Raw genomic sequence first — 86616 nt, 5'->3', positions numbered from 1 at the left:
GAGGCCACACCTGTTCCCATGTCGAACACAGTAGTTAAGCTCTCCAGCGCCGATGGTAGTTGGACTGACGTCCCGCAAGAGTAGGACGCTGCCAGGCTAGATAAACGTAATATGGATGCGATGAGCCGCATTGAGACCTTTTTAAGGTCTCTTTTTTTTATACTATAATATAGTTAAAAGAGAGGTGGATATATGACTTTAATCGAGAGACTTAAAGAGTTTACAAGTAATGAGTCAATTTCTATGCATGTACCGGGACATAAAAACAATACGATTGGAGATTTGAGTGATCTTCTCACTTTTAATTTTGATATGACGGAAATTAAAGGTTTAGATAATCTTCATGATCCAGTTGAAGTTTTAAAAGATTTGAATGGTTTTTTATCGAATAAGACACCAGGCTACTTTGCACAAGCTATGGTAAATGGTACAACGAATGGTATTTTGTCAGCGATATTTGCTCTTAGTAAAGAGTGTCAAACCTTTGTTTTATATGGGGACATCCATAAATCTATCTATCATGCTTTAGATTTAGTGTCTGCATCATATGAGATCATTACGAAGGAAGAATTATTCAATTATGATTATAGTGATAAGGCTCTCATTATTACGTCACCAAATTACGAAGGTAATATTTTAGAGAATATAAGTTCTTTAGTTTCATACGTACATGATAGGAATGGATATGTCTTAGTGGATTCTGCTCATGGTGCTCATCTTTCTATTACTGAGAACTTTCCGGAAGCTGCCTACCTATCAAAAGCTGACATTATTGTTGAATCTTATCATAAGATGCTACCAGCACTCACTATGGCATCTGTAATTTTTGTTAAAGAAGAGAGGCTATACAATGAAGTAATGACTTTTATCAATTACTTTGAAACATCGAGCCCCTCTTATTTAATCATGGCGTCTATAGAAAGTGCTCAACAATTCTATAATAACTATAAGGATGGTCTATTTTTTAAAAGAAGAAAAAAATTAATCGAGCATTTGAATCAACAAGGTATCTCGGTTAAAGAAGCAGATGATCCTTGTAAACTTTTACTGAATTGGCAACACGGACCTTATGCACTAGAAGATAGTTTAATTAATGAAAATATTTATGCTGAAATGACGACAGATTCTGGTGTGCTGTTTGTTTTACCTTTATGGCATGAAGGAGATTGTTATCCATATTCTCAACTATTGGACCGCTTAGAGCGTTTATGTCTAATAAAAAATGAAAATAATCAGGATAAAGATATCTCTAATTTATTAGGGAAAGTATGTGTTCAAAATGTTGTTCCTTATCCTCCAGGAATTCCTCTCGTTTTAAAAGGAGAAATTTTCACCGAAGCTGATTTAAAACAACTTCAACAATATCTGTTTAATCATGTTAAAATAGAGGGTATAGACTACAATATTAACTATTATGTATGAATGAGGCTTTAAGATGAGTTACTTCATTACCTTTGAGGGCCCAGAAGGCTCTGGGAAAACAACAGTAATCGACAGCGTATACAGAAAATTATCAGAGACAAGAGAAGTGATTAAGACAAGAGAACCTGGCGGAATTCCGATCAGCGAAAAGATTCGTGAAATACTTTTAGATAAAGGTAATGATATGGATGGCCGGACAGAAGCTTTGTTGTTTGCAGCATCTCGACGTCAGCATTTAGTAGAAAGAGTGATTCCAGCGCTAGAGACTGGTAAGATTGTCTTATGCGATCGCTTTATAGATAGTTCACTTGCTTACCAAGGTATAGCAAGAGAAATTGGTTTTCAAGATATAATGACAATTAATCAGTTCGCTATTGGTGGCTATATGCCAAACTTAACTATATATTTAAAGTTAGAGCCTGAAGTCGGTTTAAAGCGTATAAGCGACAACAAGAGAGAAGATAACCGACTTGATCAAGAGACCATAGGCTTTCATAACAAAGTTGTCTCGGGTTATAATGAATTATCGACACTTTATCCGGAACGGATTAAAGTTGTAGATGCAGATCAAGCGATTGAAAAAGTTGTTAGCGATACACTCACTATAATTGAAGATTATATAAATTCTAGAGGTGAAGATTTATGAAAATGGTAATTGCAATTGTGCAAGATCACGACAGCCAAAGATTGAACGATAAACTAACAAAAAATGATTTCCGAAACACTAAACTCGCATCTACTGGTGGGTTTTTAAGAGCAGGTAATACAACCTTCTTATGTGGTGTTGAAGATGCACGCGTAGATGAATTGCTAAAATTAATTGACGACACTTGTGGAAATAGAGAACAAACTGTTGCACCAGTTACACCAATGGGTGGAAATGCAGACTCATACATTCCTTATCCTGTAGAAGTAGAAGTTGGCGGAGCAACAGTATTCGTCCTTCCGATTGAACAATTCGAAAGATTCTAGTATGAGTAACAGTATTATTAAAGAACAGTTATTAAGAATAATTAAAAATCAAAAGCTGAGTCATACTTATATGTTTGAAGGAGATACTATAGAGACGCTTGCTAAATACAGTAAGTTCTTTGCTTTAAACATCTTTGGAAATTCAGAGCGTAACAAACTTTTGATTGAATCGGGAAACCATCCTGATTTGTATTACTTAAGAACACAAGAAAATACTATTAAAAAAGATGAAATCGGACAGCTTGTTCATCGAATGAATCAAAAACCAATTGAATCAGAGTATAAGGTGTATATCATTGAACAATTTGAAAAATTAACACCTCAAGCTGAAAATAGTATATTAAAATTTTTAGAGGAACCACCTGAAAAAACAATCGCAATTTTACTAACGATAAATAAAAGTGATATCCTACCGACTATCCATTCGAGAAGTCAGCATATTTTAATACAAGGTGAAGATCAGGACCGCTTAAATGCTTTAGAAAGTTTAAGTGACAGTGAGAAGAATATTGTGAATGTACTTTCTTTAAACGTACAACACATTAACGAAATGGCAGATAGATTTAGCCTTCTTACTAAAGAAGTTGTCAACTTTGCCAACCGCTGGATTCATAATCATCCTCTTGTTCTCATAGATATGAAACGCATGTTGGATTTATGTGATGATCGTAGGGATCAAGAACTTGTATTAGAACTCTTAAGTGGCTATATTAGGCAGGTTTTGCATACGACTATAGGGTTAAATGATTTTAAACCATTTGATGGACCAATGCCTGAAGGAAATGATATCCATCCTAGTAAACTGAGTCGAATGCTAGAGGAAGTTCAAAATGCTAATAAGTATTTATCGTTTAATGTAAATCCAATGCTTGTTTTTGAAGGGATGGTCATAGGTGCGAAAGGTTGATGGAAGATGCTTAAAATCATCAAGGTGACGCAACTTGATTATTTCGATAATTTATACATCACGTGTAGTGATGATTCTATAGAACGCAATGATTTTATCGTTGCAAAGACAAAACGTGGGCTTGAAGTTTTAAGAGTTGTTAAAGGCACTTATGAAATATCCAAGGATAACATTGTTGAGTCTGACGGAGAGTTTCTGCGTTTAGCGACAGAAGAAGATTTCATTACTTATAAAGAAAACGATAAAAAAGCTGAAGAAGCAATGAAATTCTGTCAGTCAGCAATAAGTGATGAAAATTTAGAGATGAGATTAGTTAATGCTAAATACACTTTGGATATGAATAAACTTATCTTTAATTTCACTTCTGATGAGCGTGTCGATTTTAGAAGCTTAGTGAGAACACTAGCAACAAAATTTAAAACTAGAATTGAACTTCGTCAAATTGGTGTAAGAGATGAAGCGAAATACTTAGGTGGAATTGGTCCTTGTGGACGTGCGCATTGCTGCTCCACTTTCTTAGGGGATTTTGCACCAGTAAGTATTCAGATGGCTAAGAATCAGGATTTATCTTTATCGCCTAGTAAAATTTCAGGTGCTTGCGGCAGACTAATGTGCTGCTTAAATTATGAAGATGAATACTATGAAGAAGCTAGAGTGAAATTACCGGATGTTGGTAGTAAGGTTAAGACGCCAGCTGGTCTCGGTAAAGTGATTGGTATTAATATCTTAGACCTAACAGTTCGAGTGAAAAGTAAAGATGACTACATCGAGGAATACACGGAAGAAGACCTTGCTCAGCTAGAGGTTGTGAATTAATGGACCGTGAGAAATTGTTCCTCCATATTCAACAGCTTGAACGTAATTTGAGATCTATGGATGAAGAAATGCAAATCCTAAAAGAATTAACAGTCAAACTTGTAGAAGAAAATGTAAGTTTAGAAATAGAAAAAGACAACTATGAGAAGCTATTATCGGAAAAAGAAGAGAAGAACTCTTCTTTCAAAGAAAATTCACTAAAAAGCTTATATGATGAAGGGTTTCATGTTTGCAGTATTCATTTTGGTACTCATAGACATGGTGATGATTGTCTATTTTGCCAATCATTCTTTAATGAAAGACAAAGTTAAGCAGCTGAGGCTGCTTTTCTTTTTGGAGTGATATTATGTTAAAGAAGAACGAGAGAATTGATCAATTATTTAGAGAGAACATGCAAATTATACAGTCTAGCGAGACTTTTTCCTTTTCTGTCGATGCACTCTTACTCAGTGATTTTGTTAAACTTAAAAAAAGAGATAAAAAGATTATGGATTTATGTAGTGGTAACGGCATTATTCCTTTGCTATTATCCCATCGCACTAATAGACCCATCGAAGCAATTGAAATCCAGGCACAACTTTGTGATATGGCAGAAAGAAGTTTCAATATAAATAATAAAGAAGATCAAATCACGATCCATAATTTAGATATTAAAGAAGTCAGAAATCATTTTGAACACTCCACTTTCGATGTTATTACAGTAAATCCACCATATTTTACCAATGACCAGCCCTTGAAACACATTGATGCAGCAAGTGCAGCAAGACATGAGATTCACATTGATTTAAATGGTATCGTCGCTGCATGCAGATATTTAATCACTAATAAAGGGCGTTTATATATGGTGCATAGAGCTGAGAGAAGTGCTGAAGTGTTTACCAGTTTACATAATAATGGATTTCGAGTCCGTCGTGCACAATACGTTTACAATGACGAAAATTCCAGTGAAGCAATGTTTGTTATTTTAGAAGCAATCTTCAACTCTAAAGCTTATGTAGATATTCTGCCGCCTTTTTATATTTATAAACTCGATAAAACATACTCTGAGGAGATGTTGGAGGTGTATTATGGCAGTGACAGAGAGTAAGGATACATTTTACGTCTATATATTGGAATGTGTAGACCATAGCTTATACACTGGTTACACAACAGATATTGATGCACGAATCAATAAACATAATGCGGGACTAGGGGCAAAATATACCAGAGGTAGACGACCAGTGACACTTCGTTATGTTGAAATGTATGACACTAAGAGTGACGCCTTGAAAAGAGAGTATGCGATTAAGCAGTTATCAAAACAAGCTAAGATGAAGTTGATAGGAGGTTGAGTATGTTATACATTACGGGTACACCAATTGGTAATTTAGAAGATATGTCTTACAGGGCAGTTAAAACCTTAAACGAAGTTGATGAGATTTTATGTGAGGATACGCGTACCACAAAGAAACTCACGAATCATTTTGATATAACAACGCCTCTAAGAAGCTATCATGATTTTAATAAAGAAGAAGTTACAGAAGATATTGTCGAAAAAATTAGAGCAGGTAAACACTTTGCTCTAGTTACAGATGCGGGTATGCCTGTCATATCTGATCCTGGTTTTGAGTTAGTGAGTCGTCTTCAAGATGAAAATCTTCCTTATATTGTCATACCAGCAGCTTCTGCATTTACTATGGGGCTTGTAGCAAGTGGTATTGCTTCTTATGAATTTACTTACTTTGGATTTTTACCTAAGTCTAGCTCTAAGAGACAAGAAAAATTATCAGAGATTATGCACCATAATATGACGAGTGTCCTATATGAATCTCCACATCGTATGAAGGCTTTATTGGAAGATATTAGTAAAATTGATGATGAGAGAATTGTCTCAATTTCTAGAGAGATTACAAAGAAATTCGAACAACACTACCGAACAACAGCAACTGACCTTCTTAGTAAGCTTGATAAGGAAATTCCTTTAAAAGGAGAGTTTGTTGTGGTTATTTCAGCATATGAAGAAGAGGCAGTCCAATTTACGGGGTCTGCTAAGGAGCATGTGAGTAGCTTGATTGCGGATGGAATGAAACCTAAGGATGCTATAAAATTAGTAGCGGAATTAAGAGGTTTGAAAAAACAAGAAGTGTACGATGAATTTCACAAATAAAAAAAGCCACAAAGAATCTTCATGGCTGAACTCAAAAGTTTATTTATCGAGTTTTCTTTTAATTTCATTAATTAATAGTTCTGCACCTTCAGGACTCAAGACGATTTTACCGTCTGCTAAGGACAAATTATCATCAGATACATCGCCAGTTATTGCACAAGTCATACGAGGTTGATATTTTTTCAAGATGATTTTATCGTCATCAGTGAAAATTTCAAGAGCGTCTTTTACTTCTATATCAAGTACGCGACGTAATTCAATCGGAATCACGATGCGTCCAAGTTCATCGACTTTGCGCACAATTCCAGTAGATTTCATTGAGAATTCCCCCTACTAAATTTCCCAAACCATAATCAGTAGATCACTGAGTAAATTATTTCTAAATTTATCAATGAAATAATGACTTAAAACTTTATGGTAATTGGATAAACATGACTATAGCATAAATCACTTTTGAAAACTATTAAAAACTGTCTTGAATTGAAAAAAACCCATTTTTTAGATATATTAGATAAGTATATTATAGGAGGAAAACCATGACTAAACCAACATTTTATATTACCACGCCAATTTATTATCCGAGTGGCAAACTTCACATTGGAAATGCTTATACAACCATTGCTTGTGACGTGATGGCACGATACAAACGTTTGCGTGGCTTTGATGTGTACTATTTGACCGGTACAGATGAACACGGTCAAAAAATTGAGCAAAAAGCAGAAGACATGAATATTTCTCCGCAGAAATATGTTGATGACATGGCTGATACAATTAAAGAATTATGGGAAAAACTAGATATCACATATGATCAGTTTATCCGCACAACAAGTGATCAACATAAGAAAGCTGTTCAGTATATATTTGATCGTTTACTTGAACAAGGTGATATTTACCTTGGGGAATATGAAGGTTGGTATTCAGTTCAAGACGAGGAGTTCTTCACTGAAACTCAACTAGAAGAAGTATACCGTGATGAGAATGGCAAGATGATTGGTGGAAGAGCACCAAGTGGTCACGATGTTGAACTTGTAAAAGAAGAAAGTTATTTCTTTAGAATGAGTAAATATGCAGACCGCTTAGTTAAGTATTATGAAGATCATCCTGATTTTATTCAGCCAGAAAAACGCAAAAATGAAATGCTGAATAACTTTATTAAACCTGGCCTTGAAGACCTTGCTGTTTCAAGAACAACCTTTACATGGGGTGTACCAGTAAAATCTGATCCAAAACATGTTGTCTACGTGTGGATTGATGCCTTAGCGAACTATATCACTGCACTTGGTTATGGTTCTGATAACGACGACTTATTCAAAAAATATTGGCCAGCAGATGTGCATATGATTGGTAAAGAAATCGTACGTTTCCACGCTATTTATTGGCCGATCATGCTCATGGCATTAGATTTACCACTACCAAAAAAATTGCTTGGACACGGTTGGCTTCTAATGAAAGATGGCAAGATGTCTAAATCTAAAGGAAATGTCATCTATCCAGATCAAATCGTTGATCGTTATGGCTTAGACTCCTTGAGATATTATCTGATGAGAGAAGTGCCTTTTGGCTCTGATGGGGTATTCACGCCAGAGTCCTTTATCGAAAGAACGAACTTTGACTTGGCGAATGATTTAGGAAACCTTGTCAATCGTACAATCTCTATGATTAATAAGTATTTCGATGGAGAACTACCTTCTTACACTGGGGCTCACAATGAAATAGATGAAAATCTCGAGTCTGTTGTTAAACAAAGTATTGAAGACTATGAAAAAGAAATGGAAAATATGAAGTTCAATAACGCTTTAAGAGCAGTGTGGACAATTATCAGTCGCTCTAATAAGTACATTGACGAAACAGCACCTTGGGTCTTGGCTAAAGATGAAGCTAAAAAGGATGAACTTGGAAATGTAATGGTCCATCTCGCTGAAAACATCCGTATTACAGCAGTCTTGTTACAACCTTATTTAACACATGGACCAAAAGAAATCTTTAGACAATTGAACATTGAAGATGAAAACCAACAATCTTATGATTCAGTTCTTACTTATGGTGTGATTAAGACTTCAGGGAGCTTATCTAAACCGACACCTATCTATCCGAGATTAGACGTTGAAGAAGAAGTAAACCACATTAAAGAACAGATGCGTCCATCAACACCAGTTGCAGAGGATGAAACTGAAAAAATTACTATCGATGATTTTGGTAAGGTAGAAATTAAAGTAGCAACAATAATCGGTGCAAAAGCTGTTAAAAAAGCAGATAAACTCCTAAAAATCCAAGTTGATCTTGGTAATGAAGAACGTCAAATTGTTTCTGGTATTCATGAACATTATGAACCAGGAGATATTATTGGTAAGAAAGTATTAGTAGTGACTAATCTTCAACCTGTAACACTTCGTGGAGAAAAATCAGAAGGTATGATTTTAACTGCTGAAAAAGGCAATCGTTTAACCTTGATTGATGTGCCTGACGGTATTGAAAACGGAAGCATCGTAAAATAAGTTCAGGAGTGATTCTATGTTGATTGATACGCACGTACATTTAAATGCAGAACAGTATGTAGATGACTTAGATGAAGTGATTGAACGTGCTAGAGAAAACGGCATTGAAAAAATGGTCGTCATCGGTTGTGATAGACCAACTATTGAACGAACGATGGAACTCATCGATGAGCATGAGGATATCTATGGAGTAATCGGTTGGCATCCCGTCGATGCTATTGATTGTACAGATGAAGATCTAGAGTGGATTGAACAATTGTCTAAGCACGAAAAAATCGTGGGAATCGGTGAAATGGGCTTAGATTATCACTGGGATAAATCACCTAAAGATGTACAAAAGGATTTGTTTAAAAAGCAAATTGAATTAGCGAAACGTGTCAACTTACCTATTATCATTCACAATAGAGAGGCAACAGAAGATTGTGTAGCTATTTTAAAAGAAATGCATGCCGAAAAAATTGGGGGAATCATGCATGCCTTCAGTGGTGACGAAAGTGTTGCCGATGAAATCATTGATATGAATTTCTACGTTTCACTCGGTGGGCCAGTGACCTTTAAAAATGCTCAATTACCAAAAGATATTGCTGTGCATGTGCCAATAGACCGCTTACTAGTAGAAACTGATGCCCCATATTTAACCCCGCATCCATACAGAGGTAAAAGAAATGAACCTGCTTATGTAAAATTAGTGGCGGAAAAAATTGCAGAACTTCGTCAAATCTCTTATGAAGAATTGGCTCAAACAACAAGTGAAAATGCAAAGCGACTGTTTAAAATATAGTTATAACTGACATCCGTGTAGTACTTTCTACACGGATGTTCTCGTTTTGTGAGAAAAATATGGTATGATACAAAACGAATATAGAGGTGATTAGATGGATAAACCCATCATAAATGAAGTGATTATAGTAGAAGGTAGAGATGACACGAGACGATTAAAAGAAGCGGTCATCTGCCAAACTATAGAGACAAATGGCTCTGCAATAAATGAAAGAACATTACAGGAAATAGAAGTTGCCTTGAAGACACGAGGTGCAATTATTTTTACAGATCCTGATTTTCCAGGTCATAAGATTAGAAATACTATAGTTGAAAGATTTCCGAATATTAAAGAAGCATTTTTACCGAAACACCAAGCTAAAGGTGCGCATGGTATTGGTGTTGAACATGCTAAAATTGAGGATATTAGAAATGCTTTAAAAGATTCGTTGACGAGTCAGGAAATTAAAGAAGAGACTTTGACTGTTCAAGATATGCAGCACTTAGGTTTATCAGGCAATGCCGCGGCCAAAAAGAGAAGAGAATACTTAACAGAGCGCTTAAATATCGGTTATGCAAATGCCAATCAACTTCGTAAAAAACTTAACCGTTATCAGATTTCCTATGAAAAACTATCAAAAATTTTAACAGAGCTAGAAGGTGATGAGAAATGAAATATATTGCAAGTGTAGGTAAGACTAAAGAAATACTAAACAAACATCGCTTTAGCTTTAAGAAGAGCCTAGGACAAAATTTTTTAATCGATTCAAATGTGATTAAAGAAGTTGTTTATAAAGCGGATATCGATAAAAACACTGGTGTGATAGAAGTTGGTCCAGGGATTGGATCCTTGACCGAACATTTAGCAATTCATGCAAAAAAGGTTCTCGCTTTTGAAATAGACCAGAGATTGATACCAGTTTTGGATGACACACTATCCGCTTATGACAACGTCACTGTGATTAATCAAGACATTTTAGAAGCAGACGTCTCACAGTACATCCAAGAACATCTTAGTGATTGTGATGATATTGTTGTAGTCGCAAACCTACCTTATTATATTACAACCCCAATCATACTCAATTTCTTAAATGCAAATCTGCCAATTTCAAGATATTATGTCATGATGCAAAAAGAAGTAGGCGAAAGAATTAGTGCTAAGCCTAATACAAAAGCATACGGCTCTCTATCCATTGCTATAGACTATTACACTGAAGCAAAAACTGTACAGAATGTCCCAAAAACAGTCTTCATGCCACCGCCGAACGTTGACTCAATCATAGTTGAGTTAAAAACAAGAAGTGAGAAAAAGGTTGAAGTAGACGATGAGGAAAGCTTCTTCAAGTTAACTAGAGGTGCATTTTTACATCGACGTAAAACAATTTTAAATAACTATCAAAGCCTTTTTATGGATGGTAAAAAGAAAAAAGATGAAATCAGAGCATTATTTTCAGCTGCGGATATTGAACCTAGCCGTCGCGGAGAAAGCCTAAGCCTTGAAGATTACCAAAAAATATACCATGCTTTCAAAGAAAGTGACTTGGAATTTATCTAGTTCTATATAATATTGGCTATTTTTTGACAGAATTATGTAAACTTGCTATAATAGTATTTAGTGAGGTGGGGTATAATGCCAAAAACATTAATCGACATCAAAAAGATTCTTGATTGTCAGTTAGGAAATCCATGTGTACTTCGTGCTAACGGAGGACGCAAGAAGTTGATTGAAAGAAAAGGTATTTTAAGAGAGACTTATCCATCGATTTTCGTAGTTGAACTAGATCAAGACGAACACAATTTCGAACGTGTATCTTATACATACACCGACGTATTAACATCAAACGTAGAAGTAACTTTCTATAATGACGACTTTACAGAAGAATTTCTTATTCAATAACATATGACAAAACCATCCGAAAGGATGGTTTTTTATTTTATGAGCTAAAAAACTGACTAATCCTAGTACTTACATATATATTAGATTTAAAGATAATTAGGAGTGAAATATATGGACTCTCGAAATCGACATATAGTTCCGAAGATAGATTTAAAGAATGGTATAGAGTTCGGTATATATACACTTGCTGATCATTTGCCTAATCCATATACAAAGGAACGAATTTCAGCTGGTCAGAGAATTAAGGATATTATAGAAATGGGAAGATATGCAGAACAAGCAGGTTTTGATATTTTCCAAGTTGGTGAGTCACATCAGGACTACTTTGTTGGTCAGGCACATACAGTGATTTTATCTGCTCTCGCTCAAGCGACAAAAACTATAAAATTGTCATCGGGTTCAACTATCATTAGCACTTCGGATCCAGTGCGTGTGTTTGAAGATGCAGCAACCATTGATTTGATTTCTGATGGACGAATGGAACTCGTTGCCGGTCGAGCTTCAAGAGTCGGGCTTTATGACTTATTAGGATATAATCTTGACGATTATGAGGCACTTTTTGAAGAGAAGTTTAAATTACTCTTAGAAATAAATGAAAATGAGTATGTTAACTGGCAAGGGGAATATAGAGCGCCATTAAAAAATGCCCATGTGATTCCGAGACCAGACAATGAACAAAAAGGTCTACCAATATGGAGGGCTGTAGGTGGGGCTCTAGCTTCTGCCTACAAGGCTGGGCAAGAAGGGGTGCCAATGTATCTCGCGCATCTTGGTGGACCAGCAGAGGCCTTTAAAAGCAGGGTAGATGTTTATCGTGAAGCGGCTGTTCAGGCCGGACATGATGTCAAGAACCTACCAATTGCTACTGCAGGATTTCTTTTTGCTCATGAGAATATGATTGAAGCATATAAACAGTATTATCCTCATATTAACGAAGGCCATATGAAAACAAATGGCAGTGGCTTTCCAAAAGCAGCATTTAATGAAGGTAAAGACAGACGCAGTGTATTGAATGTTGGAGATCCAAAACTAATTGTCGAAAAAATCTTATATCAACACGAATTGTTTAACAATTCAAGGTATATTGGTCAGCTTGACTTTGGCGGGGTACCTTTAGATGATGTTAAGAGAAATATTGATATTATTGGTGAAAAAATCTTACCTGAAGTGAAAAAACATACAAGAACTAAGGAGGAAGAATAATGAAAGTTGCAGTGATTAGTGGATCAGTAGTAGGAAGTAAAACGCGTAAAGCAACTACTGAACTTGCAGAAAAAATAAAAGCACTTGGTGGCCATGAATTAGAATACATTGATTTAAAAGAATATGATTTTCCTTTTTCTGATGGGAGAAACTACTTAGATTATGGTGGCTCGACTTCAGAAGCTCTTAAAAAAATTATGGATGCTGAAGTGATTTTTATTGGCACACCTATTTTCCAAGCCTCAATACCAGGGACATTAAAAAATCTTTTTGATCTACTTCCAGCAGATGGTTTTAGAGATAAAACAGTCGGCTTGGTAGTAACAGCCGGTTCACTGAGACACTATTTAGTCGCTGAGCAACAACTCAAACCAATTCTGTCATACATGAAAGCGAATATTGTGCAAAGTTATGTATATATAACTGATTTGGACTTTTCAAAAGAAGGTATAGAAAGTGATGACATCTTACTAAGATTGGATAATCTGATTGATAGTACCTTCAATGTTGCAAGTGCACAGAAGAAGGTCATTCAAGAATATAGCGATTCCTTTGGATTTTAAGTCTTTTTCTTAAAAAATTAGATAAAAAAAGTAGCATACGTCAATTTGACGTGTGCTACTTTTTTGTGTTTTAACTTATCTAATCGTTTTGAAAGCTTTAGCCCAGTTCGCTGTAGTTGTAACAACTGCTTCGATTGTAGCAGTGTGTACTTCAGCTGGTTTGAATGTAGACATGTTTTCGAAATCAGTGAATAAGCTGAATGCTCCGAAAGGTCCAACTGTAGCAACATTGAAGTTAGCTAAGATTTGACGTAGTGATTGTGTAGCTGCAACACCTAATGTTGAACCGTAACCTACGATACCAGCAGGTTTGTTACCAAACTCTGGTCCTAAGTAGTCAATTTGACTCTTAAGTACAGTTGAAGTTGATTTGTTGTATTCAGGTGTGATGAAGATGAAACCATCTAATGAGTCAACTTTTTGTGACCAACGGTTGATGTCTTCACTTGTATACTGTTTGTTAGCCATTGCTGGTGGCATAGCTTCATTGAAAAGTGGAAGCTCATAGTCTTTAATATCGACAATTTCAAATTCTGCATCGTCAATGTTTAATTTATCAGCAAGTTCTTTTACCCATTCTGCTACTTGTAAGTTAACGCGTCCTTCGCGTACACTTCCAGTAATAATTCCAATTTTAGTCATTAAATATACCTCCGAGGTGTGAAAATAATATTGAGTTACATTATGTAACTGCTCTTAATATACAATACTTCGAAAGAGAAATAAAGTCTTTTTGCCCAAATATTATCGAAAATTGTAATGATTACGTTTACATGATAAATTTAAGTGTGAAAATAATGCTGGAGGACGATTTGATGAACTTAGAAATAGCTTCTTTGATTGGTAAATCGACACAAGATAAAATTCAAATACATAAGGGAGAGTCTTATGCAGTACAAATGCCTTATGATTATTTTGAAAAATTAACGAAAATTGTTAGAACATCGGATTCCAATGTTTTTACTAATGACATTCCAATCTATAAGCGTATCACTTTTAGAGATCACATTAAGTAATTGAAGAAATGGTATAATAGTGACTTAAAAGTAAATGACTTAATCCAGCAGTTTAAAATTACTGATCCTGATGAAAAGCTTTCTAAAGAAAACAAGAATGAAGTTCAAAAGCTCAATTATATACATGCCTTGTTAACAGATGAAGAACACATCGTCTTTATTGATCCTTTTCTACACACTATTAATGACAATATCCATCTGTTTCATAAGATGAAACGACAGCTCCTTGATCAAAATAAGTCACTCTTAGTCGTGACATCTCGTCTAGAAGATGCCTTTGTCTTACAAGCTGATGTAATGAAGATTAATGATGAGGGCTTGAAAGTTGTAGAGACAACAGAAAACACTGATGGTAAAGAATCTTTAAATACAAAAGTGAAAGTAAAAGCGAATGATAAGACGATTTTCGTGGATATTTCTGAAATAGAATTTCTAGAGAGTCAGGATGGTAAGGTGTACATTAATCTAGATGGCGAGAAATTTATGATGGAAACAACTTTGCAAAATGCAGAAGATGAGTTGAGTGGACATGGCTTCTATCGTTGTCATCGATCTTACATCGTCAATCTACATAAGGTAAAGGAAATTATTACTTGGTCAAAAAATGCTTACTCTGTGATTATCGACAACAATGAAGAATCTAAGATTCCCTTATCTAGAGCGAAATATAATGAAATTCAAGAACGACTCATCACATTATAGGTAGGGTGACTGATTATAATGCACAAAATATACGCCACAATTTACCGTGATTTTAAAGAATACCTTGCTAATTATTCTGTCTTCACTCTTTTTTTAATGCCTATCGGGATGGCAGTGATTTATCGGATGATTGGACAAGATGTTGGTGAAGCTCTACCTAACCTAATGGTGTTCATAATAATTGGTATAGTCCTAGCAGCTGTAACGACAAATGTGCCACTAACTTTATTTGCTGATGAGATAGAACACGGTATGATTCGTATGGTGGTTAAAGATAAAAAAGATCTTCTTTTAATGATTGTGGGAAGAAGTTCACTCGTCATTCTAATGTCAATCTTGTTAATTATCGCCTCACTTTTAATTGTTGATCGCATGAGCATCTTATCACTCAGTTTGGCACTAGGATTGTTTCTTGCCATGTTAGTATTCTTGAATCTTGGAATACTGGCTGGGATTCGGTCAAAATTAGAAACAACTTCTACAGTTGCCGGTGTCATTATCTTATTTTTACTCGGTATGACACCGATTGTTGAGAGCATGGGACTCACAAATATATCGTTTATCAAATTTTTAATAGACCTAACACCGGTTTATCAGCTGATAGCGATACAAAATAACGCTAGTGTAATGCCCTTCATTATTTTACTTGTGTGGCTAGGAGTCACTATGTTCCTTATCTTTAGAAGTTTAGACATACATGAGAAGCCCTAAGTACAATTGACCTTGTTTTCGGTACAGTTCAGTAAAATTTCATATCAATACAAGGTCTGATTACTACAATTGAAGACTTAATAGTTACAACTCGCCGGGATCTTATCGTGGCGTTTTTCTTTTTCTCCTAAGCTTGAAGAAGAACAAGACATCGAATTAGGAGGTTTTTTATATGAGCGTTATTAAAGTGAAGGAATTAACAAAAACATTTGGTAATGAGCGTGCTTTAAAAGGTGTTTCTTTTGAAGTGGGAAAAGGACAAATATTTGGGTTATTAGGCCCAAGTGGTTCAGGTAAAACCACAACGATAAAAATACTAACAGGTGAGTTTGAACCTAACTCAGGTACTGTTATCGTCAATGGATACAACCACGAACAGTTTGATAAAAATGACTATGTAAGTAAGTTAGGTATTTTATCAGATAAAAGTTCCTTATATGAGAGATTAACTGTGAAAGATAACTTGGAATTATTTAGAAAGTTATACGGTGCGCCGAAAGGTTCAGTAGAACGTGTGCTCGAAGACGTTGGACTTTTAGAAGAAATCAATAAAACAGTATCTAAACTATCTAAAGGGATGAAACAAAGAATACTGCTTTGTAAGGCAGTAATTCACAAACCAGACATTCTATTTTTAGATGAGCCGACTTCAGCCTTAGATCCGACGACTGCTGAAAAAATTCACGAGATGTTAGAAGTTTTAAGAGATGAAGGAACAACAACACTTTTAACGACACATAATATGGAAGAAGCTACGAGATTATGTGACCAGGTTGCCTTTTTATATCAAGGTATAATTCAAGATCACGGTGCACCTAATGAATTACGTCATAAATATAAGCGTAACCTTGTCCATGTCACATATGCTGATGGTAGAAATAAATCATTTGAAAAGACTTCAGAAAACGACAATTTATTAAAGACAGTGTTACTTGATGAACAAGCGATTGATGTGAGAACAGACTTTCCAACACTTGGTGAAGTATTTAAAAAAGTAACAGGTAAGGAGTTGTATTAATATGAATATCACTAGAATAATGGCAATTTTTGAAAAGGATTTAAAAGAATTCTTAAAGAATATGATGTTATTTACTTCAGCCTTGATTCCAATCATTCTCGCCTTTTTCTTTACTAATATAGGCGGTGAGACAGGAGAAGGTTTACCACCAGAGATACTCGCTATTATTGCAGGTGTGGTGTTTTCGGCAGTGTCATTCAGTGCGATTATGACAATGATTGCAGAAGAAAATGAAAAAGATACACTGAGAGGTCTACTGCAGTCTCCAGCGACTTTTATAGATATCATTCTAGGTAAAAGTATGGTGATTGGCTTAATGACAATCATCTCGCTCGTTCTATCAATCCTAGTGATTCAACCTGAGAATTACTGGACATTTGAGAACATTGTCAGTCTAATTTTACTTGGCATATTCTTTATAAATTTAGGGATTGGTATTGGATTACTTGTTGAGTCAGTGGCAACAACGTCCGTATATCTCATACCAATTATGTTTATTTTTGGTTTTACACCCTACATTGAATTGATAATCACAAATCCTGACAGTATTGTCGTTAAGATTGCAGAATATTTCCCGCTATACCAACATCTCTTTATTTTAAGTGGTGACGCAGGAATTAGAGAATTCATCATTCTAGCGGCTTGGGTAGCGGTCAGCTTCGTAGTTGTCTTATCTGCATTTAGAGCTAAGAAGACTGACGACTAATAGGATTAAGCACAAGCCACATCTATAAAGGTGTGACTTGTTTTAATTTAAGCACTTAGAGCCATAGAAATATGATAAAATAACGCATATATCTAGACGATTAAAAAATTAATAAAGGACATGGAAATATGCATTATGAAACAGCACCAGCAAAAATTAACTTAACCTTAGATACGCTGTACAAAAGAAATGATGGTTATCATGAAGTAAGCATGGTTATGACGACTGTGGATTTAAATGATAATTTATCTTTTGAAAGGCGAAAGGATCGGAAAATTGTTATCCAGTCTGATCATCAGTTCGTTCCGACAGATAGACGGAATCTCGCCTACCAAGCAGCTGAACTGATGATGGAGCGTTATCACATTGAAACTGGTGTGACGATTAATATCGATAAACACATACCAATTGCTGCAGGTCTCGCTGGTGGTTCAGCAGATGCGGCAGCGACTTTTCGTGGCTTAAACAGTCTCTATAATCTCGGAATAGAACTTTCGGAGCTTGCTGATTTGTCAGCTGAACTTGGTTCAGATATACCTTTTTGTGTTTATGGGGGGACTGCACTAGCAACAGGTCGTGGAGAAATTATTGAGCGTCTTAAAAGTCCGCCCCACGCTTGGTTAGTGCTTGCCAAACCAAATATTAGTGTGTCGACTAAGTCTATATATAGAGCACTTAGACCTGGAAAAAATAAAGCAGCTTCACAAGAGATGAAGACGGCTATTTTAAATGAAGACTATCAGTCAATTGTAAGCGCCTTAAAAAATGATCTTGAAGAAGTCACTGTTAAGAAGTATCCAGAAGTAAAAAAACTGTTAGAGAATATGAGGGTCTCTGGATCTGATGGAGCTTTAATGAGCGGCAGTGGTCCAACTGTTTTTGGAATTTGTCGAAAAGAGAGACAATCGATTCATCTATACAACGCCATGAAAGGCTGTTGTTCAGAAGTTTATCGAATAAGATTGTTGGGATAAGTAGGAAAATCCGAACTTATATGGTAAAATCATTACCAATAATGCGGATTAGGAGAAAGATTATGAAATTTAAACGCAGTGAACGATTAGTATATATGACTCAGCATTTGGTATCGAATCCAAATAAGTTAATTCCACTGACAACTTACGTAGATAAATTCAGCCAAGCAAAATCATCAATTAGTGAGGATATTAGAATCATTAAGGATGTTATGGATCAAGAAGGGCTTGGTATATTAAGAACAACAGCAGGTGCTAATGGAGGGGCGATGTTTATCCCTAAAATTAGTCTTGAAAGAGCTCAAGTCATCATTGATGACTTTAAAAAAGAACTTGAAGAGAGTGAAAGACTGTTACCAGGTGGCTACCTATATATGTCAGATATAATGGGGAACCCTAAAATGATGAATGATTTTGGTGACTTAATCGCGACGATGTATGGAGATGTTGAAATCGATGCGGTTGTCACAATTGCAACGAAAGGGATTTCTCTTGCTAACGCGGTTGCACGTAAGTTAAATGTACCAGTTGCTGTCATTAGAAAAGACAACAAGGTCACTGAAGGTTCGACTGTGTCTATTAATTATGTGTCTGGCTCCACACGTAAAATTGAAACGATGGTTTTATCAAAACGCACCCTAAAAGAAGGTTCTAAAGTATTGGTTGTAGATGATTTCTTAAGAGCTGGGGGATCTATCACTGGAGTAACGAATCTCATGGAAGAATTCAATGCAACAGTGGCGGGTGTGAGTGTCTTAGTTGAAGCGAAACAAGTAGCGAATAGACGCTTTAATGACTATACATCTTTACTCAAAGTATCGGAAATAGATGAGTTTAATGAATCGTTTGTAGTTGAAGAAGGTAACTGTTTAGATTACATTGATAATAAATAAAACAAATGGAGATGATAGCATGGAACCAATTAATTCAAATAAAGCACCAGCAGCTGTAGGGCCTTATAGTCATGGCGTTAAAACAGGGAATTTGTTCTATTCATCAGGTCAGGTACCACTAACACTGCAAGGTGAAATTGTATCAGAAGATGTTAAAGAACAAGCGAAACAAGTTTTGGAAAATATTGGAGCTGTGCTTGAAGCGGCTGAATTATCATACGAAAATGTAATTAAAACTAACATTTTCATTACTGATATGAACGACTTCTCGGTAATTAATAAAGTTTATGGAGAGTACTTTACGGGTAAATTACCAGCAAGATCATGTGTAGAAGTTAGCCGACTCCCATTAGATGCGAAAGTTGAAATTGAAGTCGTCGCATCATTTGAATAACTGTATATTTTAGTGGGTTCTTAAGTTAGATGCGGGTTTTACACAACAGATCTAAAACACAATTCTATGGAGGACAAACACATGAAAATAACAGACGTTAGACTCAGAAAAGTTAATAATCAGGATACCCGAATGAAAGCACTAGTATCAGTTACTTTTGATGATGCTTTCGTGGTGCATGATTTACGGGTAATAGATGGTAATAATGGCTTATTTGTAGCGATGCCAAGTAAACGTACGCCTGATGGTGAGTTTAGAGATATTGCCCATCCAATTAACACGGAAATGCGTCAGCATGTCCAAGAAGAAGTCATGCGTGTTTACGAAGAAACAGAAGATCCTGAAGAAAAAGTAGAACCTACGGTGGAGTCTGACCCTAGTGAGAGTGAAGAAGGTCCTGTAACTGATGAAGGAGAAAGTGATTCATCACTTGTACAAGATGAGAACATTTCTAGTGAAGACACACCAGAAGTTGAAGAAGATTTAGCAGATGAAGAAGAAAAATAAGTCAAATTTTAGGCCGGACCTTGGAGGTTCGGCCTAAGCTGTGTCTTGAAAGATATGGCCGACTGAAATATAATTAAAGCATCGTAATAAAATGGGGGTTAATTATGCAAGTAAGAGCGATTATTACCGCTGCCGGCACTGGTAAGCGCATGAATTCAAAAAAACCGAAAGTATTGCATGAGGTCGGCGGTATTCCAATGATTTCACGAGTAATAAACAATGTGAGAAACGCAGGTATTTCAGAGATTTATGTCATTATAGGTGAATCTTCTGAAGCGGTTAAAGAAATTCTGCCGGAAGGCGTTAAAGCGATTGAACAACAAGAACAGCTAGGTACAGCGCATGCAGTTAAACAAGCAGCTGAATTAAAAGACCTAGAGGGAGAAACCCTCGTTATTTGTGGTGACACACCACTTATCAGAACAAAAACTATAGAAAATTTACAAGAAGAGCATAGAAATACTGGCTTTAAAGCAACTATTTTATCTGCCCAAACTGATACTCCTGAAGATTTTGGGCGAGTACTACGTAAGGAAAACGGAACTGTTAAGGCGATTTTAGAAGATGCTGAACTAAGTGAAGAAGAACGTGGTATTAAAGAAGTCAGTGCAGGTGCTATGATTTTTAATAATAAAGCCCTCTTTAACACCTTAGAAAAAGTGGATAATGACAATGAGAAAAATGAATATTATCTGACTGATGTTATTGGACTTTTAAGCTCTAAAGGTCAACGTGTTGGTGCTTATGTAACTAGAGATGCTAATGAAATTATCGGTGTCGATGACCGTAAATTGCTAGCCTTTGCCTCCAGAATTTTAAGAGAACGAGTCAATGATGCACTCTTAGAAAAAGGTGTCACAATTATCGATCCCCTGAACACTTATATCGATGAAAGTGTTAAAATTGGTATGGATACTATTATTTATCCGAACACTGTAATAAAAGGTCAGACTGCTATTGGTGAGAACACGATTATTTCTGCTAACTGCGAAATATCTAACAGTATTATCGGTGACGATGTAGAGATTAAGCACTCTGTCGTGACGGATGCTGAAATTGGCAATGGTACAACAGTGGGACCATATGCGCAATTACGTCCCGGGGCAAAACTGGGTGAAACTGTTAAGATTGGTAACTTTGTAGAAGTGAAGAAATCAGTATTGAAAGACGGAGCCAAAGTGTCACACTTATCTTATATAGGTGATGCAGAAATTGGTGAACGTGCAAATATTGGTTGTGGTGCGATCACAGTGAACTATGACGGTGTGAACAAATTTAAAACAACGGTCGGAGATGATGCGTTTATCGGCTGTAATACGAACTTAGTAGCGCCTGTGACAGTTGGCGATCGTTCAATAACAGCAGCAGGTTCAACAATTACAGATGATGTTCCAGAAGACAGTTTAGCAATTGCCCGCAATAAGCAAACGACAAAAGATGGTTACTACAAAAAATAACTCTTGGAGGCGCAAAATGTTAGTTTCTAGCAATCAAAACAATAACTCTAACAAAATGAAACTATTTACATTGACCGGGAATGAACCACTAGCTGCAGAAATTGCAGATCATATTGGCATTCCATTAGGTAAGTGTACAGTCAATCGTTTTTCAGATGAAGAAGTTCAAGTCAACGTTGAGGAAAGTGTACGTGGTTGTGATGTCTATGTCATTCAACCTACTAGTCAGCCAGTTAATGAAAACCTGATGGAATTACTAATCATGATTGATGCATTAAAACGTGCTTCTGCCAATACTATTAATATTGTAATGCCTTATTATGGTTATGCTCGACAAGATAGAAAGAGTCGCGCTCGTGAACCTATTACTGCTAAATTAGTGGCAAATATAATCGAAACAGCTGGTGCGGACCGCGTCATCTCTTTAGATCTTCACGCTCCACAGATCCAAGGCTTCTTCGATATTCCTATTGATCACCTGATGGGCGTTCCAATTTTAAGTGATTATTTCTTAGAACATGAAGATATAAACTTAGATGAGGTTGTGATTGTTTCACCGGACCACGGTGGAGTGACTCGCGCACGACGTATGGCTGACCGTTTGAAAGCACCGATTGCAATTATCGATAAACGTCGTCCACGTCCTAATGTGGCTGAAGTGATGAATATTGTCGGTGAAATTGAAGGTAAGACAGCAATTATTATTGATGATATCATTGATACAGGTGGCACAATTAAAATAGCTGCACAAGCACTTGTAGATAAAGGTGCTAAGAGTGTGTATGCATGTTGTACACATCCTGTACTATCAGGACCAGCAATCGAACGTATTGAAGAATCAGTAATTAAAGAGCTTGTAGTAACGAACTCAATTCAATTACCAGAAGAGAAGAAAATCGATAAGATTACTGAATTATCTGTTGGAGAATTACTTGCTCAAGCGATTATTCGTGTTCATGAGCAAGAATCTGTTAGTATTTTGTTTGATCAAACGTGATAAATTAACATATTTTTTACAAAATGCCTAGTTTTGTGGTATTATATAGCGTGGCTATGTGTTAGGATAGGCGTTATTATATTTAGTTTTATTTGATGAAAGGTGGAAATAATTATGGCTAAGTTAGCCTCAAGCGTAAGAGCTGGAAAATCAAAACAATCAGAACTGAAAGAACTGCGTTTAAACGGTCAAGTACCTGCAGTTGTTTACGGTTATGAAACTGACAATATATCATTATCAGTAGACGAAAATGAATTCATTAAGTTAATTCGTGAAGTTGGACGTAACGGTGTCATCGATTTAGAGTTAGACAATGGTGCTAAACAAGTTATGGTCAACGACTATCAATTCGATGCACTTAAAAACCAAATTACTCACATTGACTTCATTGCTATTAATATGCAAACTGAAGTTACTGTTGATGTGCAAATCGAACTTACTGGAGAAGCACCAGGACAAAAAGAAGGTGGCGTAATCGAACAGCCACTATTCGAAGTGTCAGTAACTGCTAAACCAGCTGATATTCCTGAAACTATCGAAGTTGATATTTCTGAATTAAACATTGGTGATGCTGTTCACGTTTCTGATATTCGTGAAAAAGGCAACTTTGTTATCGAAAACGAAGATGACGATGCACTAGTTATCGTAAGTGCACCAACTGAAGAACCAGAAGAAGATGCTGAAGAAGTTGACGAAACAGAAGTTGAAGCAACTGAACAAAAAGACGAAGAGCCTGAAGACGAAGAATAATAATTATCCTGAACATTTTAAACAAACGGCGGTGGACTTTCCATCGCCTTTTTTAACGTTTATGAGGTGAAGAATATGAGATGTTTTATCGGACTTGGAAATCCGGGTTTGAAGTATGATAGTACTCGTCATAATATCGGTTTTATGGCAATTGACCAGTTGTCTGAAGATACAAGTATCGCCCTTGATCAAAATAAATTCAAATGCCATTATGGCACTGGATTTTTCAAAGGCGAAAAAATAATGCTAGTGAAACCCCAAACTTTTATGAATCTCTCTGGTGAGGGCGTTAGACCTTTAATCGACTACTACGGGATTGAACTTGAAGATATTGTGGTCATTTATGATGACTTAGATCTACCGCTTGGTCGTATTAGATTGAGACAAAAAGGTAGCGGTGGTGGACACAATGGAATTAAATCCTTAAACCAACACCTATCAAGTGAAAAGTATAATCGTATTCGTCTAGGAATTGATCGTCCTTTTCAAGGCATGACAGTAACAGCTTATGTTCTAGGTAAGTTTAGAAAAGAAGATGAGCAGGTTTTAAATAAGGTCCTAGAAAGATCTTCCGAAGCGTGTCAAAGCTTTGTCTCTGAAGAATTTTTAGATGTGATGAATCAATATAATGGTGATGTCAATGCATGATAAAGTTAGCGAACGTATACTAAATGATGACAGAGTTCAAAGCGTCTTAAATTATAAAGATAGTAAAAATTTATTAGTGACCGGTGTGAATGATGATTTTAAACCGGTATTTCTAAAAGAACTTACTGAACAATCCAAGCGACCAAATGTAATCTTTGTTGAAAATAACCATCATATGGAAAAGCTTGCCAATAGTATGATGGATATAATGGATGATGTGTACACTTTCCCAGTCGGCGATATTATGATCGAAAGTCTATCAAAACAAAGTCCTGAATTTATGAAGTCTAGAATGTCGACCTTATCAGCCTTGCTACATGAGAGAGCAGGGCTCTTTATCGTACCGATACATGGGCTTTTAAAACCCTTGATGCCTAAAGAAAAATTAGCATCTTATGAGAAGACTCTAGAAGTGGGTTCTATTATTAATTACGATGATTTTTTAGAGTTTTTGGTGAGCCTTGGCTACAAGCGTGTCAGTCAGGCGGATAACTTTGGTGAATTTGCTGTTCGTGGAGATATTATTGATATCTACATGCATGACACTTTTTTACGTATAGAGTTATTTGATGATGAAGTAGATTCTTTACGTCTCTTAGATCCAGAAACTCAGAGGTCTTTAGAGAATATAAAAGAAGCATCGATTGAACCTTATGCAGAATATATTGTAGAACCCAGTGAGCGACTAGAGCTATTAGAAAAAATTGAACAATTATATGAGGAAACGTCGAGCGGACTGTCTGAAGTAAATAAAACTGCCCTAGAAGATTATTACAATACAGTGACTCATCCTGATTTATTGTCGGATTACATCGGTCAGTTTGCTCATCTTTTAGATAATCACAATCAATCATTACTTGATTACTTAGGGCCGAATCATAGAGTATTTGCGGATGATATCACCGCGATTAAGTCTGCCTATGATGCAGAATTCGAAGCGGTTCATAATTATTTTTCATCAGTTTTAGAAGCTGGCCAAATGTTTAAAGGTGGCGCTAATTATTTAGAGGGTCAGTATGAGCGTTTACTTAATCTTAAAGGGGTTACCTATCTCAATCTATTTATGAAGTCTATGCCAGTATCGATTGGTGAAATGATTAAGATTTCTGTTAAACCGACTGAAATTTACTATGGTCAGTATGATATTTTAGCATCGAATTTAAATTCTATGTTAGAAAATGATTATTTAATCAATATTATTTTAAGAGACCAAGATGAATTAAATAAAACTAAGCAGCTATTAGATGACTTGAAAATACCTAGTTTTATAGAAGATATTCCAGTGGAATCAGGCATTGTACTTACGGTCGGAGAAACATCTAATGGGTTTATCTTACCTTACATGGCAACAGCCATCTTAACTTCAAAAGAACTGTATAACAAAACGCATAAAAAGAAAAAACGCAGACAAAAACTATCCAACGCTGAAAAAATAAAATCGTATCAAGAGTTAAATACTGGGGATTATATTGTTCATGTCCATCATGGTGTAGGCCGATATCTTGGCATAGAGACCTTGGAAGTTGGCGGTATTCATAGTGATTATATGAAGTTACAGTACAAGGGTACTGACCAATTATATATTCCGGTAGATCAAATGGACTTGGTTCAGAAGTATGTATCTAGTGATGATGGAAAACCAAAAATGCACAAACTCGGTGGTGTGGAGTGGAAAAGGACTAAAGCTAAAGTTGAAGCGAATGTTAATGACATTGCTGAAGAGCTGATCAGACTATATCAAGAAAGAGCAATGACCGAAGGCTTTAAATTTAGTCCTGATACAGAAATGCAAGAAGCTTTTGAAGCGCGTTTCCCTTACGAACCGACACCTGATCAGTTAGCGAGTATACACGAGATTAAAAACGACATGGAAGATAAAAAACCAATGGATAGACTCCTTTGTGGGGATGTTGGTTATGGTAAGACAGAAGTTGCTATAAGGGCAGCTTTTAAGGCAGTTCAAGATGGTAAACAAGTTGCTTTCTTAGTACCGACAACCATACTTGCTGCACAACATTTTGAAAGCTTAATTGAGAGAATTGAAGATTATCCAGTTAATGTTGCTTTAATGTCTCGCTTTAGAACTGCTAAAGAAAATAGAGAAACAGCTCAAGGCTTAAAAGAAGGTAGAATTGATATAGTCGTTGGTACTCATAAAATTTTAGGCAAATCAATAGAGTACAAGGACCTTGGACTTTTAATTGTGGATGAAGAACAACGTTTTGGTGTTAAACATAAAGAAGCGATTAAGCAACTTAAAAGTAATGTTGATGTGCTGACGCTAACTGCTACTCCAATTCCAAGAACACTGCATATGAGTTTAACAGGCGTGAGGGATTTATCCGTGATAGAGACCCCGCCTGAAAACCGGTTTCCTGTTCAAACTTATGTATTAGAGTACAATGGAAACTTCGTCAAAGAAGCGATTGAAAGAGAAATGGCCCGTGGTGGACAGGTCTTCTATCTGCACAATAGTGTAGCGACCATTTATAATAAGCAAGCACATGTTGAGATGTTGGCTCCAGACGCAGCTGTTGGAGTGATGCATGCTAAAATGACAGAAAAACAAATTGAAGAAACTATGCTCGCCTTTGTTAGAGGAGAATACGATGTACTCGTAACCACTACGATTATTGAAACGGGTGTGGATGTGCCAAATGCCAACACCTTAATTATTGAAGATGCAGATCGCTTTGGCCTAAGTCAGTTATATCAACTGCGAGGTCGTGTAGGACGGAGTAACCGAATTGCTTATTCCTACTTATTCCATCAGCCTAATAAGGTGTTAACTGAAGTCGCTGAAAAAAGACTCGAAGCAATAAAAGAATATACGGAACTCGGCTCTGGATTCAAAATCGCCATGAGAGACTTGAATATTCGAGGCGCAGGAAATTTACTTGGTAAAAATCAGTCTGGCTTTATAGATTCAGTCGGTTATGAAATGTATTCAGATATGTTGGAAAGTGCTGTTAAAGAAAAACAGGGTATTGAAGAAGCGGAAGAACCGGTCAATATACCAATTAACATTGAAGCAGATGCTTATATTCCAGCTACCTATATTACACATGAACAGTCTAAGATCGATATTTATAAACGCTTGAGACAAGCTAAGTCCTTAGAAGAGTTGAGAGACATCGAAGATGAGCTCATCGACCGCTTTGGAGAATATCCTAAGGAAGTTGAGACATTAATCGACTTAGTTAAGATAAAAATATACGCACTCACTTATGGCATCTATAAGGTGTCAGAGGATGCTCGTCATTTCTACTTGAATGTCTCTAAAAATGCGACAGAGGAAATCGATGGTGAGAAATTATTTAAAGATACAGAAGCGTTTAGTAGAAGCTTGAAAATTTCTGTTAAAGACCAAGAGATACGCCTTACCTTACGTTCGAAAAATATTAAAGAACTCACCGACTTAATGGCAGCGATACAAGACTCAAGAATGGAGGCTGTGTCATGAACACAATAAAAATCATTGGTTTAGGAACATCCGACGTGGACAAGATGCCACTCGGTGTTTATAAATCACTTAAAGAAGCGAAGACATTATATGTACGCACACTCGATCATCCTGCAATTAGCATGTTACGTGATGAAGGTGTGAAGTTAATTAGCTTCGATGATTATTATGAAAGTGCAGATGATTTTTCATCAGTCTATGAAAGAATCACTGAAACTTTACTAGAAAAATCTAAAACTACTGATATCACTTATGCAGTCCCTGGACACCCAATGTTTTATGAGACAACTACGGAGTTATTATTAAAAAGAGAGAAAGAAGCTAAAGTGAAAGTAGAAATTTCAGGGGGTCAGAGCTTTATCGATGATGTGATAACTGCTTTAGAAGTCCCAGTTAATGAAAACTTTCAACTCTTGGATGGCACGGACTTAAAAGTAGCTGACTTAGATCACAACAAACATACTTTAATTACTCAAGTGTATAATCAGCTATCAGTTAGTGAAGTCAAAGTGACACTGCTAGACTATTATGAATATGATGCACCAGCCTATTTAGTGGATAAGGCAGGTAGTGAGGATCAGGTCATCTATGAAGCTACTATTGCAGAGATCGATCATCAGGTCCCAGACTCTAATCTTATGTGTATGTATATTCCTAGACAAAATTCAGTCAGCTATGACGAAAAAAATATTGATTATATGATTGAAGTTTTTGATACTCTAGTGGGTGAAGAAGGTTGTCCTTGGGATAAAAAACAGACACATCAGAGCTTAGAGCGATACCTACTAGAAGAATCTTATGAAGTAATAGAAGCGATTGAAAAAGAAGATGATGATGGTCTGATCGAGGAGCTTGGAGATATTCTATTACAAGTGGCATTGCATGCAGCAATAGGTAAAAAAGAAGGGTATTTCGATTTTTATGATGTACTCAAGTCTCTAAATCAAAAAGTAGTCAGAAGACATCCGCATGTATTCGGAGATAGTGTAGTGGAAAACGAAGAAGATTTAAGAAAAGTTTGGGCAAATGCCAAAGCAAAAGAAGGCAAAAAACCAAAGGTTAAACACGAAAAGACTTACGCTAATATCGTGTTACCTTGGATGAAAGAAACCATTCATAAGGAAGTCAGTCCTGAAAAACTTGTAAAAGAAGGTGTAATAAATGAGACTTGATAAGTTCTTGAAGGTGTCTAGAATTATTAAGCGCCGTACACTCGCAAAAGAGATCAGTGAGGATGGGCGTATTGAAGTTAATGGACGTGTTGCAAAAGCCGGAACTAGTTTATCAGTAGGAGATGAACTTGTGATTCGTTTTGGACGTGCCATTGTAACTTATGAAGTACTTCAGCTAAACGAAAAAGCGAGAAAAGAAGATGCTGAAGGTATGTACAAAGTAATTAATGAAGAAAAAATAGAAAAAGAAACTGATTTTTAATAGAAAGACAGCCCATTTTGATGTATCTTGTATATAAGAGATACTGAAACTAGGGTGGTGTGACAGTCGGTGGATAACAAAGTAATTAGACTCATTAATAACTATACAAAAAAGCGTGAGAGTGAAAAGAAACGCCTTCAAAATGAAACTAGGGTGTCGCGCCGTAGGACCGTAGTTTTCGGAAGTGTGCTGTTGGTCATTGTCTTACTTCTACTATTAGTTGGAGTTAATCAGAAGAAAGCAAACCAAGAATTACAAACAGAAGTTGCTGCAACATCTGAAGTGTTAGATGAGCGAAATAAAAAACATGATGATTTGGAACAACAAATCAAACAGTTAAACGATGATAATTATATTTTAAGAATTGCTAGAAGTGAATTTTTCTTATCAGAAGAGGGAGAATTGATCTTTAATTTACCTGAGGGAGAAGAAAAAGAAAACAAAGAAGATAAGGAATAATCATTACATATGTAATGATTATTCTTTTACTTAGTGGTAATATAGAAATGTATAATGATTTTGGGAGGATAATATATAAACATGTCAGTTGAAGCGGGCAGTAAAGTTATCGGCAAAGTAACAGGTATTAAACCATTTGGAGCGTTTGTTGAGTTACCAGGCGGTAAAACAGGATTAGTTCACATCAGTGAAGTAGCAGATAAGTACGTAGAGGACATCAACGAACACCTAAAAGTCGGTGACGAAATAGAAGTTAAAGTGCTATCTATTGGAGACGACAATAAGATTAGTCTATCGATTAAAAAAGCACAAGATAAACCAAAACCAAAACCTCGTCAAAAAACGCCTTCTCCTGAAGATTTTGAGAAGAAATTATCAGGCTTTTTAAAAGACAGCGAAGAGAGATTGTCTACAATTAAAAGACAGGCAGAATCACGTCGCGGTGGTAGAGGTCGCAGATAATAAAGAGAAAGGGCCAGAGCTTCGCTCGAGGCCCTTTTGATTTTTAGGATGATGACATTGGACTTAAATTTAAAAATTAGATGGCAGTCAAATCAACATATTGCTTTAGCCCTGTCGGGTGGAATTGATTCTATGGTCCTATATCACCTTTTAACTACACACTTAAGAGATACATATGAAAAGTTGACCGTTATTCACGTGAATCATAATTTAAGGGAAGCCTCTAAGAAAGAAGCAGCATATATAAAAGAGATGACCGAAAAGGATAAAGTGCCTTGTCATATGACTACTTTGAACTTTCAAGGTGAGTTTTCCCAAGCTAGCGGAAGACGTGCACGTTATCAGTATTTTAAAGATATTACAGATGCGCACCAAATTGATTGGCTATTGATGGGTCATCATCAAGATGATCAAGTTGAGACCGTCTTACAACAAGTATTAAGTGGACGTTATCTTTTTCAAAATCTAGGAATTCCAGAAAACCGTCAAGGTGAACTTAATATTTTGAGACCGCTTATGGATGTGACGAAAAAAGCCATTAAAGAATATCAACATAAATATCAGGTAAAATACTTTGAAGATAGCAGTAATCTATCAGATGACTATACTAGAAATTATATTAGACATCACATTGTCCCTGCTATTGTAAGTTCAGACAGTTTGGATATCAGTCATTTGCTGAGCTTAAAAACAGATGTAAATGAATTGAGTGAAATCGCGACTAATCAAGCTAAAGATTTCTTGAAAAAAGATAATTATCAATTTTCGAGAGCTGCTTATAAGAATCATCCAGATCTCTTAAGGATCTATATTCTGAACACTTTATTAAATCATCACGGGGAATATGCATCACGAAAAATATTAGAAACAATAGATGTATTGTTAATAGATGGGCCCTCTCAAAGTTCCTATAAGTTAAAATGTCATCATATATTGATTGAATATGACAGAGTGAGTCTTAAAAAGGACACAAATAATCAGCGTTCTAAACCGCTGTTTGTTGAGGAGAGCGGTAAGTTTATTTATAATGATTATCGTATAGATGTGGATATGAATCCATCAGACTACCCGCTCTATATTAGAAGTAAGCAAGATGGAGACCGAGTTCCTTTAAAACAAGGCGGGCACAAAAAGCTAAGTCGGCTCTTTATCGATAAAAAAATACCTGCAAGTGAAAGAGGAATTATGCCTGTTGTTGAAAGTGCCGATGGGATAATTATTGCAGTTGGTTCTATTTATAATATAATTGAACCATCTGAAAACAGAACTTTAAGAATAAAGAAGGAGTAAGCGCATGACAATTAGAAATGATATTTCAGAAATCGTCTTATCTGAAGAGGAAATAAATAAGATTAATCAAAGACTGGGTGAACAAATTACTAAGGACTATGAAGGTAAAACACCAATAATGGTTGGTTTATTAAAAGGTTCGATTATGTTCATGGCTGATCTCATCAAATATGTAGATACACATATGGAAATGGATTTTATGGATGTGTCGAGTTATGTAGGTACAAAATCAACTGGTGAAGTTAAGATTCTAAAAGACTTATCAACTTCAGTTGAAGGAAGACACGTCTTGATTGTTGAAGATATTGTTGAAACAGGAACGACACTAAATTCAATTATTAAATTTTTAGAATATAGAAAAGTAGCTTCAATAGAAATTGTTACTTTACTAGATAAGCCGGTTGAAGAGCGCAAGCTAAATGTTGATGTGAAGTACATAGGAACTGAGATTCCAGATGGCTTTGTCGTTGGATACGGCTTAGATTTCGACCAAAAATATAGAAATTTACCGTACATCGGTTTATTGAAACCAGAATTTTACAGCTAAATCATATCATTGGAAGTTAAAGGTGTTTTTTGTTACTATTTTTTGTAATGTATTAGAAATGGAGGATTATGGATGCCTAAGAATACTGGCCGTAATATATTAATTATCGCTATCTTAACAGTTGTTATGTTTGGGATTTTCCAACGTTTCAACGGTACTGGCGGCACTGAAGAAGAACTCCAATATAATGAGTTCAGAGATGCCCTAGAAGCTGGCGAAGTGGCTGAGTTAACATTGCAGCCTGAAAATAATGTTTATTTAGTAAGTGGTCGCTTAACAGACCAAAGTGATACAGAATCATTTACATCAGTTGTGCCATATAATAGTGCAAGTGATATAGAAGAAATTACACAAACAGCACGTGAACAAGATGGGCTGACATTTAATGTTGAGCCTGAAGAGGAACCAAGTCCTTGGACTAGTATGTTATTTACTATTATTCCATTACTAATTATCTTCTTCTTGTTCATCTTCCTAATGTCACAAGCACAAGGTGGCGGCGGAGGCGGCGGTGGCCGCATGATGAACTTTGGTAAGAGTAAGGCTAAGCTTTATGACCAAAGTAAAAAACAAGTTCGTTTTGACGATGTGGCCGGTGCAGACGAAGAAAAGGCAGAACTTGTAGAAGTTGTAGACTTCTTAAAAGATCCTCGCAGATTCGACAAAATCGGAGCACGTATTCCGAAAGGGGTACTATTAGTTGGTCCTCCTGGTACTGGTAAAACATTAATCGCTAGAGCCGTTGCAGGTGAAGCAGGCGTACCATTCTTCTCAATCAGTGGTTCAGACTTCGTTGAGATGTTCGTTGGTGTCGGTGCCTCACGTGTACGTGACTTATTTGAGAACGCTAAGAAAAACTCTCCTTGTATTATCTTTATAGATGAGATTGATGCAGTGGGTCGTCAGCGTGGTGCTGGTGTTGGTGGTGGACACGATGAGCGTGAACAAACACTAAACCAACTACTAGTTGAAATGGATGGTTTCTCTGATAATGAAGGAATCATTATGATTGCAGCTACTAACCGTCCTGACATCTTAGACCCTGCACTATTACGTCCAGGTCGTTTTGACAGACAAATTCAAGTCGGTCGTCCAGATGTTAAAGGTCGTGAAGCAGTACTTAAAGTTCATGCTCGTAATAAACCACTTGATGAGACTGTTGACCTTGCTGCGATTGCACAACGTACACCGGGCTTCTCTGGGGCGGACCTTGAGAACCTATTAAACGAAGCGGCACTTGTCGCAGCAAGACAGAATAAGAAAGCTATAGATATGCGTGACGTTGACGAAGCTACAGACCGTGTGATTGCTGGTCCAGCTAAGAAGAGTCGCGTAATGAGTAAGAAAGAAAGAAATATTGTGGCCTACCACGAGGCAGGGCATACAATTATCGGTATGGTTTTAGATGATGCTGAAACCGTCCATAAAGTAACAATCGTACCGCGTGGACAAGCTGGTGGTTATGCAGTAATGCTTCCTAAGGAAGACCGCTACTTCATGACGAAACCAGAACTAGAAGATAAAATTGTTGGTCTACTCGGCGGTCGTGTATCAGAAGAAATTAACTTCGGTGAAGTTTCAACTGGTGCTTCAAATGACTTCCAAAGAACAACAAGCTTGGCACGTAGTATGGTGACCGAATATGGTATGAGTGATAAGCTTGGACCAATTCAATTTGGAGAATCTAACGGACAAGTATTCTTAGGTAAAGATATGTCTAATGATGCGAATTACTCCGATAGTATTGCTTACGAAATTGATCAAGAAATGCAAAATATCGTTAAAACTCAATATGAGCGTTGCCGTCAGATTCTAACTGAACATAAAGAGCAACTTACTCTAATTGCAGAAACATTATTAGAAGTAGAAACGCTTGATAGAGAACAAATTGAAGGTCTTTTCTACAACGGTAAATTACCTGAAAGAAACTACGATGAAGAAGATCACGATGTTGTAGATGATAATGATGAAAAAGCTGGCGCTTCATATGAAGAAGTTAAAGAAAAAATTTCTCATCATGATGAAGAAACACCAGAAGACGAACCAGAAGAACGTCCAGATATGGTAGAAGATAATGAAGATGAGGTTGACAGAGAACTTAAAGATAACGAAGATCCAAATAGAAATATCGATCGATAAAATCTTTAATAAGCGTAGCAAAGGCTACGCTTATTTTTTTGCTACTGAATATCAAGCATTAGAATTGACTATCTTTGACGTTTGATATATTATGCATGATAGAAAACAGGAATTATGGAGGAAATATTATGGCAGACCATCTGATTAGAGGATTGGGATTAAATGATGAAGTTAGGATTTTTGCTGTAGATACAACAGATACTATAAATGAAGCAGTCACAAGACATGCTGCGTATCCAACAGCTGCAGCTGCACTTGGTAGAACGATGAGTGCGGGTGTAATGATGGGCGCAATGTTAAAAGGTGATGACAAAAACACAATTACTATAGAGGGCGGTGGCCCAATTGGTGCGATTGTTGTCGACAGTGATGCACACGGTCATGTGCGAGGATATTTAGGAAATCCACAAGTTCATTTTGACTTGAATGACCAAGGAAAGTTAGATGTAAGAAGAGCAGTTGGAACTAATGGTTATTTAAGAGTAGCTAAAGATATTGGTCTTAAAGATAACTTTGTAGGTTCAACGGAACTTGTTTCAGGAGAATTAGGGGAAGACTTCTCTTACTACTTCTATGCAAGTGAACAGGTGCCATCAATTGTTGCACTTGGAGTACTAGTCAACCCAGATAATACGATTCAAGCAGCAGGTGGTTTTATCATCCAAGTATTACCATCAGCTAGTGAAGAGACTATTAATTGGCTCAATGACCGAGCGAAAGAGATGACACCAGTATCTAAGCTATTAGCTGAAGGTTTAAGTCCGAATGAAATAATCGATCAAGCTATTGGTAAAGAAAATTGGCGTCAATTAAGTGAGATGCCAGTAAGCTTTGAGTGTAACTGTTCTAAAGAACGCTTCATCAATGCAATTGCTGCCCTAGATCCAAAAGAGATTATGGCAATGATTAAAGAAGATGGTGGAGCAGAAGCTGATTGTCACTTCTGTCGCAATAAAGAATGGATTACTAAAGAAGAATTAACAGAACTTATCACACACTAATTAATTGAATTTGACTCCTATTAATGATATGTTAATCATAGTTACAAACTAGGAATAGGAGTGTTTAATTGTGAGTGGAGTCTATAATAATATTTTAGAAACAATTGGGAATACGCCGTTAGTAAAACTTAATAATTTAACTGATGAAAACTCTGCAAATGTCTATGTTAAAGTAGAATTTATGAATCCAGGTAGTTCTGTAAAAGATCGTATTGCGCTTCATATGATTGAAACTGCTGAAAAAGAAGGAAAAATCAACAAGGATACTACAATTGTTGAACCGACAAGTGGGAATACTGGAATTGGACTGGCAATGGTAGCTGCTGCTAAAGGTTACAAAGCAGTCTTAGTTATGCCAGATACAATGAGTAAAGAACGCCGTAACCTCTTAAAAGCTTATGGGGCAGAGCTTGTCTTAACGCCTGGTGCGGATGGTATGAAAGGTGCAATTAAAAAAGCAGGAGAATTAGCTGAAAAAGAAAACTTCTTTATGCCACAGCAATTTGAAAACCCTGCAAACCCTGAAATTCATGCCAAAACAACAGGTAAAGAGCTTGTTGAACAAGCTAATGGTGCAGGCTTCAATATCGATGCCTTTGTTTCTGGTATCGGTACAGGTGGTACTATTACAGGTGCTGGTAAAGTTCTAAAAGAGAACTTTAAAGATGTAAAAATTATTGCGGTTGAACCAACTGACTCAGCGATTTTAAGTGGTGAAGAACCAGGACCACACAAAATTCAAGGAATCGGTGCAGGTTTCGTTCCAGGTACACTGGATACTGATATTTATGACGAAATCATTACTATCGAGAACGATGAATCAATGGATACAGCAAGAGCTCTTGGTAGAGAAGAAGGTATCTTAGGTGGAATTTCATCTGGTGCTGCAGTCTTAGCTGGTCTTAGAGTAGCAAAAGAACTCGGTCCAGATAAAAACGTTGTTGTTGTTCTACCGTCTAATGGAGAAAGATATTTATCTACTCCTCTATTTAACTTTGAAGATTAAAATTCATTTAAAAACCTCGTCCATTTGGACGAGGTTTTTTTACTTTCTTAGAATATAGAGCAGACTGACAAGCAAGTGAAAATAAACATGTTATAATATGACTATTCAATTTAATTAAGTAGAGGTTGTTGTAGATGGATAGATTGAAAGTTATGGGTATCTTAAATACGACACCAGATTCCTTTAGTGATGGTGGTCGATACAATACCGTTGAAGCAGCAGTTCAACGTGCTAAAGAAATGGTCAAAGAGGGTGTGGATATCATAGATGTTGGAGGATATTCAACACGTCCTGGTGGCTATACAGAGATTTCTATTGATACTGAGATTGAACGTACTGTACCTGTTGTTAAAGCAATCAGACAGGCAGGTATTACTGTAGACATTTCTGTGGATACCTTTCGCTCAGAAGTTGCAAGAGCAGTATTAGAAGCAGGCGCTACTATGATCAATGATCAATGGAGAGGTTTATATGACGAGAAAATTTTAGATGTTGTAGCAGAGTTTGATGCGCCAATTTTCTTAATGCATAATAACGAGCATGCGAGCTATAATGATGTGGTTTTAGATATGATCAAGGAGCTAGAAGAATCTGCTGATAAGGCACTAGCTAAAGGTGTTAAAAAAGAAAATATATGGTTGGATCCAGGCATCGGCTTTGTGAAATCTAGAGAAGAAGATATAACGGTCATGCGTAACTTAAAAGCTTTAGTAGATACTGGTTACCCAATTCTGTTAGCGACGAGTCGTAAGCGTATGGTTAAAAAGCTGATTGGTTATGAAACAGACGCGGATGAAAGAGATGCAGCAACGCTTGCGACAACGATAATGGGTATTGAAGCTGGTGTGAAAGCTGTGCGCGTTCATAATGTTAAAATGAACAGGCAAGGTGCGGATGTCTTCATGAAATTAAAAGGTGATTTATAATGGATAAAATTCATATTAATGGTATTAAGATTTACTCGTATCACGGGGCAATCAAAGAAGAAAGAGTGCTGGGACAATATTTTATTATAGATCTCGTACTGCACTTAGATTTGTCAATGGCGGCTAGAACTGACGATTTATCACAAACTGTTCATTATGGTGAAGTCTATGAACTAGTTGAAACAATCGTCAAAGGAGAAGCGGTAAGTTTAATAGAGCATTTAGCAGGAAAAATCAATGCACAGCTGTTTGACCGATATGCTAAAATAGTAGAGGTAGAAACCACTATTACAAAACCTAACCCACCAATTGACGGTAATTACGACAGTGTGGGAATCACCTTAAAAGGAAAGCGGGAAAGATAATGGCAATTGCGTATCTTGGACTCGGTAGCAACGTCGGGGATAGAAAAGATAACTTAAAACAAGCGATAAATAAAATATCTGAAGTGACCGGCATTGAAGTGACAAAGATTTCTTCACGATACGAAACCAAACCTTATGGTAAGACAGATCAACCAGACTTTATTAATATGGCAATCGAAATAGACACCAATTTATCGCCATTAGATTTATTGGAAACAGTGCTCGGTATTGAACATGAACTAGGTCGAGTGAGAACAGAGGTATGGGGACCTAGAACAATCGATATTGACATTCTTCTCTATGAAGATTTGGAATTGGATTTGGCAGATTTAAAAGTGCCACATCCAGAAATGCATTTACGTTCATTTGTCATCGATCCAATGGATGAAATAGCGAGTAAGAGAGAGCACCCTAAATTGCATATTTCAATTGGTAAGATTAAAGAAAATTTAGATAATGAACAATAAATTCACGAAAAAAATTTAGGAGTGGAATATAGTGACAGAGGAACTTAATGATCAGATGGCGGTACGCCTTGAAAAAATGGAACATTTAAAAGAAAAAGGTTTAGACCCATTTGGTAAACGTTTTGAACGATTAGCAACAGCAGAAGAGCTGAAAAAAGAATGGGATCAATACACTAAAGAAGAATTAGCAGAAAAAGAAAATGAATCAATTACTGCGATTGCTGGAAGAATCATGACTAAACGTGGTAAAGGTAAGGCCGGTTTTGCGCATATTCAAGATATCTCTGGCCAAATTCAAATTTATGTAAGAAAAGATCAAATTGGTGAAGAGGCTTTTGAGCTTTGGAATCAAGCAGACTTAGGTGATTTTGTTGGGGTTAAAGGACCAATGTTTAAAACAAACACTGGAGAATTATCTGTTAAACCTAGCGAATTTACCTTATTAACAAAGTCTCTTCGTCCTTTACCTGATAAATATCACGGCTTAAAAGACATTGAAGAACGATATCGTAAACGATATTTAGATTTGATTACAAGTCAAGATTCAAAAGAGACATTTATTAAACGTAGTCGTATTATTCAAGAAATGCGTAATTATTTAGATAGCATTGGTTTCTTAGAAGTAGAAACACCAATGTTGCATTCTATAGCAGGTGGAGCCCAAGCGAGACCTTTTATCACGCATCATAATGCATTAGACAGAGAATTGTACTTACGTATAGCTTTAGAGTTGCATTTAAAACGTCTCATTATCGGTGGAATTGAAAAAGTGTATGAAATTGGACGTGTGTTCAGAAATGAGGGTGTTTCTACGCGTCACAATCCTGAGTTTACGATGATGGAACTGTATGAAGCTTATGCAGACTATGAGGATATCATGAAGCTCACTGAAGAGATGGTTGCTTATATCGCTGAAAAAGTGAATGGCACAACTAAAATAGTTTATGATGGTGAAGAAATAGATCTTGCACCAGCCTGGAAACGAGTGCACATGGTAGATATCGTAAATGAATACACCGGTGTCAATTTCTATGACATTGAAACGACAGAAGAGGCAAGAGAAGCTGCTAAAGAACATGGTGTTGAAATAAACGATAACATGGAGTATGGACATATTCTTAATGAATTCTTTGAACAAAAAGTTGAAGAAGAACTTGTTCAACCGACTTTTGTTTTCGGACATCCTGTTGAAATTTCACCACTTGCTAAGAAAAATGATAAAGACCCTAGATTTACGGATCGTTTTGAATTATTTATTGTTCGCCGTGAACACGCCAATGCTTTTACTGAGTTAAATGACCCTGTTGATCAAAGACAACGCTTTGAATCACAGATGAAGGAGCGCGAACAAGGTAACGATGAAGCACATGAAATGGATGAAGATTATTTAGAAGCTATGGAATATGGTTTGCCACCAACAGGTGGTTTAGGAATCGGGATTGACCGTCTGGTTATGCTGCTTACAGATTCAGCATCAATCCGCGACATTCTCCTCTTCCCAACTATGAGAGATAGATAAGTGATTTGAAAATATGAAAGTCAGATTATAAAGTCTGACTTTCTTTTTTTATCTCTTAAATTTTTGTGAGATAATTATTAATTATATGTTAAAAATATATTGACAGTCGTCAATAAAATCTGTAAAATAAATTCTAGTTTGATTTTGCTCTTGGAGAATTAGCTCAGCTGGGAGAGCATCTGCCTTACAAGCAGAGGGTCGGCGGTTCGAGCCCGTCATTCTCCACCATTTATGATGCGGAAGTAGTTCAGTGATAGAACATCACCTTGCCAAGGTGGGGGTCGCGGGTTTGAATCCCGTCTTCCGCTCCATTATTTTTTTGTTTTATTAATATTATATATCAGATTTAAGGGCCTATAGCTCAGCTGGTTAGAGCGCACGCCTGATAAGCGTGAGGTCGGTGGTTCGAGTCCACTTAGGCCCACTCCAAATGACAATCACTACAATGTTATCCAAGCGGACAACTGGCGTAGTGATTTTTTTAATAAAGTAACACCTCAAAAGTATCTTTTATTTTTGAGGTGTCTTTGTATTTATGATGTTTATTTTAAATGGCCTTTATCGGTTAAGGCTTTACGAATTTCAAGCATAGCAGTATAAGTGGCTAGCATATGAACTTGAGTTGTAGGCGCGTTTTCGATTGCTCTTACAGCGTCTTCTAAAGAGTGAGTGCGCTCTATAGAATCAGACTCAAAGCCTGCCTTAACAAGACGCTCAGTCATGGTATCAACTGCAATACCCCCTGTAATAATGTGCTTGATATCACAAGACGTTAATGACTCAAAGTTAGTATCATTTAACCAAGCCAGATCAACACCATCGGCTGGACGGTTATTGAGCAGTGCGACTAAAGTGAAAGGCTCTTTTTCAAGTTTGACTAAGTTGAGCACTTGATCGAGACCTACTGGATTTTTGACGACATTTAAAATGATTTTCTTGTCATTGGCAACAATGACTTCCTGGCGACCAAAGACACGTTCACTTGTGGAGAATGCATCTCTAATTGAATCGACCTCTACATCGAACAAGCGACCTACACTATAGGCTGCGAGTGCATTATAAATATTGTAGACTCCAGCATTGTGAATGGTAAAGTTCTGATTGTCTATAGAGAAAGTCGAATGTGTAACATCTAATTCATCGACCTTTGTCACTTTATAATCAAGAGTAGGTCGTTTAGCACCACATGAAGGACAGTAATAGTCTCCTAGGTTAGCGTATGTTTGTGACTTGTATTCTAAGCTATGGCCGCAAACTGAGCAGTGACTAGTTGAGTTGTCTGCATCAACTTTGTCTACACCGACTTCAAAACCGAAAAACTTTTGCGGGTTCTTCATCTCTACTGAATTGAACAATGGTAAGTCTCCATTTGCGAGAACCGTCGCATCTGGAACAGTATCTGCCGCATCTGTTAATAGTTTATAGATGTTGTCAATAGAGCCGTAACGGTCGAGTTGATCTGCAAAGATGTTAGTATGTACAAATAATTTCGGTTGTAATTCTTCCACTACGTTCTTTAAGGATCCTTCGTCTACTTCTAAGACTGCTACCGCATTCTTAGTCACTCTAGGTGCATTTAAGAAGGCACCGACTATACCTTGTTTCATATTAGAACCTGCACGGTTAGTAATAATATTGTTATATTTTTTTGATAAGACATTTGTAGTTAAGGTTGTAGTTAAGGTTTTGCCGTTTGTCCCGGTTACAATAATAACCGTATAAGAGGCAGCTAAGTTTCTCAATAGATTTTTATCAAGTGTTAGAGCAACTTTACCTGGCAAGCTACTACCACCATTAGTGAATTTGGTTAAAAAGTATCCAACTAATTTTCCTGCGTTTTTAGCGATAGTTGATTTTATTGTCATTACTGTGTCTCCTTACTCTCTTAAACTCCTGGAAATCAATTATAACACTGAGTATTCTAAGGTACTATATTTTTATAAAAAGGGTTATAATATTATTTATTAAATGCTAAGGAGATTGTATATGTTAGATTTTTTAATGACTTTAGAACCTTGGCAACAGGCGCTTATAGCGACCTTGTTCACCTGGACTATGACTGGACTTGGTGCAGCGGTCGTCTTTTTAACTAGAGGAGTCAGTGAAAACTTCCTGAATATTACACTCGGCTTTGCTGGTGGGATTATGGTAGCAGCAAGCTTTTGGTCTTTATTATCACCAGCAATAGAAGCGAGTGCAGATAATCCTATTGGAGAGTGGTTTCCTGCTCTCATTGGATTTTTAGCAGGGGCACTTTTTATCTATTTATTCGATAAAATTATTCCTCACCGTCACCGTGGAGAAAAGGATGCAGAAGGTATTTCTATTGATTATTCTAGAAGAAGTACACTTTTAGTTACATCACTTACACTTCACAACATTCCTGAAGGTTTATCGATTGGTATTCTCTTTGGTGCAGCTGGTTTAAGTCGAGATCCCGTCATGTTGGCGAGTGCACTGACCTTGGCCGTTGGTATTGGTTTACAAAACATACCTGAAGGTACAGCGGTGTCTATGCCACTTAGGGCAGATGGGGCATCAAAACCTAGAGCTTTCTTTTGGGGTTGGATGTCAGCTATTGTAGAGCCGATTTCGGCTGTTATTGGTGTGCTCTTAATCGGTGCTATAGAACCACTCTTACCTTATGCGCTTGCAGCAGGTGCTGGGGCAATGATTTTCGTCGTAGTTGAAGAAGTTATTCCCTCTACCCAAAAGAATGGGCATTCAGATGCAGCAGTTTTTGCATTCTTGATTGGTTTTTCAGTCATGATGGTCTTAGATGTTGCTTTAGGTTAAAAAAATCCCGGTGGATATCCACCGGGATTTTGTCTTATTTTTAATAGAAGAAACCAACGATAACAGCACTAAGTATAGATACAAGTGTCGCACCATATACTAATTTAAGTCCAAATCTTGCAACTTTGTCACCACTTTCGCTGTGTAGACCTTTAACAGATCCAGCGATAATTCCGATAGAACCAAAGTTAGCAAATGAGATTAGGAATACTGATAACATTGCTTGAGTCTTGGCAGAAAGACCTTCAGCAACTTTTATGAATTCTAAGATTGCGACGAATTCGTTTGTGATTAGTTTAGTTGCCATTAAAGAACCAGCAGTTTGAGCTTCTGCCCAAGGAATCCCCATAAGGAAAGCTACTGGCATAAAGATGTAACCTAGAATGTCTTGGAAAGTCAGACTTGAACCAGGAATTAATAAGAACAACTGGTTAAGAAGACCAATCAAGGCAATAAATCCAATTAGCATTGCACCAACAACAAGAACGATTTTACCACCATCGATGATGTAGTCGCCAAGTACTTGGAAGAATGATTTCCCCTTTTCAGGATTTGTAGAAATTTCTACATCTCCGTCTTCAACAACTTCATCGTATGGATTAATAATATGAACGATGATATAAACACTGAATAAGTTCAAGACGATAGCGATGATAACATATTGCGGGTCTAACATAGTAAAGAATGCACCGACAATTGATAGAGAAATTGAACTCATTGCTTGAGCAGATAAAGTATATAAACGCTGAGTCGATAGCTTAGGTAACTGATTTTTTAGAGAAACGAAAACCTCAGATTGACCTAACATCATAGATGCCGCACCGTTATATGACTCAATGTAAGGCATGCCAGTCACTTTAGTTAAGACAAATCCGATGCCTTTAATAACAAATGGTAAGATTCTTGTGAACGATAAAATCCCAATAATTGCTGAAATGAAAATAATAGGAATTAAAACGTTAAATAGGAATACGTCTGCAGGTTCACCTTCTGCATTTGTTAACAGGTCACCAAAGACAAAGGTCGCACCTTCTCTAGCGAAACCGAGTAAATGATCGAAACCATTAGCCAAAGCTAAGATAGCTGTTTGTCCACCCGTGGTGTTTAGGAATAAAAACGTCACTACAAATTGTAAAATGATGAGTAGAATAATATTCTTCCAGTGTTTGAATGCAATTTTTTTGTTGCTACTTGCAATCCAAGCTAGGAAGACGGTGAATAGTATACCAACTATTCCCATAACAATGCTCATTTTGAAAGCCTCCAATAATTTAATATTAATATGTATTGATCCCTGAAAATGATTGCACTTGTAAATTATATACTAAATGGCACATTTCTGCGATACCTAGTCATTATACTGCAATCGTTTACATTAATAAAGCGTTTTTTAGTTTTTTTAATCAATTCATTTGCTAATCAGTGGCGCAGATTGTATACTTTAGTCAAAGTAGGTCAAGAAGGGGTGATGAAATGCGTAATATGTCGGATATTATAGAAAAATATTTAAAAGAAATGATTGAAAAATCCGGTAATGAGGTCGTTGAAATTAAACGTGCGCACATCGCTGAGAAATTTGATTGTGTACCTTCACAGTTAAACTATGTTATCAAAACTCGTTTTACTAACGAGCATGGATATGTAGTAGAAAGTAAGCGTGGTGGCGGTGGTTATATAAGAATTACCAAGGTAGAGACTCATTCAGAAACTGAGTATCTAGCACACTTACAGAGTTTAATTGGTGATAGTATTTCCCAGCTAAATGCCGGCCATTTGGTACAATCCATGTACGAAAATGAAGTAATTACTTACAGAGAAGCTCAAATTATAGATGCTGTTATGGAAAGAGAAGTTTTATCGATTGAATTACCATATAGAGACCGATTGAGAGCGAAAATTTTACGTCGAGTGATTACGGCGATACTCTACGCGAAGGAATGATGATATGAAGTGTGAGTTATGTAATGAGAGAGAAGCTCAAGTTCATATTACAGAAGGCTCAGGACCAACTGAAAAAGTGCGTTACTTATGTGAACAGTGCGCTGAGAAATCACTATATGCTAAAGAACAGAACAAAGATAATCCATTTGATATTCAAACACTTTTGAGTATGCTTGCTGCACATAATAGACAAGCTCAAAATGTCACTGTTGAAGTACCGGCCTGTCCATCATGCGGCTCCACAATTGAAAGTGTCGTTAATAATGGATTGTTTGGCTGTAGTTATTGCTATGAGTATTTCGGAGATCATGTACCAGAGATTGTCAGACGTGTTCAATTGAACCAACATCATCATGCTGGTAAGATTCCTGTACAAGCTGAAGATTCTTTACGTTTAAAACGCGATATTCAGTCTTTAGAAAAACTGTTAAGTGAAAAAATAGACACCCAAGCTTTCGAAGAAGCAGCGGTGATTAGAGACCGCATTCAGGCTTTGAAGGACGGTGGGCAGGATGAATAAAAAAACGAGTTCTTGGCTTCTTAATGCTAAAAATACAGAAATTGAGATGTCTTCTCGCATCAGATTAGCGCGTAATATAAAGGGTGTGCCCTTTACTCATATGCTAGAAGATGATGAAGATATCGAAGCTATATCAAAGCTTGTTGCTAAAAGTTTACCAGACTTAAAGTATCTTGATTTGTCTAAGTATAACCTAGAGGACAGAGCATTATTAGTAGAAAAACATCTGATTAGTCCAAGATTTGCAAAGTCTGGACAACATGTTTTGTTAAACTCTGACGAAAATCTGTCAATTATGGTTGGTGAAGAGGATCACTTACGTCTACAAGTGTTAAGTATGAATGACAGCCTTGAGACTTTATATGAGAAAGCAAGCGCAATAGATGATACATTAGAAAATAAGCTTGAATATGCTTTTGATGAACAATATGGTTATTTAACTGCTTGTCCGAGTAATGTTGGGACTGGACTTAGAGCGTCAGTGATGCTGCACTTACCTGCCTTAACAGCACTCAAACGTATTCAAGGCTTTCATCATAACTTAACTCGTTTTGGTTATACCTTAAGAGGGATTTATGGTGAAGGGTCTGAGCCACTTGGTTCAGTTTATCAACTATCAAATCAAGTAACTTTAGGCTTTAATGAAATAGATATTATAGATAACTTAAATGATTTGAAGAATCGCTTAGTCGAAGAAGAAAGAATCGCAAGAGAACACTTAAAAACTTTGGATACTTGTGATGCGGTTAACCGCTCATTTGGTATTTTACAATACGCGTATAAACTGAATTTAAAAGAGGCAGCTAGACATCTATCTAATGTGAAGTTAGGTATCGATATCGGTTATATTGATATCGATAATTTTAACTTTCAAGAATGGTTTCAATTGATTCAACCGGCTTTTATTAATGGTTATATGAATAACAAGAAAGATGAAAATCGGCCGATGATGACACATGAAAGTGCTAGAGCTAGCCTAACACGCGAATTATTAGGAGGGGAATAAGAGATGCTATTTGGAAAACTTACAGAGCGCGCACAAAAGGTGCTTGCTTATGCACAAGAAGAAGCCATCACTCTAAAAAACTCGAATATAGGCACAGAACATTTACTGCTAGGTCTTGTTAAAGAAAAAGAGGGCATAGCTGCTAAAGTGTTGGCATCGTTTAATATTGACGAACAACGTGTCAATGAAGAAGTGCACAATTTAATAACGATAGGCACAGAAAAAGCATCATCTATTCACTATACACCGCGTGCTAAAAAGGTCATTGAATTATCAATGGATGAAGCGCGTAAATTACACCATAATTTTGTAGGGACAGAACATCTACTACTCGGATTAATTAGAGAAAGTGAAGGTGTTGCAGCTAGGGTGCTCGCTAACCTTGACTTAAATATTACCAAGGCGAGAGCAGCAGTGATTAAGATGCTTGGAAACCCAGAATCTTTCCAATCACACGCTAGCGTTCAAAAAGATACCAATACGCCAACTCTAGACTCTTTAGCACGAGATTTAACACAGATGGCAAGAGAAGAACAATTAGATCCTGTAATTGGACGATCTAAAGAAATTACTCGTGTTATTGAAGTGCTTAGCCGCCGGACAAAAAATAATCCGGTCTTAATCGGTGAACCTGGTGTCGGTAAAACAGCGGTTGCTGAAGGGCTTGCACAATCAGTCGTCAATGCTGAAGTGCCAGAGAACTTAAAAAACAAAAGAGTCATGTCACTCGATATGGGAACAGTTGTTGCAGGAACAAAATATCGTGGTGAGTTTGAAGAAAGAATGAAAAAAGTAATGGATGAAATTCATAAAGCTGGCAATGTTGTGCTCTTTATCGATGAACTTCATACTTTAATTGGTGCTGGCGGTGCAGAAGGAGCAATTGATGCTTCTAATATTCTAAAACCTGCACTCGCTCGTGGTGAATTGCAGTGTATTGGTGCAACTACTTTAGATGAGTTCCGTAAGCATATTGAAAAAGATGCTGCCTTAGAGCGTCGTTTCCAACCAGTGATGGTAGATGAACCTAATGAAGAAGATGCAGTCTTAATACTAAAAGGTCTACGCGACCGCTACGAAGCGCATCATAGAATTACGATTACTGATGAAGCGCTTGATGCAGCTGTTCGTATGAGTAGTCGCTATATTCAGGATCGTTTCTTACCAGATAAAGCGATTGATTTAATCGACGAGGCATCATCTAAAGTGAGACTGCGTAGTTATTCAACTCCGCCAGATCTTAAAGATCTAGAGACACGCCTAGAAGCGGTGAAAAAAGAAAAAGACGCCGCTGTACAAAGTCAGGAGTTTGAGGCTGCTGCAAACTTTAGAGATCAACAGACTAAGATTGAAAAAGAAGTTAAAGATTGTCAGGAAAATTGGAAGAAAGAACAAGGACAATCCGCGCAATCAGTTACAGCTCAAGATATTGAATTAGTTGTAGCTGGTATGACAGGAATTCCGATTTCTAAAATTGCTGAAGATGAGTCGGACCGTCTCTTAAACTTAGAATCCATCCTGCATGAGAGAGTGATAGGTCAAGATACAGCAGTTAACTCTATCTCCAAGGCAGTCAGACGTGCCAGAGCTGGCTTGAAGGATCCTAAACGACCAATCGGTAGTTTTATCTTCTTAGGACCTACAGGTGTCGGTAAAACTGAATTAGCCAGAGCTTTAAGTGAGGCGATGTTTGGTGAAGATGACGCTATGATTAGAGTGGACATGTCCGAGTATATGGAAAAACATTCTGTCTCACGCCTAGTAGGCTCACCACCGGGATATGTGGGCTATGATGATGGTGGACAATTGACTGAAAAAGTACGTAGAAAACCATACTCACTCATTCTCTTTGATGAGATAGAAAAAGCACATCCAGATGTCTTTAATTTACTACTACAAGTGTTAGATGATGGAAGACTAACAGATTCTAATGGTCGTACGGTCGATTTCCGTAATACCATCATTGTTATGACTTCTAACGTTGGTGCTAGAGAGTTACAGGATCAGAGATTTGTTGGTTTTGGTGGTCAAGAATCAGAAAGCTATGAAAACATCAGAAGCACGATGATGAAAGAGCTTAAAAACACCTTCAGACCAGAATTCATCAACCGCATAGATGACATTATTGTCTTCCATAAGTTGGAGAAAGAACATCTTAAGGAAATTGTTAGCTTGATGATCGATACTCTAAGAACAAGATTGACTGATCAAAATATTCATATTGAAGTTACAGACCGTGCAACAGAACGTATTGTTGAAGAAGGTTATGACCCAGAATATGGTGCGAGACCACTGTCTAGAAGTATACAAAAGAATATTGAGGATACTTTAAGTGAAGCACTTCTATCTGGAGAAGACTTTAAAAATAAATTGGTTACTGTTGATTATGTTGATGACAAATTTGAAGTTCATACAGAAGATAAAGTAAACGAAGCAATCGAGCAATAAGAAGATTGTAGAATGGGCTTGGAAATCTTACGGGATTTCCAAGCCTGTTTATATTCTGAGTGGATAAGTAGCGAGTAAGAAAGGATTAATCTTTTAAAAGATTAAAATAAATAATACAATAGAATTAGAAATATAATGGGGAGAGTGTATACACGCATGGCAAAAGCTAAAGTAACCTTTGAGTGTATGGCGTGTGGTTATGAATCACCAAAATGGATGGGGAAGTGCCCGAACTGTGGTGCTTGGAATCAGCTTGAAGAAAAAATTGTTCATAAAGAATCAACAGCTGGAAGAGGCACACTAGGAAAAAATAAGGCAGATGAGCGTTCAAAAGCGTCTAAATTAAACAGTGTTAAAAAAGAAGTAACTCCGAGAACAACGACACGCTCTGGTGAATTTGACAGAGTCTTGGGTGGAGGAATAGTGAACGGCTCCTTGATTTTAATCGGTGGAGATCCTGGTATAGGGAAATCTACGATTCTTTTACAGACTGCTTTAATATTAGCTGAAAATCATAATGTACTCTATGTTTCTGGTGAAGAATCTTTAGAGCAAATCAAGATGAGAGCAGACCGTATTAGTAATAAGGCTTCAGATTTAACAGTCTTTTGTGAAACGAATCTTTTATACATTCATGAAGAAATTAAAAGATTGAAACCAGACTACCTTATTATAGACTCGATTCAGACTGTTTTTCATCCAGATGTCACTAGTGCACCAGGTTCAGTCGCGCAAGTCCGTGAGAGTACCCAGTCCATAATGAATATAGCTAAAGGTAATAATATTGCAACTTTCATTGTCGGTCACGTTACTAAAGATGGACAGATTGCTGGACCAAGATTGCTTGAACATATGGTGGATACTGTGCTTTATTTTGAAGGTGATCAACACCATACATATCGTATATTGAGAGCAGTAAAGAACAGATTTGGCTCAACGAATGAGATGGGTATTTTTGAAATGAAAGCGCAAGGTTTAGAAGAAGTGTTGAACCCTTCAGAAATATTTCTAGAGGAAAGATCGAAGAACACTCCAGGATCTGCAATTGTAGCCACCATAGAAGGTACTAGAGCGATGTTAGTAGAGGTGCAGTCATTAGTTACGCCGACCCATTTCCACAATCCTAGAAGGATGGCGACAGGTATAGACGCGAATCGTTTATCTCTCTTAATGGCTGTTTTAGAAAAGTCTGAGGGCTTTTTAATGCAACAGCATGATGCATATATTAAAGTTGCTGGTGGGGTTAAACTCGATGAACCTGCGGTCGATTTGAGCATTCTTATTAGTATTGCGTCTAGCTTTAAAGACATAGCTGTACGCGGTGATGATTGTTTTATCGGTGAAGTTGGACTGACTGGAGAAATTAGACGTGTCACTAAGATTGAACAGCGTTTACAAGAAGCACTTAAACTAGGCTTTAAACGTGCGATTGTTCCAGCGTCAAATCTACATGGAGTAGAAACCCCCGAAGGTATAGAAGTGATAGGAGTAAAAACTTTAAAACAAGCTTTAAAACATGCCCAATCACAAACATAAACATTTAGGAAGGAGGAAATCGAATGCTTAAATATCTATTGTATGCGGTGTATGCACTTATTGGTATTTCACTTGGTGCTTGGCTTTTTCCAGAGTTAATTACTCTATTACCATTTGAAGTTCCGAGGATGTTTAACAACATACTGGTCTACGGCCTGCTTGGTGTTATTTTATTTTACTTATTATTCGGCTGGACCCTAAAGCACGCATATAATTTTCTAAAGAAAAGCGAAGGTTACTTATTAAGTCGGAGTTTGACTGAAATCGTCTTTGCAACGCTTGGTATGGTTTTAGGTCTTGTGATTGCAGTATTAATTACTTTATTGATAAACACTTTAGAAATCCCACTGGTGGGAGAAATCATACCAATTGTCTCAGCTGTAATTTTTGGTTATTTAGGATTTATTATAGGCTTAAGAAAATTCAGTGAGGTGCTGGACTTTTTCCCTAAAAGTAAAAACGAACAAAAAGGAACAACATTTGCACAGAAAAAATTTGTGGATACAAGTGTCATCATTGATGGTAGAATCGTTGACATTGCAGAAACTGGCTTCTTAGAAGGAGAAATTATTATCCCACAATTTGTCTTAGATGAACTTCAGTTAATTGCGGATGCAACTGATCCTGTTAAAAGAGAAAAAGGGCAGCGTGGTTTAGATATGCTGAACAAGCTACAGGAGAAGAACCAAAATATCAGTATAGAGGCAGTTCCCTACGACAAACTTGATGTTGATCAACAACTCATTGATATTGCTAAAGAACAAAATGGCGCTATTCTTACAACCGATTATAATTTGAATAAAATATGCCAGTTGCATGACATCACTGTTCTAAACGTTAACGAGCTTTCTAATGCAATAAAAACAGTGGTGGTTCAAGGTGATGTCTTTGAGCTCTTTATCTCTAAAACAGGGAAAGAAGAGAATCAAGGTGTTGGATATCTAGAAGATGGTACTATGGTAGTTGTTGAAAATGGAGAGCAACTGATTAATCAAACTGTGAAGATTATAGTCACCAGCGTGCTTCAAACAAATTCAGGACGTATTGTCTTTGCGAAAAGAGAGAAGAAGTAGATGAAATACACTGTAATTATTCCAGCGGCGGGCCTCGGTGCACGTATGAATCTGGGTTATAATAAAGTACTGTTAAATATTTGTGATCAACCGGTAATCAAAAGAACAGTGCAGCAATTTGTAAAAGATCCGGACTGTCAGGCGATTCATCTTGCAGTAAGACAAGAAGAAGTAGAGAGTATGACTGAACTTTTTGAGGATGAAGAAAAGGTAGTTGGCATCCATGTCGGAGGTAAAGAAAGACAAGATAGCATATACAATGCACTAGTTAATGTTGAGGCAGAATATATCTTTGTCCATGATGGTGCAAGACCCTTAGTCGATCAAGCAATTATAGCGCGCCTAAAAGATAAGGTAGTCAACCACCCTGCGGTGATTTGTGGTGTAAAAACTAAAGATACTTTAAAAAGGGTAGCTAACAATGAAGTGACAGATACGCTAGACCGTGAAGAGATTATTTCAGTTCACACACCTCAAGCATTCAAAGGCGACTTATTAAAAAGAGCCTATGAGCATGCTAGGGCGCGTAATCTTACAGTTACTGATGATTCCATGATGGTCGAAGCTCTGGGACAGACTGTCTTTGTGACAGAATCGTCTTATGATAATATTAAATTGACGACAATTGAAGATGTTCGATTGGCAGAGATGATCCTTGGAGGGAAGACAGAATGATGAGAATTGGACATGGATACGATGTGCATGCCTTTGACCAATCCAGGCCTTTGATTATAGGGGGATTAGAAATTCCTCATGATCGAGGTTTGAAAGGTCATTCAGATGCAGATGTGTTACTTCACACAATTACAGATGCGATACTTGGTGCTTTGGCTCTCGGGGATATCGGTAAGTTTTTCCCAGATACTGATGCTAAGTATAAAGATGCAGATTCCAAATTACTTTTAAGTGAAGTAGTCGACATGATGCATTCCAAGGGATATGAGATTGGTAATATTGATGCGGTAGTATTAGCGGAAAGACCAAAGTTCCGTCCATATATCGACCAGATGAGAGAAAGTGTTGCGAGCCTTTTAAAAACAGACCTTGCAAATGTTAATATCAAAGCAACAACATCAGAAAAACTTGGCTTTATAGGTAGAGAAGAAGGCATCGCTAGTGAAGCGGTTGTGCTTCTTAACAAACAGGAGGTAAATTAAATGGAAAAAGTAAGAGTGAGATATGCACCGAGTCCAACAGGATTCTTACACATAGGTAATGCAAGAGCAGCCTTATTTAATTATTTATTTGCAAGACATTATGATGGAGACTTCATTATTAGAATCGAAGATACAGATAAAAATAGACATGTTGATGAAGGTGAATCTTCTCAATTAAACTACTTAAAATGGTTAGGTATTGACTGGGACGAGAGTGTTGACGTAGGTGGAGAGTACGGACCATACCGTCAATCAGAACGTGGACATATTTACGAACCTTATATTCAAAAACTCTTAGATGAGGACCTTGCTTATCGTTGCTACATGACATCTGAAGAATTGGAAGCTGAAAGAGAAGAACAATTAAAGAACGGTCAAACTCCGATGTATGGTGGTAAACACGCTCATCTTACTAAAGAAGAGGAAGAAGCCTTCAAAAAAGAAGGTAGAGAACCATCCATCAGACTCCGTGTACCGAAAGATAAAGTCTATAAGTTTGATGATATGGTAAAAGGTGAAGTATCTTTTGACTCTAATGGATTTGGAGACTGGGTCATCGTTAAAAAAGATGGTGTGCCTACTTATAACTTCGCTGTAGTTATCGATGACTATGAAATGAAAATTAGTCATGTCTTACGTGGTGATGACCACATTTCTAACACACCAAAACAAATGATGGTATATGATTTATTAGACTTACCATTACCAAAATTTGGTCACACTGCTTTAATCGTGAATGAAGAAAAGAAAAAGCTATCTAAGCGTGATGCTTCAATTATTCAGTTTATCGAACAATACGAAGAACTTGGTTACCTCCCAGACGCGATGTTTAACTTTATCGCACTACTAGGCTGGTCACCTGAAGGTGAAGAAGAAATTTTCACGAAACAAGAGCTTATTGAAAACTTTGATGAAAACAGATTATCTAAAGCATCAGCATTCTTTGATAATCAAAAATTAATGTGGATAAACAACCAGTATATGAAACGAAAAAATACTGAGGAAATTTTTGATATGTCACTACCATTCTTACAAAAAGCAGGTAGAATTTCTGAAAATCCAAGTGCAGATGAACTGGATTGGGCACGTAAATTAGTAGCACTGTATCAGCCGCAGATGAGTTATGCTGCTGAAATTACAGAGTTATCTGAGCAGTTCTTTAAGGATCACGTTGAGTTTGATGATGAAGGTAAAGAAATTTTAGCCGAAGACCACATCAAAGAATTGATGACCGCTTTATACGATCACTTCGAAGCCTTAGAAGATTTCTCACCAGAAGCGATAAAAGCAGAAATTAAAGCTGTTCAAAAAGCGACTGGTATTAAAGGGAAAGCCCTCTTCATGCCAATCAGAGTTGCAGTTACAGGTGAAACAAGAGGACCTGAATTGCCAAATGCTATTTCTCTAATTGGTAAGGAAACTGTTTTAGACAGAATTGCGCGTCTGAAGTAAGTTAACAACCTTGCGGGTGAGCGTGTTTAATCGTATAATGTATGTGTTGAAGTTTAGTATAGAGGGTTTTGGACATGTAGAGATTATCCGTTCGGTGAAAGGATAACAAGAAACCTTTTAGAATTGCCCTTTGACTTTATATTAATTGTATATTCTAAGCGATAAATCAGAGTGGAACCGTGCATACGCGCCTCTGTCCAAAATGGACAGAGGCGTATTTATTTATAATTAGGAGGACGACGATGTTTCAAAGAATGAAAGATGACTTGGATATGGTACTTGAACTTGACCCTGCAGCTAAGAATCGCTTTGAAGTGCTACTAACATACTCAGGTATTCATGCAGTTTGGGCTCATTTAGTCGCGCACTGGTTTTATAAAAAAGATCTCAAACTCATCGCCCGCATCATTTCGCAAGTAATGCGTTTTTTGACAGGTATAGAGATACATCCTGGAGCGAATATTGGACGCAGATTGTTTATCGATCACGGTATGGGTGTTGTCATCGGCGAAACTTGTAACATTGGTAACAACGTGACAATCTACCAGGGTGTAACACTTGGTGGAACGGGTAAAGAAGACCATAAAAGACACCCGGATATCGATGATAATGTACTGATTGCTGCCGGTGCCAAAGTGCTTGGCAACATCCGAATTGGAGAATCATCAAATGTCGGTGCGAACTCAGTTGTTTTAAAAAATGTTCCGGCGCACTCCACTGTAGTCGGAATACCAGGACATGTCGTCAAACAGCATGGTCAACGCGTGCGTAAACATAATAATTTTGATCATAGAGATTTACCGGATCCACTGTTCGAAAAATTATTAGAATTAGAAAAAGAAGTAAATAACTTTAGAAGAGAAGTTGGAAGTGAGGTCAAAGATGGTTCACATATATAATTCAATTACTAGAAAAAAAGAAGAGTTTGTGCCACTTAAAGAAGGACAAGTTAGCATGTACGTGTGTGGTCCAACAGTTTATAACTATATCCATATTGGAAATGCGAGACCTGCAATCGCTTTTGATACAGTGCGTCGCTACCTTGAGTATAAAGGATATGATGTAAAATACGTTTCAAACTTTACAGATGTTGATGACAAATTAATAAAAGCTGCCCAAGAACTTAATCAAACTGTCCCTGAGGTTGCTGACCGTTTCATCGATGCTTTCTTTGAAGATACAGGTGCTCTCAATGTTAAAAAAGCGACTGTTCATCCAAGAGTAATGGATCACATGCCAGATATAGTAGATTTCATTAAAGTTTTAATCGATAAAGGTCATGCTTATGAATCAAACGGAGACGTGTACTTTAAAACTCGGTCCTTTGAAGATTACGGTAAATTATCCCATCAATCTATCGATGATTTAAAAGTTGGTGCAAGAATAGAGACGGGTGATTTGAAAAAAGATCCACTTGATTTTGCCCTTTGGAAAAAAGCAAAAGACGGTGAAATTAATTGGGACTCACCATGGGGCCAAGGTCGTCCAGGTTGGCACATCGAATGTTCAGTAATGGCACGTCAACACTTAGGAGACACAATTGATATTCACGCAGGTGGACAAGATTTAACTTTTCCGCATCATGAAAACGAAATTGCCCAAAGTGAATGCATGACGGATAAAACATTCGCGAACTATTGGATGCACAACGGCTATATTAATATCGATAATACCAAGATGTCTAAATCTCTAGGGAACTTTATCCTAGTGCACGATATTATCAAAGAAATAGAACCGAATGTACTGCGCTACTTTATGATTAGTGTGCACTATCGTAGCCCAATTAACTATAACCGTGAATTGGTAGAAGCAGCTAGAAGTAGTTTAGAACGCATTCAAGATGCCTATCATCAAGCTAAAGAAAGATTGGCTAAAGCAGTTAAAGATGAGATTGATGAGAAAGTTGTTACTAGTATTGATGACAACGTAAAACTATTTGAAGCTCACATGGATGATGATTTTAACACAGCGAATGCAATTACTGCTTGGCATGAGTTGACAGGAAACTTAAATAAATATTTAAGACAACCTTCTACATCTAGTGTTGTGCTGCAGAAGTTCATTGATGTCTTCGATAGTTACTCTGACATATTAGGCGTGACTTTAAATCGTCAAGAAGTCTTACTTGATGAAGAGATTGAGAAACTAATAGAAGAGAGAGAAACAGCAAGAAAAAATAAAGATTTTACAAGAGCGGATGAAATTAGAGATCATCTTAAAGATGAAGGCATTGTTCTTGAAGACACAAAAGATGGTGTGAGATTTAAACGTGGATAATTATAAGGTTGATGACATTCCTTCATTATCTCTTGCCTTCTTAGGTGATTCAATATATGCCGTAAAAGTTCGTGAATATTTGATTATTAATGAGCCTTATCTAAAACCTGATCAACTCCATAAAAAAGCAAATACCTTGGTGAGTGCCAAAGCTCAGTCAAATGCTTTACTGTATTTGAGAAGAGAAAACCTTCTTGAAGAATGGGAATGGGATGTTGCGAGAAAAGCTAGAAATAAGTCGAGTCAAACACGAGCTAAAAATGCGACGATACAGGAATATAGAAATTCATCAGGTTTAGAAGCTCTGATTGGATATTTATCATTAGCAGGTGAAATGGCGAGAATTGAAGCGTTGATGACGATAATTATAGGATTAGGGAGAGTGAATGAATGAGTGAATCAGTAATTGCTGGACGCCATGCAGTCAGAGAAGTACTGCGTTCAGAAGCGGATATAAATAAGGTGTATGTTCAAGATACTGCGAATAAGCAACAACTAAAAGAAATTATTGACCTTGCTAAGAAGAAAAAAATAGTTGTGTCTAATGTACCGAAGAATAAGATTGATGGTATGACTGATGAAAGACACCAAGGTGTTGTGGCCATGGTGAGTGCCCATGACTATATGCCTTTAGAAACTCTTTTAGAGAATGTTAAAGGACGAACTGCAAATGTAATCATTTTAGATGGCTTAGAAGACCCTCATAATTTAGGGTCAATTATTAGAACGTGCGATGCTGCAAACTTTGATGCAGTCATTATTCCTAAACGTCGCTCTGTTCAACTGACAGATACTGTTGCTAAAACATCAACTGGTGCCATTGAGTATGTACCTGTCGTCCGAGTAACAAACATTAATCAAACCATTGATAAGTTAAAAGAAAATAATTTCTGGCTTATAGGCTCAGACGGTTCAGGCGATATGGATTACAGAGAAATAAACGCGATTGGTAGCACAGCGCTTGTTATAGGTAGTGAAGGTGAAGGGATCAGTAAGAAAACCTTAGAAAAATGTGATTTTGTTGTGCGAATTCCTATGGCGGGTGAGATTACCAGCTTAAATGCATCGGTATCAGCAGCGCTCCTAATGTATGAAGTTTATCGTCAACAAGCTCCACTTGGGCGTGATTAAGATGCGTAAAAAACGGAGAGTCTTACTCGTCGATGGTTATAATTTAATCGGAGCAAATAATGAATTGTATAATGAAGCGAGATTGTCATTAGAGCTCGCACGTGAGGAAGTACTCAAACTTTTGAGTGAATATGAAGCGGTAGCAAATTATGAAGTGATTTGTGTGTTTGATGCTTATGAAGTGAAAAACAAAGAAACTGTACTTAATTACCACGGTGTAGAAGTGATCTATACAAAAGAAAAAGAAACTGCAGATGAGTACATTGAACGCTTTGTCTATGACAACTACCATCCTTTTTTATGTGATATTAGTGTTGTCACGAGTGACTTGACTGAACAAAATGCTATTTTTGCTTATGGTGCGTATCGTATTTCATCGCGTGAAATGTGGTTGAATTTAGGAGAAGCTGATAAAAATATTAGCCAAAGAATTAAGACAATAAATGAAAAATTGCCTAGAACAAAATTAGATATATCGGAAGAAATTCTTGCAAAAATGGAAAAAATGCGTAGAGGAGAATAATGATGACTTGCACAACACTTAGCACCCAACTATATTTGTGATGAATATGTTGGAGGTGAGCTAGGTGTACGTCATTAAAAGATTTCAGTTCTATGTTAATGATAGCCATAATAAAGACTCGGAAACTGAAACGTGGTATGCAGATAGAGCTGCTGTTCGTGTTAAATACGGAGATTATGCTGCCTTTGATGAGCTGGATAAGTTATTGAGGACTAAGGTGACAAGACTCACCTTTAAATATGAGCTAAATCGTTTTGATCGAGACGACCTCGTACAAGATTTGATGTTTCACGCATTTATGTTGTGTTTTACTTATGATTATGAAAAAGGTCATTACATGAACTATTGTCTTTATAGTCTCAGACGTAAAGCGTACAGTAAGATTGTTAACTTTGTTGAATTAAAGAATCTTGAGGTCATGCCAGAAGATTTCTATATGGTAGATTGGTCAAATGCTTTGAGCCATATAATTCTAAAAGAGGCTGGAATAGAGTATTCCACGGCTCTCAGTAGTTTATCTAAGCTTGAAAAACTCATCCTAAGTATGTTCATAGAACTGCGTTCTTTTGATGAAATTTCAGCTGTTTTAAAGATGGATGAAAAAGCAATTATTAATGCGCTGCACCGGGTTAGGAAGAAATTTTCTAAGGTTGAAGATTTACACAGTATTGTTGACAATGGTTCTCCTAATCGATATAGTATATTAGAATTGAAGTGAGGATTTTAAGATGAAAATTGCACTGATTTGCAGTGATTGTGGCTCTCGTAACTACACCTTAAATAGACCAACGCACACAGAGAGAATAATCATGAAAAAATATTGTCCTAAATGCAATAAGCATACTACGCATAAGAGTTCTATATAGTTCAGGAGGAACGATTGATGAATAATAATAAGAACTTCTTCCAAAACGTCGTCAGCGAGATGAAAAAAGTCAGCTGGCCGACTGGTCAGGAAGTAGTCCGTTATACGACGACAGTTGTAGTTACAGTAATATTTTTCTTAGCATTTTTCTATGTGCTTGATCTCGGTATTACAGCACTTATCGATTTAATGTAATTTTAAAGGAGCGGTATAATGTCTCTAGACAAAGAGTGGTATGCAGTCCATACCTATTCAGGCTATGAAAACAAAGTGAAAGCAAACTTAGAGGCTCGCCTCGAATCTATGAATATGCAGGATTTAATTTTCCGTGTGGTAATCCCAGAAGAGGAAGAAACAACGATTAAAGACGGTAAGAAAAAAACTGCAATGAAGAAGACTTTCCCAGGTTATGTACTAGTTGAATTAGTAATGACTGATGAATCTTGGTATGTTGTTAGAAATACACCAGGTGTCACAGGCTTTGTTGGTTCACAAGGTGCGGGAAGTAAACCCAACCCGTTATTACCTGAAGAAGTGAAGTTTATCCTTCGTCAAATGGGTATGTCTGAAAAAATTGTCGATGTTGAAGTGGAAGTTGGAGAAGCAATCAATATCATCTCTGGACCATTCAATAATCAAAGCGGTGTCATTGAATCAATTGATGAAGAAAGATATAAATTAACAGTCTTAGTTGAAATGTTCGGTCGTGAAACTCCTGTTGAAGTGGAGTTTGATCAAATCGAAAAACTTTAATTTTTCTCTTGGAAAATGAAGTTGAATATGCTATACTCTTATGGTCGCAGAAAGCGGCCATCTTTTTTTAGATGAAGAGTGGGAGGATGAAATATAATCATCCTGTGACCACATCACGATTATGAGGAGGTGCAACATCGTGGCTAAAAAAGTTATTAATGTTGTAAAATTGCAGATTCCTGCAGGTAAGGCAAACCCAGCACCACCGGTTGGTCCAGCATTGGGTCAAGCAGGTGTTAACATCATGGGCTTCTGTAAAGAATTCAACGCACGCACACAAGAGCAAGCAGGATTAATTATCCCTGTTGAGATTTCAGTGTTTGAAGATCGCTCATTTACTTTTATCACTAAAACTCCACCAGCAGCAGTTCTTCTTAAGAAAGCAGCTAGTGTAGAAAAAGGTTCTGGTGAACCTAACAAGAACAAAGTAGCAACTGTAACGGAAGCTCAAGTTCGTGAAATCGCAGAAACGAAAATGGAAGACCTAAACGCGGCAACTGTTGAATCAGCAATGCGTATGGTTGAAGGTACAGCTAGAAGCATGGGCTTCACTGTCGAAAAATAAAAAGTATTAATACGGTCGTGGGAGGATTAACCCCGCTATAACCACAAGGAGGAATATAAATGGCTAAGAGAGGTAAAAAGTATCAAGCTGCTCTAGAGAAGTTTGATCACAACTCTACATTCTCAATTGAAGAAGCAATCAAACTTGCTCAAGAAACTTCTATTGCAAGCTTTGACGCATCAGTTGACGTTGCATTCCGTCTAGGTATTGATACGCGCAAAAATGATCAACAGATTCGTGGTGCACTAGTACTTCCACATGGTACTGGTAAAACACAGCGTGTATTAGTATTTGCGAAAGGCGACAAAGCAAAAGAAGCAGAAGCAGCAGGCGCTGACTACGTTGGTGAAGCTGAACTTGCTCAAAAAATTAACGGTGGATGGTTTGATTTCGATGTCATCGTTGCAACACCAGATATGATGGGAGAAGTTGGTAAACTTGGACGTGTCTTAGGACCTAAAGGTTTAATGCCAAACCCTAAAACTGGTACAGTAACAATGGATGTTGCTAAAGCAGTTGAAGAAATCAAAGCTGGTAAAGTTGAATACCGTGCTGAAAAAGCTGGTATTGTACACGTTGGAATCGGTAAAGTTTCATTCACTACTGAACAACTTGTAGAAAACTTTAAAGCAATTCACGATACTTTAGAAAAAGCTAAACCAGCTTCATCTAAAGGTGTTTACTTTAAATCAGTTACAGTATCTAGCACGATGGGTCCTGGTATCACAGTAGATCCACAAGTAGTTAGAACTGTTTAATAAAATATCTTGACAAGTGTAGATATACGAGGTATATTTACACTTGTAAATTTTAAAAGATTACCGAAGACAGCAGGAGCTCTAAACAGCTTAATAATTATCCTGCCGAGGCAAATAAAAACGACTTGAATTATATTTTCATAAATTCAAGCACTTTTTGCCGCCGGTAAAAAGTGCTTTTTTTATTTGCTCCAGACAAAAATTATGGAGGTGTAACTACATGTCAAACATCATTGAACAAAAACAACAACACGTTGATGTCATTACTGAACAACTTAAAAACTCTGTTTCTACAATTCTTGTGGACTACCGTGGTTTAACAGTTGCTGAAGTAACTGAATTACGTAAACAATTACGTGATGCTGGTGTTGAATTCAAAGTTTACAAAAACACAATGACACGCCGCGCTGCGGATTCATTAGGTTTATCTGAACTTAACGAATTTTTAGTTGGTCCAAGCGCACTTGCATTTTCAAACGAAGATGTTATCGCTCCAGCTAAAATCATCAACAACTTTGCTAAAGAACACGAAGCTTTAGAAATTAAAGCTGGTGTTATCGAAGGAAGCTACGTACCAGTAGAAGATGTTAAAGCAATCGCGTCTCTTCCATCAAGAGAAGGATTACTATCTATGCTTCTTTCTGTACTACAAGCACCTGTCCGCAACTTCGCTTATGCAGTTAAAGCAGTCGGTGAAGACAAAGAGAACGAAAACGGTGAAGCTTAAGTAAAGCTCGCTCAAACAAACAACTATTAATTGGAGGAAAATTAACATGGCTAACATTGAAACAATCATTGAAAGCATTAAAGAAATGACAGTTTTAGAATTAAACGACTTAGTAAAAGCAATTGAAGAAGAATTTGGCGTAACAGCAGCTGCTCCAGTAGCAGCAGCAGGTGGCGGAGAAGCAGCAGCTGAAGAACAAACTGAATTTGACGTTGAACTTGCAAGCGCTGGTTCATCTAAGATCAAAGTAATCAAAGTAGTTCGTGAAGCTACAGGTCTTGGTCTTAAAGACGCTAAAGAATTAGTAGATAACGCTCCTAAAGTTATCAAAGAAGGTCTTTCTAAAGAAGATGCTGAAGCTCTTAAAGCTCAACTTGAAGAAGTTGGCGCTGGCGTAGAACTTAAATAGTATCTTGACGTTATTGAAAAGAGTCCCCGTGAACTTTGTTGGCGGGGGCTCTTTTTAATTCTAAGGAGTGAATTTGGATGTCACATTATTATACAACTGATGATTCACCTCATGACTATAACGAGATCACTTTCAATTTTAAAGAACATAACTATCGCTTTAAAACAGACCGTGGCGTATTTTCTAAAAATCAAGTAGATTATGGTTCGCATGTTTTAATTAATGCTGTTACTGATGACTTTTCAGGTCAGGGGAAATTTATCGACATGGGAGCAGGTTATGGACCGATAGGAATTGTGCTTGCGAAAACTTTGAGCATGACACCTATAATGGTTGAAGTGAATGAGGATGCCTTGATGTTGACAAATGAAAACATTAAAAGAGAAAATATAGATGGAATTGTTTTAAGTCGAGAGAAATATGAACAAGCAGATTATAAAGTGGGCTTGTATGTGACGAATCCACCTTTTAGAGCAGGTAAAAAAACAGTTTTAGATATTATAGATGATGCTTATGAACGTTTACTTGAGAGTGGTAGCTTTTATATGGTTGTTCAGAAAAAACAAGGTATGCCATCTTACAAAAAGTATTTGAAAGATAAGTTTTCAAATGTCACTACTGTCGTCAAAGATAAAGGCTATTATATATTGAAAAGTGTTAAATAAGTTGAAAAGAATATTTGACTTGACAAATTGTCTATGTTATTCTTATAGAATGTAAAATTAATATCAATAAGTATGTACTTTTCTGTACAGCTGTTGAATGGAGCGTTTATAAAGTATCCAGTTTAATAGAAAATGGGGTTGTCACGATTCCGTTTTCTTTTTGTCTTTAAAACTGGTGCCAACCTAAGCGCCAAATGTAGTTTACGCAAATATTATTAGGGGTGAATCTGTCGATGAGTCAATTGATTCAGTATGGAAGACATGCACAACGTAGAAGTTATGCGCGTATCGAAGAGAAGTTGGAATTACCCAACTTAATTGAGATTCAGACGAAATCGTACGAGTGGTTCTTAGAATCAGGTCTAATCGAAATGTTTAAAGATATTTCTCCAGTTGAAGATTTTACTGGGAATATGTCTTTAGAATTTGTTGATTATAAGCTTGGAGAACCAAAGTATAATGAAGAAGAAGCGAAAAATCATGATGCAACTTACTCGGCTCCACTGAGAGTTAAAGTTCGCTTAGTCATCAAAGAAACTGGCGAAGTTAAAGAGCAGGATGTATTTATGGGAGATTTCCCACTGATGACGGATACCGGTACCTTTATTATTAATGGTGCAGAACGTGTTATCGTTTCGCAATTAGTAAGAAGTCCATCCGTATACTTCTCCGAGAAGTTTGACAAAAATGGTAAGTTGAACTTTGGAGCAACAGTCATCCCTAACCGAGGCGCTTGGCTCGAGTATGAAATCGATGCTAAAGATGTCGTCTATGTAAGGATTGACCGTACACGTAAATTACCAATTACTGTATTATTACGTGCCTTGGGCTTTCAGACTGATGAAGAAATCATCAGCCTACTCGGTGATAACGAATATCTTCGTAATACGCTAGAAAAAGATACGACAGAAACAGTAGATCAAGCCCTTTTAGAAATATATGAAAGATTACGTCCAGGCGAACCTCCAACAGTAGAGAATGCTCGTAATCTCTTGTATTCAAGATTCTTTGATCCTAAACGTTACGACTTAGCAAACGTTGGTCGTTACAAAATGAATAAAAAACTTCACCTAAAAAACCGTTTATTCAACCAAGTGTTAACTGAACCAGTCGTTGATAGCGAAACAGGTGAAATTATTGCAGAAGAAGGTTCGACGATTGATCGTCGTACTCTAGACTCAATTATGGAGCAACTTGAAACAACTGCAAACTTGAAAACCTTCCATCTTGAGCAAGGTTTATTAGATGAGCCTGTGGAAATTCAATCAGTAAAAGTACAATCTAAAAATAACGAAGAAACTTCTACTACTGTAATCGGTAATGCTTACCCAGACGTAGAGGTTAAATCAATCACACCATCTGACATTATTGCTTCTATAAGTTACTTCTTTAACTTATTAGAAGGTGTTGGCTTCACTGATGATATCGACCACCTTGGTAACAGACGTTTACGTTCAGTAGGTGAGTTGTTACAGAACCAATTCCGTATCGGTGTATCACGTATGGAACGTGTTGTACGTGAAAGAATGTCAATCCAAGATACTGAAACTGTGACGCCACAACAACTGATCAATATCAGACCTGTTATTGCATCAATTAAAGAGTTCTTTGGTAGCTCTCAATTATCACAGTTCATGGACCAAGCCAACCCTCTTGCTGAGTTGACGCACAAGCGTCGTCTATCTGCTTTAGGACCTGGTGGTTTAACACGTGAACGTGCTGGTATGGAAGTACGTGACGTTCACTACTCTCACTATGGCCGTATGTGTCCAATTGAAACTCCAGAGGGACCAAACATTGGTCTGATTAACACCTTGTCATCATATGCGCGTGTGAACGACTTTGGCTTTATTGAAACACCATATAGAAGAGTAGACCCTGAAACGAATAAAGTAACAAACCAGATTGATTATCTAACTGCTGATGAAGAGGATAACTATGTAGTTGCTCAGGCAAATGCTGTCTTAGATGAAGATGGTAGCTTCAAAGATGAAGAGGTTATCTGTCGTTTCCGTGGTAACAACACTCAGATGCACCGTGATCGTATGGACTACATGGATGTATCACCAAAACAAGTTGTATCAGCAGCAACAGCTTGTATTCCATTCCTAGAAAACGATGACTCTAACCGTGCACTTATGGGTGCGAACATGCAACGTCAAGCAGTGCCTTTATTAAATCCAGAATCGCCGTTTATCGGAACAGGTATGGAACATGTTGCAGCCCGTGACTCTGGTGCAGCGGTAGTTGCCAAATATAAAGGTCGTGTAGAGCACGTTGAAGCTAAAGAAATTCACGTGCGTCGTATCGAAGAGAAAAATGGTAAAGAAGTAGAAACAGAAAAAGACATCTACAAAATGTCTAAATTCGTTCGTTCTAACTCAGGTACTTGTTATAACCAAAAACCTATCATCGAAGAAGGCGATGTTGTTGCTAAAGGTGAAATTCTAGCCGATGGTCCATCTATGGATAACGGTGAGATGGCACTTGGTCGTAACGTTGTCGTTGGCTTTATGACATGGGATGGTTACAACTATGAGGATGCTGTAATCATGAGTGAACGTTTAGTTAAACAAGATGTTTACACATCTATTCATATTGAAGAATATGAATCAGAATCTCGTGATACTAAACTTGGACCAGAAGAAATCACTAGAGATATTCCTAACGTTTCAGATAGTGCTCTGAAAAAGCTTGATGATAGAGGGATTGTTTATATCGGTGCTGAAGTCAATGATGGAGATATCTTAGTTGGTAAAGTTACGCCTAAAGGTGTGACGGAATTAACTGCAGAAGAGCGTTTGCTACATGCAATATTCGGTGAAAAAGCACGTGAAGTTAGAGACACTTCATTACGTGTTCCACATGGTGCAGGTGGTATTGTACTTGATGTTAAAGTCTTCAATCGTGAAGATGGCGACGAATTATCACCAGGAGTTAACCAACTCGTTCGTGTATACATCGTTCAGAAGAGAAAGATTTCTGAAGGAGATAAAATGTGTGGACGTCACGGTAACAAAGGTGTAATTTCGAAAATTCTTCCAGAAGAAGATATGCCTTACTTACCAGATGGTACTCCAATTGATATCATGCTTAACCCACTTGGTGTTCCGTCACGTATGAACATCGGTCAGGTTCTTGAACTTCACCTAGGTATGGCAGCACGTGCGATGGGCTTAAGAATGGCTTCACCAGTATTTGATGGAGCGAATGAAGAAGATGTTTGGAGCACTATGGAAGAAGCTGGACTTGCACGTGATGGTAAAACTGTTCTATATGATGGACGCACAGGCGAACCATTTGAGAACCGTATTTCTGTCGGTGTAATGTACATGCTGAAACTCGCTCACATGGTAGACGATAAACTTCACGCTAGAAGTACAGGTCCTTACTCACTAGTTACTCAGCAACCACTTGGTGGTAAAGCTCAGTTCGGTGGACAACGTTTTGGTGAGATGGAGGTATGGGCACTTGAAGCTTACGGTGCAGCGTATACTCTACAAGAAATCTTAACTGTTAAATCTGATGATACTGTCGGACGTGTTAAGACTTACGAAGCCATCGTTAAAGGTGAGAACTTGCCTAGACCAGGCGTTCCTGAATCATTCCGTGTATTGATGAAAGAATTGCAAAGTCTTGGACTAGATGTAAGTATTATGGATGAAAATGATGAAGAAATAGAACTACGCGATACAGATGAAGACGAGATTCCAAGCCAACCGGCTCAATCGGAAAAAGCTACAGATACAGCTGCAAATGAAAACGTTACTGAATAGTAACGTTCTGAGCTCCGAGAAAACTTAGGGAGGAAAGCTCATTGATAGATGTAAACAGATTTAAGTATATGAAAATTGGTTTAGCTTCACCTGAAAAGATTCGTTCATGGTCTTTCGGTGAGGTAAAAAAACCAGAAACTATTAACTATAGAACATTAAAACCTGAACGTGATGGTTTATTCTGTGAGAAGATTTTCGGTCCAACTAAGGACTGGGAATGTAGCTGTGGTAAATATAAACGTGTTAGATATAAAGGAATGGTCTGTGACCGTTGTGGTGTAGAAGTAACTCGCGCTAAAGTTAGACGTGAGAGAATGGGTCATATCGAACTTGCTGCACCAGTTACTCATATTTGGTACTTCAAAGGTATCCCATCACGTATGGGACTACTCTTAGATATGTCTCCACGTTCTTTAGAAGAAATAATCTACTTTGCATCTTATGCTGTAATTAAACCAGGACCAACTGGTCTAGAACCAAAACAGCTTTTGAGTGAACGTGAATATCGTGAATATTACGATAAATTCGGCAATACTTTCACAGCTAAAATGGGTGCTGAAGCTATTAAAGAACTATTGCAACAAGTTGATCTTAATGCTGAGCTTGAGATGCTTAGAAAAGAACTTGAAACTGCAACAGGACAACGTTTAACTCGTGCGATCAAACGTTTAGAAGTGGTGGAAGCATTCCGCCACTCTGGCAATGATCCTTCTTGGATGATTTTAGATGTATTACCTATTATTCCACCGGAAATTCGTCCGATGGTTCAATTAGATGGAGGTCGCTTTGCAACAAGTGACTTAAACGACTTATACCGTCGTGTAATCAACCGTAATAACCGTCTAAAACGTCTGCTTGATTTAGGTGCACCTGGTATTATTGTGCAAAACGAAAAACGTATGCTACAAGAAGCTGTAGATGCATTGATCGATAACGGTCGTCGTGGTCGTCCTGTTACAGGACCAGGTAACCGTCCGTTGAAATCACTGTCACATATGCTTAAAGGTAAACAAGGTCGTTTCCGCCAAAACTTACTTGGTAAACGTGTCGACTATTCAGGTCGTTCAGTTATCGTTGTAGGTCCTGGACTGAAAATGTACCAGTGTGGATTACCTAAAGAAATGGCTTTAGAGCTATTCAAACCTTTCGTTATGAAAGAACTTGTAGCGCGTGATCTTGCAACAAATATCAAGAATGCTAAAGGTAAGATTGAGCGTATGGAAGATGAAGTTTGGGATGTACTTGAAGATGTAATTACAGAACACCCAGTACTTCTAAACCGTGCTCCAACGCTTCACCGTCTTGGTATTCAAGCATTTGAAGCAACGCTAGTAGAAGGGCGTGCGATTCGTCTACACCCATTAGTTACCACTGCATATAATGCAGACTTTGACGGTGACCAAATGGCTGTTCACGTTCCACTTTCTAAAGAAGCACAAGCAGAAGCTCGCATGTTAATGCTTGCAGCACAAAACATTCTTAACCCTAAAGATGGTAAACCAGTTGTTACGCCATCACAGGATATGGTTTTAGGTAACTATTACCTAACACTTGAACGTGAAGATTCTAAAAATGAAGGTCATATCTTTAAGAGTATTGAAGAAGTCATTCTAGGTTATCAAAATGGATACACTTCTTTACACACTCGTATCGGTTTACACACTAAAGATATACCAGTTGAAAAAGTTTCTGAAGAACACAAAGGGCAGATATTAATAACAACTGTGGGTAAAGTAATCTTCAACCAGATTATGCCACCGTCATTCCCTTATATAAATGAACCTTCTAAGGAAAACTTAGAACGTAAAACTCCAGATAAGTACTTTATTTCTGCGAGTGACTTAGATGAGACTGGCTTACTTGGTAAGATTCAAGAAATGCCACTTGTTGATCCTTTCAACAAGAAATTCTTAGGGCAAGTTATCGCTGAAGTTTTCAATAAGTTCCATATCACTGAAACATCAGTCATGCTTGACTTGATGAAAGACCTCGGCTTTAAATATTCTGCTAAAGCAGGTATAACTGTTGGGGTATCTGATATCGTAGTACTCCCTGAGAAACAAGTCATCATCGATGAAACTGAAGAGAAAGTTGAAAAAGTTCAGAAACAATTCTCACGTGGTCTAATCACTGAAGACGAGCGTTACAACGCAGTTATTGAACTTTGGACTAAAGCGAAAGATGTTATCCAAGATCGTCTAATGGCATCACTTGACCGTTTAAATCCAATCTTCATGATGAGTGACTCTGGTGCCCGTGGTAACGCATCTAACTTTACACAACTTGCTGGTATGCGTGGCTTGATGGCTAACCCATCTGGTGAAATCATCGAGTTACCAATCAAATCAAGTTTCCGTGAAGGACTTACAGTACTCGAGTACTTTATCTCTACACACGGTGCTCGTAAAGGCCTTGCCGATACAGCACTGAAAACTGCGGACTCTGGTTACTTGACACGTCGTCTTGTAGACGTTGCACAAGATGTCATCGTTCGTGAAGAAGATTGTGGAACTGATAAAGGTCTACACGTTTCAGCACTTATGGAAGGTACTGAATTAATTGAGCCTTTAATTGATCGTCTTGAAGGTCGTTACACTAAAGAAACAGTTCGTCATCCTGAAACAGATGAAGTGATCATTGGTGTGAATGAACTAATTACTCAAGATATCGCAAAAGAAATTGTTAACAGTGGTATTGAGCAAGTTTATATCCGTTCAGCATTTACTTGTAATACACGTCATGGTGTATGTGAACGTTGTTACGGTAAAAACCTTGCAACTGGTGAAAAAGTTGAAGTTGGGGAAGCAGTAGGAACAATTGCTGCTCAGTCAATTGGTGAACCAGGTACACAGCTTACAATGCGTACTTTCCACACAGGTGGGGTAGCAGGTAGCGATATCACACAAGGTCTACCACGTATCCAAGAATTATTTGAAGCACGTAATCCTAAAGGACAAGCGTTAATTTCAGAAATTCACGGTACAGTAACAGACATTGAGACTGTTAAAGACCGTCAGCAAGAAATTAAAGTTAAAGGTGAACATGAAACTCGTACTTACAACATACCAGGTGCAGCGCGTCTACTTGTAGAAGTTGGCGACAAAGTTGAACCAGGTGAAGTGTTGAACGAAGGTTCCATTGAGCCTAAACAATTGCTACAAGTAGCAGGTTTAAACACTACTCAAGAATATCTGTTGAAAGAAGTTCAAAAAGTATACCGTATGCAAGGGGTAGAAATCGGAGACAAACACGTCGAGGTTATGGTCCGTCAAATGTTACGTAAAGTACGTATCATTGATGCAGGTGATACTGACTTGCTACCAGGTGCACTTGTTGAAATTCACCAATTCACAGATGCAAATAAAGAAATATTTAAACAAAGAAAACGTCCAGCAACAGCAAAACCAGTACTTCTAGGAATTACTAAAGCATCACTAGAAACTGAAAGTTTCCTATCTGCTGCCAGCTTCCAAGAAACAACTCGTGTACTTACTGATGCAGCAATCAAAGGTAAGAGAGACGATCTTCTTGGACTCAAAGAGAACGTTATTATCGGTAAGTTAATTCCTGCTGGTACAGGAATGACTAACTACAAAGACGTTGAGATTGCAGTTGAAGAACAGGCTGCTGAAGAAGCTGTACTGACTGAAGATTAATCATTAAATGTTTTTCCGAAGTCTCATTTTTGAGACTTCGGTTTTTTGTATATAATCGTGATGTTTTATCTCTTAGACTAGTCATAATCAGACTGATATGTTATCCTTTTTATGCAGTAATAAAGATAGTATTTTTCATCATGAATGCTTGACACACTTCTTTCGGAAGTGGTATTATTATTAAGGTTACTTTGTGAAGGGATTTCATGCCCTGAATAAAGGAGACAAAAGTGTATTTTTGTAAGATTGATATCTTACAGATTTTTTATACTCAAAAAATGAACCACCTGGATGTGTGGATTAAGATACGAGAGGAGGACATTCGATTATGCCAACAATTAACCAGTTGATTAGAAAATCACGTAGCACTAAATCACAAAAATCTGACTCACCAGCATTGAACAGAGGGTTTAACAGTCTTAAAAAACGTGTAACTACTGATGCAGCACCACAAAAACGCGGTGTTTGTACTCGTGTAGGTACAATGACTCCTAAAAAACCTAACTCTGCTCTACGTAAATATGCTCGTGTTAGATTATCAAATAACATTGAAGTGAACGCGTATATCCCTGGAATTGGACACAACCTACAAGAACACAGTGTTGTACTAATTCGCGGAGGACGTGTTAAAGACTTACCTGGGGTTCGCTATCACATCGTTCGTGGTGCTTTAGATACTTCAGGAGTTGAAGGACGTAAACAAAGCCGTTCACACTACGGAGCTAAAAAACCTAAAGGAGACAAATAATTTGTCTCTTTAGAAGTGAAATATAAATATAAAAAATGATAAAATAGTAATGGAAGGAGGATAATTATGCCACGTAAAGGTCCAGTACCTAAAAGAGATGTATTACCGGATCCAATTCACAACTCTAAACTTGTGACTAAACTCATTAATAAAATGATGGTTGACGGTAAACGAGGAACTTCACAAAAAATTCTTTATAATGCATTTGATATCGTACAAGAACGTTCTGGTAAAGATGCTATGGAGGTTTTTGATGAAGCAATCGAAAACATTATGCCACTTCTAGAAGTTAAAGCACGCCGTGTTGGTGGGTCTAACTACCAAGTACCGGTTGAAGTTCGTCCAGAAAGACGTACTACTCTAAGCTTACGTTGGCTTGTGAACTACGCACGTCTGCGTGGGGAAAAGACAATGGAAGAAAGATTAGCTAACGAAATTCTTGATGCTGCAAACAATACAGGTGGAGCAGTTAAAAAACGCGAAGAAAGTCATAAAATGGCTGAAGCTAACAGAGCATTTGCTCACTACCGTTGGTAGGAGTAAGCTCTTAGCATATAAATCTAATCCATTCCTGGAAGGAGCAAAGAATACTCATGGCAAGACCATTCACTTTAGAAAAAACGCGTAATATCGGTATCATGGCACACATCGATGCAGGTAAAACTACGACGACTGAACGTATTCTTTATTACACAGGACGTATCCACAAACTAGGTGAAACACACGAAGGTGCTTCACAAATGGACTGGATGGAGCAGGAACAAGAACGTGGTATTACTATCACATCTGCTGCTACAACAGCTCAGTGGGACGGCCACCGTGTAAACATTATCGATACTCCTGGACACGTAGACTTCACAGTTGAAGTTGAGCGTTCACTACGCGTACTCGATAGTGCGGTAACAGTACTTGATGCACAATCAGGTGTTGAACCACAAACAGAAACAGTTTGGCGCCAAGCAACAACATACGGCGTTCCAAGACTAGTATTCGTCAACAAAATGGACAAGATCGGTGCAGACTTCCAGTATTCAGTAGGCACGATCAGAGACCGTTTACAGGCGAATACACACCCAATTCAATTACCAATTGGTGCAGAAGATGATTTCAGAGGTATTATTGACCTTGTTGAAATGAAAGCTTTCCTATACGGTAATGACTTAGGTACTGACATTGAAGAAGTAGAAATCCCTGCAGAGTTTGCTGATGAAGCAGCAGAAGCAAGAGAAGCTCTTATCGAAGGATTAGCTGATGTTAATGAAGACATCATGGAAAAATACCTTGGTGGAGAAGAACTTTCTGTAGAGGAACTTAAAGCAGCAATTCGTCAAGCGACTTGTGATGTTGAGTTCTATCCTGCGCTTTGCGGTACTGCATTTAAAAACAAAGGTGTTCAATTATTACTTAACGCAGTAGTTGATTACCTTCCATCTCCATTAGATATAAAACCAATTGTCGGCCACAAAGTTGACAATGAAGAAGAAGAGTATATTGCTCGTCCGGATGATTCTGAACCGTTCGCAGCATTAGCATTTAAAGTTATGACGGATCCATTTGTTGGTAAGTTAACTTTCTTCCGCGTATACTCTGGTACACTAGATGCTGGTTCTTATGTACAGAACACTACTAAAGGCAAGCGTGAACGTGTGGGACGTATCCTACAGATGCACGCTAACTCACGTGAAGAAATCTCAACAGTTTACTCAGGTGACATTGCTGCTGCAGTAGGTCTGAAAGATACTGGTACTGGTGACACGCTTACACAAGAGAAACTTGATATTATCCTAGAATCTATGGAATTCCCTGAACCGGTAATTCACTTATCAGTTGAGCCGAAATCTAAAGGTGACCAAGATAAATTAACTACAGCTCTTGTTAAGTTACAAGAAGAAGACCCAACATTCACTGCTCGTACTGATAAAGAAACTGGACAAGTTATTATCGGTGGTATGGGTGAATTACACTTAGACGTACTTGTTGACCGCATGAAACGTGAATTCAAAGTTGAATGTAACGTTGGTGCGCCAATGGTATCATACCGTGAAACATTTACTGCACCTGCACAGGTTCAAGGTAAATTCTCACGTCAGTCTGGTGGTCGTGGTCAATACGGTGATGTTCACATCGAATTTACTCCAAACGAACAAGGTGGCGGTTTCGAATTCGAAAACGCAATCGTCGGTGGTGTAGTTCCACGTGAATACATTCCATCAGTAGAAGCTGGACTTGTTGACTCAATGGAAAACGGTGTACTTGCTGGTTATCCATTAGTAGACGTTAAAGCTAAACTTTATGATGGTTCTTACCACGATGTTGACTCTTCTGAAATGGCCTTTAAAATAGCTGCTTCATTAGCACTTAGAGAAGCTGCTAAAGTATGTAAGCCAGTTCTTTTAGAGCCAATGATGAAAGTAGAAATCGTAATGCCTGAAGAGTACCTTGGAGATATCATGGGTGACGTAACAAGCCGTCGTGGACGTGTAGAAGGTATGAACGCACGTGGTAACGCTCAAGTCGTTAACGCATTCGTTCCACTTTCTGAAATGTTCGGATATGCGACTTCATTACGTTCTAACACTCAAGGTCGTGGTACTTATACAATGGTATTTGATCACTACGAAGAAGTACCTAAATCAGTATCTGAAGAAATCATCAAGAAAAATACTGGTGCATAATTCATATACTTGATTTTTTGGAACAAATGCTTTATAAGTGTTGTAAGAAAGACTCCAATGGTGGTTTAATCCACCTTGGATCTTAAATATAAAATAATGTTATTTATAAGGAGAGGTATTTTACAATGGCTAAAGAAAAATTTGACCGTTCGAAAACACATGCCAACATTGGTACAATTGGTCACGTTGACCACGGTAAAACAACTTTAACAGCAGCAATCGCTACAGTTCTTTCTAAGCACGGTGGCGGGGAAGCTCAAAGTTATGACAGCGTTGATAACGCACCTGAAGAAAAAGAGCGTGGTATCACAATCAACACGTCTCACATCGAATATGAAACTGAAAAACGTCACTATGCACACGTTGACTGCCCAGGACACGCTGACTATGTTAAAAACATGATCACTGGTGCTGCGCAAATGGACGGAGCTATCTTAGTAGTATCTGCTGCAGATGGTCCAATGCCACAAACTCGTGAGCACATCTTACTTTCACGTAACGTTGGTGTTCCTTCATTAGTAGTATTCTTAAACAAAGTTGACATGGTTGACGACGAAGAATTACTAGAATTAGTTGAAATGGAAGTTCGTGAATTACTTTCAGAATATGATTTCCCTGGTGATGACATCCCTGTAATCGCTGGTTCTGCTCTTAAAGCTCTTGAAGGAGATGCTGAGTACGAAGAGAAAATCATCGAACTTATGAACGCTGTTGACGAGTACATTCCAACTCCAGAACGTGACTCTGACAAACCATTCATGATGCCAGTTGAGGATGTATTCTCAATCACTGGTCGTGGTACAGTTGCTACAGGTCGTGTTGAACGTGGACAAGTTAAAGTCGGCGAAGAAGTTGAAATCATTGGTATCACTGAAGAGTCTAAGAAAACTACAGTTACTGGTGTAGAAATGTTCCGTAAACTTCTTGACTACGCTGAAGCTGGTGACAACATTGGTGCACTTTTACGTGGTGTATCACGTGAAGACATCCAACGTGGACAAGTTTTAGCAGCTCCTGGTTCAATTACACCACACACAAACTTCAAAGCTGAAGTTTATGTTCTTTCAAAAGAAGAAGGTGGACGTCACACTCCATTCTTCACTAACTACCGCCCACAGTTCTACTTCCGTACTACGGATGTAACTGGTGTAGTTAACCTTCCAGAAGGAACTGAAATGGTTATGCCTGGAGACAACGTTGAAATGACAGTAGAACTTATTTCACCAATCGCTATTGAAGACGGTACTCGTTTCTCAATCCGTGAAGGTGGACGTACTGTAGGATCAGGCGTTGTTACTGAAATCTCAAAATAATATTACTTTGAATAAATAAAAGCTGAGATCAATTTGATCTCAGCTTTTTTCTATGTCATAAAAAATCGTTACGTCAGATAAAAAAATACTAACGTAACGATTATTTTTATTTTCTCTTATCAAAATTTACAACTGCTTTTAGCAGTGTTTCAACACCTGTTTTCATTCCTTCTTCATCGATATCAAAGAGTGGGTGATGGTGAGGTGTTGCGGCATTTTTATCAGCATTTCTAACGCCAGTATAGAAGTAGCAACCTGGTTTTTCTTGTATAAAGTAAGAAAAATCTTCGCCGCCCATTGCAGGGCCAACTTCTTCGACGTCTTTAACATAAAATGCATCGTCTCTAACGTTATCTACTACATAATCTAATAAATCATGGTCATTTTTCATGGCTGGATAACCATTTGAAATTTCTAAATCAGCATGTACATTAAAGCTACCACTGATACCAAGGCATATTTGTTCGAGTCTTTGTGCGACATCTTGACGAACTTCTTCTGTAAATGTTCGAATCGTTCCTTTAATTTCAGCCTTACCAGGGATAACGTTGAAGACTGTGCCCGCATTGTATGCCCCAATTGATACTACGGCTGAATCGAGTGGACTGACTGATCTTGAGACAATCGTTTGAATCTGCTGGATTAATGAAGCTGATGCCACAATAGGGTCTTTGGTCACTTGAGGCGTTGCACCATGTCCGCCTAGCCCATTAACTACAATTTTAAATGAGTCTGCATTAGCGTACATTGTATCGTAGTTATATTTTATCGTTCCAACTGGGAATTTTGTTGAAACGTGTGTACCAAATACATAATCAACATTATCTAAGGCACCATCTGCAATCATTGCTTTAGCACCGCCAGGTAGCAGTTCTTCAGCATGTTGATGTAAGAACACAACATTGACAGGCAATTCTTCTTTATGGGCAGATAAAATTTTAGCAATAGTGATCAGCATAGCAGTATGTGCATCGTGACCACATGCATGCATAACACCAGGGGTTTTCGACTTATAAGGTACATCTTTTTCATCATTGATTGGTAAGGCATCGAAGTCAGCTCGTAATGCAACAGTTTCATAGTCATCATTGACTTGTAATCTGGCTACAATACCATTTCCACCGACGTCTCTTCTAATCTCTAGGCCAAGATCTTTTATCTGTTGATATATCCACTCTTTAGTATTGTGTTCTTCAAAAGATACTTCAGGATGTTGGTGCATATATCTACGAAGTTCTACCATCGATTCGTAATTTTCATCTATAAGTTGTTTTATATCCATTATCGAGACTCCTTCTCAAAATAAGTAAATACTGACTGCAGCATGACATTAACTGCATTAATCATGCCACTTTCATCGATATCAAAATGTGCAGTATGGTGAGGGAAATCAGCTTTAAAATTTGAATTTCTCACACCTGTATAGAAAAAGGTTCCCGGTACTTTTTGTAGATAATAAGAAAAATCTTCTCCACCTAAATCTGGTTCTAGTCTAAGTGTTTCATCTACGGTACTAATTTTTGCTGCACTTTCAACGACTATATCTGTCATGGCGTCATCATTAATGACCGGAGGGTAGCCTCTCATATAATCGAGGTCGTAAGTTACCCCAGTCATCCGCGAAAGTCCATCGAGTGTACTGTTTAATTCTTTAATCATTAGACTCTGCATGTCTTGATTGAAAGTACGAATCGTACCACCGATTGTGACTTCATCAGGAATAACATTATGTTGCGTACCAGCATTAAACATAGTAATTGATAAAACGACCGAATCCATTGCATCTGAGCGCCTAGTCACAGCGTATTGAAGTTGATTGCATAATGAAATACCTGCTGCTACTGGATCAATTGTATGGTGTGGTCGTGAGGCATGTCCACCCTGACCTTTTAACTTGATTGTAAAGTCATCAGGTATGCCTGTTGCTGTACCGTATTTATAACCAATTTTACCGACATCTAAAGAAGTTGAGACATGTGTGCCAAATATCGCATCCACTCCATCTAGAGCGCCGTCTGCAATCATTTGAATCGCACCACCAGGGTCAACCTCTTCAGCGTGTTGATGGATAAAGACCACATTTCCTTTTAATTCATCTTTCATGCCACTCAAGATGCGTGCAGCACTTAAAACAATAGCGGTATGCGCATCGTGTCCACATGCATGCATAACTCCTGGAACAGTAGATTTATAAGGTGTATCCTTTAAATCTTGGATAGGTAAAGCATCAAAATCAGCTCTTAATGCAACTGTAGGTAGATTTTCATCGATAATTAATTTGCCGACAACACCGCGTCCTCCAACACCCTCAGTCACATCGATATTTAAATTTCTTAAATAATCTGCGATGTAGGCAGGTGTATGAACTTCTTTGAAGGATAGTTCTGGATACATATGTAAGTGACGGCGAATTTGAACCATGTCATTAAATTGATCTTTTACCAAATCCTCAAGAGATTTTATTTCCATTCAATCACCGACTCTAACTCCAAAATCTTCATGAACATCATGAGTGCACTTTCCATACCATCTTCATCTAAGTCAAACATATCAGTATGATGGGCATGTCTAGTATTTTTGTCTTGATTTCCTGTACCTGTATAGAAAAAGGCACCTGGTTTTTCTAAAATGTAATGAGAGAAATCTTCTCCTATCATTAAAGGATCGGCTTCTTTATATGGGAGGCCGAGTTCGAGGGCAGCTGTTTCAATTACTTTCGCTTCTTCTTCATGGTTAACTACAGCAGGATAGCCGTAGCGGTAATCCATGTCATAGCTTGCACCACGTTTTTTTGTAGTGTATTCGACTTCCTGCTTAAAGATCTCATGAATCTTCTCTTTTACTTCCTGCTTGAAAGTGCGGACAGTCCCTACAATTCTGACGCTATCAGGAATGACATTAAACGCGTCGCCACCTTTTACACTACCAACTGTGACAACTGCATTATCAATAGGTGAAATCTGTCTAGAAACAGCTGTTTGTAGGTTGGTAATTAACTCCGCCGCTATCACAATAGGATCGACTGTAGTATCTGGATAAGCAGCATGTCCACCTGAACCTTTGATGGTGATATAAAACCCATCTGGGCTCGCAATTAAAGCACCAGGACGTGCTTGGATTTCATTCGTATCAAACTGGCTCCAGTAGTGCTGGCCGTAAACTTTGTCTACACCATTTAAAGCACCATCTTCGGTCATGGCTTTAGCGCCACCAGGTTGTTCTTCTTCACCGTACTGGAAGATGAATGACACAGTACCTTTTAAATTCGCTTTATTAGCCACTACAGTGTCAACAAGACCAAGAAGGGTACTTGTATGCCCATCGTGGCCACAAGCGTGCATGACGCCAGGATTTTGCGATTTATAAGCAACTTCTTTTTGGTCTTCAATCGGTAGTGCATCAAAGTCGGCACGAATTGCGATATGTGGGTGGCCTTCACCGATGGAAGCGATGATACCAACACCTTCATTTTCTTTGTTTGCCCCGACATTTTCACGAATATGTAAATCAGGATATTTTGAAAGATGATTTAAGATGAATTTATACGTTTCTTTTTCCTTAAAGGATAATTCTGGGTGCATGTGCATATGTCTGCGATTATCGATCATCTCAGGAAGTTTAGCTGAGGCTATATCTTTAATGCTCATGGTTTTACCTCCATATTGTTTTTAATTAATATTATCAGAACATCAACCATATTTAAACAAATTGACTTCAAAAATTAGAAAATTAGGACTATATAAATATTGAGCTATCGCTAAAGGAAAACGCTTAAATATGCTAGAATACAAGTAAGGAGGGGACGTAAATGTCATTAAAATTAGAACAGTATTTAACAGAAAACTTGAACTATTTAAAGGATAACGGTCTCTATAATGTTATTGATACGGTGGAAGGTGCTAACGGTCCAGAAATTAAGATTGACGGACAAACATTGATTAACTTATCTTCTAACAACTATCTAGGTCTAGCGACGAATGAAGAGCTAAAAGAAGCAGCTATTTCGGCGATAAAAACTCATGGTGTTGGTGCAGGTGCTGTACGTACAATTAACGGAACGCTTGATTTACATGTTGAGCTAGAAAATACTTTAGCTGAATTTAAAGGTACAGAAGCAGCTGTTGCTTTCCAGTCAGGATTTAACTGTAATATGGCAGCAATTCAAGCTGTGATGAATAAAGAAGATGCTATTTTATCAGATGAGTTAAACCATGCATCTATTATTGATGGTTGCCGTTTATCTCGTGCTAAAATCATCCGTGTTAATCACTCGGATATGGACGATTTAAGAGCTAAGGCAAAAGAAGCTGTTGAATCAGGTCTCTATAAGAAAGTGATGTATATTACTGACGGTGTATTCTCAATGGACGGAGATGTTGCAAAACTTCCTGAAATAGTTGAGATTGCCAAAGAGTTTGATCTTATCACTTATGTCGATGATGCACATGGTTCTGGTGTAATGGGGAATGGTGCTGGAACAGTTAAGCATTTCGGACTTGAAAAAGAAATTGATTTACAGATGGGAACACTATCTAAAGCAATTGGTGTTGTCGGTGGATACGTTGCAGGTTCACAAGATTTAATTGACTACTTGAAAGTTGCAGCACGTCCATTCTTATTCTCAACTTCTCTAACGCCAGGAGACACTAAAGCGATTAATGAAGCAGTTAAAATGTTGATGGCATCAACAGAATTACACGATAAATTATGGGAAAATGGAGATTACCTGAAAAAAGGACTTAAAGATTTAGGTTTTGACATTGGTAATTCAGAAACGCCTATTACGCCTTGTATTATCGGGGATGAGAAAAAGGCACAAGAATTTTCTAAACGACTTAAAGAAGAGGGCGTATACGCTAAATCTATCGTCTTCCCAACAGTACCTAGAGGAACAGGGCGCGTGAGAAACATGCCAACTGCTGCTCATACTAAAGAAATGCTTGATAGAGCCTTAGAAATTTACGGTAAAGTTGGCCGTGAACTAGGTGTCATTAAATAAACTAAATTTACGGAAATTAAGGGGAAAGACAATGAAACGTATTATAGTAACAGGGGCTCTTGGCCAAATTGGAACTGAATTAACACTTAAATTAAGAGAACTCTATGGAGAAGACAATGTGCTTCCAACAGATATCAAAGAACCGGTAGATTCACCACTTGAGGGTAAACCTTTTGAAATATTAGATGTGACGGATTACGAAGAAATGGTACGTATCTGTAAAGAATTTAATGGAGATACCATGATGCACTTAGCAGCTTTATTAAGTGCAACTTGTGAGAAAGATCCACAGCTTGCTTGGAACATCAATATGGGAGGTCTCGTTAATGCTTTAGAAACTGCACGTACTTTGAACTTGCAATTTTTCACACCAAGTTCCATTGGATCTTTTGGACCTTCTACACCAAAAGATAATACACCTCAAACTACTATACAGCGTCCTGTGACAATGTATGGGGTGAACAAAGTATCAGGAGAATTATTATGTAACTACTACTTTGAAAAATTTGGAGTAGATACAAGAGGTGTACGTTTTCCTGGCCTAATTTCACACGTTAGAGAACCAGGTGGAGGTACGACAGATTATGCAGTTGAAATTTTCTTTGAGGCTGTTAAAAATGGTAAATACGCATCCTTCATCGATAAGGGAACATTCATGGACATGATGTACATGGATGATGCAATCCAGGCAATTATTGACCTAATGGAGGCAGATGCTAGTAAACTAGAAGATAGAAATGCCTTTAATGTTACCAAGATGAGCTTCGATCCAGAAATGGTTGCGGAATCTATTCGTCGTCACTATCCGGAATTTGAGTTGACTTATGATGTTGATCCAGTTCGTCAAGGAATTGCAGAAAATTGGCCAAATAGCATCGATGCCAGTGAAGCTAAGCGTCAGTGGGGCTTTGATGCAAAATTTGATTTAGATAAAATGACAGATACAATGATAGAAGCGATTAAGAAAAAACTCTAGATAGGACAGTGGTCCTATCTAGTCATGGAGGGTAACGGATGAGCCGTGTAATTTTATATGACAAGGATGGGACCCTGTTAAATTTTCAAAAACTCTGGACGCCTTATGCAAGAAAGAGTATAGACTCCTTCGTGGAACGTTTTGATATGGAGAATGTCAGAGAAGCACTTAGCCGTGATCTGGGTTACGTTGATGGTGTAATTCAAGCAAACTCGACGATTGCTGCTGGTACTGGTAGTCAGATCCATCAAGTCTTTGAATCCTATCATGAGGGTGGAGGGCAATGGGCAAAAGATTTCTATGAAGAAAATATAGACTTGTTATATCAAGATATGGCCCTAATTGATGGTGCGCGAGAGGTTCTAGTAAAAGGTATGAATAAGGGTTACAAAAATGTAATTGTGACGAGCGACAGCCGTGACTCAACTATGAGATTCATAGAAAAATTTCAGTTAGATGAATACATATATGATGTCATTTGTGGCGATGATAACGATTTTAAAAAACCTGATTATCGAGTCGTTAAATCATTTATAGATTCTCACGATTTTGAACTTAGTGACTATGTCATGATTGGTGATAATGAAGCGGATACCCTGCTTGGTTATGATGAAGGACTGTTCACAATTGGTGTCTTAAGTGGAACATGTAGTAAGGAACACTTAAAAGGAGCCGATATGGTTATTGAAAGTGTTGAAGATCTATTTGACCAAGAGGGGAACTTTATTTTAGATGCATGAAAAATATATGGCTGAAGCAATAATTGAAGCGAACAAAGCCGCGCAACTAGGCGAAGTCCCTATTGGTGCGGTAATTGTTAAAGACGATAAAATTATTAGCCGTGCACATAATTTAAGAGAAACAAGTCAAAATCCAATTACACATGCTGAAGTATTAGCAATTGCTTCTGCATCCGAAGCACTCAATTCTTTTCGCTTAGAAGACTGTACGTTATATGTGACTTTAGAACCCTGTGTGATGTGTTCTGGTGCAATTGTTATGGCAAGAATACCAACAGTGGTATATGGTGCAAAAGACCCTAAAGGTGGTACTGTAGACAGTTTAATGGGTCTGCTTGATGAACCTAAGTTCAATCACCGAGCGAATGTCATCAGCGGTATTTTAGAGACAGAGTGCAGTACAATGTTAAAAGATTTTTTTAAATCTTTAAGAGCAAAGAAAAAAGAGAAAAAGAATGAACTTTAACATAAAAAATAAGCGCAGCCCTTCCAATTTCTATGTGATAGCTTGGAAGGGCTGCGCTTTATTTTGTTTTTATTTCTGGTATTTTAATCTTGAAAATGCATCATGTTGGTGAATACTTTCTTCATTACGACACTCTAATTCAAAGCCTTTCACCCATGGGAGTTCGACTAAATCATAAGCAACTAAGCGAATGAGGTCTTCAACAAAACGAGGGTTCTCATAAGCGCGCTCTGTCACCATTTTCTCGTCAGTACGTTTTAAAATGGGGTAAAGTTGACTTGAAGCATTAATTTCTAGAATTTCATATAGATCTTCTTTATAAGTGCTTGGTAATTCTACAGAATCATCAATATCGATCATCACTTTAACATTACCGCGTTGGTTGTGTGCGCTATACTCAGAGATTTCTTTAGAGCAAGGGCACAGTGTTGTTACTTGTGCAGTCATACCGAACTGTTTACGAGTGAATTTATCACCATTGTGACTCGCTGAGTAAATAACATCCGCATGTGCAAGGGCGTCAATATTAGTACCAGGAGATGGCTTATTGAAGAACCATTTACCCGAAACTGTCAGTTTTGCATTGTCTTGTTTCATGCGTTCGCGTAAATGTTTTAATAACTGTTCTAAAGTTTCAAAGTTTAAAGGAACACCTGAGTGATTCACCGTTTCTAGTGATTCGATGAGACGGCTCATGTTGATTCCTTTTTCATCTTTTCTTAAGCTTGTGGCAAGTTCGAAGTTTCCTACTGATTGAAAGTCACCAATAACGACAGGGTAATTTAAGTTATTGATTCCAACTGAGTCCACTTCAAACAGGAAGTCCTTACGTGAGTTTTGTAAGTCTGCCATATCTTCTTTATTCTTTGGTTTAGTTCCTTCGATTGGATCCACTGAACCAAAGTGTTTAAAACGACCTTCTCGCGTCGTCAAGTCAAATTCTTCCATAACAATGCTCCTTATTCTATATCATAACTGTAAAAGTTCTCGTACTGCATCCATCTTGTACGTGCTTCGTCACCTTCATGTGTGTCTGAAGCGAGATCTTCTAACAGTTTGCCTGTTTGTGATCGATGTGCAGCCATGACCTTCATTTTACGTTCGGTATAACCTTCGATATCGATAACGATATCGGGTTGACCAAGGTCATCAAATGTACGGTTATCAAAAGCGACTAACTGTAATTTGGGGCGTTTGTCTTTTGGCATATCTTTTAAGGCGTCTATTACAGCATCTGCTGTTGCTTCGTGATCTGGATGCACTGAATAACCAGGATAGAAAGTGATAATTCTTGATGGTGAGAGTTCACTAATCATGTCCTCGATTACACCTTTTAATTTGCCATGTTCTTCGAATTCGAGCGTTTTATCTCTAAAGCCTAGAAGCCTTAAATCTGTAACACCCATAATTAATGCAGACTCTTCAACTTCTTTTTTCCTAACTGTATGCAGTGATTCTCTCGTTGCAAATGGAGGATAGCCTAAGTTACGTCCCATATCACCGAAGGTTAAACAAGCGTAAGTGACAGGCACCCCTGCATCAACATATTTCATAATCGTGCCACTGACACCAAAGGCTTCGTCATCTGGGTGTGGAAAGACGACAAGCACGTGATTCTCATTTGAAAAATCCATTTGTTTGCCTCCTATTTTGTGAATGGTTTAGTTGAAATTTCAAGTGCAGATGCAAGTTTACCTTCAGCATTAATTCCGTGCATGATAAACTCCCCATCTTCATTAACGACATAATGGGTAAGGCCTAAAACGTAAATCCAACCTCCATTATTCAATTTTAAACCGACACGGTGTTCTTTTGAACGGTTACCGCCTCGGATTGTCCCTTGAATATATTCAACTTGGATATTACGTAAGAAAGTACCTGCATTAAATATGCTTTGATCCAGGTGGTTTGCATACATACCACTTGTGATTTCAACGTGTAAGAAGACAGGTGTATTTTCGTAGCTGCTTAGTATTTCTTGTACCTCGCTTTTAACAATCTTCTTCATTTCCATGTATAGAAAACTCCTAAATTTTAATAATAGAATTAAAAAGAGATAGCAAGCTATCTCTTTCAATTAGTTCTTAATTAGTTCAATACTTTGTCGAGAACTTCAATTTTCTCAACAGAGTTGTATGCACCGTGTCTGACAACGCCAACATGTTCGTTCATCTTCCAACCGTTCTTAATAGCAGAAGTAACGAATGCTTTAGCATCTTGTACAGCTTCTAATGGAGATTTGCCATTTGCAAGGTTGGCAGCTGTTGCTGCTGCAAAAGTACAACCCGCGCCGTGATTATATGATGAATCGAATTTTGGTGATTCTAACAAATGCATTTCTTGACCGTCGTAAAAGACATCAATTGCATTATCCCCTTCGATTCCTGTACCACCTTTAACAACCACGTTGTTAGCACCTTTTTGATGGATTAAACGAGCTGCTTCTTTAATTTCTTCAAGTGTGCGTGGTGTTTTAATACCAGCTAGATGACCAGCTTCTACAAGATTAGGTGTAACGACAGTAGCATTCGGTATTAAGTTTTCGATCATTGATTCTACCAGACCGGGATTTAAGACCTCATCATCACCTTTACATACCATAACAGGGTCAACAACGAAGTGTTTAGCATTTGAATTTAGAAATGCTTCTTTTGAAAGTTCTACAACTTCTTCAGAAGGAAGCATACCTGTTTTTATGACATCTGGATTTAGCGATAAAGCTGTTTCCAGTTGATTTTTAACGTCTGCAACCGGAATCGGGCTCACGCGGTGAGACCATGTGTTTGGATCCATTGAAACAACAGTGGTCAAGACACTATAACCATATGTCTCATGTTCCTGAAATGTTTTTAAATCTGCTGCAATTCCAGCACCGCCACTCACATCGGTACCCGCAATTGTTAATGTTTTTGCTAAAGCCATAAATTTTCCCCCTAGTTCTCTTACATAGATATTGTTATTCTACTATAATATGTAGTGTAATTCTAGAGCATTGCTTATGTCGATGTTATAATGGCCATAAGTTGGAAGGTGGTTTTCGTTTATGGAAGACTTAACGTGGCATCATGTATTTTCAGATATTAAAGAGAGACATGATTTTAAAAAGTTACAAGAAACTTTAGAAGATAGATATCAAAATGGTGAAGCTTATCCACCAAGAGAAGAACTATACACTGCATTTGAACTGACACCCTTTAAAGAAATCAAAGTTGTTATTTTAGGACAAGATCCTTACCATGGAGAAAACCAAGCGCATGGCTTAGCTTTTTCTGTCAATGATGGGGTGAAATTGCCACCATCTTTAAGAAATATATATAAAGAACTTGAGAGTGATACAGGTAACGTCAGAAAATCAGGTAGTCTAAAAGACTGGGCACAAGAAGGTGTCTTACTTTTAAACACAGTTCTTTCTGTCGATAAAGGACAAGCAAACTCACATAGAGGACTAGGTTGGGAAATATTCACAGATGATATCATTAAAACTATATCCGAAGAGTTAGAACATGTGGTGTTTATCCTGTGGGGAAAACCAGCACAAGCAAAAATTAAATTAATCGATACGAGTAAACATCATATCATCACGTCAGTGCACCCAAGTCCTTTAAGTGCTTACCGAGGATTTTTCGGCTCAAAACCTTTTACAGAGACTAATCAATACCTAGAATCTAAAGGTATTCGTCCAATCGATTGGAGTGAGAAATAATGAACGATAAAATTATTTCAGAATTAAGAAAAGAACTCGACTTATTAGAATACGGAACGGATCCAGATAAGCATATATACGCAATGCAAAGACTCTTGGCTGTCATAGAAAATGATGAAGAAGGACATAAAGGAGTCCAAAAAACTTTAGTAAAAGAAGAGTCAACTCCCTTGGTGAATTTACAAGAACCAGATAGAACAGGTGGACTTGGCCAAGATATATTTGACTTCTAGAGAGGAAAAACAATGCTCGCTTTTTTAATTATAGGTATTTTAGCTTATCTACTTACTTTCATCTTGAAACCGTACAAAGAACGTATTTCTGAGAGATATGAAAAAGCTTGGTCAAAAAATGTGACCTATATTAGATGGATTTCACTAGCGATCGTTCTTAGTGGACTCATATATACGGAAGGTGCGTCTTTACTTTTAGTCAGTGGATGGTTATTGGTGTTTAGTTTGATTATCTATATGACATCCTTAGGCATGATATATTATAAAAATAGAAAAGCCATATAAGAAAGGGAAATTACTATGAAACTTTTCGTCATTCTCGGTGCAATTAATGCCTTGATTGCAGTTGCATGTGGTGCATTTGGTGCACATGCGCTTGAAGGTCAATTATCTGCACATTATTTAGAAATTTGGGAGACTGCAGTAAGATATCAGTTCTATCATGCACTTGGTCTAATCGCGATTGGTATTCTTATTCAAGTCACAGGCGCACCATTCCTTGCAGCAGCAGGCTGGTTGATGTTAATCGGTATTATTTTCTTTACTGGTTCATTGATGATTTTAGCATTTACAGGTATTTCAATACTCGGTGCAATTACACCAATTGGCGGAGTGATGTTTATCGTCAGCTGGTTACTTGTTATCATTGGAATCGCAAAAGTTTAATTTAATAAAAACCTATTATCTAGAGTCAAAATCTCATTTGAGATTTTGACTCTTTTTTCTTACAAATTTTCTTAAATGGGTTTACAAACACCTATACAGGATATATAGTTATATACATCAGTATATAACCAGTGCACTTATTATCATCAAGTGATGGGGGGAAAGCATTTGGCGAATTTGTTGAACGATAAAAAACCAATCTATGTTCAAATTAAAGATTGGTTAGCCGATCAGATTATAGATGAGACTATAGAAACGCATGACAAAATTCCATCCACCAACGAAATAGTAACCTACTTCAAAGTCAACCACATCACAGTGTCTAAAGGTGTGACTCAATTAGTTGAAGACGGAATACTCTATAAAAAGCGGGGTGTGGGTATGTTTGTTGAAGAAGGTGCGAGAGAAAAACTGTTGAAAGTAAGACGAGAAGAATTTGTAGAGGATTACTTAAAACCAATGTTGGATGAAGCGGAGAAATTAGAGTTAACGAAAGAAGATATCCAGCAACTAATTAATAATAGAGGTGATCAATAGTGAATTTAAATATCGATAAGGTTAGTGTAACGATTAAAAACGAAGAAATTTTAAGTGATATCAATGCGAATTTTACACCAGGAAAAATATATGGTCTCTTGGGTCGAAACGGGGCAGGAAAGACGACTTTAATTTCCTTGATTGCATCATATCGTAAAGTGGACCAAGGTAGTATCACTTTAGATGGTAAAACGATTTATGAAAACGATGAAATGATGCAGCATGTTAATTTTATCTACAATACAAAAGAAGCATCAACAGAGACGGATCAAGTAAAAGAGTATGTAGAAAGTCATGCCATGTTTAGAAATGATTTTGATCAGGACTATGCGTATGAACTTTTAAAGAAATTCAAAATTGATGACAGTAAATCTTTTAATGACTTATCTCAAGGACAGCAAGCTGCAGTTAATGCCACTTTAGGTCTTGCTTCATTATCTAAAGTTACTATTTTTGATGAAGTGACAAACGGCATGGATGCACCAACTAGAGAAC

At 37.5% G+C, this 86616-nt stretch carries 94 protein-coding genes, 3 tRNA genes, 1 rRNA gene and 1 other annotated feature (1 of these 99 running past the window's edge); of the genes, 87 read left to right on the top strand and 11 right to left on the bottom strand.

Features of this window, described 5'->3' with window-relative positions; all coding sequences use genetic code 11:
* The 10 genes from rrf to rsmI all read left to right on the top strand — a co-directional run.
* Nucleotides 1–97 (top strand): 5S ribosomal RNA (gene rrf, locus JEOSCH030_RS03815); the annotation flags it as partial.
* A gap of 95 nt (nt 98–192) precedes the next feature.
* Nucleotides 193–1422 (top strand): Orn/Lys/Arg family decarboxylase, encoded by a 1230-nt coding sequence (locus tag JEOSCH030_RS03810; RefSeq protein ID WP_185125287.1) that lies wholly within the window; start codon nt 193–195, stop codon nt 1420–1422.
* Nucleotides 1423–1435: 13 nt separating this feature from the next.
* A complete protein-coding gene (gene tmk, locus JEOSCH030_RS03805) occupies nt 1436–2068 on the top strand; it encodes a dTMP kinase (protein ID WP_185125286.1) in 633 nt (210 codons plus the stop codon).
* Nucleotides 2065–2394, top strand: coding sequence for a cyclic-di-AMP receptor (locus tag JEOSCH030_RS03800; protein WP_026866209.1), 330 nt, complete (start codon nt 2065–2067; stop codon nt 2392–2394). Before tmk ends, JEOSCH030_RS03800 begins: the two co-directional genes overlap by 4 nt.
* 1 nt (nt 2395) lies before the next feature.
* Nucleotides 2396–3301, top strand: coding sequence for a hypothetical protein (locus JEOSCH030_RS03795; RefSeq protein WP_185125285.1), 906 nt, complete (start codon nt 2396–2398; stop codon nt 3299–3301).
* A 6-nt stretch (nt 3302–3307) separates the two neighbouring features.
* Nucleotides 3308–4117 carry a PSP1 domain-containing protein gene (locus JEOSCH030_RS03790; RefSeq protein ID WP_185125284.1) on the top strand — a complete coding sequence of 270 codons (810 nt, stop codon included), beginning with the start codon at nt 3308–3310 and terminating at the stop codon, nt 4115–4117.
* Complete coding sequence (locus JEOSCH030_RS03785) at nt 4117–4428, top strand: initiation-control protein YabA (protein WP_185125283.1); 312 nt, start codon at nt 4117–4119, stop codon at nt 4426–4428. The genes JEOSCH030_RS03790 and JEOSCH030_RS03785 overlap by 1 nt, the downstream gene beginning before the upstream one ends.
* Before the next feature lie 35 nt (nt 4429–4463).
* Nucleotides 4464–5204 (top strand): tRNA1(Val) (adenine(37)-N6)-methyltransferase, encoded by a 741-nt coding sequence (locus JEOSCH030_RS03780; RefSeq protein WP_185125282.1) that lies wholly within the window; start codon nt 4464–4466, stop codon nt 5202–5204.
* Nucleotides 5185–5448 carry a GIY-YIG nuclease family protein gene (locus tag JEOSCH030_RS03775; protein ID WP_185125281.1) on the top strand — a complete coding sequence of 88 codons (264 nt, stop codon included), beginning with the start codon at nt 5185–5187 and terminating at the stop codon, nt 5446–5448. The genes JEOSCH030_RS03780 and JEOSCH030_RS03775 overlap by 20 nt, the downstream gene beginning before the upstream one ends.
* 2 nt (nt 5449–5450) lie before the next feature.
* Nucleotides 5451–6263, top strand: coding sequence for a 16S rRNA (cytidine(1402)-2'-O)-methyltransferase (rsmI, locus tag JEOSCH030_RS03770; RefSeq protein WP_328794780.1), 813 nt, complete (start codon nt 5451–5453; stop codon nt 6261–6263).
* A 39-nt stretch (nt 6264–6302) separates the two neighbouring features.
* Here rsmI and JEOSCH030_RS03765 read toward each other — a convergent pair whose 3' ends face one another.
* The gene (locus JEOSCH030_RS03765) at nt 6303–6581 is read right to left on the bottom strand and encodes an AbrB/MazE/SpoVT family DNA-binding domain-containing protein (protein ID WP_185125279.1); all 279 of its coding nucleotides are present in this window, start codon (nt 6579–6581) and stop codon (nt 6303–6305) included.
* Between the two features lie 218 nt (nt 6582–6799).
* On the opposite strand from JEOSCH030_RS03765, the gene metG reads away from it, so the two are divergent.
* From metG to JEOSCH030_RS03730, 7 genes are all read left to right on the top strand, one after another.
* Nucleotides 6800–8758: a methionine--tRNA ligase gene (gene metG, locus JEOSCH030_RS03760; RefSeq protein ID WP_185125278.1), complete on the top strand. Its 1959-nt coding sequence runs from the start codon at nt 6800–6802 to the stop codon at nt 8756–8758.
* Between the two features lie 16 nt (nt 8759–8774).
* Nucleotides 8775–9539 carry a TatD family hydrolase gene (locus JEOSCH030_RS03755; protein WP_185125277.1) on the top strand — a complete coding sequence of 255 codons (765 nt, stop codon included), beginning with the start codon at nt 8775–8777 and terminating at the stop codon, nt 9537–9539.
* Nucleotides 9540–9633: 94 nt separating this feature from the next.
* Nucleotides 9634–10191, top strand: a complete 558-nt coding sequence (gene rnmV / locus JEOSCH030_RS03750; RefSeq protein ID WP_185125276.1) for a ribonuclease M5 — start codon at nt 9634–9636, stop codon at nt 10189–10191.
* Nucleotides 10188–11072 carry a 16S rRNA (adenine(1518)-N(6)/adenine(1519)-N(6))-dimethyltransferase RsmA gene (gene rsmA / locus JEOSCH030_RS03745; RefSeq protein ID WP_185125275.1) on the top strand — a complete coding sequence of 295 codons (885 nt, stop codon included), beginning with the start codon at nt 10188–10190 and terminating at the stop codon, nt 11070–11072. The genes rnmV and rsmA overlap by 4 nt, the downstream gene beginning before the upstream one ends.
* Before the next feature lie 75 nt (nt 11073–11147).
* Nucleotides 11148–11414 (top strand): Veg family protein, encoded by a 267-nt coding sequence (locus JEOSCH030_RS03740; protein WP_026860087.1) that lies wholly within the window; start codon nt 11148–11150, stop codon nt 11412–11414.
* Nucleotides 11415–11525: 111 nt separating this feature from the next.
* Nucleotides 11526–12617 (top strand): LLM class flavin-dependent oxidoreductase, encoded by a 1092-nt coding sequence (locus JEOSCH030_RS03735; protein ID WP_185125274.1) that lies wholly within the window; start codon nt 11526–11528, stop codon nt 12615–12617.
* The gene (locus JEOSCH030_RS03730; RefSeq protein ID WP_185125273.1) at nt 12617–13180 is read left to right on the top strand and encodes an NADPH-dependent FMN reductase; all 564 of its coding nucleotides are present in this window, start codon (nt 12617–12619) and stop codon (nt 13178–13180) included. The genes JEOSCH030_RS03735 and JEOSCH030_RS03730 overlap by 1 nt, the downstream gene beginning before the upstream one ends.
* Nucleotides 13181–13255: 75 nt before the next feature.
* On the opposite strand, the gene JEOSCH030_RS03725 is transcribed toward JEOSCH030_RS03730, so the two are convergent.
* Nucleotides 13256–13822: an NADPH-dependent FMN reductase gene (locus tag JEOSCH030_RS03725; protein WP_185125272.1), complete on the bottom strand. Its 567-nt coding sequence runs from the start codon at nt 13820–13822 to the stop codon at nt 13256–13258.
* Between the two features lie 173 nt (nt 13823–13995).
* Between JEOSCH030_RS03725 and JEOSCH030_RS03720 the strand changes: the two genes are divergently transcribed.
* The 30 genes from JEOSCH030_RS03720 to JEOSCH030_RS03575 all read left to right on the top strand — a co-directional run bounded on the left by JEOSCH030_RS03720 (nt 13996) and on the right by JEOSCH030_RS03575 (nt 39455).
* On the top strand, nt 13996–14196 hold the full coding sequence (locus JEOSCH030_RS03720; RefSeq protein ID WP_185125271.1) for a hypothetical protein: 201 nt from the start codon (nt 13996–13998) through the stop codon (nt 14194–14196).
* Nucleotides 14197–14898 carry a LytTR family DNA-binding domain-containing protein gene (locus JEOSCH030_RS03715; protein ID WP_185125270.1) on the top strand — a complete coding sequence of 234 codons (702 nt, stop codon included), beginning with the start codon at nt 14197–14199 and terminating at the stop codon, nt 14896–14898. It begins immediately after the preceding gene.
* Nucleotides 14899–14916: 18 nt separating this feature from the next.
* Nucleotides 14917–15609 (top strand): hypothetical protein, encoded by a 693-nt coding sequence (locus JEOSCH030_RS03710; RefSeq protein ID WP_185125269.1) that lies wholly within the window; start codon nt 14917–14919, stop codon nt 15607–15609.
* 172 nt (nt 15610–15781) lie between these two features.
* A complete protein-coding gene (locus JEOSCH030_RS03705; protein ID WP_185125268.1) occupies nt 15782–16627 on the top strand; it encodes an ABC transporter ATP-binding protein in 846 nt (281 codons plus the stop codon).
* Between the two features lies 1 nt (nt 16628).
* Nucleotides 16629–17333 (top strand): ABC transporter permease, encoded by a 705-nt coding sequence (locus tag JEOSCH030_RS03700; RefSeq protein WP_185125267.1) that lies wholly within the window; start codon nt 16629–16631, stop codon nt 17331–17333.
* A 128-nt stretch (nt 17334–17461) separates the two neighbouring features.
* The gene (gene ispE / locus JEOSCH030_RS03695; RefSeq protein ID WP_185125266.1) at nt 17462–18307 is read left to right on the top strand and encodes a 4-(cytidine 5'-diphospho)-2-C-methyl-D-erythritol kinase; all 846 of its coding nucleotides are present in this window, start codon (nt 17462–17464) and stop codon (nt 18305–18307) included.
* A gap of 62 nt (nt 18308–18369) precedes the next feature.
* The gene (gene purR / locus JEOSCH030_RS03690) at nt 18370–19200 is read left to right on the top strand and encodes a pur operon repressor (RefSeq protein ID WP_185125265.1); all 831 of its coding nucleotides are present in this window, start codon (nt 18370–18372) and stop codon (nt 19198–19200) included.
* Between the two features lie 19 nt (nt 19201–19219).
* A complete protein-coding gene (locus JEOSCH030_RS03685) occupies nt 19220–19594 on the top strand; it encodes a RidA family protein (protein WP_185125264.1) in 375 nt (124 codons plus the stop codon).
* An 81-nt stretch (nt 19595–19675) separates the two neighbouring features.
* A complete protein-coding gene (spoVG, locus tag JEOSCH030_RS03680; protein ID WP_185125263.1) occupies nt 19676–20101 on the top strand; it encodes a septation regulator SpoVG in 426 nt (141 codons plus the stop codon).
* Between the two features lie 104 nt (nt 20102–20205).
* A complete protein-coding gene (gene glmU, locus JEOSCH030_RS03675) occupies nt 20206–21558 on the top strand; it encodes a bifunctional UDP-N-acetylglucosamine diphosphorylase/glucosamine-1-phosphate N-acetyltransferase GlmU (protein WP_185125262.1) in 1353 nt (450 codons plus the stop codon).
* 55 nt (nt 21559–21613) lie between these two features.
* Nucleotides 21614–22555 (top strand): ribose-phosphate diphosphokinase, encoded by a 942-nt coding sequence (locus tag JEOSCH030_RS03670; RefSeq protein ID WP_407929463.1) that lies wholly within the window; start codon nt 21614–21616, stop codon nt 22553–22555.
* Nucleotides 22556–22669: 114 nt separating this feature from the next.
* Complete coding sequence (locus JEOSCH030_RS03665) at nt 22670–23305, top strand: 50S ribosomal protein L25/general stress protein Ctc (RefSeq protein WP_185125260.1); 636 nt, start codon at nt 22670–22672, stop codon at nt 23303–23305.
* A gap of 75 nt (nt 23306–23380) precedes the next feature.
* A complete protein-coding gene (gene pth / locus JEOSCH030_RS03660; RefSeq protein WP_185125259.1) occupies nt 23381–23953 on the top strand; it encodes an aminoacyl-tRNA hydrolase in 573 nt (190 codons plus the stop codon).
* Nucleotides 23946–27416, top strand: a complete 3471-nt coding sequence (mfd, locus tag JEOSCH030_RS03655) for a transcription-repair coupling factor (protein WP_185125258.1) — start codon at nt 23946–23948, stop codon at nt 27414–27416. The genes pth and mfd overlap by 8 nt, the downstream gene beginning before the upstream one ends.
* Complete coding sequence (locus tag JEOSCH030_RS03650) at nt 27413–28588, top strand: MazG family protein (protein ID WP_185125257.1); 1176 nt, start codon at nt 27413–27415, stop codon at nt 28586–28588. Before mfd ends, JEOSCH030_RS03650 begins: the two co-directional genes overlap by 4 nt.
* Nucleotides 28578–28850 carry an RNA-binding S4 domain-containing protein gene (locus JEOSCH030_RS03645; RefSeq protein ID WP_185125256.1) on the top strand — a complete coding sequence of 91 codons (273 nt, stop codon included), beginning with the start codon at nt 28578–28580 and terminating at the stop codon, nt 28848–28850. Before JEOSCH030_RS03650 ends, JEOSCH030_RS03645 begins: the two co-directional genes overlap by 11 nt.
* A 69-nt stretch (nt 28851–28919) precedes the next feature.
* Entirely contained in the window at nt 28920–29309 is a 390-nt protein-coding gene (locus JEOSCH030_RS03640; RefSeq protein WP_235962211.1) for an FtsB family cell division protein, read from the top strand.
* An 81-nt stretch (nt 29310–29390) separates the two neighbouring features.
* Nucleotides 29391–29771: a S1 domain-containing RNA-binding protein gene (locus JEOSCH030_RS03635; RefSeq protein WP_185125255.1), complete on the top strand. Its 381-nt coding sequence runs from the start codon at nt 29391–29393 to the stop codon at nt 29769–29771.
* Between the two features lie 57 nt (nt 29772–29828).
* The gene (gene tilS / locus JEOSCH030_RS03630) at nt 29829–31061 is read left to right on the top strand and encodes a tRNA lysidine(34) synthetase TilS (RefSeq protein WP_185125254.1); all 1233 of its coding nucleotides are present in this window, start codon (nt 29829–29831) and stop codon (nt 31059–31061) included.
* A gap of 4 nt (nt 31062–31065) precedes the next feature.
* The gene (gene hpt / locus JEOSCH030_RS03625; protein WP_407929462.1) at nt 31066–31608 is read left to right on the top strand and encodes a hypoxanthine phosphoribosyltransferase; all 543 of its coding nucleotides are present in this window, start codon (nt 31066–31068) and stop codon (nt 31606–31608) included.
* Nucleotides 31609–31680: 72 nt separating this feature from the next.
* A complete protein-coding gene (gene ftsH, locus JEOSCH030_RS03620) occupies nt 31681–33747 on the top strand; it encodes an ATP-dependent zinc metalloprotease FtsH (protein ID WP_185125253.1) in 2067 nt (688 codons plus the stop codon).
* 128 nt (nt 33748–33875) lie between these two features.
* Nucleotides 33876–34748: an Hsp33 family molecular chaperone HslO gene (gene hslO, locus JEOSCH030_RS03615; protein WP_185125252.1), complete on the top strand. Its 873-nt coding sequence runs from the start codon at nt 33876–33878 to the stop codon at nt 34746–34748.
* A 70-nt stretch (nt 34749–34818) separates the two neighbouring features.
* Nucleotides 34819–35754: a cysteine synthase A gene (gene cysK / locus JEOSCH030_RS03610; protein ID WP_185125251.1), complete on the top strand. Its 936-nt coding sequence runs from the start codon at nt 34819–34821 to the stop codon at nt 35752–35754.
* 134 nt (nt 35755–35888) lie between these two features.
* On the top strand, nt 35889–36680 hold the full coding sequence (folP, locus tag JEOSCH030_RS03605) for a dihydropteroate synthase (RefSeq protein WP_185125250.1): 792 nt from the start codon (nt 35889–35891) through the stop codon (nt 36678–36680).
* The gene (gene folB, locus JEOSCH030_RS03600) at nt 36680–37045 is read left to right on the top strand and encodes a dihydroneopterin aldolase (RefSeq protein WP_185125249.1); all 366 of its coding nucleotides are present in this window, start codon (nt 36680–36682) and stop codon (nt 37043–37045) included. Before folP ends, folB begins: the two co-directional genes overlap by 1 nt.
* Nucleotides 37045–37512, top strand: coding sequence for a 2-amino-4-hydroxy-6-hydroxymethyldihydropteridine diphosphokinase (folK, locus tag JEOSCH030_RS03595; protein WP_185125248.1), 468 nt, complete (start codon nt 37045–37047; stop codon nt 37510–37512). Before folB ends, folK begins: the two co-directional genes overlap by 1 nt.
* A gap of 31 nt (nt 37513–37543) precedes the next feature.
* A complete protein-coding gene (gene lysS, locus JEOSCH030_RS03590; RefSeq protein ID WP_185125247.1) occupies nt 37544–39031 on the top strand; it encodes a lysine--tRNA ligase in 1488 nt (495 codons plus the stop codon).
* A gap of 152 nt (nt 39032–39183) precedes the next feature.
* Nucleotides 39184–39259, top strand: a tRNA-Val gene (locus JEOSCH030_RS03585).
* 8 nt (nt 39260–39267) lie between these two features.
* A tRNA-Gly gene (locus tag JEOSCH030_RS03580) sits at nt 39268–39342 on the top strand.
* A gap of 39 nt (nt 39343–39381) precedes the next feature.
* Nucleotides 39382–39455 (top strand) — tRNA-Ile (locus JEOSCH030_RS03575).
* 118 nt (nt 39456–39573) lie between these two features.
* On the opposite strand, the gene JEOSCH030_RS03570 is transcribed toward JEOSCH030_RS03575, so the two are convergent.
* Nucleotides 39574–40896 (bottom strand): MurT ligase domain-containing protein, encoded by a 1323-nt coding sequence (locus JEOSCH030_RS03570; protein ID WP_185125246.1) that lies wholly within the window; start codon nt 40894–40896, stop codon nt 39574–39576.
* Between the two features lie 121 nt (nt 40897–41017).
* Between JEOSCH030_RS03570 and JEOSCH030_RS03565 the strand changes: the two genes are divergently transcribed.
* Nucleotides 41018–41827 carry a ZIP family metal transporter gene (locus JEOSCH030_RS03565; protein WP_185125245.1) on the top strand — a complete coding sequence of 270 codons (810 nt, stop codon included), beginning with the start codon at nt 41018–41020 and terminating at the stop codon, nt 41825–41827.
* Nucleotides 41828–41867: 40 nt separating this feature from the next.
* Here JEOSCH030_RS03565 and JEOSCH030_RS03560 read toward each other — a convergent pair whose 3' ends face one another.
* Complete coding sequence (locus tag JEOSCH030_RS03560; RefSeq protein ID WP_185125244.1) at nt 41868–43079, bottom strand: NupC/NupG family nucleoside CNT transporter; 1212 nt, start codon at nt 43077–43079, stop codon at nt 41868–41870.
* A gap of 221 nt (nt 43080–43300) precedes the next feature.
* On the opposite strand from JEOSCH030_RS03560, the gene JEOSCH030_RS03555 reads away from it, so the two are divergent.
* The 29 genes from JEOSCH030_RS03555 (at nt 43301) to tuf (ending at nt 73801) form a co-directional block, all read left to right on the top strand.
* A complete protein-coding gene (locus tag JEOSCH030_RS03555) occupies nt 43301–43768 on the top strand; it encodes a CtsR family transcriptional regulator (RefSeq protein WP_185125243.1) in 468 nt (155 codons plus the stop codon).
* Nucleotides 43769–43772: 4 nt separating this feature from the next.
* Nucleotides 43773–44288, top strand: coding sequence for a UvrB/UvrC motif-containing protein (locus JEOSCH030_RS03550; protein ID WP_185125242.1), 516 nt, complete (start codon nt 43773–43775; stop codon nt 44286–44288).
* The gene (locus JEOSCH030_RS03545) at nt 44281–45294 is read left to right on the top strand and encodes a protein arginine kinase (protein ID WP_185125241.1); all 1014 of its coding nucleotides are present in this window, start codon (nt 44281–44283) and stop codon (nt 45292–45294) included. Before JEOSCH030_RS03550 ends, JEOSCH030_RS03545 begins: the two co-directional genes overlap by 8 nt.
* Nucleotides 45295–45297: 3 nt before the next feature.
* A complete protein-coding gene (locus JEOSCH030_RS03540; RefSeq protein WP_185125240.1) occupies nt 45298–47742 on the top strand; it encodes an ATP-dependent Clp protease ATP-binding subunit in 2445 nt (814 codons plus the stop codon).
* Nucleotides 47743–47898: 156 nt separating this feature from the next.
* On the top strand, nt 47899–49278 hold the full coding sequence (gene radA, locus JEOSCH030_RS03535; RefSeq protein ID WP_185125239.1) for a DNA repair protein RadA: 1380 nt from the start codon (nt 47899–47901) through the stop codon (nt 49276–49278).
* A gap of 23 nt (nt 49279–49301) precedes the next feature.
* Nucleotides 49302–50351 (top strand): PIN/TRAM domain-containing protein, encoded by a 1050-nt coding sequence (locus tag JEOSCH030_RS03530; protein WP_185125238.1) that lies wholly within the window; start codon nt 49302–49304, stop codon nt 50349–50351.
* Nucleotides 50352–51026, top strand: coding sequence for a 2-C-methyl-D-erythritol 4-phosphate cytidylyltransferase (gene ispD / locus JEOSCH030_RS03525; RefSeq protein ID WP_185125237.1), 675 nt, complete (start codon nt 50352–50354; stop codon nt 51024–51026).
* Nucleotides 51023–51508 (top strand): 2-C-methyl-D-erythritol 2,4-cyclodiphosphate synthase, encoded by a 486-nt coding sequence (gene ispF, locus JEOSCH030_RS03520; RefSeq protein ID WP_185125236.1) that lies wholly within the window; start codon nt 51023–51025, stop codon nt 51506–51508. Before ispD ends, ispF begins: the two co-directional genes overlap by 4 nt.
* Nucleotides 51509–52960 (top strand): glutamate--tRNA ligase, encoded by a 1452-nt coding sequence (gene gltX, locus JEOSCH030_RS03515; RefSeq protein WP_185125235.1) that lies wholly within the window; start codon nt 51509–51511, stop codon nt 52958–52960. It abuts the gene before it with no gap.
* Between the two features lie 242 nt (nt 52961–53202).
* Nucleotides 53203–53859: a serine O-acetyltransferase gene (cysE, locus tag JEOSCH030_RS03510; RefSeq protein ID WP_185125234.1), complete on the top strand. Its 657-nt coding sequence runs from the start codon at nt 53203–53205 to the stop codon at nt 53857–53859.
* Nucleotides 53843–55237 carry a cysteine--tRNA ligase gene (gene cysS / locus JEOSCH030_RS03505; RefSeq protein WP_185125233.1) on the top strand — a complete coding sequence of 465 codons (1395 nt, stop codon included), beginning with the start codon at nt 53843–53845 and terminating at the stop codon, nt 55235–55237. Before cysE ends, cysS begins: the two co-directional genes overlap by 17 nt.
* Nucleotides 55230–55631 carry a Mini-ribonuclease 3 gene (locus JEOSCH030_RS03500; protein ID WP_185125232.1) on the top strand — a complete coding sequence of 134 codons (402 nt, stop codon included), beginning with the start codon at nt 55230–55232 and terminating at the stop codon, nt 55629–55631. Before cysS ends, JEOSCH030_RS03500 begins: the two co-directional genes overlap by 8 nt.
* Nucleotides 55628–56368 (top strand): 23S rRNA (guanosine(2251)-2'-O)-methyltransferase RlmB, encoded by a 741-nt coding sequence (gene rlmB / locus JEOSCH030_RS03495; RefSeq protein WP_185125231.1) that lies wholly within the window; start codon nt 55628–55630, stop codon nt 56366–56368. The genes JEOSCH030_RS03500 and rlmB overlap by 4 nt, the downstream gene beginning before the upstream one ends.
* Nucleotide 56369: 1 nt before the next feature.
* Nucleotides 56370–56891: an NYN domain-containing protein gene (locus JEOSCH030_RS03490; protein WP_185125230.1), complete on the top strand. Its 522-nt coding sequence runs from the start codon at nt 56370–56372 to the stop codon at nt 56889–56891.
* Nucleotides 56892–56955: 64 nt separating this feature from the next.
* Nucleotides 56956–57609 (top strand): sigma-70 family RNA polymerase sigma factor, encoded by a 654-nt coding sequence (locus tag JEOSCH030_RS03485; RefSeq protein WP_185125229.1) that lies wholly within the window; start codon nt 56956–56958, stop codon nt 57607–57609.
* A gap of 10 nt (nt 57610–57619) precedes the next feature.
* Nucleotides 57620–57757, top strand: a complete 138-nt coding sequence (rpmG, locus tag JEOSCH030_RS03480) for a 50S ribosomal protein L33 (RefSeq protein ID WP_185125228.1) — start codon at nt 57620–57622, stop codon at nt 57755–57757.
* A 17-nt stretch (nt 57758–57774) separates the two neighbouring features.
* Complete coding sequence (gene secE / locus JEOSCH030_RS03475) at nt 57775–57951, top strand: preprotein translocase subunit SecE (RefSeq protein ID WP_185125227.1); 177 nt, start codon at nt 57775–57777, stop codon at nt 57949–57951.
* A gap of 18 nt (nt 57952–57969) precedes the next feature.
* On the top strand, nt 57970–58509 hold the full coding sequence (gene nusG, locus JEOSCH030_RS03470; RefSeq protein WP_185125226.1) for a transcription termination/antitermination protein NusG: 540 nt from the start codon (nt 57970–57972) through the stop codon (nt 58507–58509).
* Between the two features lie 139 nt (nt 58510–58648).
* On the top strand, nt 58649–59074 hold the full coding sequence (rplK, locus tag JEOSCH030_RS03465; RefSeq protein WP_185125225.1) for a 50S ribosomal protein L11: 426 nt from the start codon (nt 58649–58651) through the stop codon (nt 59072–59074).
* A gap of 59 nt (nt 59075–59133) precedes the next feature.
* Nucleotides 59134–59832 carry a 50S ribosomal protein L1 gene (gene rplA / locus JEOSCH030_RS03460; RefSeq protein ID WP_185125224.1) on the top strand — a complete coding sequence of 233 codons (699 nt, stop codon included), beginning with the start codon at nt 59134–59136 and terminating at the stop codon, nt 59830–59832.
* Nucleotides 59833–59877: 45 nt separating this feature from the next.
* Nucleotides 59878–60024, top strand: a sequence feature (ribosomal protein L10 leader region).
* Nucleotides 60025–60052: 28 nt separating this feature from the next.
* Entirely contained in the window at nt 60053–60559 is a 507-nt protein-coding gene (rplJ, locus tag JEOSCH030_RS03455) for a 50S ribosomal protein L10 (RefSeq protein ID WP_185125223.1), read from the top strand.
* A 46-nt stretch (nt 60560–60605) separates the two neighbouring features.
* Entirely contained in the window at nt 60606–60968 is a 363-nt protein-coding gene (gene rplL / locus JEOSCH030_RS03450) for a 50S ribosomal protein L7/L12 (RefSeq protein WP_185125222.1), read from the top strand.
* Nucleotides 60969–61045: 77 nt separating this feature from the next.
* Complete coding sequence (locus JEOSCH030_RS03445; RefSeq protein ID WP_185125221.1) at nt 61046–61633, top strand: class I SAM-dependent methyltransferase; 588 nt, start codon at nt 61046–61048, stop codon at nt 61631–61633.
* A gap of 233 nt (nt 61634–61866) precedes the next feature.
* A complete protein-coding gene (gene rpoB / locus JEOSCH030_RS03440; RefSeq protein ID WP_185125220.1) occupies nt 61867–65409 on the top strand; it encodes a DNA-directed RNA polymerase subunit beta in 3543 nt (1180 codons plus the stop codon).
* Nucleotides 65410–65450: 41 nt separating this feature from the next.
* Nucleotides 65451–69065, top strand: coding sequence for a DNA-directed RNA polymerase subunit beta' (rpoC, locus tag JEOSCH030_RS03435; RefSeq protein WP_185125219.1), 3615 nt, complete (start codon nt 65451–65453; stop codon nt 69063–69065).
* A gap of 328 nt (nt 69066–69393) precedes the next feature.
* Nucleotides 69394–69813: a 30S ribosomal protein S12 gene (rpsL, locus tag JEOSCH030_RS03430; RefSeq protein ID WP_185125218.1), complete on the top strand. Its 420-nt coding sequence runs from the start codon at nt 69394–69396 to the stop codon at nt 69811–69813.
* A 66-nt stretch (nt 69814–69879) separates the two neighbouring features.
* Nucleotides 69880–70350 (top strand): 30S ribosomal protein S7, encoded by a 471-nt coding sequence (rpsG, locus tag JEOSCH030_RS03425; protein ID WP_026866142.1) that lies wholly within the window; start codon nt 69880–69882, stop codon nt 70348–70350.
* A 56-nt stretch (nt 70351–70406) separates the two neighbouring features.
* The gene (gene fusA, locus JEOSCH030_RS03420; protein ID WP_185125217.1) at nt 70407–72488 is read left to right on the top strand and encodes an elongation factor G; all 2082 of its coding nucleotides are present in this window, start codon (nt 70407–70409) and stop codon (nt 72486–72488) included.
* Between the two features lie 125 nt (nt 72489–72613).
* Nucleotides 72614–73801: an elongation factor Tu gene (tuf, locus tag JEOSCH030_RS03415; RefSeq protein ID WP_185125216.1), complete on the top strand. Its 1188-nt coding sequence runs from the start codon at nt 72614–72616 to the stop codon at nt 73799–73801.
* Nucleotides 73802–73907: 106 nt separating this feature from the next.
* Here tuf and JEOSCH030_RS03410 read toward each other — a convergent pair whose 3' ends face one another.
* The 3 genes from JEOSCH030_RS03410 to JEOSCH030_RS03400 are packed head-to-tail and all read right to left on the bottom strand — an operon-like array spanning nt 73908 to nt 77448.
* Nucleotides 73908–75083 carry a M20 metallopeptidase family protein gene (locus JEOSCH030_RS03410; protein WP_185125215.1) on the bottom strand — a complete coding sequence of 392 codons (1176 nt, stop codon included), beginning with the start codon at nt 75081–75083 and terminating at the stop codon, nt 73908–73910.
* Nucleotides 75083–76270 carry a M20 metallopeptidase family protein gene (locus JEOSCH030_RS03405; RefSeq protein WP_185125214.1) on the bottom strand — a complete coding sequence of 396 codons (1188 nt, stop codon included), beginning with the start codon at nt 76268–76270 and terminating at the stop codon, nt 75083–75085. The genes JEOSCH030_RS03410 and JEOSCH030_RS03405 overlap by 1 nt, the downstream gene beginning before the upstream one ends.
* The gene (locus tag JEOSCH030_RS03400) at nt 76261–77448 is read right to left on the bottom strand and encodes an amidohydrolase (RefSeq protein WP_185125213.1); all 1188 of its coding nucleotides are present in this window, start codon (nt 77446–77448) and stop codon (nt 76261–76263) included. The genes JEOSCH030_RS03405 and JEOSCH030_RS03400 overlap by 10 nt, the downstream gene beginning before the upstream one ends.
* 161 nt (nt 77449–77609) lie before the next feature.
* Here JEOSCH030_RS03400 and JEOSCH030_RS03395 point away from each other — a divergent pair, with 161 nt between their 5' ends.
* Genes JEOSCH030_RS03395 through tadA form a run of 4 tightly spaced genes read left to right on the top strand, consistent with a single transcriptional unit; the run spans nt 77610 to nt 80982 of the window.
* A complete protein-coding gene (locus tag JEOSCH030_RS03395; RefSeq protein ID WP_185125212.1) occupies nt 77610–78800 on the top strand; it encodes a glycine C-acetyltransferase in 1191 nt (396 codons plus the stop codon).
* Between the two features lie 31 nt (nt 78801–78831).
* Nucleotides 78832–79776, top strand: coding sequence for an NAD-dependent epimerase/dehydratase family protein (locus tag JEOSCH030_RS03390; RefSeq protein WP_185125211.1), 945 nt, complete (start codon nt 78832–78834; stop codon nt 79774–79776).
* A gap of 38 nt (nt 79777–79814) precedes the next feature.
* Nucleotides 79815–80516 (top strand): HAD family hydrolase, encoded by a 702-nt coding sequence (locus JEOSCH030_RS03385; protein WP_185125210.1) that lies wholly within the window; start codon nt 79815–79817, stop codon nt 80514–80516.
* A 7-nt stretch (nt 80517–80523) separates the two neighbouring features.
* On the top strand, nt 80524–80982 hold the full coding sequence (gene tadA, locus JEOSCH030_RS03380; protein WP_235962210.1) for a tRNA adenosine(34) deaminase TadA: 459 nt from the start codon (nt 80524–80526) through the stop codon (nt 80980–80982).
* A gap of 69 nt (nt 80983–81051) precedes the next feature.
* On the opposite strand, the gene folE2 is transcribed toward tadA, so the two are convergent.
* From folE2 to thiD, 4 genes are all read right to left on the bottom strand, one after another.
* Complete coding sequence (gene folE2 / locus JEOSCH030_RS03375) at nt 81052–81930, bottom strand: GTP cyclohydrolase FolE2 (protein WP_185125208.1); 879 nt, start codon at nt 81928–81930, stop codon at nt 81052–81054.
* Between the two features lie 11 nt (nt 81931–81941).
* On the bottom strand, nt 81942–82616 hold the full coding sequence (gene bshB2, locus JEOSCH030_RS03370; RefSeq protein ID WP_185125207.1) for a bacillithiol biosynthesis deacetylase BshB2: 675 nt from the start codon (nt 82614–82616) through the stop codon (nt 81942–81944).
* An 11-nt stretch (nt 82617–82627) separates the two neighbouring features.
* Entirely contained in the window at nt 82628–82990 is a 363-nt protein-coding gene (locus JEOSCH030_RS03365) for a DUF1806 family protein (RefSeq protein WP_185125298.1), read from the bottom strand.
* Between the two features lie 80 nt (nt 82991–83070).
* Nucleotides 83071–83904 (bottom strand): bifunctional hydroxymethylpyrimidine kinase/phosphomethylpyrimidine kinase, encoded by an 834-nt coding sequence (thiD, locus tag JEOSCH030_RS03360; protein ID WP_185125206.1) that lies wholly within the window; start codon nt 83902–83904, stop codon nt 83071–83073.
* A 121-nt stretch (nt 83905–84025) separates the two neighbouring features.
* Here thiD and JEOSCH030_RS03355 point away from each other — a divergent pair, with 121 nt between their 5' ends.
* The 6 genes from JEOSCH030_RS03355 to JEOSCH030_RS03330 all read left to right on the top strand — a co-directional run.
* Entirely contained in the window at nt 84026–84685 is a 660-nt protein-coding gene (locus tag JEOSCH030_RS03355; RefSeq protein ID WP_185125205.1) for a uracil-DNA glycosylase, read from the top strand.
* Nucleotides 84685–84918 carry a hypothetical protein gene (locus JEOSCH030_RS03350; protein WP_185125204.1) on the top strand — a complete coding sequence of 78 codons (234 nt, stop codon included), beginning with the start codon at nt 84685–84687 and terminating at the stop codon, nt 84916–84918. The genes JEOSCH030_RS03355 and JEOSCH030_RS03350 overlap by 1 nt, the downstream gene beginning before the upstream one ends.
* Nucleotides 84919–84930: 12 nt before the next feature.
* Nucleotides 84931–85203, top strand: a complete 273-nt coding sequence (locus JEOSCH030_RS03345; RefSeq protein WP_185125203.1) for a hypothetical protein — start codon at nt 84931–84933, stop codon at nt 85201–85203.
* 15 nt (nt 85204–85218) lie between these two features.
* Nucleotides 85219–85584, top strand: a complete 366-nt coding sequence (locus JEOSCH030_RS03340) for a DUF423 domain-containing protein (RefSeq protein ID WP_185125202.1) — start codon at nt 85219–85221, stop codon at nt 85582–85584.
* Between the two features lie 168 nt (nt 85585–85752).
* The gene (locus tag JEOSCH030_RS03335; protein ID WP_185125201.1) at nt 85753–86121 is read left to right on the top strand and encodes a GntR family transcriptional regulator; all 369 of its coding nucleotides are present in this window, start codon (nt 85753–85755) and stop codon (nt 86119–86121) included.
* A protein-coding gene (locus tag JEOSCH030_RS03330; protein WP_185125200.1) for an ATP-binding cassette domain-containing protein crosses the window boundary here: on the top strand, nt 86121–86616 show its 5' portion. Its footprint extends 383 nt past the window's final position; the window shows 496 of its 879 coding nt (coding positions 1–496); it begins with the start codon at nt 86121–86123; the stop codon falls past the right edge of the window. Before JEOSCH030_RS03335 ends, JEOSCH030_RS03330 begins: the two co-directional genes overlap by 1 nt.

Origin of the sequence: Jeotgalicoccus meleagridis, from assembly GCF_903994045.1 — a bacterium.
Lineage (GTDB): Bacteria > Bacillota > Bacilli > Staphylococcales > Salinicoccaceae > Jeotgalicoccus > Jeotgalicoccus meleagridis.
This window is presented reverse-complemented; position numbering and strand designations above follow the sequence as displayed.

Bases quoted from the DNA above. Each gene is read 5' to 3' on its own strand.
- JEOSCH030_RS03795 (WP_185125285.1), top strand. From the start codon at position 2,396: ATGAGTAACAGTATTATTAAAGAACAGTTATTAAGAATAATTAAAAAT.
- rpmG (WP_185125228.1), top strand. From the start codon at position 57,620: ATGAAAATTGCACTGATTTGCAGTGATTGTGGCTCTCGTAACTACACC.
- JEOSCH030_RS03410 (WP_185125215.1), bottom strand. From the start codon at position 75,083: ATGGATATAAAACAACTTATAGATGAAAATTACGAATCGATGGTAGAA.
- JEOSCH030_RS03405 (WP_185125214.1), bottom strand. From the start codon at position 76,270: ATGGAAATAAAATCTCTTGAGGATTTGGTAAAAGATCAATTTAATGAC.
- JEOSCH030_RS03710 (WP_185125269.1), top strand. From the start codon at position 14,917: ATGCACAAAATATACGCCACAATTTACCGTGATTTTAAAGAATACCTT.
- hslO (WP_185125252.1), top strand. From the start codon at position 33,876: ATGGCAGACCATCTGATTAGAGGATTGGGATTAAATGATGAAGTTAGG.
- JEOSCH030_RS03340 (WP_185125202.1), top strand. From the start codon at position 85,219: ATGAAACTTTTCGTCATTCTCGGTGCAATTAATGCCTTGATTGCAGTT.
- JEOSCH030_RS03720 (WP_185125271.1), top strand. From the start codon at position 13,996: ATGAACTTAGAAATAGCTTCTTTGATTGGTAAATCGACACAAGATAAA.
- JEOSCH030_RS03560 (WP_185125244.1), bottom strand. From the start codon at position 43,079: ATGAGCATTGTTATGGGAATAGTTGGTATACTATTCACCGTCTTCCTA.
- secE (WP_185125227.1), top strand. From the start codon at position 57,775: ATGAATAATAATAAGAACTTCTTCCAAAACGTCGTCAGCGAGATGAAA.
- JEOSCH030_RS03530 (WP_185125238.1), top strand. From the start codon at position 49,302: ATGCTTAAATATCTATTGTATGCGGTGTATGCACTTATTGGTATTTCA.
- rpsL (WP_185125218.1), top strand. From the start codon at position 69,394: ATGCCAACAATTAACCAGTTGATTAGAAAATCACGTAGCACTAAATCA.
- thiD (WP_185125206.1), bottom strand. From the start codon at position 83,904: ATGGCTTTAGCAAAAACATTAACAATTGCGGGTACCGATGTGAGTGGC.
- folK (WP_185125248.1), top strand. From the start codon at position 37,045: ATGGCAATTGCGTATCTTGGACTCGGTAGCAACGTCGGGGATAGAAAA.
- JEOSCH030_RS03685 (WP_185125264.1), top strand. From the start codon at position 19,220: ATGGAACCAATTAATTCAAATAAAGCACCAGCAGCTGTAGGGCCTTAT.
- JEOSCH030_RS03780 (WP_185125282.1), top strand. From the start codon at position 4,464: ATGTTAAAGAAGAACGAGAGAATTGATCAATTATTTAGAGAGAACATG.
- JEOSCH030_RS03730 (WP_185125273.1), top strand. From the start codon at position 12,617: ATGAAAGTTGCAGTGATTAGTGGATCAGTAGTAGGAAGTAAAACGCGT.
- JEOSCH030_RS03700 (WP_185125267.1), top strand. From the start codon at position 16,629: ATGAATATCACTAGAATAATGGCAATTTTTGAAAAGGATTTAAAAGAA.
- pth (WP_185125259.1), top strand. From the start codon at position 23,381: ATGAGATGTTTTATCGGACTTGGAAATCCGGGTTTGAAGTATGATAGT.
- metG (WP_185125278.1), top strand. From the start codon at position 6,800: ATGACTAAACCAACATTTTATATTACCACGCCAATTTATTATCCGAGT.
- tuf (WP_185125216.1), top strand. From the start codon at position 72,614: ATGGCTAAAGAAAAATTTGACCGTTCGAAAACACATGCCAACATTGGT.
- spoVG (WP_185125263.1), top strand. From the start codon at position 19,676: ATGAAAATAACAGACGTTAGACTCAGAAAAGTTAATAATCAGGATACC.
- cysE (WP_185125234.1), top strand. From the start codon at position 53,203: ATGTTTCAAAGAATGAAAGATGACTTGGATATGGTACTTGAACTTGAC.
- hpt (WP_407929462.1), top strand. From the start codon at position 31,066: ATGACAATTAGAAATGATATTTCAGAAATCGTCTTATCTGAAGAGGAA.
- JEOSCH030_RS03765 (WP_185125279.1), bottom strand. From the start codon at position 6,581: ATGAAATCTACTGGAATTGTGCGCAAAGTCGATGAACTTGGACGCATC.
- rplL (WP_185125222.1), top strand. From the start codon at position 60,606: ATGGCTAACATTGAAACAATCATTGAAAGCATTAAAGAAATGACAGTT.
- folP (WP_185125250.1), top strand. From the start codon at position 35,889: ATGGATAGATTGAAAGTTATGGGTATCTTAAATACGACACCAGATTCC.
- glmU (WP_185125262.1), top strand. From the start codon at position 20,206: ATGCAAGTAAGAGCGATTATTACCGCTGCCGGCACTGGTAAGCGCATG.
- JEOSCH030_RS03740 (WP_026860087.1), top strand. From the start codon at position 11,148: ATGCCAAAAACATTAATCGACATCAAAAAGATTCTTGATTGTCAGTTA.
- JEOSCH030_RS03490 (WP_185125230.1), top strand. From the start codon at position 56,370: ATGCGTAAAAAACGGAGAGTCTTACTCGTCGATGGTTATAATTTAATC.
- JEOSCH030_RS03365 (WP_185125298.1), bottom strand. From the start codon at position 82,990: ATGAAGAAGATTGTTAAAAGCGAGGTACAAGAAATACTAAGCAGCTAC.
- rplJ (WP_185125223.1), top strand. From the start codon at position 60,053: ATGTCAAACATCATTGAACAAAAACAACAACACGTTGATGTCATTACT.
- JEOSCH030_RS03775 (WP_185125281.1), top strand. From the start codon at position 5,185: ATGGCAGTGACAGAGAGTAAGGATACATTTTACGTCTATATATTGGAA.
- JEOSCH030_RS03755 (WP_185125277.1), top strand. From the start codon at position 8,775: ATGTTGATTGATACGCACGTACATTTAAATGCAGAACAGTATGTAGAT.
- ispE (WP_185125266.1), top strand. From the start codon at position 17,462: ATGCATTATGAAACAGCACCAGCAAAAATTAACTTAACCTTAGATACG.
- JEOSCH030_RS03550 (WP_185125242.1), top strand. From the start codon at position 43,773: ATGAAGTGTGAGTTATGTAATGAGAGAGAAGCTCAAGTTCATATTACA.
- JEOSCH030_RS03555 (WP_185125243.1), top strand. From the start codon at position 43,301: ATGCGTAATATGTCGGATATTATAGAAAAATATTTAAAAGAAATGATT.
- ispD (WP_185125237.1), top strand. From the start codon at position 50,352: ATGAAATACACTGTAATTATTCCAGCGGCGGGCCTCGGTGCACGTATG.
- JEOSCH030_RS03790 (WP_185125284.1), top strand. From the start codon at position 3,308: ATGCTTAAAATCATCAAGGTGACGCAACTTGATTATTTCGATAATTTA.
- rplA (WP_185125224.1), top strand. From the start codon at position 59,134: ATGGCTAAGAGAGGTAAAAAGTATCAAGCTGCTCTAGAGAAGTTTGAT.
- JEOSCH030_RS03670 (WP_407929463.1), top strand. From the start codon at position 21,614: ATGAAACTATTTACATTGACCGGGAATGAACCACTAGCTGCAGAAATT.
- JEOSCH030_RS03800 (WP_026866209.1), top strand. From the start codon at position 2,065: ATGAAAATGGTAATTGCAATTGTGCAAGATCACGACAGCCAAAGATTG.
- JEOSCH030_RS03735 (WP_185125274.1), top strand. From the start codon at position 11,526: ATGGACTCTCGAAATCGACATATAGTTCCGAAGATAGATTTAAAGAAT.
- rnmV (WP_185125276.1), top strand. From the start codon at position 9,634: ATGGATAAACCCATCATAAATGAAGTGATTATAGTAGAAGGTAGAGAT.
- JEOSCH030_RS03665 (WP_185125260.1), top strand. From the start codon at position 22,670: ATGGCTAAGTTAGCCTCAAGCGTAAGAGCTGGAAAATCAAAACAATCA.
- tmk (WP_185125286.1), top strand. From the start codon at position 1,436: ATGAGTTACTTCATTACCTTTGAGGGCCCAGAAGGCTCTGGGAAAACA.
- tadA (WP_235962210.1), top strand. From the start codon at position 80,524: ATGGCTGAAGCAATAATTGAAGCGAACAAAGCCGCGCAACTAGGCGAA.
- JEOSCH030_RS03400 (WP_185125213.1), bottom strand. From the start codon at position 77,448: ATGAGCATTAAAGATATAGCCTCAGCTAAACTTCCTGAGATGATCGAT.
- purR (WP_185125265.1), top strand. From the start codon at position 18,370: ATGAAATTTAAACGCAGTGAACGATTAGTATATATGACTCAGCATTTG.
- JEOSCH030_RS03705 (WP_185125268.1), top strand. From the start codon at position 15,782: ATGAGCGTTATTAAAGTGAAGGAATTAACAAAAACATTTGGTAATGAG.
- JEOSCH030_RS03725 (WP_185125272.1), bottom strand. From the start codon at position 13,822: ATGACTAAAATTGGAATTATTACTGGAAGTGTACGCGAAGGACGCGTT.
- JEOSCH030_RS03565 (WP_185125245.1), top strand. From the start codon at position 41,018: ATGTTAGATTTTTTAATGACTTTAGAACCTTGGCAACAGGCGCTTATA.
- mfd (WP_185125258.1), top strand. From the start codon at position 23,946: ATGCATGATAAAGTTAGCGAACGTATACTAAATGATGACAGAGTTCAA.
- JEOSCH030_RS03350 (WP_185125204.1), top strand. From the start codon at position 84,685: ATGAACGATAAAATTATTTCAGAATTAAGAAAAGAACTCGACTTATTA.
- JEOSCH030_RS03570 (WP_185125246.1), bottom strand. From the start codon at position 40,896: ATGACAATAAAATCAACTATCGCTAAAAACGCAGGAAAATTAGTTGGA.
- JEOSCH030_RS03635 (WP_185125255.1), top strand. From the start codon at position 29,391: ATGTCAGTTGAAGCGGGCAGTAAAGTTATCGGCAAAGTAACAGGTATT.
- ftsH (WP_185125253.1), top strand. From the start codon at position 31,681: ATGCCTAAGAATACTGGCCGTAATATATTAATTATCGCTATCTTAACA.
- rlmB (WP_185125231.1), top strand. From the start codon at position 55,628: ATGAGTGAATCAGTAATTGCTGGACGCCATGCAGTCAGAGAAGTACTG.
- gltX (WP_185125235.1), top strand. From the start codon at position 51,509: ATGGAAAAAGTAAGAGTGAGATATGCACCGAGTCCAACAGGATTCTTA.
- nusG (WP_185125226.1), top strand. From the start codon at position 57,970: ATGTCTCTAGACAAAGAGTGGTATGCAGTCCATACCTATTCAGGCTAT.
- JEOSCH030_RS03445 (WP_185125221.1), top strand. From the start codon at position 61,046: ATGTCACATTATTATACAACTGATGATTCACCTCATGACTATAACGAG.
- JEOSCH030_RS03645 (WP_185125256.1), top strand. From the start codon at position 28,578: ATGAGACTTGATAAGTTCTTGAAGGTGTCTAGAATTATTAAGCGCCGT.
- rpoB (WP_185125220.1), top strand. From the start codon at position 61,867: ATGAGTCAATTGATTCAGTATGGAAGACATGCACAACGTAGAAGTTAT.
- JEOSCH030_RS03345 (WP_185125203.1), top strand. From the start codon at position 84,931: ATGCTCGCTTTTTTAATTATAGGTATTTTAGCTTATCTACTTACTTTC.
- bshB2 (WP_185125207.1), bottom strand. From the start codon at position 82,616: ATGGATTTTTCAAATGAGAATCACGTGCTTGTCGTCTTTCCACACCCA.
- ispF (WP_185125236.1), top strand. From the start codon at position 51,023: ATGATGAGAATTGGACATGGATACGATGTGCATGCCTTTGACCAATCC.
- JEOSCH030_RS03395 (WP_185125212.1), top strand. From the start codon at position 77,610: ATGTCATTAAAATTAGAACAGTATTTAACAGAAAACTTGAACTATTTA.
- JEOSCH030_RS03540 (WP_185125240.1), top strand. From the start codon at position 45,298: ATGCTATTTGGAAAACTTACAGAGCGCGCACAAAAGGTGCTTGCTTAT.
- folE2 (WP_185125208.1), bottom strand. From the start codon at position 81,930: ATGGAAGAATTTGACTTGACGACGCGAGAAGGTCGTTTTAAACACTTT.
- radA (WP_185125239.1), top strand. From the start codon at position 47,899: ATGGCAAAAGCTAAAGTAACCTTTGAGTGTATGGCGTGTGGTTATGAA.
- rpsG (WP_026866142.1), top strand. From the start codon at position 69,880: ATGCCACGTAAAGGTCCAGTACCTAAAAGAGATGTATTACCGGATCCA.
- JEOSCH030_RS03650 (WP_185125257.1), top strand. From the start codon at position 27,413: ATGAACACAATAAAAATCATTGGTTTAGGAACATCCGACGTGGACAAG.
- JEOSCH030_RS03810 (WP_185125287.1), top strand. From the start codon at position 193: ATGACTTTAATCGAGAGACTTAAAGAGTTTACAAGTAATGAGTCAATT.
- rsmI (WP_328794780.1), top strand. From the start codon at position 5,451: ATGTTATACATTACGGGTACACCAATTGGTAATTTAGAAGATATGTCT.
- cysS (WP_185125233.1), top strand. From the start codon at position 53,843: ATGGTTCACATATATAATTCAATTACTAGAAAAAAAGAAGAGTTTGTG.
- fusA (WP_185125217.1), top strand. From the start codon at position 70,407: ATGGCAAGACCATTCACTTTAGAAAAAACGCGTAATATCGGTATCATG.
- folB (WP_185125249.1), top strand. From the start codon at position 36,680: ATGGATAAAATTCATATTAATGGTATTAAGATTTACTCGTATCACGGG.
- JEOSCH030_RS03785 (WP_185125283.1), top strand. From the start codon at position 4,117: ATGGACCGTGAGAAATTGTTCCTCCATATTCAACAGCTTGAACGTAAT.
- rsmA (WP_185125275.1), top strand. From the start codon at position 10,188: ATGAAATATATTGCAAGTGTAGGTAAGACTAAAGAAATACTAAACAAA.
- JEOSCH030_RS03390 (WP_185125211.1), top strand. From the start codon at position 78,832: ATGAAACGTATTATAGTAACAGGGGCTCTTGGCCAAATTGGAACTGAA.
- JEOSCH030_RS03545 (WP_185125241.1), top strand. From the start codon at position 44,281: ATGAATAAAAAAACGAGTTCTTGGCTTCTTAATGCTAAAAATACAGAA.
- JEOSCH030_RS03385 (WP_185125210.1), top strand. From the start codon at position 79,815: ATGAGCCGTGTAATTTTATATGACAAGGATGGGACCCTGTTAAATTTT.
- JEOSCH030_RS03355 (WP_185125205.1), top strand. From the start codon at position 84,026: ATGGAAGACTTAACGTGGCATCATGTATTTTCAGATATTAAAGAGAGA.